This is a genomic window from Bacillus sp. TH50 (assembly GCF_016650565.1).
Lineage (GTDB): Bacteria > Bacillota > Bacilli > Bacillales > Bacillaceae_G > Bacillus_A > Bacillus_A mycoides.
The window spans coordinates 1,153,433-1,268,775 of sequence record NZ_JAEKFM010000003.1 but is presented as its reverse complement, the minus strand read 5'-3'; the positions used below and the strand labels follow the sequence as shown (position 1 = coordinate 1,268,775).

Sequence of the window (115,343 nt, the reverse complement as noted above, 5' to 3'; positions counted from 1 at the left end):
TTAGCATGCAAGTTTTAGAAGGGGTATCGCCGTGCTATGTAAGTGTGAATCGGGAGAATAGTATAGTAGTAGCAGCTAATTATCATAAAGGAACAGTAGAGTCCTATTTAGTGAAAAAGGATAATGGAAGTTTAAATGCTGCTACGGTAATTGTAGAACATAAAGGGTCAGGACCAAATAAGGAAAGGCAAGAAAAGGCACATGCTCATTATGTGGATTTTACTCCTGATGAAAAATATGTAGTAGCAGTGGATTTAGGAATAGACAAGGTGATTACATATAAAGAAAGTGATGGAGAACTAATAGAAGTTACACGGTTATCTGTAAAACATGGTAGTGGTCCAAGGCATCTTATATTTCATCCAAGTGCGCAGTATGCATATGTTATGACAGAATTAAGTTCAGAGATTATTGTACTTCAATATGATGCAAAGAGTGGCAGTTTTAAAGAAAAACAATACATTTCTACATTACCTGAAGATTTTAGAAAAGATAGTTACGGAAGTGCAATTCACATTTCTTCTGATGGCAAGTTTGTTTACGCAGCAAATAGGGGACATAATAGTATCGCGGTTTTCCGAGTGAATGAGCACAATGGAGAGCTCGCTTTTATTGAAACAGTATCGACAGAAGGGGATTGGCCACGTGATTTTTCTTTAGATCCGGATGGAAAATTTTTAATTGCAGCGAATGAAAGATCTAATACTTTGACTTTATTTGCTAGGGATGAAATGACAGGGGAGCTAACGCTTGTACAGACGGACGTAAATGTTCCAGAGCCAGTATGTGTGAAGTTTTTACATGTGAAAAAATAGATAGGTTTCCCTATCTATTTTTTATTAGGAAATTTTAATATAGCACCCGCCACAAATAAAAAGTCGCGTAAGACTCCCAATTTGTCCAATTTGATGCAAATTCTTTTATTTCATTTTTAGTCGGTTTCTTTTCGGAACCTGTTATAAATTTAATTGCATTATGCAAACCAACATCATCAATTGGAAAAGCTGAAGGGAATCGTAAACAACGCATCAAAACATAGTGAGCTGTCCATGGCCCTATACCACGAATGCTAGTTAATTGTTTTTCAGCTTGCTTCACATCTTGTATTTGTAATAGAGATTCTTTTGATAATTTACCTTCTGTAATGAGCTGCGCGACGTCAATTAAGTATTCGCACTTTCTTGTAGTCATTTTTAATGTTGCGAGATCTTCTACATCTAAATTTGCTATTACTTCAGGTGATGGGAATATCCAATGTTTTCTACCGTTCCAATCTACATAATCGCCAAAATTTTCGACTAATCTTCTTTTTAGAGTATAGGCATATGTGAGGTTGATTTGTTGACCTAGAATCCCCCAGCATAGTGCTTCAAATAAATCCGGAATTCGCAAAGTACGAAGACCGTAAAATTCTTTAATGGGTTTTTGAAGGAGTGGGTCGTGTTTAGCTAATTTATAGAAGGGAGCTAAATCAGTAGTTAAATCAAACCACTCTTTTACATAGTTAGATACGGCATCGTGTGCCCATTTTTCAGAGACATATGATTCTCCTAAAAAACGTATTTGAATATTACTATCGGCATTCAAACCAATTTCAACTAATGGATTTATGTTTTGAACAGGAATGACTTTATAGATTTTATTATTTTCAATATGAAACATACATTCATTTTTAGAACGCGATAGATAGCGTAAGTTTTCTTGAAAACTAAATTCTTTTGGAACGACTAAAGTCAATGCGCTATTATATTCTGCTGTCATATGAATTCCACCGGTAACTTTTCTAATGTAAGCAATTCTTTCTTCATTTCTAATCCGCCTCTAAAACCAGTTAGTTTTCCATCTTTTCCTATAACGCGATGGCAAGGAATTGTAATAAGAAGTGGGTTGGCAGCAATAGCAGAAGCAACGGCACGTACAGCTGTAGGTTTTTGAATTCTTTCTGCAATTTCTGAATAAGAATATGTTTTTCCATAAGGAATTTCACGTACCGTATTCCAAACAGATAATTGAAATTCAGTTCCGTAAGCATCAATAGGGAATGTAAAAGTTTCTCGCTTGTTTTCTAAATACTCGATAACTTCTTTCGTATATGTTAGCAGGTAATCTGGATTGTGAGTCAATATATGCTGTGGCAGTTTTTTTCTAGCCCACAAATTTAGTTCTTCAAAGTTTTCGTCTTGAGATCCAATGAAACATAGTCCATTTTCAGTTGCAGCAATATGCAAGCACCAATTTTTATGTGTAATTAGCGCCCAATATATAGATTTATTTTTATAGGAATTCATTATTGTATCCCTCTTTCATTTCGTTCTTTTTTCGATATTCAGTAGGAGTAAATCCGGTTTTCTTTTTAAATAAAGTCGCGAAATACTCCGGATTTTCTATCCCGACATCAGTACTAATTTCCATAATGGATTGATTTGTATGTGAAAGGTATTCTGCCGCTTTTTTAATTCTGAATTGCTGTATATATTCTATTGGACTAATCCCTACAATTTTTTTGAAAGTGCGTTGTAGATGATAAGGGCTACCATGGCATATTTCTGCGAGTAAGTCGAGGGTTAGCACGTCACAATAATGTTTTTGGATATATTCTTTAATTTGCTCTACCCATTCTTCATTAGGTAAAGTTAGCCCGTTTGGTTTACAACGTTTACACGGACGAAAATTTTCATGTAATGCTTGCTCTGCCTTAAGAAAAATACGTACATTGTTTTTATTCGGTATTCTCGATTTACATGATGGTCGGCAAAAAATACCGGTTGATTTTACAGCGTAAAAGAATTTGTCATCATATGTGGAGTCATTATGAATAATTGCTTGCCAATACTCATTTGTTACTGTGAACTCTTCATTATGCACAGAACATCACCTCTGGCATTAGTATAACCTGAATAAAGTACGTATGTACGTATTTACGAATGTAAGAGCAAGATTACAAAGATGAAACTATGATAGGGTATCTATTTTGTGTTAGCATGAAAATTGAAAATGCACATCAAGAGGAGGAACATAGATGAAGTTGATTTCATGGAATGTAAATGGTTTGCGAGCAGTTATTGCAAAAGGTGGATTTCTAGAATATCTAGAAGAATCTAATGCAGATATATTTTGTTTACAGGAAATTAAATTACAAAGTGGACAAATTCATTTAAATCCCGAGGGATATTATACATATTGGAATTATGCTGTGAAAAAAGGCTACTCAGGAACGGCTATTTTCACGAAAAAAGAACCGATTTCTGTTACATATGGTTTAGGGATTGAAGAGCATGATCAAGAAGGACGAGTTATTACGTTAGAATTTGAAGATTTTTATATGATAACGTTATATACACCAAACTCCAAACGTGGATTAGAACGCTTAGATTACAGAATGAAATGGGAAGATGATTTCAGGGCCTATATTAAACGATTAAATGAAAAGAAATCAGTTGTTTTTTGCGGAGATTTAAACGTCGCACATAAAGAAATAGATTTAAAAAATCCAAAAAGTAACCGTAAAAACCCTGGATTCTCTGATGAGGAGAGGGAGAAGTTTACACGTACTTTAGAAGAAGGATTTGTTGATACGTATCGCTACCTTTATCCTGATCAGGAAGGAGCATATTCGTGGTGGTCGTATCGTATGGGAGCGAGAGCAAAAAATATTGGATGGCGTTTAGATTATTTTGTTGTCTCGGAAAGAATGAAAGACAAAATAACAGAGGCGAAAATTAACAGTGAAATAATGGGATCAGACCATTGTCCAGTTGAATTACATATAAATTTCTAAAAAAGAAGTATCTCGCTAATAATAGGCGGATACTTCTTTTTAATTCAGTTTGTTAAAATTTTTCAAATCATTCTTGAAATAATTGCATATTAAATATATACTTAGTAACGATAATCATTATCATTGAAAAAGGTTATCGATGGATGAAGTGTAAAAGAATTATAGTTTAGGGGAAGTGAATGAGAATGAGTTCCGGATAAAATTATTAATCTAATGAAATATATGTTTGGGACAAGTTTCATGTAGTTAAGTTTTCATATAAAAATAATCTATTTACAAGTTTTGAGAGGAGATATATAAAGATGAACAAGAAGTTATTTACATTAGGGATGGTTACAGTTTTAAGTGTAGGTTTAGCAGCATGTAATAGTACGGACAAAACTTCTGGGGAACAAAAACAACAGACAAAGGCTACGGAAACGAAAAAAGACGAAAAGCGAAAGATTACATATTTAGGTAAAGAATATACAGTACCAGCAAAAGTAGATAAAATTGCGACAGCTAGTTTAGAGTCAATGGAAGATGCGGCAGTACTTGGAATTAAACCGGTAGGTGCAATTACGGTTGGTGGGAAATTACCAGGGAACGTTGCAAAAGATTTAGAAGGTGCGAAATCTGTCGGTGAGAAAATGGAACCCAACTTTGAAACATTACTTCAATTAAAACCTGATGTTATTACATCAAGTACGAAATTCCCAGCAGAAGCGGCTGAGAAATTTACGAAGGTAGCTCCAACAATCCCAATATCACATGTTTCTACAGATTGGGAAGAAAACTTGAAATTAATGGGAGAACTATCTGGTAAAAAAGACAAAGCAGAAAAAATTATTAAGGATTATAAAGCAGACGCTGAAAAAGCGAAAGCAAAAATTGGAGATAAGTTAAAAGATAAAAAGGTACTTGTAATAAGATTAAGAGCGAATACATTATTCGTTTATCCAGAAGGAGTATACTTCAACCCTGTAATTTATAAAGACCTTGGATTAACTGCTCCAGAACAACTTAAAAATGTAAAAGCGCAAGAGAAACTCTCTTTAGAACAACTGGCTCAAATAAATCCAGATTACGTATTTTTACAATATGAAGCAAGTGAAAATAATAAACCAAAAGTACTAGAAGAAATAGAAAGTAATCCAATTTGGCAAAGTGTAAATGCTGTAAAAGAGAAGAAAGTATTTGTAAATACTGTAGATCCTATTGCGCAAGGTGGTACTGCTTGGAGCAAAACAGTATTTTTAAAAGAAGCAGTGAAAAATTTGACTAAATAATAAAATTAGTAAGGTGCGTTGAATGATATGCGGAAAATAAATTCACTTCCAATGATAATTTTATGCTTAGCACCCATATGTATTTTACTTACTGTTATATTATCTATCTTATATGGGACAAAAAATATCGATTTTGAAACGACGTGGAATGCATTGTTTCATTTTGATTCGAGTAATGTAAATCATAATATTATTGTTACATCTCGTTTACCAAGGGTAATTGGAGCTCTTTTAGTTGGAGCTTTTCTAGCCATATCAGGAGCACTTATGCAGGGGATGACAAGGAATTATCTTGCATCCCCTTCTATTATGGGTGTGACGGATGGTTCTGCTTTTGTTATTACAATGTGTATGGTATTCCTTCCGGGAATGTCTTCAGTCAACATGATTTTATGTTCTATGCTGGGTTCAGCATTAGGTGCGGGAATTGTTTTTGGATTTGGTTCACTGCTTAGAAACGGATTGTCACCTGTAAGATTAGCAATTATAGGAACCGTGATAGGGACATTCTTAAGTAGTCTTTCTGCCGCAATTGCTTCTTATTTTCAAGTCTCTCAAAATATTAGTTTTTGGTACAACGCGAAATTAGATCAAGTAGATCCCAATATACTTAAATTAGCAATTCCTTTTGGTATAGTTGGTATTATTTTAGCACTTCTCATTTCAAAATCTATTACAATCCTTTCACTGGGAGAAGAAGTGTCTATTAATTTAGGGCAGCGTACGAAAATTATAAAAGTGACTGCAATTTTATCTGTTGTATTTCTGACTGGTACAGCAGTTGCTTTAGTAGGGAAAATAGGTTTTGTAGGACTAATTATTCCTCATATTACTCGCTTTTTAATCGGTGTAGATTATAAATGGATTGTGCCTTGTGCTGGAGTAATTGGTGGTGTGTTTCTTGCTTTATGTGATGTGTTAAGCAGATTTGTAAACTATCCATTTGAAACACCAATAGGCGTTGTTACGTCTCTAATTGGAATTCCTTTCTTCCTTTATTTAATTCGTACAAGAGGGGGAGAGAGACATGCTTAAAGGCTCAAGTCAGCGTTTTGTAATGACTATGGGGACTATTATACTTTTAATTTTATGTACCATTTATATTAGCTTAACGAATGGTACATTTGATATTACAATTATGGACGTCTTTCGAACAATTTTTCGGATTGATCCAGTCCCAGAACATGATTTAGTTATATTTGATTTTAGACTGCCGCGAATCATAATTGCTGGCCTAGTAGGATTAGGTCTAGGGATAGCTGGCGCTGTTATTCAAGGGATTACGAGAAATGGTTTAGCAGATCCGGGTATTTTAGGAGTAAATGCTGGTGCAGGAACTGCAATCGTAATTTTTATGTTCTTTTTCCAAGGACAAATAAAGAGTACGGATTGGATTTCTATAATGATGATGCCGATGTTTGGCTTAGTTGGAGGGTTAGGCGCGGCTATATTAATTTATATATTTTCTTGGCGAAATGGAAAGTTAGATTCACAGCGTCTGTTACTAACAGGGATCGCAATAGGGTCAGGTTTCGGAGCGTTTTCTATGTATTTATCATTGAAAATGAAAGCAACTGACTTTGAAATGGCAGCTGTCTGGGTTTCAGGTAGCATATATAATGCAAACTGGAAATACATTATTGCAATGTTGCCATGGCTTATTATATTAATTCCAATTATAAAAAAGAAAGCTTATTTGCTAGATTTATTTCAATTGGAAGAAACGAGTATTACAAGTCTAGGTGTTTCAGTAGAAAGAGAGAAGTCTATTCTATTATTAAGCAGTATTGGACTTGTAAGTGCATGTGTTGCTGTTTCAGGAAGTATTGGATTTATTGGTCTAATGGCGCCACATATAGCCAAAAGACTTGTTGGCATTCAACATAAATATGTAATTCCTACATGCGGAGTAATTGGGATGCTACTTGTAATTGCTTCAGATTTTATCGCAAAAACAATTTTTATGCCTGCAGAATTGCCTGTAGGGATTGTTATTGCTATTGTCGGTGTACCGTATTTCTTATATTTACTTTATAAGGCGAAAGCGTAAGAGGAGGAAACACAAGTGAATATTTTAAGTGCAAAAAACTTGGAAGCAAATTATGAAAAACTTACAGTGTTTCGCGATTTAAATGTGGAAATACAAAAGGGAAAAGTAACGACAATTATAGGTCCAAATGGATGCGGAAAATCGACATTATTAAAAACGATGGGAAGAATTTTAAAACAAAAAAGTGGTAAAGTATATTTACAAGGACAAGATTTAAATACGATTTCAACGAAAGAAATCGCGAAACAGTTAGCTTTGCTTCCGCAAAATCCGATTGCCCCGGGAGAGATTAAGGTAGAAGAGTTGGTTTCTTATGGGCGTTATCCACATCGTAATAACGTGAATAAGTTAACTTCAAAAGATAAAGAAATGATTGATTGGGCATTAGATATTACCAAAACATCAGCGTTTCGAACGAGACAAATTGCGAATTTATCAGGTGGACAAAGACAAAAAGTATGGCTAGCAATGGCCTTAGCGCAAGAGACGGAAGTTTTATTATTAGATGAGCCAACGACATACCTTGATATGTCACACCAATTAGATGTACTGCAAATCGTTGAGAAACTGAATAAAGAACATAATTGTACGGTCGTAATGGTATTACATGATATTAACCACGCAGCTAGATTTTCAGATGAAATTATCGCAATGAAAGAAGGAAACATTATTACAACTGGTAGTCCTATAGAAATTATTACAAACGAGGTGCTAAAAGAGGTATTTCATATCGATGCGCGTGTCATGATAGATCCATATAACGGAGCTCCCGTTTGCTTCGGTTATGATAGTGTATTTCAAGAAGAAAAAGTAGAGATGTATGTAACGAGTTAAGGGGGGATGTGCATAATGAATACTGCTATTGAAAAACAACAAATTATTGTATCTAATACCGAACAGTGGAAAATGTATTCGAAATTAGAGAATCGTGAGTATCAAATTCATATTTCAAAACCGAAGCAGCCAGCACCGGATTCTGGTTATCCTATTATATATGTATTAGATGGGAACGCCTTTTTCCAAACGTTCCATGAAGCTATTAAAATACAATCGGTAAGAGCAGAAAAAACAGGTGTGTCACCAGCAATTATAGTAGGTATTGGTTATCCAATTGAAGGCGCATTTTCAGGAGAAGAAAGATGTTATGATCTTACACCTGTCGTAATTTCAAAAGATGCCCCGTTAAAACCGGACGGTAAACCGTGGCCTAAAACAGGGGGAGCACATAATTTCTTTACTTTTATTGAAGAAGAATTGAAACCACAAATTGAAAAAAAATTTGAGATTGATAAAGGAAAGCAAACGTTATTTGGACATTCTTTAGGTGGTCTATTTGCTTTACATATACTATTCACAAACGTAAATGCCTTTCAAAATTATTTTATAAGTAGTCCATCTATTTGGTGGAATAACCAATCGGTGCTTGAAAAAGAAAAGAATCTTATAAATGAATTAAACAATGCTAAAGTTGAAACGGGAGTATTCCTTACAGTTGGGTCATTGGAACGAGAGCATATGGTTGTAGGGGCAAACGAATTGTCAGAGCGCCTTCTCCAAGTAAAACATGATCAGTTTAGATTTATGTTTTATGAAGCTGAAGGGGAGAATCATGCATCTGTTGTGCCGACTTCTTTAAGTAAAGGATTGAGATTTATTAGTCAAGTGTAGAAGACGTATATGAAAAAAGGTAAGCAATTGCTTACCTTTTTTCATTATTGTTTTATTGCTACGTATCCATCAATTAAAAAGCTTGTGAAAAAGCGATTGATTTGAGTAAATCCACATTCCTCCATGACAGCTAGTAGATTCGTTTCGGAAATAGGAAATATTTTTGTTTCAAAAGAATTTTCAAATCGGTTCCAATCTTCTAATGGAATTTGATTTTGCATCATGTGGTTGCGCCAAGCATTCAATTGTGCAGAAAACATACTTGTATGGGGTACACCATTTATTGTAGAGAGAAAGAATGGAGCACCAGGTTTTAAGCGACTACTAATTTCATTAAGAAGCTCTTTTTTCTCCTTAATAGTTGGGATGAAATGAAGAACAAGCATACAAGTAGCAGCGTCAAATAATGGATTGGTTAATAATGAATGGACAGTTCCATGTACAAAGTGAATTTGATTTTGTATGCCTTCGCTTTCAATTCTTTTTTTAGCTAGCTGTAGCATGCTTTCAGATGGATCAACACCTGTAAAAGATAAGTTGCTATTTTGTTTGCCTATTGAGAGAATTTCTTGTCCACCACCAGCACCTATAACTAGAAAATTTGGATTCATATGTGTAGTAAACAAGAAATGATTCATCATTTCATATAGGTTGTAGTAGCCTGGGATTTTACATGGAATTCTTTGTTCATATGAATTTACGGTAGTATCATTCCAATTCATTTTTAACCTCCTAAGTATGTGTGTTATAGGTTTATTATGGAATGAAATTATGAAGGGCAACAATCCCGTAAATCTGGGGGGAAGAGGATGTATGAAAAAATAACGAAAGAAATTACAATGGAAGCGAATCGTATAAGTTCTATAAGGACATTTCAAGAGTCATTTCTCCACTTAATACGTAAAGTCATTGATTTTGACGCCGCTTGTTTTACAGCTATAGACCCAATTTCTTTTTTATCTACTGGGGCATTTACGGATGAAAGTGTTGAAAAGATTCATCCACAATTGTTTATGAATGAATTTCTAGAAGATGATTTTAATAAATTTAAATATTTATCAGAACACTATCCTCATGTTGCTTCTCTTAGTATGGTGACAAATGGTGAACAAAAGAAAAGCTCTAGATACCGAAATATTTTAAAACCAGCAAGTTTTGGAGATGAATTAAGGGGCGTTTGTATGAGTAAGGGGAACTGTTTTGGGCATCTTAGTTTATTTCGAGGGAGTACAAGTCCCGCTTTTCATATAGATGATTGTAAGTATTTGGCAACGGTAGTCCCGATTGCTGGAGAGGCTTTAAAAAAGGCATTTCCTAAACCTTTTTCAGAAGAGAAGGTAATAGGGACAGGCACGATTATATTAAGTGAGGATTTTAATTTATTATATTGGAATCAAGATGGCAGCGATTGGCTCTCAAATCTTAGAAAGTATGAACAGTTAAATATAAAAGAAATACCAAGGCCAATACGTGCGGTTTGTTCGAAAGTAAAGGCTAACGAATATAATGTAGGTTGTATGAATAGAGAAGAAAAAGTTTGTATACCTTTAGCCTATGGACATTTTTTAATCATTCGGGCCAGTAAGTTAGAACGTACAAGTAGTTTTCAGGGTGGTTATGTTGTTCTATTCGAAAGAGCAAGACCGGAAGAAATCTTTCCGCTTATTACGGAAGTGTATAGTTTTACAACACGTGAGAAGCAAGTAATACGTAAAATTCTTACAGGTATGTCGACAAAGGAATTAGCCCATGAACTTTGTATATCTATATACACGGTACAAGATCATTTAAAATCCATTTTTGAAAAGACTGGGGTAAGTAGTAGAAATGAACTTGTGTGGGAAGTTTTTTCAAGATTTTGTTTTGATGTCGATGAATAAAAATAAAATAACTCTACAAAAATCACATAAAGTACGGTGGATGAGTTGTAGAATAGGGCTGAAAAAAGGTTATGGATGAAACATTCCATACCCTTTTTTTATAAGTAGAATTGTCCTTTTTGAAAGTTTTGTTTCAACTTTTCGTCTAAATAGACAAAAAGTTGTCACAATTCGGTCACAATTAGCATAAACATAAAATAGACGAAATGAACTTATTTCCAAAAAGGCTTGATTCATTCCATTCATGATTAGTAGAGCTGAAAAAGCATGGATTAAAAGTTCACTATATTCTCAAGGAGGTAGATCGTATGAAAACTATTCTTGCTATCGCTGGGTTTATTTGGGTTTTATCACATGGCATTCCAATTTATGAAGGAGAACAAATTCGCAGTGCTCTGAATAAAAATTTTAATGAATACCATATCATTGATCGGCAAGATAATGTTGTGACAGTTCGTGTAAATGACTGTTTTCATACGGTAACCGTTGAAGGAACTTCAGTAGTGAATGATACAAAAGTATGTGATCAGCAATAATTATATATAGGAAGAAAAAGTCTCAATTTACACGTGTGAAAATTGAGACTTTTACATTTGTGGATGAATAATAAGCGGGGATGGACAATCCCCGCTTATTATTGTTTTTTTGAAAAAAAGAAAGGGTATCATATTAATTGAGACTGAGAAGCTAATGATGTGTTAAGAATAATCATAAAGCGAAAATATACTCATATGGGGTATCCTACATAGATATTTGATGATATAATTGGTATACTCATAAAAGCAATTGTTTTATTGGATGAAGAGAAACTTTAAGAAGGTGATAATATGGATCATAAGGACCATGAATCAGTAACACATAGATCAGAAAAAGAAAAAGAACAAATTATAAATAGATTAAAGAGAATTGAAGGCCAAGTCCGTGGTATTCAAAATATGATTGAAAATGATCGTTATTGCGTGGATATTTTAGTTCAAATTTCTGCGATTAATGCAGCGATGAAAAAAGTAGGAATGGGTGTCTTAAAAAATCATACGAGTCATTGTGTTTCAGGAGCTATTAAAAATGGTAATGGTGACGAAGCAATTGAAGAATTAATGACAGTATTTGAACGTTTTTCAAAAGCATAAAAGCCAAGCTAGTATTTGACTAGCTTGGCTTTTGTTTATATAGGAGAAGATATATAAATTCATAATTGGAGCAAAAAAATAAAGATTTTAGAAAAAAATAAAAATCATGATACAAAACCATTGATTACCTTAGGGGGGTATGGTAAGATGTAGTTGTGATTAATAAACAATGAATAAACAAGAGGAGGATTTTAAATGGAACAGTTAACATTAAAAGTTGAGGGTATGTCTTGTGGGCATTGTGTAAATTCTATTGAAAGTAATGTGAAAGAACTAAACGGCGTTGAACAAGTAAAAGTTCAATTAGCAGAAGGAACTGTTGAAGTTACTATCGACTCATCAGTTGTAACGTTAAAAGATATCGTTGCTGTAATTGAAGATCAAGGCTATGAAATTCAATAATAATTTTTAATATAGAAATAAATCGTACTTTATATGGAGTACGATTTATTTTGCTAAAAATTATACCTTATAAGGGTATATAGAGGTGAGAGACATGAATGAACAAAAAGAGGCCAATCTCCAAATATCAGGCATGACATGTGCAGCCTGTGCAAATAGAATTGAAAAAGGCCTGAAAAAAGTAGAAGGTGTTCATGATGCAAATGTAAATTTTGCACTTGAAAAAACAAAAATAATGTATGATCCCCATAAAACAAATCCACAACAATTTAAGGGAAAAGTTGAGTCGCTAGGATATGGAATTGTAAGTGATAAAGCTGAGTTTACTGTTTCAGGGATGACATGCGCAGCATGTGCGAATAGAGTAGAAAAGCGTTTAAATAAGTTAGAAGGTGTGAACGGAGCGACAGTAAATTTCGCTTTGGAATCAGCTACAGTAGATTTTAATCCTGATGAAATTAATGTAAATGAAATGAAGAGTGCAATCACGAAATTAGGATATAAATTGGAAGTGAAATCAGATGAGCAAGATGGATCAACTGATCATCGCTTACAAGAAATTGAACGACAAAAGAAGAAATTTATCATTTCGTTTATTTTATCATTCCCGTTACTGTGGGCAATGGTAAGTCATTTCTCATTTACATCATTTATTTATTTACCTGATATGCTTATGAACCCTTGGGTGCAGCTAGCTCTTGCAACTCCAGTACAGTTTATAATTGGAGGCCAGTTTTATGTTGGGGCTTATAAAGCGTTACGTAATAAAAGTGCAAACATGGATGTTCTTGTGGCACTTGGAACGTCCGCAGCTTATTTCTATAGTGTGTATTTAAGTATTAGGTCGATTGGTTCTTCAGAACATATGATAGATTTATATTTTGAAACGAGTGCGGTACTTATTACTTTAATTATTTTAGGTAAATTATTTGAGGCGAGAGCAAAAGGGCGTTCATCAGAAGCTATTAAAAAGTTGATGGGACTACAAGCGAAAACTGCCACAGTTGTGCGAGATGGAACAGAGATGAAAATTTTAATCGAAGAAGTGGTAGCTGGTGATGTTGTCTATGTTAAACCTGGTGAAAAAATCCCAGTAGATGGAGAAATTGTAGAAGGAAAATCAGCGATAGATGAATCGATGTTAACAGGCGAGAGTATTCCTGTTGATAAAACAATTGGGGATGTAGTAATTGGCTCTACAATGAATAAAAATGGATTTTTAAAAGTTAAAGCAACTAAGGTAGGAAGAGATACTGCATTAGCTCAAATTATTAAAGTAGTAGAAGAAGCTCAAGGATCGAAAGCGCCTATTCAAAGGGTAGCTGATCAAATTTCTGGTATTTTCGTACCAGTTGTAGTTGTAATTGCTATTATCACATTTGCAGTGTGGATGCTATTTGTTACACCGGGTGATTTTGGCGGAGCACTTGAGAAAATGATAGCAGTACTTGTTATCGCTTGTCCGTGTGCATTAGGTCTTGCGACACCTACATCTATTATGGCGGGATCAGGAAGGTCAGCTGAGTATGGTATTTTATTTAAAGGCGGGGAGCATTTAGAAGCAACGCACCGATTAGATACAGTTATTCTAGATAAAACAGGTACTGTGACAAACGGGAAGCCTGTTTTAACAGATGTAATTGTAGCAGATGGATTCCATGAAGAAGAAATACTACGTTTAGTAGGTGCGGCAGAAAAAAATTCTGAACATCCACTTGCAGAAGCGATTGTAGAAGGAATTAAAGAAAAGAAAATTGATATCCCAAGTTCAGAAACGTTTGAAGCGATTCCAGGATTCGGTATCGAATCAGTCGTAGAAGGGAAACAATTATTAATTGGTACACGTCGATTAATGAAGAAATTCGATATTGATATTGAAGAAGTTTCTAAATCGATGGAAGAGCTAGAACGAGAAGGAAAAACAGCAATGCTTATTGCGATAGATAAGGAATATGCTGGAATTGTTGCTGTTGCAGATACTGTAAAAGATACTTCAAAAGCAGCTATCGCAAGACTTAAGAAAATGGGTCTAGACGTTGTTATGATTACAGGAGATAATACACAAACTGCTCAGGCAATCGCTAAGCAAGTTGGTATTGATCACGTAATTGCAGAAGTATTACCAGAAGGAAAAGCAGAAGAAGTGAAAAAACTGCAAGCGCAAGGTAAGAAAGTAGCAATGGTTGGAGATGGAATAAATGATGCTCCTGCACTGGCTACGGCGGATATCGGTATGGCAATTGGAACCGGAACGGATGTAGCGATGGAAGCGGCAGATATTACGTTAATCCGTGGTGATTTAAATAGTATTGCTGATGCAATTTTTATGAGTAAAATGACGATTAGAAATATTAAGCAAAATCTATTCTGGGCGTTAGCTTATAACGGCCTAGGAATTCCAATTGCGGCGCTCGGTTTCTTAGCACCTTGGGTTGCAGGTGCAGCAATGGCATTTAGCTCTGTATCAGTCGTATTAAATGCATTAAGATTACAAAGAGTTAAATTGAAATCTTAAACATTTTCAGCTATAAAGCGAATTTAATATGCTTTTTTACAATAAACAATACTTTGTATAAGTATTGTTTATTGTTCGTTTAGAAGGAAAAGTCGATATAATATAGAAAGAGCAGAAGTAGAATCATATATAGTGGAAGAAACTGTTTCGAAAATAAACACGAAATAATTATCCGAATAACCGAAATAAAAGAGTTAGTTTGATAAGGAGTTTTACATATGTTTAAAGATATTAAAATTAGAACATTCCAGAAAGAGGATTTAGAGCAAGTATTACAATTATTCTATGAAACGGTTCATACGGTGAATGCAAAAGATTATAACGAGTTACAGCTACAGGCGTGGGCCCCAGAGCGACTAGATAGAGAGAGATGGCTACAGTCTTTAGAAAAGAATATTTGTTACGTTGCTGATTATAAAGGTGTGATAGTGGGATTTGGGGATTATAATGATGATCATTACGTAGATCGCTTATTTACGCATAAAGATTATCAAGGAAAAAGGATAGCATCATACATACTACAGAAGTTAGAAAAAGAAGCAGTGAACTTGCAGCATAGGGATATATATACAGAGGCGAGTATTACAGCAAAACCTTTCTTTGAAAGCAAAGGTTTTATTTGCATAAAGGAACAAAATAAGCAACATAATGGTCAGATTTTTATTAATTATGTCATGAAAAAAATAGCCTTCTCATAAATGAGAAGGCTATTTTTCATTATTTTACAGCTTCTTTTAGTTCTTTACCAGCTTTAAAAGCAGGTACTTTAGAAGCTGCGATTTGCATTTCTTCACCCGTTTGTGGGTTACGACCTGTACGAGCAGCTCTTTCACGAACTTCGAATGTACCGAATCCGATAAGTTGTACTTTTTCGCCAGCAGCTAAAGAGTTAGTGATTGATTCTACTACAGTTTGTAAAACTACAGTAGCTTCTTTTTGAGAAATCTCAGCGTTTTGTGCTACGTTTTTAATTAATTCTGTCTTATTCATGTTTTTCACCTCATATGTAAATAATGCTATTTAAGTTGTTATTATAACGTATAAAACATTCGAGAACAAGTGTACGTACATATATTCGCAAAAAAAATGAAATTTGTAATATTTTTTAGGACCAATTTATAGACATTCAATTTAAGCGGATACAGATTTTTTCTTTAATGCAGTTTGCTCTTTATTGGAAGGTAGTTTCTTATTATAAGATATGAAATAAGGTAATGCTACAAATAACATACCCCCTACTAAGTTTCCGAAGAAAACAAAAATGAAGTTTGGAAAATATTCAACCCAAGTTAAATGACCAGAAAAAATTGCAGCTGGGATGACAAACATATTGGCTACAACGTGTTGAAATCCAATCGCAACAAAAGTCATAACAGGGAACCAAATACCGACAATCTTTCCGATAAATTCTTTACTTCCCATACTGAGCCAAACAGCTAAACAAACGAGCCAATTACACCCGATTGCAGAAATGAAGGCTTGCAGTGGTGTATCTTGTAGTTTAGCTTGTGCAATAGTAACTGTTTTTGCTAAAAAAGCTCCCTCCGTTAAGCCGACGATATGACCAAAAAAATAAGCGACGAATATAGCACCTATGAAGTTGCTAAACGTAACAATAACTAAATTTCGTATGAAGTGAAATAAGTCGATTTTTTTGTGAAGCCATGCCATTGAAACGGTCATCATGTTGCCAGTTACTAATTCACCGCCTGCAAGGATAACGAGTATAAGACCGATAGGGAATACGGCAGCACCTAAAAAGCTAGTAAATGATCCCAAAGATTTTGGCATTGTTCCGATAACATGGATATCAAGTAAATATCCTAATGCTATGAAAGCACCACCAAAAAAACCGAGAATTAGCATAGGGAGCAATGATAAATGAGCTTTTTTTCTTCCAGAATTAGCAGCAAGTTCCGTAATTTCTTCTGGTGTAAATACAGACATGAATAACCTCTCCTTAATAGAATGATGGAATGAATAGAAGAAACATTTTAAAGAATCTATGTATGATAAAAATATGATATGATTTCTGTATAAATTTGTCAAAGTGAGTGGGGCTGAAATTGGATATAACGAACATTGTTCATGTTGTCACATTAATGTAACAATAAGGATTTAAAGTGATTTTAGAGGTGAAAACATGAATACGCATCATGTAAAAAAAGAACGAAAAAAATCAATCGTAAAGATATTTATTATTAGTTTCATAAGTATATTAATGATACCAGTAAGTTTGTATTTCTATGCGACTGAAATAGAAAGAAGACTAGTAACAGTTACGTGGAATGAAATAGAAGCTCCTACAATTCCTAAAGAGTTTAATAATAAAAAAATATTGCAGTTCTCAGATTTACATTTAGGACCAGATTTTACATTGAAACAACTAGAAAATTTGGTGGAGAAGATGAATGAATTACATCCAGATATAGTAGTTTTTACAGGAGATTTAATAGATAAGTTTGGATCCTATAGTGCGGAAAGAGAAGAAGCAAAGGTTATTTTGCAGAAAATTAAAGCTCCCCTAGGAAAATATGCTGTGTTTGGGAATCATGATAGAGGTGGGGGCGGTAGTTTATTTTACAAAAAGTATATGGAGGAAGCTGGTTTTTCTGTGTTAGTAAATGAAGTGCAGAAAATTAAAGCGGAAAACGGCAAGTATATTACAATATCAGGTTTGGATGATTTTTTATTAGGGAAGCCACAAATAGACTCGACTTTAAAAAACTTAAGACAACAAGATTTCAATATGCTATTAATACATGAGCCGGATGTTGTAGATAAAGTATCTCGTTATCCAGTCGATTTTCAAATGTCAGGACATAGTCACGGAGGACAAGTTCAAATTCCTTTTGTAGGTCCTTTAATTACTACAAAACTAGCTGAGAGTCATGTTGAAGGTATGTATGAATTAGAAGGGAAGAGTAAGCTGTTACATTTATACGTAAATCGTGGTATTGGGACAACCCGAATGCCTGTTAGATTTTTGAGTGTACCGGAACTTTCACTGTTTGTATTGAAGAAAAGTAGTGACTGAAGTAGAACGTTTAATATTTTGAAGAATTAAGAGTACTTTTAAAGAAAGTTCTCTTTTTTTATTGATTAAATACATAATATTATGTATTTTTTATTTAAACTGTTAAAAAGAAAGGGGAATTTCTATGATAGAAACATGGCATAAAGAATTGGAAAGTTTATATAATCAAATGGTTTCGTGGCGAAGAGATTTTCATCAATACCCAGAGCTATCGTTTCAAGAAATAGAAACACCGAAAAAAATAGCTGAAATTTTAAAAAGTTTTCATATTGATGTGAAAACAGATGTCGGGGGAAGAGGGGTAATCGGCGTAATTGAAGGTGGAATACCTGGGAAGACGATGGCGCTACGTGCTGATTTTGATGCACTACCTATTCAAGATGAAAAGAAAGTTTCATATAAATCAAAGGTTCCTGGTGTAATGCACGCTTGTGGCCATGATGGACATACAGCAACACTTTTAGGAGTTGCAAAAATATTAAGTGATAACAGAGACCAACTTTCAGGAAAAATAGTCCTTATTCATCAACATGCAGAAGAGAAAGAGCCTGGCGGAGCAATTGCCATGATTGAGGATGGTTGTTTAGAAGGAGTAGATGTTATTTTTGGTACACATTTATCTTCTCAGATGCCTTTAGGAATTGTTGGAACGAAAGCTGGAGCAATGATGGCGGCAGCTGATACTTTTGAAGTGAAGATTCAAGGGCGAGGCGGTCACGGCGGTATGCCACATCATACTGTAGATGCTATTATCGTTGCAACACAAGTTATTAATCAGTTGCAACTTTTAGTGAGTAGAAAAGTCGATCCACTTCAATCAGCAGTTTTAACAGTTGGTACATTCCATGCCGGGCAAGCCGATAATATTATTGCGGATACTGCTACGTTTACAGGAACCATTCGAACGTTAGATCCTGAAGTGAGAGAATATATGGAGAAGGAATTTAGACGAGTTGTTGAGGGGATTTGTCAGTCCCTTCATGCTGAAGTTAATATTCAATATAAACGAGGATATCCAATATTAATAAATCATGTAGCTGAAACACGTCATTTTATGACGGTTGCGGAACACGATCTTGGCAAAGAAAGGGTCATGGAAGTACCACCTATTATGGGCGGAGAAGATTTTGCATACTACTTAGAACATGTTCCAGGAGCATTTTTCTTCACAGGTGCCGGTAATGAAGAAATAGGGGCAACATATCCACACCATCATCCTCAATTCGATTTTGATGAACGTGCGATGTTGGTTGGTGGGAAGTTGCTTTTAAGTCTTGTGAATAGTTATTCAAGAGATGGAAAAGAATTTCTTCATCATGTAGAAGTGAAAAAGTAATTTACATAAATAAAAAACAACAATAGGTCATATAAAACCTAGTGTTGTTTTTTATTATTTTTGCAAGGAAAGACTATCAAAATATGTTCTATAGTTATTAGAGAATTCAAAGTTGTTTTTTGCATCCCAATTAATAGACCAAGACATTAGGCCACGGAATGCAGGATAGCCACTCTGATTTGAAAGTTTATACTTTCCTCCGAAAGGAATTCCTTTAATGATATAATCTAAAGCTTTTTTCATTTCAGTTGGAGAAATATATCCGCCACTTGGAGCGGCCGCTGGTGCTGCAGGAAGTCCAATCATGACTTGATCCGAACGAAGAGGCGGGAAAATGTTATTTGCATTACCACCTACAGGAAAACCATGTAAGAGCATATCTGCCATAGCGACTTCGTAGTCTGCAGTACCTTGATTGTAGTTATTACCGTCCATTCCAATCCCGCTACCAGCGTTGTAGTGTTGAACGTGAATGTATGTTAGTTTGTCTTTCACTCCGTAAATAATCGGTAAATATGCACCCCAGATGCTTCCATATGCGCTATAGCCGCCTTGAACATAAGCTGTTTCAGGAGCCATGCTTAATAGGAAATCTGGACCGTAATGGTCTGAAATCGTTCGAATTGCTGAGATAAGATTCACGATTTGAGGAGTTGTTGGGTTTTTAAAATTAGTGTCATTACCGTTTAAGTAAATACCTGATTCAAGGTCAATATCTATTCCATCAAAACCGTATTTATCGATTAGAGATTGTATGGAATTAATAAAACGTTGTTTAGCAGCATTGTCTGGAAGTAAAACGACCCCATTTTGTCCACCTATTGAAAGAACTACTTTTTTTCCTTTACTTTTTAAATAGGAAATATCAGATTTGAATTCTGCATCTGTACCATACACAGGGGAAAATTCAACAGTGGAACGATCACCACCAGTTTCACCGAAAGATACATTTATTACATCCCATTTTGGTGAAACATCTTTTAATTTAATAATGCCAGTACCGTTATCAAAGTTATGCCAATATCCAACGAGTAATTTTGACCCTAAATTGTTTGCTGCTTGTGCTTGAAAGGGAGCTAGCGGTAGCAGTAAGAAAATTACTAAAGTACAACAAATGAATTTAAACTTGTTTAACATATCAACACTCCTATACAAAAAGTTGTCTAGATGTATAATCTTGTTTATTTAATGATATCTGAAAATTCATTCTTTTGTAAGGTGACTATAATTTTCTCAACAATTGTGTATGGGAAATTATTAAACCTAATGAAATAATTTTTGAAGGAGGTCGAATTACGATTGTTAAATTCAGAATATTTTGATATGTTTTAAAGTATAGGATAAGATTTTTCAAATAATACTCTTACGTAAATTTCAAAATTAAGTTTGGAAGGGGATGTACAAGAGTTGGATAAAAATCTTAAGAAAGACCTCAAAATACGCCACATTACAATGATTTCCATTGGTGGCGTAATAGGAGCTGGTTTGTTTGTTGGAAGTGGTGCGGTTGTGCATTCAGCAGGTCCAGGTTCTATCGTTTCATATGCATTAGCAGGACTTCTAGTTATTTTCGTTATGAGAATGCTAGGAGAAATGGCAGCTATTAATCCGACAAGTGGTTCATTTGCAACATATGCAAGAGAGGCAATTGGTCCATGGGCAGGTTATACAATTGGGTGGCTATATTGGTTTTTCTGGGTAATTGTTATTGCAATAGAAGCTACAGCAGGTGCTGGTATTATTCAATACTGGATTCCAGAAATCCCACTCTGGTTATTAAGCTTAATATTAACGATTTTATTAACGTTGACGAATGTTTTCTCGGTGAAATCATTTGGAGAATTTGAATATTGGTTTTCATTTATTAAAGTAATAAGTATTGTTTTGTTCCTTTGTCTTGGACTAGCTGTTATTTTAGGATTTGTACCAGGAACGGAAGCACCTGGCACTTCGAATTTGGTAGGTCAAGGAGGATTTATGCCAAATGGTATAAGTTCGGTGTTACTTGGAATCACCGTCGTTATATTTTCATTTATGGGATCTGAGATTGTTGCAGTGGCCGCTGGAGAGTCTGCCGAACCTGTAAAGGCAGTCAAAACAGCAACAAATAGTGTAATTTGGCGTATTCTCGTATTTTTCATTGGATCGATCGCTGTAGTTGTTACACTCCTTCCGTGGAATTCGGCGAACATACTAAAAAGCCCATTTGTGGCGGTACTGGAACATATAGGGATACCAGCGGCAGCGCAAATTATGAATTTTATCGTTTTAACAGCTGTACTTTCTTGTTTAAATTCGGGTTTATATACGAACTCAAGAATGCTTTTTTCAATGGCAGAAAGAGGAGATGCGCCAAAGGCATTTTTGAAATTGAATAGTAGTGGTGTTCCAGTTCGGGCGGTTTTATTTGGAACTTTCTTTGCTTACATTGGAGTTGTTTTTAGTTACATATCTCCAGATAAAGTATTTTTATTTTTAGTGAATGCATCTGGCGGGATTGCGTTACTCGTTTATCTCGTTATAGCAGTTTCACATTTCAAGATACGTAAAAAAATGGGGAAAGCGGAACAACAAAATTTGAAAGTGAAAATGTGGCTTTTTCCATATGTAACATATGTTACAATTGCTGCGATTATAGCAGTTTTAGTTGCCATGCTCGCAATTGAATCTTTACGTTCACAAGCGCTTTTAACGATGCTTGTTACTGTTCTTATAATAATTTCTTATTTTATTTTTAATAGAAATAAAAATAGTACATTGTTGAATCCTAAAAGTAAGAATGAGGAATCTGTTCGATTCTAATTTCTTGTTTTAGAAGAGAGTTACACCCAATCATTGCTATAAAAGAATCATATATAATCATAGAAACAAGTAATTACTATTGTCATAGTGAATATAAACTTTTTTCTTGACTTTTTATATGAAGGCGAGCAAAATGGTAAAAAAGGAAGGGGGGATGAAGATGGAAGAGTACGTATTAGAGCTGTATAACTTTTTATATACGACAGAATGGCAAGATATTGTTTCATTTCTAGGAATAATGTTTTGTATGAAAATTGTAATTGTATATATGGAAGAGCAAGGTATGTTCTATTCCTTCTCATCTCCGTTCGATGTGCAGCGCGAGCCGTTGCCAAACTATGCCAAGGTAAATTATGAACAATTTCCTTTTGTAATTTTCTTTATGATTCGATTTATAACAGCAATTGTAAAGAAAAAGGAAAGTGACGATGAAGAGTGCCACTCAACTTGTAATATAGCGACTGCTTTTTAAGCTAAATACAAGGAGGAGATTTATATGTGGTTTCGATTTCTTATGATTGGTTTCTTTTCATTAACAGCAATTTCATTAATGGGATATCAAGTGTCTGAAATATATCAAGCGTATAGCAGTACGTTTTTTAACAAAAACTAATCGCATTGCTATTTGAATAATAAAGCGATAAAATCCTTCTTAAGAAGTATTGTTAAGAAGGATTTTTTCTTTGCCCTGTCTTACTGTGTCAAACTATTGTCACATTTACACTGTGAATAATATGTTAAAATAGTGAGGTTACGTATACATATTTGAAGGAAGAGGAGTGACCATTTTGGTGGATCAATCAACGAATCAGAAAAGCTATGCTCCTATTGTGATAACGCTTTCTGTAATTGTAAATGCGATTATTTTATTTTTGTTCTTTGGACCTGTTGGCTATGAAGGAGAAGTACATTTTGATGTAACAATTTTACCAATGTTAAATGCAATTTTTAATAGCTTTACGTTCGTATTCTTATTAGCAGCTTTATACTCTATTATTAAGAAGAATGTGAAAATGCACCGTGGTTTCATCCTAGCAGCATTTACAACGACGTTGCTATTTTGTGTTTCTTATTTATCGTATCATTACTTGGCGCCAGCAACACATTTTGGCGGAGAAGGATTCATTAAATATGTGTATTTCATCATTTTAATTACACATATTATCCTTGCAGCAATTATTGTACCGCTTGCATTGTTTGCACTTGTGTTTGGTTTTACGAACCAATTAACACGTCACCGTAAAATTGTACGTTGGACGATGCCGATTTGGTTATATGTAAGTTTATCTGGTGTTATTGTTTACTTAATGATCTCACCTTATTATCAATAAAAAAAATCTCAGCCTGTAGGCTGGGATTTTTTTATTAGGCAAATATTTTTGTGAAATGAAAAAATTGTGGTATACAAAAGTATAGTTGCTTTTTATATAGAAGGGATGGTAAAGATATATGCAAAATTTTGTATTTCGTAATCCGACAAAACTTATTTTTGGTAAAGGACAGTTAGAGCAGTTAAAAACGGAAATTCCACAGTTCGGTAAAAAAGTTCTTCTCGTGTATGGAGGAGGCAGTATTAAAAGAAATGGTATTTATGATAATGTGATTTCTATTTTAAAGGATATAAATGCGGAAGTATTTGAGTTGACAGGAGTTGAACCGAATCCTCGTTTATCAACAGTAAAGAAAGGGATTCAAATTTGTAAAGACAATGGAGTCGAATTTATTTTAGCGGTTGGCGGAGGAAGTGTAATCGACTGTACGAAGGCGATTGCTGCTGGTAGTAAATATGATGGAGATGTATGGGATATTGTAACGAAAAAATCATTTGCTAGCAAGGCGTTACCGTTCGGTACTGTACTCACTCTTGCGGCAACAGGTTCTGAAATGAATGCAGGATCTGTAATTACAAACTGGGAAACGAATGAAAAGTACGGCTGGGGCAGTCCAGTTACATTCCCTCAGTTTTCAATTTTAGATCCACTACATACTTCGTCTGTGCCGAGAGATCAAACGATTTATGGTATGGTCGATATTATGTCGCACGTATTAGAGCAATATTTCCATCACGGCATGAATACAGAATTACAAGATCGTTATTGTGAATCTGTTTTAAGAACAGTAATTGAAACAGCTCCTAAGCTTTTAAGTGATCTAGAAAATTATGAGCATAGGGAGACCATTTTATATTGTGGTACTATGGCGTTAAACGGCATTTTAGCGATGGGAGTAAAAGGAGACTGGGCAACTCATAATATTGAGCATGCAGTTTCTGCTGTTCATGACATACCGCATGGGGGCGGACTCGCGATTCTATTCCCGAACTGGATGAAGCATGTTATAGATGAAAATGTGAGTCGCTTTAAACAGTTCGCTATTCGTGTATTCGATGTAGAAACAGAAGGGAAGACAGATAAAGAGGTTGCATTAGAGGGAATTGAGGCGTTACGTCAATTTTGGACTTCAATTGAAGCTCCAGTAACATTAGCTGATTACGCTATTAGAGAAAATGAAATTGACTTAATGGCGGATAAAGCGATGGCTTATGGTGAATTCGGTAACTTTAAAAAATTAAATAAAGATGATGTTCTTGCAATTTATAAAGCTTCTTTATAAGTGAAGCGAGAGAAGAAACCTATTTGATTGTTGTATCAAATAGGTTTCTTTTTTTGTTTATAACCGGTTTTGATTGATAGTGATTATTTTTGACTGTTTATGGTTGATTTTTGTGATCGTTTTCATTATACTGTAATCAAAGAAGAGGTGAAGAAAATGTTAACTCCTGAACGTCATCAAATGATATTGCAACTTGTAAAAGAACAAAAAGTTGTTAAATTGCAGCAATTAGTTGAAAGAACAGAAAGCTCTGAATCGACAATTCGTCGTGATTTAGCACAATTAGAAAAACAAAGGTTATTAAAAAGAGTTCATGGTGGTGCCTCTGTTTTAACAGGAAAAGGACAGGAGCCAACGATGATTGAAAAATCATCCAAAAACATTCAAATAAAACAACAAATTGCCAAGTATGCGGCTAGTATTGTTGAACAAGGGGATTGCGTTTATTTAGATGCAGGAAGTACAACATTTGAAATGATCCCATTTTTAATAAATAAAGATGTTACAGTCGTTACGAATGGACTTATGCATATTGAAGCTTTAGTTGAAAATAATATTCGTGCGTATTTACTGGGCGGGATGATGAAGAGTAGGACGAAAGCTTTAATTGGTGCTATGGCACAGGAAAGTATGCAAAAGTACCGTTTTGATAAATGTTTCTTAGGAGCAAATGGTGTACATGAACAGCTTGGTTTTACAACTCCAGATCCAGAAGAGGCACTTTTAAAACAAATGGCATTAACATTTGCGAACGAAGGATATTTCTTAATTGATGAAAGTAAGTTCTCAGAAGTTGCATTTGCGAAAATTGCCAATGTTGAAGAAGCGAATATTATTACAAACCATTTAGAAATTGATTTAGAAAAATATAAAAGACAAACCAATGTAATTGAGGCTGATAAACAATGATCTATACAGTTACTTTAAACCCATCTATTGATTATGTAGTACAAGTTAATTCTTTCGATTTAGGCGCGGTAAATCGAGCAGAGAAAGATATGAAATTTCCTGGAGGGAAAGGCATTAACGTTTCTCGTGTTCTTCATCGTTTAGGTGTTGAAAATGTAGCGCTTGGATTTACTGGTGGATTTACCGGTCGATTTATTAAAGATGTATTACAGGCGGAAGGTGTAACAACAAACTTCGTCCAAGTAGACGGTGATTCACGAATTAATGTGAAAATAAAAGGGCAAGAAGAGACAGAATTAAATGGGCAAGGTCCTAATGTGACAAATGAACAATTTGAACAATTAATGAAACAAATCGAAAGTATGAGGCAGGGAGATTGTGTTGTACTAGCTGGAAGTGTACCGGCGTCTATCTCAACTACTTTTTATGAATCAATCGCAGCGCTCGGAGCTGAGAAAGGTATTCGCGTAGTAGTCGATGCAAGTGGAAGTGCGCTGCAGCATGTAATTAAAAATAAACCATTTTTAATAAAGCCTAATCATCATGAACTTGGTGAGTTATTTGGAGTAGAGATTTCAACAGTAGAAGATGTTTTACCGTTTGGAAGAAAATTAGTTGAACAAGGTGTAGAGCATGTTATCGTATCAATGGCTGGAGATGGGGCTTTATTATTTACGGCACAAGGTATATATGAAGCAACTGTTCCAAAAGGTGTTGTAATTAATTCGGTTGGGGCCGGAGATTCTCTTGTTGCAGGATTTGTAGGTAAATATGAACAGACAAAAGATATTGAAAAGGCATTTCAATATGGCGTTGCAACAGGAAGTGCAACAGCATTCTCGGCGGATTTATGTACAAAGGAAAAGGTAGAAGAATTATTGTCGCAAGTAATTGTAGCTAAGCGATAGGGGGAAGCAACATATGAAAATTACAGAACTATTAAAAAGGGATACAGTCATTATGAATTTGACAGCTTCAAATAAAGAAGCTGTCATAGATGAATTAGTTGAAAAATTAAACGGGGCAAATCGTTTAAATAGTAAAACTGAATTTAAAGAAGCTATTTTAAAGCGGGAGTCACAAAGTACAACTGGAATTGGTGAAGGTATTGCTATACCTCATGCGAAGACGAATGCCGTTAAACAACCATCGATTTGTTTCGGTAGAAGTGTAAGCGGTATCAACTATGAGTCGCTTGATGGACAGCCTACACATCTGTTTTTTATGATTGCTGCGAGTGAAGGGGCGAATAATACTCATTTAGAAACGTTATCTCGTCTCTCTACGTTATTGATGGATGAAGGGTTCCGCAAGCAATTATTAGAAGCAAAGGATGAGGATGAGCTTCTCCGTTTATTTGATGAAAAAGAGAATGAAAAAGAAGACGAAGAAGTTGAAGTAGCAAAGCCGGAAGGGAATGAGCCATACGTATTAGCTGTTACAGCTTGTCCGACTGGTATCGCTCACACATATATGGCTGCGGATAGTTTGAAAGCAAAAGCAGCAGAGTTAGGAATAGCGATTAAAGTTGAAACGAATGGATCAACAGGTGTAAAGAACGGTTTAACGAAAGAGGATATTGAACGCGCAACAGCGATTATCGTTGCGGCAGATAAACAGGTAGAAATGAACCGTTTCGCTGGGAAGTATGTCATTCAAGTGCCAGTAGCTGATGGTATTAGAAAAACTGAAGTCCTTCTTAATAGAGCTGTAAAACAAGATGCACCAATCTTTAAAGGTGTCAAAGAGAATGGGAAGGCAGAAAATGTAGAGAAAGAAAAAGGGCTAGGAATTTATAAGCATTTAATGAGCGGTGTAAGTAATATGCTTCCGTTCGTTGTTGGTGGCGGAATTTTAATTGCATTAGCATTTATGTTCGGTGGAATTAAGGCGGAAGGTCCTATTGCTGAAATATTAATGAATATTGGCGGTGGAGAAAAAGGAGCCTTTTTATTCCTTGTACCTATTTTAGCTGGATTTATTGCAAGTTCTATTGCTGATCGACCTGGTTTTATGCCTGGCGTTGTCGGTGGGTTTTTAGCAGCACAAGCGAATGCGGGATTTTTAGGTGGATTAATTGCTGGTTTCTTAGCTGGATATGTTGTTTTAGGATTGAAAAGATTATTTTCAGGATTACCAGTACAGTTAGAAGGAATTAAACCTGTTTTGTTATATCCAGTCTTTGGATTGTTGATTACAGGAGTTGTTATGCAAAAAGTAGTAAATCCGCCTGTAGTAGCATTAAATGAAATGTTAACAGGATGGTTAAATGGTTTGAACGGTACGAATGCTATATTATTAGGTCTTATTTTGGGCGGTATGATGGCAATTGATATGGGTGGTCCAATTAATAAAGCGGCATTTACATTTGGTATTGCTGCAATAGAAGCACAGAATTTTGGAGTGCACTCAGCAGTTATGGCTGGTGGTATGGTACCGCCACTTGCGATTGCATTCGCAACCACATTCTTTAAAACAAAATTTACAGAAGCAGAACGTAAATCTGGTTTAACAAATTATATTATGGGAGCATCGTTTATTACAGAAGGTGCGATTCCATTTGCAGCTGCCGATCCGGTTCGAGTAATAGTAAGCTGTGTTGTTGGTTCAAGTATCGCGGGTGCCTTATCTATGTTATTCCAAATTACATTGCCGGCACCGCATGGTGGATTGTTTGTTATCGCATTAGTGAATAAACCGTTGCTATACATTTTCTCTATATTAATTGGGACGATTGTTTCAGCTATTATGATAGGTGTTTGGAAGAAGAAAGTTAAATAAAAGATAAAAAGGGACAGCTAATAGGAGTTGTTCCTTTTTCGTTACAAAAAGTAATTTAATAATTGGATTATGATGGATTTTGGTAAAAGATGTAATGAAAAGTGATTTTTTTGTAACAAAAAAGTAATACTGTAATTTTTTCTGGAAAAAATTCTTATACTGATTTGTGAGAAATATATGAAAACTATTGCTAATTTTGGTAGAAATACAATTCTTTAATATGGAAATTTATGTTACAAATCATTAATCGTTTATTACGAATGCTTTGTAATTGTGTGATTTTCGAAATTCTACCAAAAACTGTTGCTATAATGAGAACACGAAAACAAAGCAAATGGAGGCTATTCATGAAAAAATTATTAGGTATAGCAACAGCAGCAGTTTTTGGTCTTGGGATTTTTGCAGGTTCTGCTAAAGCGGAAACGATTGTAACAACAGATGTATTAAACGTTAGAGAAAACCCAACTGTAGAATCAAAACTTGTAGGTAAAATGTTAAGTGGAAATAAATTAGATGTTATAAATACAGAAAACGGATGGTCCAAAATTAAATTAGATGGTAAAGAAGCTTTTGTAAGTGCTGAGTTTACGAAAAGTTCTTATTATGTAACAGCAAACGTATTAAACATTCGTGCTGGAGCGAATACTGATTCAGAGATTCTTGGCACGCTTAAAAAAGATGACTTGATTGAAACGACAAATCAAGTACAAAACGAATGGTTACAATTCGAATATGGCGGGAAAGCGGCGTATGTTCACATACCATTTTTAACAGGTACAGCACCTGTTATTGAAAGAAAAGAAGTTCCAGCTCAAGATGAAGCGCCAACTAAGGTGAAAACGGCGGTTAAAAATGATACATCAGTTAAGGTGAAAGCGCCGGCTAAAAATGATACGGCAGTTAACGGAAAGGAAGCAGTTAAAAGTGGAGCATCAAGTAAACCAGTAGCGCAAGCGAAGCCGGCAACTAAGCCAGTGGCGAAATCTACTGAAACAAGTGAACCTGCTGGTCGTGAAATAACAGTAGAAGCGACAGCTTACACAGCTCACCCGAGTGAAAATGGCACATATGGTGGTCGTGTGTTAACTGCGATGGGGCATGATTTAACAGCGAATCCAAATATGAAAGTTATTGCTGTTGATCCGAAAGTAATTCCTCTCGGATCAAAAGTGTGGGTGGAAGGATATGGAGAAGCAATTGCTGGAGATACTGGTGGCGCGATTAAAGGAAACCGTATTGATGTTTTAGTTGGTTCAGATAGCACTGCTGATAGTTGGGGTCGTAAATCCGTTAAAGTGAAAGTTATAAAATAATTTATTAAAATAAAAAACGGCTGCTTGAAAATGTCTAAGCGGCCGCTTTTTTTATATAAGAATTATTGAAAAGGGTAAATTGTTTTACCTGTAATAATTTTATACGCGGTGCAAAATTGAGTTTGCATATACTCTGTATTTTTATTTTCTGGATGTAATGTTGTTTCTTGAAGAGTAGAATGAAAGGAACGTAGTAAACAATTTAGTGCGAAGTATAATTCTTCTTGTGAACAATTTTGTTCTTTTGTAGCAGTAGCTAAAATAAGGTCTTTTATTAATAATGGAAAATCGATAGTCGCTTGTTTCATAGTCATTGCACCCTCTCCGAGCTATTTTTTATCATGTATATGCAGAATTGGACAAGCTATGCTCTTTTTTTTGTGTAATTTCATGTACTGGATTCAAAGAACTTGCAATCATGCCGTTAAAATTGGTAAGATTGGGTATAATCAATAGATGGAGTATATTACATAAAGAGAGTTGAATGATATGGGAGAAGTGCAACGTGAAAAAGTTGCTGTCATCATTGGGCCAACTGCTGTCGGAAAGACGAAATTAAGTATCGATCTTGCAAAAGCGTTGAATGGTGAGGTTATTAGTGGTGATTCCATGCAAATTTATCGTACGATGGATATCGGGACTGCAAAGGTGACGACAGATGAGATGGACGGAATTCCACATTATATGATTGATATAAAAGATCCGGAAGATTCATTTTCTGTGGCGGAATTTCAAGAAAGTGTCCGTAAGTGCATTCGAGAAATTACAGAGCGCGGGAAATTACCAATTATTGTTGGTGGAACCGGTCTCTATATACAATCTGTTCTATTCGATTACCAGTTTACAGATGAGGCTGGGGACGCTACATACCGAGAACAGATGGAAAAGTTAGCATTAGAACACGGTGTGGAATATGTACATAAAAAGTTGCAAGAAGTAGATCCAGAAAGTGCGGAGCGTATTCATGCCAATAATGTAAGGCGTGTTATTCGGGCGTTAGAAATTTTTCACACGACGGGTGAAAAAATGAGTAACCAGCTCGAAAAACAAGAAAATGAGTTACTGTACGATGTTTCATTAATTGGCTTGACAATGGATCGAGAAATGCTATACGATCGCATTAACTTACGTGTTAACCTAATGATTGAACAAGGTTTATTAGAAGAAGTAAAAGGTTTACATGAAAGAGGAGTGCGAGATTGTCAATCTATTCAAGCGATTGGTTATAAAGAGATATATGATTATTTTGAGAATCGTGTATCTTTAGAAGAAGCGGTATCACAATTAAAGACGAATTCACGCCGTTATGCAAAACGTCAATTAACGTGGTTCCGTAATAAGATGGATGTCACGTGGTTCGATGTTACTGATGGTGAAAAAACGTCAGAAATTTTACGATACATAGAAGGAAAGCTACAACTAAAGTCGAATAATAGTAAGTAGAGAAAAAGAGGAGGATTCGACATGAAGCAATCAATCAATATTCAAGATCAGTTTTTAAATCAACTCCGTAAAGAGAATACGTTCGTTACGCTGTACTTATTAAATGGTTTCCAGCTTCGTGGATTAATTAAAGGATTTGATAATTTTACAGTCCTGCTGGAAACAGAAGGTAAGCAACAGCTTATTTATAAACATGCAATTTCTACATTTGTACCACAAAAAAATGTTTCAATTGAATTAGAGTAGTAATGAATTATTGTACATAACAAAAAAAGAGCGAGTTTGAAGTGACCCCTAAAAGTTAGACACGGTTATTTCATTAGGCTACTTGATCCAAATGAGTCCGGTATTGTACCGGGCTCATTTTTAATTTTGCCTTAATCCGTTTCTTATTATAATAATCTATATATTTTTCTAATTCTATTTTAAAATGCTCTATGCATTCAAATTCTTTTATATAGAGGAACTCCGACTTCATAATCCCAAAGAAATTCTCTATTACTGCGTTGTCGTAACAGTTTCCTTTTCGAGACATACTCTGTACGATAGCTCTTGATTCAAGTGTACGGACGTACTGTCTCATTTGATAATGCCATCCTTGATCCGAATGCATCAGTAGCTGGTGGTTTTCAGGTAAACGTTCTAATGCTTTCTCTAACATCTCTGAAACAAGTGAATACGCCGGTCTAGAACCAATTGTATAGGTAATAATCTCACCATTATACAAGTCTAATACAGGTGATACATACAGTTTTTCTCCAAATAATTTAAACTCTGTGATGTCTGTTACCCATTTTTGATTCGGTGCATCTGCATAAAAATTACGCTCTAAAATATTGGGTGCAATTTTACCGACTTTCCCTTTATAGGATTTATATTTCTTCATACGCACAACACACTTTAATCCAAGCTCTTTCATAATACGTTGCACCTTTTTGTGATTCACTTTCTGACCACGATTCGCTAACTCATCACGAATGCGACGGTAGCCATAACGACCTTCATTCTCCTCATAAATCACTTTAATCTCAGCTTTCAAATCGGCATCTACATCTGGGCGATTCATTTTCTTTACTAAATCATAATACGTGCTTCGTGGAATAGTAGCTAACTCCACGAGTGCCTTCACCGAATATTTATGCCTTAATTCATAGACTACTTGCGCTTTGTCTTGTTTAGTGACTTTTCCTTGTTTTGAACTAAGGCATTCAACTTTTTTAAGTACTCATTTTCCATTTCAAGCTGTTTAATACGTGCTTCAAGTGCTTCGACTGACCCTTCAGCTAAAGCTTGTTTTACTTGTTTATTTGACTCTTTTTTCATGGATGGACGCCCCTTTTTTTTAGATTGAAGGGCATCAATTCCTTGTGTTTCGAGTTGTTTTTTCCAAACAGAAATCGTTGAAGGGGCAGGAATGTTAAAGATAGCTGCCGTCTCAAATAAGGACATACCGTTTTCAATCATAAAGTTTAGTACGTCTAGTTTAAATTGTTGTGTGTAATTTGTACATCGTTTTAGAAAAGCTTCCACACCATTCTGCTTATATTGGTTTACCCAATTCAAAATGATTGTGCCACTTATACCGATCGCTCTACCCATTTCTCGATAACTTTCATTTCCGTTCAAATAACGTAGAACGATTTGTATTTTTTCATCAGCTGTAAATTTAGCCATAGAAAAACTGCACCTCCAATTGTTAGACTGTGTCTAACAATTGGGGTGCAGTTCAGTTTCTCGCTCTTTTTTTTATTTGTCATAAACAATAAATAGTGAAATTCAAGCGATTCTAAATACAGTAAGACGAATGTTAGTGTTTCCTGTTGCAGGGATCGTAATCTCGTTAAGAGTAGATTGGACAGAAATGTTTGCTCCGGCAGCTAATGTTTCGATTGTAGTAAATGAAAGTGAGTCGCCTATTAGATTTGAAGAGAAGTTGTCAGTAGCGACTGCTCCATTAATTGAAATTCCTACTCCAAGTGGAGCGCATCCTGGCGCAGTTGTAGAAATAGATACGCTAATTACATAAATACCAGCGTTAATAACAGTAACTGTATTTGTGCCGTTAAAGATAATATTGTTTACGTTAATTGCAGTACTAAAAATAAAGTTATTAAATTGGATTACTGTTTGTTGGATGTTGTTTGTTACAACGATTGTTGCTACTGGGAAGCTAGGTCCAGTAGGTCCGGTAGCACCCGTGTTACCTTGAGGTCCAGTAGGTCCAGGAGGCCCACCAGAAGGTCCGGTAGGTCCGGTAACTCCTATACCAGTCGCACCTGTGTTACCTTGAGCACCTTGAGGTCCGGTCGCACCCGTGTTACCTTGAGCACCTTGAGGTCCGGTAGCACCCGTGTTACCTTGAGCGCCTTGAGATCCGGTAGCACCTGTGTTACCTTGAGCGCCTTGAGGTCCGGTAGCACCCGTGTTACCTTGAGGTCCGGTAGCACCCGTGTTACCTTGCGCACCTTGAGGTCCGGTAGCACCCGTGTTACCTTGCGCACCTTGAGGTCCAGTGGCACCCGTGTTACCTTGAACACCTTGAGGTCCAGTGGCACCCGTGTTACCTTGAACACCTTGAGGTCCAGTGGCACCCGTGTTACCTTGCGCACCTTGAGGTCCAGTGGCACCCGTGTTACCTTGAACACCTTGAGGTCCGGTAGCACCCGTGTTACCTTGAGGTCCAGTAGGTCCAGGAGGCCCACCAGAAGGTCCAGTAGGTCCGGTAACTCCTATACCAGTGGCACCCGTGTTACCTTGCGCACCTTGAGGTCCGGTAGCACCCGTGTTACCTTGAGCGCCTTGAGGTCCGGTAGCACCCGTGTTACCTTGAGCGCCTTGAGGTCCGGTAGCACCTGTGTTACCTTGAGCGCCTTGAGGTCCGGTAGCACCTGTGTTACCTTGAGCGCCTTGAGGTCCGGTAGCACCTGTGTTACCTTGAGCGCCTTGAGGTCCGGTAGCACCCGTGTTACCTTGAGCGCCTTGAGGTCCAGTAGCACCTGTGTTACCTTGAATGCCTTGAGGTCCAGTAGCACCTGTGTTACCTTGCGCACCTTGAGGTCCAGTGGAACCAGTAGCACCGGTAGCACCTGTGTTACCTTGAACGCCTTGAGGTCCAGTGGAACCAGTAGCACCTGTGTTACCTTGAGCGCCTTGAGGTCCGGTAGCACCCGTGTTACCTTGAGCGCCTTGAGGTCCAGTAGCACCTGTGTTACCTTGAATGCCTTGAGGTCCAGTAGCACCTGTGTTACCTTGCGCACCTTGAGGTCCAGTGGAACCAGTAGCACCTGTGTTACCTTGAACGCCTTGAGGTCCAGTGGAACCAGTAGCACCTGTGTTACCTTGAGCGCCTTGAGGTCCAGTAGCACCCGTATTACCTTGAGCACCTTGAGGTCCGGTAGCACCCGTGTTACCTTGAATACCTTGAGGTCCAGTGGCACCTGTATTACCTTGAATACCTTGAGGTCCAGTGGAACCAGTAGCACCTGTGTTACCTTGAATACCTTGAGGTCCAGTGGCACCTGTATTACCTTGAATACCTTGAGGTCCAGTAGCACCCGTGTTACCTTGAGCGCCTTGAGGTCCAGTGGAACCAGTAGCACCTGTGTTACCTTGAGCGCCTTGAGGTCCAGTAGCACCCGTGTTACCTTGAGCACCTTGAGGTCCGGTAGCACCCGTGTTACCTTGAATACCTTGAGGTCCAGTGGCACCTGTATTACCTTGAATACCTTGAGGTCCAGTGGAACCAGTAGCACCTGTGTTACCTTGAACGCCTTGAGGTCCAGTAGCACCCGTGTTACCTTGCGCACCTTGAGGTCCAGTGGCACCTGTGTTACCTTGAGCGCCTTGAGATCCAGTAGCACCCGTGTTACCTTGCGCACCTTGAGGTCCAGTGGCACCTGTGTTACCTTGAGCGCCTTGAGATCCAGTAGCACCTGTGTTACCTTGCGCACCTTGAGGTCCAGTGGAACCAGTAGCACCTGTGTTACCTTGCGCACCTTGAGGTCCAGTAGCACCCGTGTTACCTTGAATACCTTGAGGTCCAGTGGAACCAGTAGCACCCGTAGCACCTGTGTTACCTTGAACGCCTTGAGGTCCAGTAGCACCTGTGTTACCTTGAGCACCTTGAGGTCCAGTGGAACCAGTAGCACCGGTAGCACCCGTGTTACCTTGAACGCCTTGAGGTCCAGTGGAACCAGTAGCACCTGTGTTACCTTGCGCACCTTGAGGTCCAGTAGCACCCGTGTTACCTTGAGCACCTTGAGGTCCAGTAGCACCCGTGTTACCTTGAATACCTTGAGGTCCAGTAGCACCTGTGTTACCTTGCGCACCTTGAGGTCCAGTAGCACCTGTGTTACCTTGAATACCTTGAGGTCCAGTAGCACCCGTGTTACCTTGAATACCTTGAGGTCCAGTAGCACCCGTGTTACCTTGAATACCTTGAGGTCCAGTGGAACCAGTAGCACCCGTAGCACCTGTGTTACCTTGAACGCCTTGAGGTCCAGTAGCACCTGTGTTACCTTGAGCACCTTGAGGGCCAGTGGAACCAGTAGCACCGGTAGCACCCGTGTTACCTTGAACGCCTTGAGGTCCAGTAGCACCTGTGTTACCTTGCGCACCTTGAGGTCCAGTAGCACCCGTGTTACCTTGAGCACCTTGAGGTCCAGTAGCACCCGTGTTACCTTGAATACCTTGAGGTCCAGTGGAACCAGTAGCACCGGTAGCACCCGTGTTACCTTGAACGCCTTGAGGTCCAGTAGCACCCGTGTTACCTCTAGGTCCGGTCGCACCAGTCACGCCCGTGTTACCTTGAGGTCCAGTAGGTCCTCTGCCGAACGAAGCTGAATTAACTAGAGTAGTTTGTAACTCTGCAATTAATTTAAGGAGTTCTTGGAGTGTACAAGGATCAATTCGGAATAACTTTGTAATGTAAAGTAAATAATTAATTAAAATTTGAAGTTCAACAAATACAGCACTTGCTACGAAGGTTGGATTTTTTAATATAGTTATTAAGTTTTTAATGATGGCTAATCCTTGTGCTTTCAGAGCGGAAGTAGTGTCTAGTGAACAGATGAATTTGCTTAGTAGGTGCAATGTATCTATTAGATCCTCAATGTTTTTGGGAGATGGATTGGCGAAAAGTTTAGGGATTATTTTTATTAAATCGTTAATGATTGCACGGAATGTTCTAATTTGCGCTTTAGTAATTGGAATCGTTGGGGTAGTTGGAATTCGTCCAGCGCTAGTTGGAAAGCATGGATTGGAGTATTTATTTTGATTGTCGTTAAAGCGAGACATTAAATCTCTCCTTTCTAATAAGAATGTGAACGCAACTCATCATAGTAGATGCAGAGAGTAGTTAAATGGTCATAGTGAAATGGATTCTTTCGAGAAAAAAATAAAAAAACGCCTTATTATAGGGCGTTTTTTTTATTTTCAGCATATTGATAATATCGCTTTAGTGAAATTTTTGATTTGAAGCCAACTAATTTTATGATTTCTGGCTCTGGGGTTTGTTTTTTTATTAGGCGTAAAATAAATGTGTTCCGGAAATGTTGTCCAGAAATGCCTTTACGTAAATTCGCTCTTGCTACTTCAAGTCGGATCATTTTTTGGATAGCGATTTCTGTTAGTGCTTTTGGTGCATCGTTTTCGTATACCCATCTGTATGTTCCGCGGTTAAAATCGAATGCAACAAACAACGGGTCATTACTATGGTATTTAGGACGAACTGGTTCTGGAATACTTTTATAATATGTGTACAGTTGTTTTTTGTCTTCGATTGCTAATGTGATTGTTCTTTCTACTCCTGCGGTTGCTGGAATAGAAAGTGTATTAGTTTCAAAATGAACGTGATGCATAGTTAATGCTGTAAGCTCTTGTAAGGATAGTCCGTAGTCGATTAATATACTTAAAATGGCGATATTACGATCCATTAATAATGGACGAACGGGACGTTGTTTTTCTGAAAGTCCTTCTAATGAAGTGACTATATGCTTTAATCTTTTTTCTTCATCGGATGAAATGAAATCTTCATTACGCAATGCACGGTTTGGTTGAATAGTAATTTCCATATCATTCAATGGATTTGGAATGTTAAGAAAATGATGCATTCTATTTAATACAATAAATACACGATGCATTGTTTTCTCAGAGTAGTGTCGATTCTTTTTTAAGTCTGAAAAGTAATCTTCATAGTCTTTTGTACAAAGTGTTGCCCATATATTACTGGAAGGGAGCTTTTTGTTTTTTTCTAACCAATGTCCAAAATCTTCAATGTCATAAACATAACGTTTAATGGTTGAAGACTTTCGGCCTTTATTCAATAAAAAAATAGAAAAGGCTTGTATTGTATCATGGAATTCCGTTGTTTCCATAGTCCCACCACCTTGATTATTTCTTATATTATAGCAAACTTTTCTGAAAATAGGCATTTGCAAGAGGGACTGGAATAATAATATTTGGTGAGTGGATAAAATGAGGTGATTGTATGGAACAATCGATGCGTAAGAAAAATAACAATCAAATTAATATTGTATTAAACCATCGAAAGAAAATTTCGTTACCGGCATCAGAAAATAAAACGGTAATTTCAAGTGAAACCACTACTAAACATGAGATGTTGCAGAGAATTGAAGAAGAGATGGGAAAGCTTGTTGGGATGGATGAAATAAAAAAGATAATAAAAGAAATTTATGCTTGGATTTATGTAAATAAAAAAAGACAAGAGATGGGGTTGAAATCTGAGAAGCAAGTGCTTCACATGTTATTTAGGGGGAATCCCGGTACTGGGAAGACAACCGTTGCTAGAATGATAGGGAAATTGTTGTTTGAGATGAATATTTTATCGAAGGGGCATTTAGTTGAAGCAGAACGTGCTGATCTTGTGGGGGAGTATATCGGTCATACAGCGCAAAAGACGAGAGATTTAATAAAAAAGGCCATGGGAGGTATTTTGTTTATTGATGAGGCGTATTCTTTAGCGCGGGGGGGAGAGAAGGATTTTGGGAAGGAAGCTATTGATACACTTGTGAAGCATATGGAAGATAAGCAGCACGGTTTTGTATTAATTTTAGCTGGATATTCAAGAGAGATGAATCATTTTCTTTCATTAAATCCAGGGTTACAATCTCGTTTTCCATTTATTATTGAATTTGCGGATTACTCGGTAAATCAGCTGTTGGAAATTGGAAAGAGAATGTATGAGGAGCGTGAATATCAGTTATCTAAAGAAGCGGAGTGGAAATTTCGAGATCATTTACATGCGGTAAAGTATTCGTCGCAAATTACATCGTTTAGTAATGGGCGATACGTACGGAATATTGTTGAAAAATCGATTCGTACACAAGCTATGCGATTGTTACAAGAGGATACGTATGATAAATATGATTTAATTGGGATATCAAGTATGGATTTAATGCTTGAAGAGGAGACGCACAGTACGTAGACTGTGCGTCTGTTTTTATGCATAAGTTCGTTTACTCTTTTTTTGCTTTTTCTTGGTGAGTTTTATGAAGACGTTCCATTTTAGCGCTCTTTTCGTGCGCTGAATTTGGATCATGTCCAAATTGGTTTACTGAGCTTTTTTGAGCTCCTTTATTAACATGGTTTGTCATTTGCATTCACCTCGCTTTAAAAATTAGTATAAACATTATGTAAAGAAAAACTCGTTAGAAAAGAAAAACCTCTTTACGATATGTAAAGAGGTTAGATTGCTATTTATGCATTGAGCGCTCCTTTGTATCGATGCGTCTATGCGGTAAATGCCATTTGTAATGAATAGAAACCATGCGGAAGCAAACAATTAAAATGAATAAGGTGTATAGAGCCCAATCGCTAACGATGACTTTAGCGCCAATCAAAAAGCCGGCTAAAATCGTCCAAAACGCATATACATCAGCTCGAAGGACGAGAGGTTTTCTACGTGCTAAAAGATCACGAATAATACCGCCGCCAATGCCAGTTAAAACAGCAGCTACAATTGTAGCGCTAATTGGTAAATTTAATTTTTGGGCGTATAGAGCTCCTTGTACGGCGAACGCTGATAAGCCGATGGCATCTGTGATGTTTTCCCACTTTTTCCAATGCTTAATTAATTTATTAGGAAAAAGAAAAATGATCGTCATTGATAATAGTGCGATTTGGAATAACATGTCTTGTTGCCAAAACGCGACGATTGGATAACCGATTAATAAATTACGAAGGGCACCTCCCCCAAATGCGGTTGCCATTCCTAAAATATATACCCCGAAAATATCATAATCCTCTTCCATTGCAACAATGGCTCCGCTTAGTGCGAAAGCGATTGTGCCTATGATGCTAAAAATCTCCCATGCCATGAATTTTCTCCCCCGCTAACTAGATGAAATGTGCTTCCTCTGCTATTATATTAGAAGGTTTAAATTTCGAAAAGGATGAGTGAACATATTTGATGGAAGAAAAAGAAAAAATCATATTAGTTGGCTGTCAATTGCCACAAGATGATGATGAAAAATTTATGCATTCCATGAAAGAGCTTGCATCGCTAGCGAAAACTGCGCGAGCGGAAGTGTTAGTATCAACGACGCAAAAGCGCCCGAAGTTTCATCCGGCGACTTATATAGGAAAAGGTAAACTAGAAGAGCTTGCAGCGTTGACGGAAGAATTAGAACCAGCTGTTATTGTTTTTAATAATGAGTTAACACCAAGTCAAATTCGGAATTTATCTTCAGTATTAGATGCGAGAGTGATTGACCGAACGCAGTTAATACTAGATATTTTTGCGCAACGTGCGAAATCGAGAGAGGGTAAGCTTCAAGTAGAATTAGCTCAATTGCAATATACAATGCCGCGCCTTATGGGACAAGGTCTTGCTTTATCACGTCTTGGTGGTGGAATTGGTACAAGGGGACCAGGAGAGACGAAGCTTGAGACAGATCGTCGTCATATTCGATCTCGTATTGATGAAATAAAGAGACAACTTGCGGTTGTTGTGGAGCATCGAAAGAGATATCGTGAGAGAAGAAAAGATAATAAAGTGTTTCAAGTTGCGTTAATTGGGTATACAAATGCAGGAAAATCTACGTTGTTTAATAGATTAACGGAAGCTGATACCTTTGAAGAAAACTTATTGTTTGCAACGCTAGATCCGACGACAAGAAAGATGCCGTTACCTTCTGGTTATACAGTGCTTTTGACTGATACGGTTGGTTTTATACAAGATTTACCTACGTCACTAATTGCTGCTTTTCGATCTACGTTAGAAGAAGCTGGGGAAGCGGATGTTATTTTACATGTTGTTGATTCTGCAGATCCTAATTATGTAGGGCATGAGCAGACAGTAAAACAATTATTGTCGGACCTTGAAATTAATCGTATTCCTATTATTACGTTATATAATAAAAAAGATAAATTGCATCAAAACTTCATTCCATTTCCGAAAAGTGATTTCTTAATGACTAGTGCTTTTGAAGAAAGTGATTTATTGCGTATAAAAGAAGCGCTAGAAACGAAGATGAAGGAAGAAATGGATGATTATCAAGTGGAAATCCCTCCGAGTGAAGGTAGGTTATTAACGCTTTTAAAGACAGAAACAATATTAACTAAAATGGAGTTTCTAGAAGATAAATTTGTATATGATTGTACAGGGTATATATTTGCTCATTCATCGCTTAAGGGGCAATTAAAGAGATTTTTAGTGGAAGAAGGAGAAAATAATGTTTGATCGTTTGAAAAATGGAGAAAAAATTGCTCCAATCGTAAAAGAAGTAGAAAGTCAAATTATAGAAGTACATAAACATGTGGATGAAGTGATTGAGAGTAACCAATTTCGTGTATTAGAAAGTTTTCGTAAACACAAAATTAGCGATTCGCATTTTATTCCGACGACAGGTTATGGTTATGATGATATTGGTCGTGACACGTTAGAAAAAGTGTATGCTGATGTATTTGGGGCAGAAGCGGGTCTTGTTCGTCCGCAAATTATTTCAGGTACTCACGCAATTTCGACAGCTCTATTCGGTATTTTACGTCCAGGAGATGAACTGCTATACATAACAGGAAAACCATATGATACGTTAGAAGAAATCGTTGGTGTACGCGGAAAAGGTGTAGGCTCATTTAAAGAATATAATATTGGTTATAACGCAGTTCCGTTAACTGAAGAGGGATTTGTGGACTTTGAAGCTGTTGCAGCTGCGATCCATAGTAATACGAAGATGATTGGTATTCAGCGTTCAAAAGGATATGCTACTCGTCCGTCGTTTACTGTTTCACAAATTAAAGAGATGATTGTGTTTGTGAAAGAGATTAAACCTGATGTTGTTGTATTTGTAGATAACTGCTATGGCGAATTTATTGAAGAAGAAGAGCCATGTCATGTTGGTGCGGACTTAATGGCAGGCTCTCTTATTAAGAATCCTGGCGGTGGAATTGTTAAAACTGGTGGTTACATTGTTGGTAAAGAGCAGTATGTTGAAGCGTGTGCATATCGTCTAACATCTCCAGGAATCGGTGCGGAAGCAGGGGCATCTTTATACAGTTTGCAAGAAATGTATCAAGGTTTCTTCTTAGCGCCGCATGTAGCGGGACAAGCGCTAAAAGGTGCGATTTTTACAGCTGCATTTTTAGAAAAGTTAGGGATGAATACATCACCAGCTTGGAATGCACCAAGAACAGATTTAATTCAGTCTGTTCAATTTGATGATAAAGATCGTATGATTGCGTTCTGTCAAGCGATTCAATATGCATCTCCAATTAATTCTCATTTCACTCCATATGCAAACTATATGCCGGGTTATGAAGATGATGTAATTATGGCTGCGGGGACGTTTATTCAAGGTGCAAGTATTGAGCTGTCGGCTGATGGTCCGATTCGTCCGCCTTATGTTGCTTACGTGCAAGGTGGGTTAACTTATTCGCATGTAAAGATTGCGATTTGTTCTGCGATTGATGCGTTAATTGAAAAAAAATTATTAACAATTTCTTAAAGGAAAGCTGTCGATTTCGGCAGCTTTTTTCGTGTGAAAGTAATGATTTGTGCCATTAGAAAAAAAATGAAAAAATTCACAAAAAAATCATGTAAGAAAAGCTAACATCTATTGACACTAAACATAACATGGTATAAAATGAGAAACAGTTAAGGCGAAGGAGGAACTGAAACAATGAAAGAAGATAGACGTTCTGCTCCGCTGTTTCCAATTGGTATTGTAATGGATTTAACACAATTATCTGCACGTCAAATTCGCTACTATGAAGAGCATAATCTTATTTTTCCAACCCGTACAAAAGGGAATCGTAGATTATTTTCATTTAACGATGTAGATAAATTGTTGGAAATTAAAGATTTGTTAGATCAAGGCTTAAATATGGCCGGAATTAAACAAGTATTGCAAATGAAAGAAAATCAAACAGAAGCAGTGAAAGTAAAAGAAGAAACGAAAGAAATTTCAAAATCCGAGCTTCGCAAAATTCTTCGAGATGAACTGCAACATACAGGTAGATTTAATCGGACTTCATTGCGACAAGGTGACATTTCAAGGTTTTTTCACTAAAGATAACTGATTCTGAAGGTGTTTAGAGGGACTAAGGAGGAATTTATAATGGCTAGGTACACAAAAGAAGATATTTTCCGTTTGGCGAAAGAAGAGAATGTAAAGTATATCCGTCTGCAATTTACGGACCTTTTAGGGGTAATTAAAAACGTAGAAATTCCAGTGAGCCAATTAACAAAAGCTCTTGATAACAAAATGATGTTTGATGGATCTTCTATTGAAGGTTTCGTACGTATTGAAGAATCTGATATGTATTTATATCCGGATTTAGATACTTGGGTAATTTTCCCTTGGACAGCTGAAAAAGGTAAAGTAGCTCGTTTAATCTGTGATATTTACAATGCTGATGGTACTCCATTTGATGGCGACCCACGTAACAACTTAAAGCGTGTGTTAAAAGAAATGGAAGCATTAGGATTCTCAGATTTCAATCTTGGACCAGAGCCAGAATTCTTCCTATTTAAAGTTGATGAAAAAGGAAATCCAACATTAGAGTTAAACGATAACGGTGGATACTTCGACCTTGCGCCGATGGATCTAGGGGAAAACTGTCGTCGTGATATCGTTCTTGAACTTGAAGAAATGGGCTTTGAAATTGAAGCATCTCACCATGAGGTTGCGCCAGGTCAACATGAAATTGACTTTAAATATGCAAATGCAATTCGCTCATGTGATGACATTCAAACATTCAAGCTTGTTGTAAGAACGATTGCTCGTAAACATGGTTTACACGCAACATTTATGCCGAAACCATTATACGGTGTGAACGGTTCAGGTATGCACTGTAACTTATCACTATTTAAAAATGGTGAGAACGTATTCTTCGACCAAAACGGTGATTTACAATTAAGTGATGATGCTCGTCACTTCATCGCAGGTATTTTAAAACATGCACCAGCATTTACAGCGGTAGCAAACCCAACTGTAAACTCTTACAAGCGTTTAGTACCTGGATATGAAGCTCCATGTTACGTAGCATGGTCTGCACAAAATCGTAGTCCATTAGTGCGTATCCCTGCATCTCGTGGTATTAGTACACGCGTAGAAGTACGTAGTGTTGACCCAGCTGCAAACCCATATTTAGTAATGGCTACATTATTAGCAGCAGGTCTTGACGGAATTAAAAACAAATTAACTCCGCCAGCTGCAGTAGATCGTAACATCTATGTAATGACAAAAGAAGAGCGCGAAGAAGCAGGTATCGTTGACTTGCCAGCAACATTAGCGCAAGCGTTAGTTATTTTACAATCTAATGAAATCGTATGTGGCGCATTAGGTGATCATTTACTTGAGCACTTCATTGAAGCAAAAGAAATTGAGTGGGATATTTTCCGCACGCAAGTTCACCAATGGGAACGCGATCAATATATGTCTCTATACTAAGAGAGAAAAAAACCCTAATACTACGGTATTAGGGTTTTTTCGTCATTTATCTACAGTGAAAAAACACGAATATTGTCGCAATTTTTTTAGTGTCATCAGGAAGTAATTTAGTGAAAATAATTTGTGTTGACTCGTTCTGTATAAAGAACTAAAATGGCATTAACTAGAAATGTTTGTATATTAAAAAGAATGAAAATATTGTTTTTTTCTTAAGTTTTCGATGTCAATTTCAAGTTGAAGCTCATTGGTTTTAAATGAGGAGGGAAGTTATGGATAAGGAAATAAATTTGAAAAATCTATTTACTATTATACGGAAAAGAATTTGGATCATTCTATTATTTACAACTCTCACAACAGTAGCAGGAGCGATGTATACTATATATGTAAAAACACCATTATATGCCTCTTCAGCAAGGGTTATTGTTCAAGCTAATGCTGAAACGATGAATACATTGAAAGCGATGGTAAATGAGCCTGTAATATTAGAAAAAGTGGCTGCTGAATTGAATATTAACAGATCTGCAGGTGCATTAAGTGGACAAATAAGTACAGAAAGTGTGCAAGGGTCCCAGATTATGAGAATAAATGTAGTGGATATAGATCCTATGCTTGCTCATAAAATTGCAAATACTACAGCCGCTGTTTATAAGAAAGAAGTAGCGAATATACTGAATTTTAATAATGTGAGTATATTACCAGAAGACCCAGTTCAAAAAAAATCTATGCCTATAAATATAAATCACTTTAAGACGATACTAATTGCATTCTCTATAGGTATGGTGCTCAGTATTGGATTCATTTTTTTATTGGATTCACTTGATGAGAGAATCAAATCGGAACGGCGAATTGAACAATTGTTAGATGTCCCTGTTTTGGGCGGAATATCTAAAATGAATAGAAAAAATGTGAAAGACAAATTCAGTAAAAAAAATACGGTATTATTGGGGGAGGGAACGGAGTGGCTTACAAAAATAGACGAAAAACAAATAAAGTTAAAGGAGAAAGTATAATTGTACATACCGCTCCAAGATCGAAAATTTCGGAGCAGTATCGTTCGCTTCGAACAAACCTTCAATTATCTTCATCTATTCATAAAAGCAGAACTATAGTCATTACTTCTCCGAGGTATGGTGAAGGAAAATCAACGATTACAGTTAATTTAGCAGTCTCAATAGCACAAAAAGGTGAAAAAGTATTGGTAATAGATGCAAATTTACGAACACCAACGATTCATGAAATGTTTGGAGTAGAAAATACAGTTGGATTAATTGATATATTGAACGGAAAAACAACTTTAGAGGGCGCCGTGAAAAAAACAGAGATGGAAAGTCTGGATGTATTAACTAGCGGACCGGTACCATTCAATCCATCCGAAGTACTTAGTTCGAGTGCAATGGATATGTTAGTTCAAAATGCAATGGAACGATATGATATTATATTATTTGATTCTTCTCCTGTACTAGAAGTAACGGATACAAGTGTATTGGCTGATAAGTGTGAAGGTGTATTATTGGTGATACGTTATAATCATACTGTGAATGAAGATGCGCTTGAAACGAAAAGGGCGTTAAGTTTTACGAAAAGTAGGATATTAGGTGCGATTTTGAATGGAAAAGTATAAATAACATAAATGTACTTTTTTAAAAAAATATCCTTATATTAATATGTTCTTTATAAAGAATTTTTTTAAAGAGCTACGATGTGGTGATGTCTCCTTACCGCTATCAACGGAGGCACTCGATTATGCTGTGGGTTGTGAAAACAACCTTAGATGCGAGTCATCAAGAGTGTAATGTGAGGGAGGGTTAGATGCCCCTATTTTATTAAAGTTTCTAACTATGTGTTTTTAATAAAGAGAATATAGTTAGCAACTTTAAATTTGAAAGAGTTAAGTATGGAATTGATTAAAGGAGGAAGTTACATGACGTATCGACGGAGGATATCGTTATTGCTTTTAATGGATTCAATGATTGTGTTAAGTGCTATTTTCTTTAGTTATTTCTTTGTAAATGCTAGCTTTAGTGTTATCACTTTATCATCAATTATTAGCTCTATCACTCTATTAGTCAGTCATCATTTATTTGCTTTAATATATAAGTTGTATAATAAAGATTGGGAATATGCAAGTATAGGAGAATTACTCATTATATGCAAAGTTGTTACATTTTCTATAATTGCTACAGCAGTTGTGCAGCAACTAATCATGCAAAAAATGTATTTTCGGCTGTTAGTTGTAACTTGGATGATTCATATTTTATTAATTGGTGGTTCACGTTTTATATGGAGAATGTACAGAGATATTTATTATGTAAAAAAGGGTGATAAAAAAAGAACGTTAATTGTTGGTGCGGGATCTGCTGGGACAATGGTTGCAAGGCAGTTGTTAAAGAATAGTGCTGCCGAATTAATGCCAGTCGCATTTATTGATGATAATGTAAAAAAACATAACCTTGATATTTGGGGTATTCCAGTAATTGGTGGTAAGAATCAAATTGAGTACGTTGTTAAAAAAATGAATATTGAAATAATAATTTTAGCAATTCCTTCATTAAACAAAAGAGAGCAAAATGTTATTTTGAAAAGATGTTTAAAAACAGAAGTGAAAACTCAAATTCTTCCGATGTTAGAAGACTTAGTAACGGGTAAAGTATCGGTGAACGAATTCAGAGATGTTCAAGTAGAAGATTTATTAGGGCGCGATCTTGTAGAACTTGATGTGGATGTTATTTCAGATTATATAACTAACAAAGTTATTTTAGTTACTGGTGCAGGAGGTTCAATTGGTTCGGAAATTTGTAGACAAATTGCAAAATTTAGGCCGAAAAGGTTGATTTTACTAGGGCATGGGGAGAACAGTATTTATTCTATAGAAATGGAATTAAACAGAAAATATGGAGATATGAAAGGCACGTTTATTCCTGAAATCGCAGATATACAAGATGAAAAAAGATGAATTTAATAATGAATAAACATCTTCCAAATGTTGTATATCATGCAGCTGCACATAAACATGTACCACTAATGGAGAATAATCCTGAAGAGGCTGTTAAAAATAATTTGATTGGAACTATGAATGTATCAGAGGCAGCGAGAGCACATGGAGTAGGAACGTTTGTTATGATTTCCTCTGATAAAGCTGTGAATCCGACGAGTGTTATGGGAGCAACAAAGAAATTAGCTGAGATGGTAATTCAACATAAAGATAAAATAAGTCATACAAAGTTTGTTACTGTACGCTTTGGGAATGTCTTAGGAAGTAGAGGGAGTGTTATACCTTTATTTAAGAAGCAAATTCAAAATGGTGGACCAGTTACAGTTACTCATCCTGATATGGTTCGGTATTTTATGACAATCCCGGAAGCATCAAGACTCGTAGTGCAAGCTGGTGCTTTAGCTAAAGGTGGAGAGATTTTTGTATTGGACATGGGAGAACCAGTGAAAATAGTCGACCTTGCCAAAAATCTTATTCGATTATCAGGAAATTCTGTGGATGAAATAGGAATAGAATTTACTGGTATACGCCCAGGGGAGAAACTTTTTGAAGAATTACTAAAAGAAGATGAAATGAATGAAAAGCAAATTTATCCGAGGATTTACGTAGGACAAGAAATGAATGTTCGTATAGAAGAAATTGAAGAGTTTATTTCAAGTTATACAGATTTAAACGAAGTAGAATTAAGAAAACGATTGTTAAAGTTAGTAAATCAGCGTAAAACTTTAAAACTGTTAATACCTGTATCAGGTTAATAGAAAAAATTTATATAAGACGGGTGCGTGGGATGGTGTCTAAAAAAGTTCTGTTTTGTGCAACTGTAGATTATCATTTTAAGGCTTTTCATTTACCGTATTTGAAATGGTTTTCAGAACAAGGATGGGAAGTACATGTTGCAGCGAATGGGAATATACATCTTCCGTACGTAACTCGAAAATATAATATTCCTATTCAAAGATCACCTCTTAGTATACAAAACCTCCACGCATATAAAAAACTAAAATCAATTATTGATCAAAATAAATATCATATCATTCATTGTCATACGCCTATGGGAGGAGTAATTGCTCGGTTAGCTGCTCAGAAAGCCAGGCGGCAAGGAACGAAAGTCGTATATACAGCACATGGATTTCACTTTTGTAAAGGATCACCGTATATGAATTGGTTGCTTTATTATCCAATTGAAAGAATTCTAGCTTCTCATACGGATTGTCTAATAACAATTAACCAAGAAGATTATGATTTAGCAGTTAAACATTGCTTTCCAGTGAGAGATATTAAGCTAGTTCACGGTGTAGGAATAGATGTACAACGGTTTACTCCTGTAACTGAAATTGAGAAACGAGAATTAAAGCTACAATGTGGCTATAAATCACAAGATTTTTTAATGTTTTATGCTGCTGAATTTAATAAGAATAAAAATCAAAACTTTTTAATCCATGTATTAGCACAATTGAAAAATGAAATGCCACATGCGAAGCTTTTGCTTGCTGGCGAAGGACCGTTAATGGAAGAGTGTAAAAAAATAGCTACTCAACTAGGAGTGACTAACATGGTTCATTTTCTCGGTTACAGAAATGATATAGCTTCCTTACTACAGATGTCTGATCTTGCAGTTGCATCTAGTTACAGGGAAGGTTTGCCAGTTAATATTATGGAAGCCATGGCTTGTGGACTTCCGGTTGTAGCTACTGATAACCGGGGACATAGGGAATTGATTATTAATAATAAAAATGGTTGGATTGTAGATCGTAATGATATAAAAGCAATGGCTGACAGGATAAAGGGTATTTCTATAAATCCTAAAGTATTAGCTCAGATGGGGCAGTATGGATGTACTAGTATTAAAAATCAATATTCAGTAAATGAAGTGTTAAAGGAGAAACAAGAAATCTATACAACATTTATGGGTGAAATGGAGGATTTAAATTGGGTACTCCATTAAGAGTATTACATGTAGTCGTAAATATGAATAGAGGCGGAGCAGAAACTTTAATTATGAATTTATATCGCAATATAGATCGTTCCAAAGTTCAATTTGATTTTTTAACATGTAAAGAAGGAGTGTTTGATGAAGAAATAGTAAAGTTAGGCGGAAAAGTTCATAGAATTTCATATGTTACGGATGTTGGTCATAGAGGCTATATAAAGGCATTAAATACCTTCTTTAGCTCTCATCCACAATATAAAATCGTTCATTCACATATGGATAAAATGAGTGGATTAGTACTTCGTTCAGCTAAAAAAGCAAGGGTACCAGTTAGGATTGCGCATAGTCACAATACTAGTAGTGAAGGTGGTGCTACTGCAAAAATCTATAAATGGTATGCAGGAAAATCTATAGGTACATGTGCAACGCATTTGTTAGCATGCTCAAATGCAGCTGCGAGATGGTTATTTGCAGATAAAGCTGATACAGCCAAAATCTTAAAAAATGGAATTGATTGTGATAGATTTTTGTTCCGTCCTGAAATAAGAAAACAAGTAAGAAAGGAATTACAAATTGAACAGGAAGCTTTTGTTATAGGTCATGTCGGAAGATTCGCTTATCAAAAAAATCATACCTATCTTATAGATTTATTTGCTCAGTTAACTCAATTTCGGCCAAATTCAATACTTTTATTAGCTGGAGAAGGGCCGCTTCGTTTGGAAATGGAAAAAAAGGTAAAAGATTTGAACATGGAGAATCACATAAGGTTTCTGGGGGTACGAAGTGATATAGAAAGGATACTTCAAGCATTTGATGTATTTGTTTTTCCGTCTATTCATGAGGGATTACCAGTCATACTTGTAGAGGCGCAAGGGGTTGGTTTACCTTGTATCATATCGGATGCTATTACGAAAGAAGTGGATTTGGGAATGAATCTAGTTGAACATGTTCCTCTAGCAGATAAAATGGCTTGGATAGAAAAAATGAAAAATATAGAAATTAGTAATTTTCCGAGGGAAATACCAGCTCAAGTATTTTGGGAGAAAGGCTACGATATAAAACATACGGCAGAATTAACTCAAGACTATTATTCCGTACGTTCGAGGTGAGTAATTTGGAAAATTTAACAATTTTCACCCCTACTTATAATAGAGCATATTGTCTTCAAAATTGTTATGAGAGTTTAAAACGTCAAACATGCAAGAACTTTGTATGGCTCATTATAGATGATGGATCTAGTGATCACACGAAAGAGTTGGTGAATAATTGGATTTTCGAGGGACATATAAAAATAAGGTATCATTGGCAACCAAATCAAGGGATGCATGGTGCTCATAATACAGCATATGGGTTAATTGAAACGGAGTTAAATGTTTGTATTGATTCTGATGATTATATGCCAGATGATGCCGTAGAGAAAATTATTTCTTTTTGGAATAGCTATGGAAGTGATGAAGTTAGTGGGATAATCGGACTAGATTTGTATATAGATGGACAAATAATTGGCTCGGAGTTACCAGAAAACCTTAAATATTCCACGTTGTTTAATCTTTACAATAAACATGGTGTCACAGGTGATAAAAAATTGGTCTATCGCACAGAATTGACTAAGAAATATCCATACCCAATTTTTAAAAATGAAAAATATGTTGGATTAGCATATAAATATTATATGTTAGATCAGCAGTATGAGATGTTACTGATGAACGAACCTCTTTGCTATGTTGAATACATGCCTGACGGTTCATCAATGAATATGCTAAATCAATATCGTAAAAATCCAAGAGGTTTTGCTTTTTATCGTAAGGAACTTATGAAATTACCATTTACTAATCGAGTATTCAAGTATAGGCAAGCTGTACATTATGTATCTAGTAGTTTTATAGCGAAAAATAAAAGATTTATGCAAGAGTCGCCATGCAAAGGTCTTACGATTTGCGCATTGCCATTTGGAGTTATTCTTTATAGTTACATTACAATGAAAACAAGAATGGAAGTAAATATATAGGGATTTACTTAGTAAGTAAATGAGAGGACATAATAATGACTATACTTTGGATGAATCTTTTTATCGTATTCATACTCGCATTTTTTGCAAGGTATTTTGCTGTGCCTGTGACTACGGGGACTACATTGATAAAACCGAATCAGTTTCTAATTTTGATAGCCGTTTTATCCCTTGTATTGGTATCTGGTCTTCGAAATAATATTGGGGATACTTATTTTTATATGCATGCATATAAGGTGGCTGAATTCAATTGGGAATATATCCAAAATAATAAGGACATGGGATTCAATATTTTTCAAATGATTTTAAAGGGATACACTAATGATCCTCAAGCTATGGTTTTTATTACAGCACTAATAACAAATTTATTAATTGTATTAACTTTATATAAATATTCAAGATTAATTGAGATAAGTCTATATGTATACATAACATCTGGGATGTATTTAGTCTCCATGAATGGAATAAGGCAGTATTTGGCTGCAGCTATTGTCTTTGCAGCAACAAAATATATTTTTGATGGTAACTGGAAAATGTATGTATTAATTGTACTTTTTGCTTCAACTTTTCATCAAAGTGCACTAGTGCTTATTCCTGTGTATTTTTTAATAAGAAGGAGAGCGTGGTCAGGGATAACTTTTTTACTTCTTTTTTTAGCAGTACTTATAGTTATAGGATTCAATCAATTTACAGAGGTTTTATTTAAAGCAATAGAAGACACTCAATATAGTCAATATAAAGAATTTCATGAAGGTGGTGCCAATATACTAAGGGTTGCTGTGGATTCGACACCGCTTATTCTGGCGTATATTGGTAAGGATAGACTGAGAGAGATTTTTCCTGAATGTGATGTTATCGTAAATATGGCTTTGCTTGGCACGGTATTTATGTTTATTTCAACACAAAATTGGATTTTTGCAAGATTTTCTATTTATTTCGGATTATATCAACTGATATTAATTGCATGGGTAATAAAGTTATTTACAAAAAAGGATCGAAAATTAATTTATTATAGCATCTTGTTATGCTATTTTATTTATTTTGTTTATGAACATATTATTACTTTGGGAGTTATTTATAAGAGTAATTATTTTTGAGCTAATGTTAAAAGGGGATTAAGTGAGTGGAGGGAGTAATTTGGAAAATATACGGGAGAAGATTCCTCGTAAAATACATTATTGCTGGTTTGGAGGAAAAGAAAAGCCTAGTATAGTAGAAAAATGTATAAATAGCTGGAAGAAGCATTTACCAGAGTTTGACATAATAGAGTGGAATGAAAATAATTTCGATATTAATTGTAATATATATACTAGGGAAGCCTATGAAAAGGGGAAATATGCATTTGTAAGTGATTATGTAAGAGTTCATGTGTTGTATTACTATGGTGGAATTTATTTAGATACTGATGTCGAAGTGTTTAAATCTTTTGATGATTTATTACATCACCATTCTTTTTGGGGATTCGAACAAGAAAATTATATAGCTACTAGTACGATAGGTGCAAGAAAAGGAAATCAGCTTATTAAAGTGTTTTTAGATTCTTATACAGATAAAAAGTTTATAAAACAAGATGGAACGTATGATGATTTGACAAATGTAGCAATTGTAACAGAAATTCTACAGAATTTAGAATTAAAGCTAAATGGAGAATATCAAGAAATAAAAGGGGCAGGAGTTTTTTATCCTCAAACATATTTTTCTCCATATGATTATATTAATTGTAGAAAATTTATTACTAAAGATACGTATGCAATGCATTATTTTTATAAAAGTTGGTTGCCGCTGAATGTAAGAATGAAGGTAAATTTAAAAGTTATTTTGTCTAAAATAATAGGTGGAGATAATATTTCGAAAGTAAGGAAAGTCTTTTCTAAATAATGGAGGGCTAATTATGAATTTAAATGTTGTGTATTCAAGTGATGATAATTATGCGCAGCATGTAGGGGTATCGTTGCTATCGCTGTTGCAGAATAATCAGCATTTTAATAACATTAATATTTTTCTTATTGAAAATAATCTTTCATCATATAATAAAAAAAATTAAACTCAGTTTGTAAAAAATATAACAAAACTATTCAATACATAAATTTTAATGTTTTGTTAGATCGATTGAAACTTAATATTGATGATTCAATTGCAATAAATTCGTATGCTAGATTATTTTTAGCAAGTATCATTCAAGAAGAGGTGGATAAAATTATCTATCTAGACTGTGATTCAATAATCAATAGTAGTTTAAGTGATTTATGGAATATTGATATTACGGAATATTTTGTGGCAGGTGTTTGTGATACGGTTAGTAATCAAACTAAATTAAGAATAGATATGGATAAAAGTGATAGATATATAAACGCTGGTATGCTCTTAATAAATCTTAAGAAGTGGAGAGAAGAAAATATTGAAAAAAATTTATGGAATTCATAAAGAAGAAAAATGGTAACGTATTCCACCATGATCAAGGAACTATTAATGGTGTGTTAAAAGATAAGGTTTTATATCTTCATCCAAAGTTTAATGCAATGACTCCTTTTTTCACTATGAATAGGAAAGAAATCATGAGTTATTATGAGCTAGAGAATTATTATAACGAGATTGAAATAGATGAAGCAGTAAAAAATCCTGTGTTTATTCATTATACTCCTGCATTTGTAAATAGACCTTGGATAGAAGGGTGTAAACATCCATTAACATCGCTGTATAAGAGCTATTTAGATATGACCCCTTGGAAGGGTACTGATTTATGGAAAGATAGAAGGGGGAAAGTGGAAAAGGTTATTGCTTTATTATATACTAGATTGCCATTTCGTATTGCACACCATATAAGAAATTCAATTTTTAAGTAGATATTGATTTAGGGTAGGGGATGTAAGTGCGAAAAAAAATATTAATAAGTATGTATTCATTAAATATAGGTGGTGTAGAAAGAAGTTTAATAGGATTGTTAGAAACATTGGACTATAAAAATTATGATATTGATTTATTTTTATATAGGCAAGAAGGGGATTTTATTAATTTTATTCCTAAAGAAGTCAATGTATTACCAGTAATAAAACAGTATACAACGTTTGAAAGGCCTATAAAAAATATCATTAAAGAAGGTCATATGTATTTAGGAACTATGAGGATTCTTGCTAAATTAAAGGCGAAAATTAAGAATAAGGGGCAGAATATAGAGCAAGGGACATACAAGCAGATGCAATATACATGGCGCTATTCACTTCCAGTATTACCTAAATTGAAAAAAGAGTATGATGTAGCAATAAGTTTTTTGGGCCCACATGATTTTATTCTTGAAAAAGTAAATGCAGATATAAAAATAGGCTGGAATCATACAGACTATTTTACAGTAGTGAACCCAGATAAGTCATTAGATGAAAAAATGTGGAATAAGCTCAATTACATTGTTAATGTATCTAAGGAATGTCAAGAATCTTTTTTGAAGGTATTTCCTACTCTTAAGCAAAAAGCAATTGTTATTGAAAATATTTTATCTCCTAACTTTGTAATAAATCAATCAAAAAAAAGTGTGGAGAATGAGATGGATAGTGCTGGAGTTATAAAGATTTGTTCAGTGGGGCGATTAAGCAATGCGAAAGGTTTTGATCAGGCGGTATTGGCTTGTAAAAAGTTGGTTGAATTAGGATATGATGTGAAGTGGTATGTTGTAGGGTATGGGGGAGAGGAAACATATATAAAACAATTAATAAAAGAGAACGAGATGGCTGAAAGGTTTGTATTGTTAGGTAAAAAAATCAATCCATATCCGTATATTTTAAGTTGTGATATTTATTGTCAACCATCGAGATACGAAGGGAAAGCAGTGACGGTGAGAGAAGCGCAAATTCTAGGGAAAGCAGTAGTAATAACAAATTTTCCTACAGCGAAAGGGCAGCTTTGTCATAGCTTTGATGGATGGATAACTCCAATGGGAGTAGAAGGAATAGTCGAGGGAATAAAAATGTTAATTGAGGATACGGAATTGAAAACGAGGTTAATTAGTAATACGATGCAGGTAGACTATGGAAATAGTAGTGAAATTGAAAAATTATATGAGATTTTTAATCAATAACACAAATAGTTATAAGTGGCATAAAAAGCATCTGGTTATTTGGTGTAAATATGTGAGAGATTACATAGATTAAGCTAATTCAGAAGGGAGAGGAGGATGTGGAAGCGAAGGTAAGTATTATAGTACCAGTTTATAATTCTGAAAAATTCATTTCTAAATGTTTAGAGAGTATAATTCGACAAACGTATAGAAATATTGAAATACTAATTATAAATGATGGATCAAGTGATGAAAGTGAAACGATAATTAATGTATATAGAGAAATAGATAATAGAATAACATATTACTATCAAAATAATAGTGGTCCCTCTAAAGCTCGAAATAAAGGGATTTTAAATGCAACAGGAGAGTATGTAATTTTTCTTGATTCGGATGATACTGTTGATGAAAATTATGTTATGTATTTATTAAATGAAATGATTAATTCCAATTCTGATTTAGTTTGTTGTGGCTATAAAGATATTTCTAAATATGGTGTGTTGAATTGTTCAGATTTTAATTTTGAAAGTAGTATTTCTGTAAATTCCTTCATGGAGATGGTTTGTAAGGGAACTGGGGGGTGTTATGGGGGAAAATATACAAAAGGGAGATAATTTCTAAATCCAACTTAAAGATGGATGAAGAGATATTTATGTGTGAGGACTTAGTTTTTGTATTGCAATACGCATCTCACTGTAAAAGGTTCAAGTATATAGAAGTCTATTTATATAATTACAATAGGTTAAATCAATATAGTATAAGTACCAATATTTCAATACATTATATGCAAAATTATATATTGGTTTGTAAGAGAATTGAGGAGATATTTAAATCAGTGGAGTTAGATGAAAATCAGATACATGAGATAATTACAAGGAGAATCCAAGATAATGTATTGAATTTAATCGAACAACAATGTATAAATATAAAATCAATAGGTATAAAAGCTTCTATATTAAATACAAAGAAAATTTTGTCTATTAAATACGTTAGAAAATATATTAATTCATTTTCGTCAGAAACTAAAGTTTACCAATTATATATATATATTATTAGAAGTAGATTTATAATGTTAAGTATTATATACGGAATATATTTAAATAAATTAAGAAATATTAAAGGGAAATTAAGAGGAGGGAGGTAAATAGATATATGAAAAAAATATCCTCTTTGTTATTGATTCGCTAACCATTGGCGGAGCAGAAAAAAGTTTGATTTCTTTATTAAATTTAATTGATCCTTCAAAGTATGCAATTGATGTTATGCTCTTTAAAAAAGGAGGAGAGCTCGAGACTTATATACCTAATTATGTGAATATTTTGAAATCACCTTCTTATTTTCGTTATATAAATAATGAGAAGTTTCCTAAAAGTAAAAGGTTTACATATCTTTCTTATAGAATAAAAACCTCTCTCAACCTAAGACTAAATAATTATAGAAAATCTGCTTTACATAGTGAACAAGTGGTCTTTCGAAGTTTAAATAAAATCATTATGCCGATACAGAAAAAGTACGATGTAGCGATTGCTTATAGCCAGGGAATGCCTACATATTTTGTTGCTAATAAAGTTTCGGCATTACAAAAAATAGCATGGATAAATACTGACTATGCAAATACATTGTATGATAAAGATGTTGATTTTAAATCGTATAAGAAGATGGATAAAATAATTGCGGTTTCTGAAAATACTAGAAATTCAGTATGTAAAATCAGGAAAGAATATTATGAAAAGGTTGATATTCTATTAGATATTGTGTGTCCCAGTATGATTCATAGATTAGCTCAGGAATATGAAGTCGAGGAGTTTGATAAAACGATTATAAATATTTTAACAGTTGGAAGATTGGTTACTGCAAAAGCGTATAGTAAGGCTATAGAAGTAGCAAAATTATTAAAAGCATCAGGTTATAAATTTAAATGGTTTGCAATTGGAGAGGGACCAGAAAAAATCATACTTCAAGAATTAATAGATAGATATGAATTGAATGGTTATTTTGTATTACTAGGAAAAAAGTTAAACCCCTACCCATATATGGAAAACTGCGATATATATGTACAAACATCTTTAAAGGAAGGGTTTGGACTTACAGTAAGTGAAGCAAAAATATTGAAAAAAACTATTGTGTGTACTAACTTTGCTACGGCAAAAGAAATTATTAATCATAATACAGATGGTTTAATAGTAGAACATGATATAGAGAGTATATACAATGGCGTGAGAAGATATATAGATGATAATGATTTTAGAGAAAAAATATTCAAAGAATTAAACTCTATAGAACCTTATAATTCGGTAAATCAATTGGAGAAATTCTATGATTTAATAGAAAATTGATGGGTGTTGATAATAAAATGAAAAAAGTGTTTGTTGACATTTATTTGATGTTTAATTTTGGAGATGATTTATTTTTAGATATCCTTGTAAAAAAATATCCAAATTGTTATTTTACAGTGAATCATTTAGGTTCAAATTATGATCAATTTATTTCTCAATATAATAATGTAAGCAGAAGAAAATATACACTGCTGAATAAAATTGGACAACGTCTAAAATTATCAGATAATATAACTAACTATGAAAAAATAGCAGAAGAACATGATGCATTACTATTTATAGGAGGATCTATTTTTAGAGAAGAAGCGTACCATAGCTCTTTATATCGAGATAGAATGAAAATGGTTATGGAATTTAAGAGAAGAAAAAAATTAGTATTTATAATAGGAGCGAATTTTGGTCCTTTTAAAACGGAAGAATTTCTTGATGACTATAGAAAGTTTTTTGAGTTATGTGATGATGTTTGTTTTAGAGATGTATATTCATATCAACTATTTGAAGATTTACCGCAGGTTAGGTGTGCATCAGATATTGTTTTTCAGATGAATACAGATGAATATAGGTTAGATTTGTCTGAAGAAAGAATTGGATTTTCAATAATAGATGTCAGACATAAACAAGGGTTAACCCATTATTATAATGATTATATACGTAGTACTATAAAGACAATAGAATTATTAGTGAACAAAGGGAATAAATGTTATTTAATGTCGTTGTGTGAACAAGAGGGTGATTTGGATGTAATTAACACAATTCAATCACGTCTTTCCTCTAATGCATTAGATAATATAGTAATTTATAAGTATGGGGGCAATTTAAAAGAGGCTATCGAAACGATGGCCTCTTTTAAATTATTAATTGCAGCGAGATTTCATGCTAATATAGTAGCGTTATTATTAGGTATTGGAATTATTCCTATAATATATAGTCAGAAAACCATCAATCTCCTGAAAGATATTGATTTTAATAAGACTCTAATAGATATGGAAAACCTGCAATTACAATATGATGAAAAGGTTATAGATGCATCCATTGATTATAAGTTTAATTTAGAATCTACAATAATTAAGGCAAAGAAACAGTTTGAAAAATTAAATGATTTTTTAGGTAGTGAGGCAGTGAAATCGGAGGGAATATGAAAAAAAATATTATCTTTATGATCATTAATATGAATGTAGGGGGAACCGAAAAGGCATTACTTAATATGTTATCTGAAATTCCAAAAGATAAGTATAGTATAACTATTTTAATGTTAGAGAAATACGGTGGTTTTTTAAATTCTATTCCTAGAGAAGTTCACATTAAATATTTCGAAGAGTATGAAGAGATAAAAGATATATTAAATGAGCCGCCTCACATAATTTTTTTGAATTTGCTAAGAGAAGGAAAAATAATTAGAGGTTCAAGAATAATGCTTTTACATCTTTTAACGAAATTTATAAAAGATAGAAGCCTTTTTTTTAAATATGTACTGCGAGAGTATCCTATAGTGGAAGGTGAATATGATATTGCAGTAGCTTATGCTGGTCCAATGGATTTCATAAGTTATTTTGTTATTAATAACATAAAGGCGAAAAAGAAATTTCAATGGATTCATTTTGATGTAACAAAAATCACATTTAATCAAATATTTTCAGATAAGCTATACAAAAAATTTGATCATATATTTGTTGTATCTAATGAAGCAAAATATAAGCTGCTTAGTATCATTCCTTCTATAAAAAAGAAAACAGAGGTATGTCCTAATATAGTTTCTGCAAAATTAATACAAAATGAAGCAAAAGAGGGGAAGAGATTTAACGATAATTTTTTGGGAATAAGAATATTAACAGTTGGTAGATTAACAAATGAAAAAGGACAAGATCTTGCTATTAAAGTACTGGCAAGATTAATCAATGAGGGATATAAAGTTAGATGGTATTGTGTGGGAGAAGGTGGGGCTAGAAAAGAATACGAAAAATTAATAACAGAATATGGTTTAGAAAGAGATTTTATTTTGCTGGGAGAGTTATCAAATCCATATGGCTATATGGCAACTTGTGATATATATGTGCAACCATCCAGATATGAAGGGTTTTGTATAACGCTTGCTGAAGCAAAGTGTTTACACAAAGCGATTGTAACCACAAATTTTACTGGGGCAAAAGAACAAATTAAGAATAGGGAAACAGGAATGATTGTAAATATTAGTGAAAGTGATATTTATGAAGGGGTAAAAAGTTTGATAGATAATCGCAGTCTATGTGAAGTTTTTTCTGGAAATTTGGCAAATGAAAATTTTGATAAAACATTAGAATTGAAAAGAAATTATGAATTTTTTTAAAGATAAAACATTTAATTTTGCAAGGATAGTAATAAGATGGAAGTTTAATATGAGAGGGAAATTTTCAAATGAAAAGTCAAATTAAAGCAGGAGCAATATTATCATATGCGGCTCTAGTTATTAATAGTTCTATTTCACTTTTATATACCCCTATTATGTTAAAGTTACTTGGTCAATCGGAATATGGTTTATACAGTTTAGCTACGTCAGTTGCAGGGTATGTAGGAGTATTAAATTTTGGCTTAGGAAATGCAGTAATTAGATATACGGCGAAGTATAGAGCACTTAAAGATGAAGAGAATTGTTCACGCCTGTATGGAATGTTTAGTATTATGTATGGGGTATTGGGAGGAATAGCATTAATTACAGGTATTATATTAACATTAACTGCAGATAGTATATTTTCAAGTTCATTAAATGTGGATGAAATAAATAAACTCAAAACGTTAATGGTGATAATGGTAATAAATATATCTATAGGAATAGGCTTTGGCTTTTTTAGTGTTGTAGTATTAGCCTATGAAAGGTTTATTTTCCAAAAAATTCTGGGTATTATTGGGGCTATAGTAGTGCCTCTTATAATGTTACCGCTTCTTATAAAGGGCTACGGATCAGTGTCTATAGCGATAGTAACGACATCAATAAATTTTATAATAATTGCAATTAATATGTATTACTGTTTTAAAGTGTTAAGGATAAAAATAGTATTTAAAAAAATAGAAATTGGGTTATTGAAGGAAATCTTAGGATTTTCATCTTTAATATTTTTAAATTTAATAATAGATAAGATATATTGGTCCACAGATCAAGTTATCTTAGGAATATATAGTGGAGCAGCAGCAATTTCCATATATACTATAGGAGCATCTTTTACAGGTTATTTCTCTGGGCTTGCTGCAGCTATATCGAATGTTTTTTTGAGCAGAATTACAGGGATGGTTACAAAAAAGGCATCTGATAAAGAAATATCAGATTTATTTATCAAGATAGGTAGGATTCAATATATTATTTTATCATTTGTTTTAAGTGGCTTTATCGTTTTCGGTCAAGAATTTATTCATTTATGGGTTGGAAAAGAATATAATGAGGCCTTTATTATAGCTATTATAATCTTAGTTCCGATGATTGTATCATTAGTACAAAGTATTGGTGGAATTATACTACAGGCAAAAAATATGCAAGGGTTTAAATCGATTACATATGTCGTAACATCTTTTGTTAACGTAGTTATAAGTATAATATTTGTTCAATGGTGGGGGGCAATTGGTAGTGCTTTAGGTACAGCTGTAGCATTTACTATCGGGAATATAATCATTATGAATATTTATTATTGGAAGAAAATCAATATAGATATACCAAGGTTTTGGACAAATATTACTTGTATGAGCTTTGCTTTTGGGGCAAGTTTAGTGTTTGGAATGACATTAAATAGATGGATACTTGCAGACAAATGGCAGGAATTATTTGTGAAGATTATTTTATTTTCAATCGTATATATTTGTTTGATGTGGCTTACGGGAATGAATAAATATGAAAAGGATACGTTTAGGCAGGTTATTCAAAATATACTATACCGATTTAAAAGAAAGAAAGTCATACAAGATACTTCAAGTAATACGGACTGACAAAAAATATTTAGGTTATCATGATTGTTAGGAAGAAAGTTCAGTCCAGTGTTAATAATACACATGAATCTAGAATGTACATGCTTTATAAATATGAGATGGGAACATTTAAGATATTTGTAGCACATTACAATTAACATGTTGTGAGTAATTGAGGAGAATTTTAACTATAAATTAACTTGGAAAGAATATGATAGATATCTATACCGTTATCGAGTTAAATGAATATACTTCTATTAAGAATGGAGGTATGTTTTAAATCATGAGAAAAAATCAAGTTATCAGTAAAATACGAGAAGAATTAAATGTATTAAGCCGAAATGAACTTGTGCCTTCAATTGATAATAGTGAATTGTTTGTGCGTATATTTAATGGTTTTACAAAATTTAATCTAAATACAAATGTTGATTTTTGTAATCGTGTATGTAAGCCAGTGAAGATAGGTGAAATAATTGACTATTTATACAGTTGAACTTGCACGTTGGGGAATAAATAATGACGGTACAGCCGCTGTGAAGACGACACAGGGATTAAATGATGCACTTTTATGGGCGAATAAAGAAGGTTTTCAAATAGTGGTTTTACCAAAAGGAAAGTACCTTATAGAGAAAACTTCTTCTGTGAAACTTTGTAGTAATACGACGTATAGATTTTATGAATGTGTATTTGAGAAAGAAGCTAATAATCTTATAAAATATAACATATTGCTATGTGATGGAATAAAAAATGTAGAAATAATAGGTGCAATAGTTAAAGGAGATAGGGAAAATCATGATTATTCAAGTGGAGGTACACATGAGTGGGGGCATGGAATTGAATGTAAAAACTCATGTTATAATATCTCTGCAAAAAACTGTGAAGTAAGTGAGTGTACTGGGGATGGATTGGTAACATCTATGGATTTTTCAGCGATAGGTGGAATGTCACATCCGGATCACTTTGCAAAAGGTGACATTGATAGCAAAGGAAATTTGGACATTACTAAAGTTAATTATACAACAGTAGTTAAATTTTTTGATATTACTGGAGACATAGTGAAATCTGTTGGGTATTTTTACTATTCAGGGGATGGTTATGGTGGATATGGAAGTGGATGTAATTTAAATAAAGTTACTATAAAAGTACATTTTTATGCGGGTAATGGTTCATATTTAGGGTATAGAAATTCTAGATCTTATGAATTTATATATTTAGATTCATTGCCGACTGGTACTACAAAAGTAAGGTTTTCGTTCTTGCAAAATTTCGACTTAATGAATAGTAATTTGCACTATGTAATGTGCGCTAAAATTCCACAATATGTATATTTTTCGGGTTGTAAATCTTATAAAAATAGAAGACTTGGAGCTTCAATAAATGGTGGGAGATTTATCACTTTTGATGGGTGTGAAATTTTCAATAATAGTAATGCAATGAATCAATCAATAGGTTGTAATCCTGGTTATGGGATAGATATTGAAGATGGGTATATGAATAATCAAAAAATAACGATTAGAAATTCTGATATATATGACAATAGAGCTGGAGCTTTTGTGTGTATTAGTACTAGAGGTGTCTATTTAGAAAGTAATAAAATGAAAGGGAATGTCTATCTATCCGGTAGTGGAGATGACTATTTTTCCATAAATAATATGTATTATGGTGCAATTACGGGGAGATCTATAACTAGTGGAATTGAAGCTGATGGAACATTTTGTACATTTAGGAATGATACAATATTCGGTCAGAGTTGCGGGATTGTTGGAGGGAATACAACTTTAGAAAATTGCGTTTTTTCAAAAAGTACAATTGCTCTAAGTGGTGAGACAGTAAAAATAATCAATTGTAAATTTACTTTTGATGATCCTGATAAGGATGGAATTATTGATTTCAGGAGTAAGTATTTGGAGATACGAAATTCCTTGTTTGATATAAGAAGGGCAAAAAGTATAGCGACAACTGGCTATGGTCAAACGGAAACTGCTATATTTTCTTCTGTAAAGTTTTTGACAAATGAATGTAATGGTGGACATTATATAGGAGCAAAGAATTTAATTGTAGAGGATTGCGAGTTTATTCATAGTGGTAGAACTGCAAATTATAGTCGAATGATGGCTGCTGAATCTATGAGAGTTGAGAAAACTATTTTTAAAAATCAATCTTTTAGGTTTGATGGTGGTGATATTTATGGTATCGAGAGCTTGGCGAAAGACAAAGGGTATATTACACATGTTTTTAGTAGAAATCAAATTATTTGGGATGCTCCTTATGGCTTAGCGGTTCATGAAGCAAGGGGAGCGGGAGTTGCATTTATTTATATACCTAGAATAGAGATTACGGATAATAAGTTTGAAGTGAATGGGAAGGGTGTTTCTCTCGGTTCATTGCATACCATTAGGGTTTTTGTAGAAAATTATTTGAAGCTCTGTGACAATACGATTATCACAAAAAATGATAACGGTATAAATACAACAGGGAATATTACAATTGAAGGTGTGTATCGAAAGCAAAACTCAACACTTCCTGTGCCAAGAACTACTATACTAGTACAGGATAACAAGAAAATTAATTCTAATATAACATTTACAAATAATGTGAACAACCAATTAGAAAAGAATATATTAGGTAATCTTCCACAATCTTCTTTAGTATCATCAGAACCTATCTTTGGAACGTATAGCCGTGGTGAATTGCTGTACAATGATACCCCAACAGTAGGTGGATATATTGGTTGGGTCTGTATAACTGCTGGTACAGCAAATGAAAATTTTTGGGTAGCTGAAAAAGAATATCAGATAAATAGTTTTATAAATGCCAATGGTAATGTTTATAAATCTGTAGTGGCAGGTACTAGTGGTAAAACTGCTCCTTCGCATACAAGTGGTACTAGTAAAGATGGAAATATAGTATGGGAATACGTGGATGTCTTAGCTGTGTTTAAACGCTTTGGGTTAATCTCTAACTAGAATAGTTTTTATATTCTAGTTTTTTTTATTGGAAAAGAACTAAATTAATTACCAGTAGAAAATAGTTTGTCCAGGTATTTTAAACAAAATGTGAGGAGTATGATTGTGAATGAAGAGACTTTTTGATGTGTGCGTATCCTTATTGTTATTATTATTATTTTCAATTGTTATATGCATAGTAGCTATATTAGTAAGAATAAAATTAGGCTCTCCCATTTTATTTAAACAAGAGCGTCCGGGAATGAATGGAATTCCTTTTTATTTATATAAGTTTCGCACAATGACTAATGAAATAAATGGAGATGGGAATTGGCTTCCAGATGAAATCAGATTAACTGCTTTTGGGAAAACGCTTAGAAAATATAGTATAGATGAGTTACCTCAACTTATAAATGTTATAAAAGGCGACTTAAGTTTAGTAGGTCCACGACCATTATTAATGGAATACCTACCCTTATATTCTAGTAAACAGGCTAAAAGGCATGATGTAAAACCAGGAATTACGGGATGGGCACAAATAAATGGGAGAAATTCGATTACTTGGGAAGAAAAGTTTGAATTAGATGTATGGTATGTAGAGAATCGTTCTTTTTTATTCGATTTGAAAATAATTGTACTTACAATAACAAAAGTATTTAAAACAGAAGGGATAAATCATGTTGGGCATGTAACAATGGGGCGATTTACTGGTGGGAAAATAGAAATAAAGGGGGAGGGGAAATGAAAATTTTAATAATTGGGCATGGTGGACATAGTAAGGTAGTGAAGGATATCATCTTATCAAATGAAGGATATGAAATAGTTGGCTATTTAGATGATTTATATACAGATAAAACTATTATTGATAACCTTTATTTTGGGGCAATTAAAGATGCATGGGAAATTATCAACAATTTTAATGATATAAAGCTTGTTATTGCCATAGGGAATAATAAAGTCAGAAAAATAATTTTCGGAATATTAAATCAACCGATTGAGATGTATGCTACATTAATTCATAAAACAGCAATTATAAGTCCTTATGCTCATGTAGGGAACGGAACAGTAATTATGCCGAATGTGGTTGTTAATGCTGATACTAATATTGGTAATCATACTATTATTAATACAGGTTCAATAATTGAACATGACAATATAATTGATGATTTTGTTCATATTTCACCACATGCTACACTTTCAGGTTCTATCATTATAGAAGAAGGGGCACATATAGGTGTCTCAGCTACTATGATCCCAGGTGTTAAAATTGGAAAGTGGTCTATCGTCGGAGCTGGTTCTGTTGTCATAAATGATTTTCCATCTAATTGTACTGCTGCTGGTATTCCGGCAAAGGTTATTAATGTAGTAAATTAAGAAGGGGATGAAGAATGATGATAAAAAATAAGGAGAAAATTTACCTTTCCTCTCCGCACATGAGTGGAAATGAACAGAAATATATAAAAGATGCCTTTGATTCCAATTGGATTGCACCTCTTGGTCCAAATGTAGATGAATTTGAAAGAGAGCTTGCTTCTTTTGTAGGAGTTAAAGGTGGAGCTGCGGTTAGTTCAGGTACCGCGGCCATTCATTTAGCTTTACGATTATTAAACGTTCAAGAGGGCGATACAGTATTTTGTTCAAGTTTCACTTTTGTAGCGAGTGCAAATCCAATTGTTTATTTGGGAGCTGAACCAGTATTTATTGACTCAGAACCGGAAACATGGAATATGTCACCGGATGCATTGGCACATGCATTATATGAAGCTGATAAAGCAGGGAAATTACCAAAGGCTATCATTCTTGTTCATTTATATGGTCAGAGTGCTAAACTAGATGAAATTCTTGCAATTTGTAATCAATACAATGTTCCTATAGTCGAGGATGCAGCAGAATCTCTTGGATCTACATATAAAGGAAAAGCAAGCGGTACATTTGGGAGGTTTGGGGTTTATTCATTTAACGGAAATAAAATCATTACAACTTCAGGTGGTGGAATGCTAGTTTCTAATGATGTAGAAGCATTAGAAAGAGCGAGGTTTTTAGCGACACAAGCAAAGGATCCAGCTCCACATTATGAGCATAGTGAGATAGGATATAATTATCGAATGAGTAATATTTTAGCTGGTATTGGTAGAGGACAATTAGAAGTGTTAGAAGATAGGGTGAGAGCTAGAAGATTTATATATAAACGGTATTATGAAGCACTATCTCACATGCCAGGATTTTATTTTATGCCTGAATTAGAAAATACTCGCTCTAATCGTTGGCTTACTACATTGACAATTGATGAAAAGGAATCCGGGATCTCTATTGGGAAATTGTTGAGAACTTTAGCAGAAGAGAATATTGAAGCGCGTCCTATGTGGAAGCCACTTCATATGCAGTCGCTCTTTAAAGAGAAGAAGTATTATCCGCATAGCAAAAATGAAGATGTGTCGCAGTACCTATTTCAAAGTGGGATTTGTTTGCCTTCAGGATCTAATATGTTAGCTGAAGATCAACAAAGGGTAATTCAAGGCATTTTAAAAGCTGTAGAATGGAAGAATTAAAAGTAAGTAAAAGTGGAATTAGATTTGTATACGTACCACTATTTGTTCTTTATAATGAATTTTTAAGGTAATTGTTTGGGGACATTCAGTTTCAATTGACATAAAAAAGGGATAATTATAGGCTTTTAATATCTATATCTTGGTCTGAAAGTAAATTTAAGCATGTAATTGAGAAAGTAATAAAACAAATAATTTCGTTCGTTAAAAAGAATGATAAAGAGGTATGTTTAACGAATTTAATATGTAAATAGTATTTGTAGTAACTTTTCATATATTAGGAGGAAGAAATGAGCGCTATAGCTGGCATTATTCACTTTACTAATGAGCCTGTATCAATTGAGCACGGAAGAGAAGTAATGAGTCGTTTATACAAATATCCTGCCGATGATATTCAAATATGGCACAAAGAAAATGCTTTTCTAGGATGTCATGCACAATGGATTACACCAGAGTCAGTTGGTGAACAATTACCCTTTTATAATTATGAAAAGCAACTGGCAATTACAGCAGATGCTATTATTGATAATCGTAATGAGTTATTTGAAAAATTACAAGTGGATTATGCAGATAGAAAAAACATGACAGATAGTGAGTTGATTTTACTCTCTTATCAGAAATGGGGGGAAGCGGCTCCGAAATATTTGGTAGGCGATTTTGCCTTTATGATTTGGGATGAGAAAAAACAAACCCTTTTTGGAGCCAGAGATTTTTCGGGAAGCCGAACCCTTTATTTTTATCGTGGTGAGGAAAAGTTTGCTTTTTGTACTATTATAAATCCGTTATTTTCTCTACCATATGTTGAGAAGAAATTGAATAAGCAGTGGATTGCTGAATTTCTAGCTATACCTGTAAATTTCGAATCGGTAGATCCACAGTTAACAGTTTACAAATATATAGAACAAGTGCCTCCATCACACACTATTTTGGTAAAGGAAGGCGAAGTGAAGTTTTCGCGATACTATACACCAACTGTAGGGGAAATGCTTAATTTAAAATCAAATGAAGAGTATGAAGAGGCGTTTCGAGAGGTGTATCAAAGTGCAGTGAAGGCACGTTTACGAACACATCACCAAGTAGGAGCTCATTTGAGCGGAGGGCTAGACTCAGGTTCTGTCGTTAGTTTTGCTGCTAAGGATTTACGTGCTGAAAATAAAAAATTACATACGTACAGTTATGTTCCAGTAGAAGGATTTGAAGATTGGACACACAAAGGTAGAATAGCTGACGAAAGACCATTTATTCAATCGACTGTCGAGCATGTAGGGAATATACAGGATTATTATTTAGAATTGCCGGAGAGAAGCCCACTATCGGAAATTGATGATTGGCTGGAAACAATGGAGATGCCATATAAATTTTTTGAGAATACTTTTTGGTTGAGTGGAGTTTATGAAAAAGCATCTCAGAATGGAATAGGAGTACTTCTTAGTGGTCAAAGAGGTAATTGGACAGTATCGTGGGGACCTATTTTAGATTACCAGGCAATGTTATTGAAAAAGCTACATTGGATTCGTTTTTATCGTGAACTACATTTATATAGTAGAAATATAGGAGTGAAAAAATCACGTGTTTTTGAAGTGGTAAGACGAAAGGCATTTCCATTTTTGCATCAGTTACTTTTTTCAGGGAAACAAGATGCAAATTCCACAATAATTAATCCGGAATTTGCAAGGGAAATGAATGTTTTTGACAGACTCAGAGAACAAGACATCGACATAACAGGCACCTCTATCTCTAATGCATATGACATGAAAAGAGAACAGTTTGAAAAACCATATTATTGGAGCATAAATGGAACGTATGAAACGAAATTATCATTACGTTATGCTTTATGGGATCGTGATCCCACAAATGACTTACGATTGATTCAATTTTGTTTGTCAGTTCCAGAAGAACAGTATGTTCAAAATGGTTTGGATCGAGCTCTGATCCGGAGAGCCACAAAGAATTTCCTTCCTGATAAAGTACGATTGAATCAACGGGTTCGAGGTATTCAAGGTGCAGATGGTGTTTACCGTATGGCTCCTTTTTGGAATGAATTTATTGAGGAAGTTGAAGAACTTAGTGTAGATCCAGTAATTTCTGAATTTCTAAATGTCGAGGTAATTAAGAAAGCTATCTCAAAAATTTGTAAAGAACCTCGACCAGAATATGCATTTGATTTAGATTTTAGAATTTTAATGCGTAGCTTAATCTTCTATCGATTTATAAAAAAAGCAATGTGAAAGGAGGTGATACGTATGAAAAAGGAATGGAAACAACCTGTATTAGAAGTACTTAATATTAATATGACTATGGCGGGGCCTGGGCATAAATATCCAGATGCTGTTCAACCTGACCCAGATGATCCAGTGAAGTACAGTTAAGTCATTGGAAAAATAAAGCTCTTATATAGCTTTATTATATAAGAGCTTTCAAAAAATTGACAATGTGGGGGGATAGGATGTTTGATTCTATGGGGAATGTGTTATATCAAGCCTTCGGGTTAAAAATAGTAAGTGAAATCCCATTACCTGAATTGTCTCAGCTGAATGAAAAAAAAGAGATGGCGGATGTTCAAGTTGAAATAACTGATTTGTCAGAACAGTGGGGAGAATATAGCGCAGAAAAGCAAAAAACAATAGTAGTGGAGGATGATATAGTTATGTTTCATGTTCCTCAAACTGCAATATTCGCTATACAATCAGGTGAGAAAATCACCTTTTCACCTATGGCAAATGCAGAAGAAGATAAAATTCGACTATATATTTTGGGAACTTGTATGGGGGCGCTTTTAATGCAACGTAAAATACTCCCATTGCATGGGAGTGTAATTGCCATAGATGGGAAAGCATATGCATTAATTGGTGATTCAGGAGCTGGAAAATCAACGTTAGCCTCGGCTTTTTTGAATAAAGGATATAAGCTTTTAAGTGATGATGTAGTTGCTGTGTCTCTTTTGAATAAAAATACTGCAATAGTTCATCCTTCTTACGCACAACAAAAATTATGGCAAGAGAGCATAAATGAGTTAGGAATGGAAGTAGCGCAATTTAGCCCTTTATTTGAAAGGGAAACGAAGTATGCTGTTCCTGTGAATTCTCAATTCTTTCCTGATCCATTACCTCTTGCTGGTGTTATTGAATTAGTAAAAACGCAGGGAGAAGATATCGAGATGACCCGTATAGAAGGGCTCGCACGCTTGTATAAATTATACCGACATACCTTTAGGAGTTCTTTGATTTCTAAATTAGGATTGATGGAATGGCATTTTGAAACTTCATCTAATATTGCAAGTGGAATGGAAATGTTTCAAGTAAGCCGCCCGGCTTCAAGATTTACAGCGCATGAGCTTGTGGAAGTTATTTTAAATACTATACAGAAAGGGAGTATGGTTGATGGTTGTCCACTCGAGGAAAATATCATTAGAACATAACGTTGTCCAAAGTAAGGGTAATATAGTAAGCGATATGGATGGAGAAAAAGTTATGTTAAATGTCCAGAAAGGAAATTACTATAACTTAGGTGAAATAGGCGGAGAAATATGGGAGCTTATTGAAAAGCCAATAATAATTAATCAGCTTGTTACTATGCTAGTATCTAACTATGATATTGAACGAAAAGATTGTGAAGAGCAAGTTCTTTCCTTTTTAGAGTGTTTGTTTCAAGAAGGGTTAATTCAAATAAAAGATCAGCCTAATAGATAGATTCGTAATTTCAAAAGAACTGTTAGGAAGGGATTAATAAATATTGTGAAAAGGTTAAGGATGTTTTTATCACTGAACATGAAAACAAAGCTCTTATTTTTAGAGGCTTTTATTTTTTTAGGATGGGCACGTGTACTAAAAAATATTACATTTTCCAAAGTTGCATCTTCTTTAGGAGATTACATGTGTGAAACGTCAAGTACTCATATTCAACCGCACGGAGATACGCTAAAAAAGGTGTCCGAAGCAATTTCTATTATGAGTCGTTATACTTTTTGGGAAAGTCAATGCCTTGTTAAAGCTATAGCTGGGATGAAAATGCTCGAAAAACGTCACATTGAGAGTACTCTTTATTTAGGAACTTCTAAGGATAGTCATGGTGAATTAATTGCGCACGCATGGTTACGGAGCGGTTCTTTTTATGTTACTGGATCAGAAGGAATGGAGAAATTTACTGTCGTTGGATCATTTGCAAAGAGGTTAAGTGAGGACACTATTAAAGGAGAATAAAATGGAGAAAGATTTTGGTCTTAATGTAGAGTTCATGTCTAAGGAATTGAAACTTCTTTTTACAATTTTGAAGTTACAAGATGACGAAACACTGCAAACTTATAGTAGTGAATGGTTCACAGATATTGATTGGGAGGTTTTTCTTGAGCAAGCCGTGCACCATCGTGTTTATCCGGTGATTTATCAAAAACTTAAACAGGTAGATGAGGAACGAATTCCTTCACATATTGTACAATCCTTGAATAGAAAATATAAAAAAAATACATTTCAAATGCTGTATTTAAGTGCTGAAATGGAACGAATAAATAAACTATGTAATGAAAACGAGATTCGTATGATTTTTCTAAAAGGGCCTGTACTATCTCAGGATTTATATGGAGATATTTCTTTACGAACATCTTGTGATTTGGACGTTCTCATTCCTATTCAAAATTTAGAAAAAGTAGAAAAACTACTTTTAGAGCAAGGATATGTAAAAGATGATTATATTCAAACGATATTAAATGATTGGAAATGGAGGCATCATCATATAACATTTTTTCATCCAACAAAGCAGATTAAGCTTGAGATTCATTGGAGGTTAAATCCCGGACCTGGTAAGGAACCTGGGTTTGAAGAGCTTTGGAAGCGAAAGAGAAAAAGTACCCTTACGAGTAATCCTGTATATATGTTAGGGAAGGAAGATTTATTTTTATTTCTTGTATCTCATGGTGCTAGGCATGGTTGGTCCAGATTACGCTGGTTAGTAGATATAAAAAAAATTGTCGATCAAGATCTTAATTGGAGTGAGATTCATAAATTAATGAGAAAATATCAAATGCTTCATTTAGGAGGACAAGCGTTAATTTTGGCATCTCAATTGCTAGGTGTACAACTAGATGAAAGAATGATGGAATTAGTAACTAAAAAACATTCAAAGCAGTTAGCTCAAGAAGCGCTGTTTTATTTCAAGCAAATGATAAACTTGCATACCGATCCTGTTCCTGAAGAAGTACTTGCTTATCATAGTAGGCATTTATTTTCACTGATGTCTAATCAGCAAAAAATTTTATTTATTATGAGCCAACTCTATCCTTATCCAATTGATGCAAAAACATTACCTTTACCTAGATCTCTTCATTTTTTATATTTTCCTTTACGTCCGTTTCTATGTCTTTGGAGGAAAACAAAGGAGCTTGCTTTGTTATAGGGGGAACATCGATGAATCATATTATATATTTTATGAAGAAATTATATTCTTCTGCAGGGAAAATTCTGTATGTGAATTTGTTTGGTATGGTTGTAATAAGTTTACTTGAAGGGATAGGTATTATTTTATTAATTCCTATGATAAGTATGACTGGAATAATCAATGTAGGTGAGGAGACTGCTTTTATTGCACCTGTCTATAGGTTTTTACAGGATTTCCCTAAAATAACAAGTCTAATTTCTATTTTAGGTATATATATACTAATAGTGTTAGGTCAAAATCTACTACAAAGAAACATAACGCTAAGGGATGCGAGAACGCAACAAGCTTTTGTACGAGAATTAAGAATTGAAACATATAGTATGATTCTAAAAGCGAAGTGGAGTTTTTTTTTAGAGAAAAGGAAAACAAATCTAATAAATATATTAACTACAGAATTAGCTCGCGTAAGTTATGGGGTTAATTTAATTTTACAATTGTTTGCTGCTATTTTGTTTACATTTATACAGGTGGGGATTGCGTTTTTATTATCACCCCAAATAACTATATTTGTTTTGGTCTTCGGCTTATTATTCTTGGTAGCTTCTCGTGTTTTTATAAAAAAAGCACGAATACTAGGCGGTAAGACCTCAATATTAGCACAAGGCTATCTTTCTGGTATAACAGATCATTTTAATGGAATTAAAGATATAAAGAGTAATACTTTGGAAGCATCACGTTTAGATTGGTTACAATCTATAACAGGAAAGATGAGTAACGAACAAATGGAGTATATGAGAATAAGATCGAACTCTCAATTGTTTTATAAAGTTTCAATGGCTATTTTAATTGCATTTTTTATATTATTATCAGTAAGTATATTTAAAGCTCAACCGGCCCAATTACTATTAATCATACTCATCTTTTCAAGACTATGGCCACGATTTATGACAATTCAGTCTAATTTAGAACAGCTTGCTGCAAGTATTCCTGCTTTTAAATCTTTATGGGAATTACAAGAAGAGTGTAATGAAGCAGTTGAAATGCAGGATATACATCAGCAAAAACATATAAAGCCGATTTGTATAGAACAGGGTATTGAATGTAAGGATATTTATTTTCGGTATAATAAGAAGGAGCATTTGTATGCACTTCAAAATATTAATGTGAAAATACCGATCAATAGTATGACGGCTATTGTGGGACATTCGGGAGCTGGGAAGAGTACATTAATCGATGTTTTAATGGGATTGATTCAGCCAGAGAAAGGTCAAGTATTAATAGATGGAACTCCTCTTACAAGTGAAAATTTATTGTCATTGAGACGGGCTATTAGTTATGTGCCACAAGATCCTTTTTTATTTAATGCAAGCATAAGAGAAAACTTATTGATGATTGATCCGAATGCGAGTGAAGAACAAATTTGGACTGCATTAGATTTTGCGGCGGCAGCTGAATTTGTACGAATGCTTCCAAAAGGGCTTGATACTCTCATTGGAGATCGTGGAGTGAGACTTTCAGGTGGTGAACGTCAACGACTTGTACTAGCTCGAGCTATTTTAAGACAACCATCCATTTTAGTATTAGATGAAGCTACGAGTGCACTAGATACTGAAAATGAAGTAAAGATCCAATCAGCAATAGAAAAGTTGAAAGGAACGATGACTATTGTTGTTATTGCGCATCGGTTATCTACGATTCGGAATGCAGATCAAGTTATTGTTTTAGGAAAAGGTGAAATTGTTCAAAAAGGTGAATTTAATCAATTGGCTAAAGAGAGAAAAGGTGTATTTCGAAATTTATTAGGGTCACAAATGGAAGTAGGTTCATAGAGGAGAAAGATTGAATGAAATCTTGTATTATTGTAATTAGAGTTGAATGATAGCCCGGATAATGGTCAGTTACAACAGATCTTATTCGGGCTTTTATATTTGTGTTTTGTAAATTTAGGGAATAAATATAATTCAGTACCTTGCAATAAATAATACCGAGTGGTATATTATGGATAAAACAGGTACCGTGTATTGAACAGTACTAAAATGAGAAAGGGGGATTGTCCTTGAACGTTCAGTTTAAAAAAGGTGTGTTAGAACTGTGTGTATTGGCACTTGTAAAACGTAAGGATTGTTATGGATATGAACTTGTTCAGCAAATCTCTAATAAATTTTTAATATCGGAAGGTTCTGTATATCCGTTATTACGTCGTTTAACGAAAGAGGGATATTTTCAAACGTATTTAAAAGAATCCACGGAAGGACCGCCCCGTAAATATTATCAACTAACAGAGCAAGGAGAGATGCAACTTACTTTATTAGTAGCAGAGTGGCGTGATTTTGCTAAAGGTGTTCAAGAAATTATTGAAGGGGTGGAATGGGATGAGTAAAGAACGGTTTCTTAAAGAATTATCAAGTCATCTTAGAAAGTTACCAGAAGAAGAGCGACAAGATATTTTATTTGATTATGAAGAGCACTTTCAGTTTGGGATGGAAGAGGGGAAAACTGAATCAGAAATAATAAAGGGACTTGGCTCTCCGAAAGTAATTGCGAAAGACTTGCTTGCTCTGTATCGCTTTGATGAGATGAAAAAGGATCCATCGACTTCTAATATAACAAGAGCTGTCATGGCAGCGGTTGGACTTAGTTTGTTTAATTTCATTATTGTGTTAGGCCCATTAATTGCAATTATCGGTTTTATATTTTCTTTTTGGGTCGGTGGGATTGCTAGTGTAGTGACACCATTTTTCGTTATTGTAAAAGTATTTATGGGCACTTTTATATGGTTGGATCTTTTCGTTAGTATAACGTTTGTCGGAGTAGGTTTGTTGTTATGTATTGTAGCTTATTGTAGTACGAAGTGGTTTAAAAGATTATGTGTACGCTATGTAGTCTGGAACTTCAAAATGATAAAAGGGGAGTAGATGATGAAAAAGATATTATTAGTAGCTATCGCTTGTATCATTATTGGAGTAATAGGGATTTCACAAACATATGAAAAAGCAGTACAAACTGCAGAAAAAGGAGATAAAGAGGACGTAATTAAAAATGAAACGCTAAAAAATGTAGAAGTTAAGTTAGATGCTGGAGATATTGTTGTCCAAAAATCTCCTGATTCCTCTTTTTATGTAAAGCAAAAAGGAGACGTAAGTAAACAGGAGATTCGTATTGCTGAAGATGGTGATACATTAAAAATCATAGGGGAAATAGAAAAAGGTGTTTCATTTGATTTTTCATTTTACAATTTCGGATTTCAAACGCCTACATTGACTATATTAGTACCTGAACGTTCTTATCAAGAGATAAAAGTAAATTCATCCGCTGGACAAATAGAAATAAGTAATGTGAAAAGTGACCGCGTAAGTGTTGAAACACTCGCCGGAGAAGTGGATTTGAAACATGTAACAGCAAAGAGTGTGGAGGGGTCTACAAAAGCTGGTGAGGTGAATTTTAAAAAAGTAATAGGGAAAGTAACAGCAAAAACAGCTAGTGGGGATATAGATATTATTGATCATGATTCTAAATATGATTTAGAGGTAAGTTCAACTGCTGGAGATGTAGATATTACTTTATTGGAAAAGCCACAAGATGCAGTTATAACTGGGCAAACTGCTGCTGGAGACGTGACAATTTTTAATGAAGACAATAAAAATATAACGATTGGTAATGGTAGTAAAAAGATTAGCGGTAAAACCGCTGCTGGAGATGTTACTATTGAAACGCGTTAATAATTAATGAAACGCATTCTTTTGAATGAACGGAAATCTATCAAAATATAAAAAGAAGATAATTACCTATATAAATAAGGGAATTATCTTCTTTTTATTATTTTTAATGTAAATCACGATATACGCCAATTACTTTTCCAATAACTGACACTTGTTTTAAAATAATAGGTTCTAGTGAAGAGTTTTCCGGTTGTAGACGGAAATGATCTTTTTCTTTATAGAAACGTTTAACAGTTGCTTCGTTATCTTCTGTTAAAGCAACTACAATTTCACCGTTGTATGCAGACTGTTGTTGGCGAACAACAACTAAATCACCATCAAAGATACCGGCTTCAATCATGCTATCTCCAGAAATGCGTAACATAAACACTTGATCTGCTCCAGCAACGATACTAGCTGGAAGTGGGAAGTGATCTTCTACACTTTCGACTGCTGTAATCGGTAAACCGGCAGTAACTTTTCCGACGATTGGAACTTGAATAACAGATTGTGTTTCCGTTCGGTTGTCACCTAAAATTTCAATTGCGCGTGGTTTTGTTGGATCGCGTCGAATATATCCCTTTTCTTCTAGTCGTGATAAATGTCCGTGCACTGTAGAACTAGAAGCAAGGCCAACTGCTTGACCGATTTCACGTACGGAAGGTGGATATCCTTTTTCTTGTACTTTTAGCTTAATAAAGTCGAGAATGTCTTGCTGGCGTTTCGTTAACTTTTCCATGTTTTCTAACACCTCGTTTTCTTTCATTTTTCTTATTATTAAGTATAACATGCGAAAAAACATTCTACAAACATAAGTTCGAACGAAAGGCAAATTTATGATACACTATAAGGAAAATATAGTGAGAAAGAAGGGTTCAAAATGAATGCAATTATTTATGCACGTGTGAGCACAACAAAAGAAGAACAGGAAACATCATTATTGCGTCAAAAAGATGAATTATTGCATTTAGCTGAGCGCTATCAAATGGATGTTACAAAGGTAATTGAGGAGCAGGCTAGCGGTTATACAATTGAACGTAATGGCATATTAGAAGTGCTAGATACAATTCGAGATGAACAAGTTGATGTACTACTTATACAAGATGAAACGCGTCTTGGTAGAGGAAATGCAAAGATTGCATTAATGCATTGTTTACATAAAGAGGGGATAAAAGTTTATACGCACACGCATAGTGGTGAATTACAGCTTTCAGATTCTGATTCGATGGTGCTAAATATAATTGGGATCGTTGAAGAGTATCAAAGAAAGATCCACAATTTAAAAATTAAACGTGGCATGCAAAGAGCAGTGGAGAAAGGATTTCGTCCAGAAAATAATTTGAAAAATCGTCATTTAAGCGTAGGACGTGAGAAAAAAGAAGTGCCAATTGAGGAAATTGTACGTTTGCGCCGGAATGAATTAACTTTTGAAGAAATTGCAGCAACACTTCGTGGTTTTGGTCATGATGTTTCAAAAGCAACTGTACATCGAAGGTATGTAGAATATACAAAGCAATTGCTTGATAAAGAGGAATAACTATTGTATGATAATAATCAGTTTTGAGTAGAAGGGGGATTCGAGATGCCAAGTCAAGAACTCATTGAACGCATTAACTTCTTAGCGAAAAAAGCAAAAGCTGAAGGCTTAACTGAAGAAGAACAACGTGAGCGCCAATCGCTTCGTGAACAATATTTAAAAGGATTTCGTCAAAATATGTTAAACGAATTAAAAGGAATTAAAGTCGTTAACGAAGAAGGCACGGACGTTACACCGGCGAAATTAAAAGCTTTAAAAAAGCAGGATAATGCAAAATTAAATTAAAAGATGGGCATAGCCCATCTTTTTTTATTTGTTAAAATTGTTATTTAATAACTTTCCAGTTTTCATTTTTCGTTGCTTCTATCCTTTTATGCTTCAATATATAGTTAGCGATAAGTTCAGACATATCTGTTGGTATGTCTTTTACTACTAGCTTATTTTGAAACATAAAGAAGTTCCCGCCACCGCTTGCACGATAATTATTCATAACAACGTCATATTCTTCATTCATATTAAGAGGAGCGCCTTTATACTGCAAAGACTCTACTCTCTCTCCAATTGGTTTTGAAATGTTTAATACATACGAAATCCCTTCCCACATATCGTAATTATAGTGTTGTGGTTTTGGTTCTATATAGGTAGGGTTTACGATGATGGTTCCATCTGCTTTTAATGTGAAATAAGAAGCAGAGAGTTCGAGAGCATCTTTTATATCCGCTCCGGTTATTCTAATTACTTTTAATGTATTTGGATAAATATAATTAGAAACGATGTCACGCATTGTTACATGTTTCGGGAAACCTGGAGATGTATTATGAAACAAACTTGTACAAGAAATTGAAACATTAGCTATATCCATCTGTATTTTATTTATGAATTCAATAAAAGGATGGGCTTGCAAACGTGTTTGCATAGCATCGGAAATTTGCATATCCCCATAAATTATTCCGATAGGTTTATCAAGCCAATTTTGTGTTTTCTCTTCATAATTGGCAACCAAGGAAAGAACATCTTGGTCTGCCGCAATTCCTTGTACGGGCAATAACTCTGAATAACTCTCTTTTTTCACCCATTTTTGTTCTGCTTTTTCGAATGTTACTGTTACTTTTCCAACTGAGTGTCCATTGCATCCGGTCTGTAAAATTGTTACACCATTAATCACGGTGTGAGCGATTTCTCGGTGTTGGTGGCCTGTTAGTAAAATATCTATGCCTTCAATTTCATGGCACATTGCATATCCTTGGTTTTCACCTGTTAAAACTTCAGTCGGTACTCCGGTTTGTAAATCACGTTCAAATCCCCCGTGATAGGCTACGACTAGTAAATCTGGTTTTTCATGTTTACGGATGTAAGAAACCCATTTTTTTGTTGTTTCAAATGCATCTTCAAATTGTAAATCTTTAATATGATGTGCTTGTTCCCAATGGGGGATGTAATGCGTTGTCACCCCTAAAATAGCAATTTTTATATTTGATTCAATATGTTTTATTATATATGGTTTCCCGAAATAAGGTTCTTTTCTGTTTTTATCTAAAATGTTTGCTGATAGATAAGGGGAATTTGCAGTAGCCACAGCATTATTTAATATATCCATTCCATAATTAAATTCATGATTTCCGATAATTACAATGTCATACTCTAAGTAGTTGGCTAATAAGGACATTGGGTTTTCCATATCTTTTTCGTATGTAGCGTAATGATAAGTAAATGGTGTTCCTTGAATGAAGTCCCCGTTATCAATCAGAAGAACGTTTGCATTTTGAGAACGTTCTTTTTTTATGAGAGTAGAAATTTTAGCTAAACCAATTTCTGCTTTGGAGTTATCTTGGTAGTGAATTGGATACACAGTACCATGTACATCGCTTGTTAATAAAATATTTAAAGTTACAATTTGATTTTGATTCAACGCCATTCACCTTTTCTATAGTTATCTTTCAATCAATCATATCAAATATATGAAAAGAATTTTAATGTGAATGTATAGAATGTGTAAAGATTCTGTAAATAAGCAATTATTTGTAAAAATATGTGATATATTTCTTCATGTTTATGGAAGGTTATTTTATAACAACGAAAAATGGAGGCATTAACATGTTGAAAAAAGTTTTTGCAATGAGCACAACAGTTGTACTAGCAGCGGGATTATTAAGTGGATGTGGAACGAAGGAATCAAGTGCAAGTAAAAATGAAGATACGAAAAAAGGTTATGTACCGAAGACACTAAATGTTCAATTTGTTCCTTCTCAAAATGCAGATACGTTAGAGGCGAAGGCAAAACCATTGGAAAAGCTATTAAGTGATAAATTAAACATTCCGGTAAAAGTTAGTATTTCAACGAATTACAATACAATTGTAGAAGCGATGGCATCTAAGCAAGTAGATGTAGGCTTTTTACCTCCAACAGCGTATGTGTTAGCGCATGAGAAAAAGGCTGCAAACGTAATTTTACAGGCGCAACGTTTTGGGGTAGATGATGAAACTGGAGCTCCCACAAAGGATTTAGTAGATGTTTATAAATCAGAGTTTGTTGTTAAGAAAGATTCTAATATTAATAGTGTAAAAGATTTAAAAGGTAAAAAAATTGGCTATCAAGATGTAACATCATCAGCGGGTTATGTATGGCCTGCGGCTGTATTGTTAAAAGAGGGAATCGATCCGCTAAAGGATGTGAAACCTGTTACATTAAAAGGTCATGATCAGTCACTTATTGCTCTTTTAAATGGTGATGTAGATGCAGCTGTTGTATTCCAAGATGCTCGCAATATTGTAAAAAAAGATTATCCGAATATATTCGATCAAACGAAAATAGTGAAATTTACGGAGAAAATTCCAAACGATACGATTTCTGTACGTTCTGATTTAGATGCAGAGTGGAGCAAGAAATTACAGGATGCTTTCATTGAAATAGGAAAGAATGAGGAAGGGCACAAAATCATTAAAGAAGTATACTCACATGAAGGATACGTTAAATCTGATGATAGTAAATTTGATATCGTTCGTGAATATGGAAAGAAAGTGAAAACGCAATAATACATATGGAAATGGCGACTAACTGGAAAGTGTGTGATTTCAGTTAGTTTGCCGTTTTTCAGTTATTGATAATACATAGAAGGTAGGTAAGATGTGTGATAGAGTTTCGAAATGTTTCCAAAGTGTATCCGAATGGTACAAAAGGATTGAATAATATAAACTTGAAAATTCAAAAAGGTGAGTTTGTTGTAATGGTCGGGCTATCCGGGGCTGGAAAATCTACACTTCTCAGATCGGTAAATCGCCTTCATGAGATCACAGAAGGAGAAATCATTATTGAAGGGGAGTCTATTACTGCTGCAAAAGGAAAAGGATTACGACGCATGCGCCGAGATATTGGTATGATTTTTCAAAGTTTTAACCTTGTGAAGCGATCAACGGTACTGAAGAATGTATTAGCTGGGCGGGTTGGATATCATTCTACATTGCGTACAACGTTAGGTCTGTTTCCGAAAGAGGATGTGGAGCTTGCATTCCAGGCGCTGAATAGAGTGAATATCTCAGAAAAGGCATATGCACGAGCTGATGAATTATCAGGGGGACAACAGCAACGTGTATCAATTGCTAGAGCATTGGCACAAGAAGCGAAAATCATATTGGCAGATGAGCCTGTTGCTTCGTTAGATCCTCTGACAACAAAGCAAGTAATGGATGATTTGAAGAAAATTAATGAAGATTTTGGAATTACGACAATTGTAAACTTACATTCTATTGATTTAGCGAGGCAATATGCTACTCGTATTATTGGATTACATGCTGGTGAAATTGTTTTTGATGGATTAGTAGAAGAGGCAACGGATGAAAAATTCGCTGAAATTTATGGGGACGTAGCTCAGAAAAGCGCATTATTAGAGGTGGCAGCTAAATGAATGAAGTGACGATATATTCGAAATCGATACCGAAGCCGCCGAGTAAATTGAAACATATGTTAACGGTTATTTTAGTTATTTTACTGTTGTGGGGTAGTAGTGTACAGGTCGACGCATCATTTTCAAAACTAGTAGTTGGTTTTCCAAATATGATGGATTTATTGAAGGAAATGGTGCCACCAGACTGGAGTTATTTTCAAATTATTACAACAGCAATGTTAGATACAATACGTATGGCGATTATTGGAACGACTTTAGGGGCGATTTTAGCCATTCCACTTGCACTATTTGCGGCAAGTAATGTATTTACTAGTGTATTTTTGTACAGTCCAGCTCGATTGATTTTAAATTTTATACGAACAATACCAGATTTATTATTAGCGGCTATTTTTGTAGCGATTTTTGGAATAGGACCACTTCCAGGTATTTTGGCTCTTACTTGTTTCTCCGTTGGACTCGTAGCGAAATTATTGTATGAGTCAATTGAATCAATTGATCCAGGTCCATTAGAAGCGATGACAGCTGTAGGAGCGAATAAGGTGCAATGGATAGTTTATGGGGTCATTCCGCAAGTGAAAGCGCACTTCGTCTCCTATGTACTTTATACATTTGAGGTGAATGTACGTGCAGCAGCTGTTCTAGGTTTAGTAGGAGCAGGTGGGATTGGATTATATTATGATCGTACACTTGGATTTTTACAATATCAACAAACTGCTTCTATTATTATTTATACCCTTGTTGTTGTATTGCTAATTGATTATATAAGTACAGTGTTGCGGGGGAAATTATAATGAGTAAAACGACAATAATCGTACCAAAACCGAAGAAACCGAGTATATATCGCTGGATTATTTTTATAGCACTTACAGTTGTATATGTATGGGCCTTTTCAGGAGTCCCGTTAGAGGGAATAAAGAATACGGCGGGAGAAATTACAAAAGCAATTATGACAGGCGTATTGAACCCAGATTGGTCGTATGTATCTTTGCCAGATGGTGAAGATTTATTACACGGTTTAATTGATACGTTGGCAATTGCGATATTAGGTACATTTATTTCTGCTTTTTTATCTGTTCCATTTGCTTTTTGGGCGGCAACGAATATGAGTAGTGGAAAATTAACTTCAGGAACTGGGAAATTTGTACTTAGTTTTGTTCGTACATTTCCTGAATTAGTTATGGCTCTTTTATTTATAAAAGCTGTTGGTCCAGGCTCTTTTGCCGGAGTTCTAGCTTTAGGGTTACACTCTATCGGAATGTTAGGGAAACTATATTCGGAAGGAATTGAAAATATAGATAAGGGACCGACGGAAGCGTTAATAGCAACGGGTGCAAATCGATTTCAAATACTTTGGTATGCCGTATTACCACAAGTTTTACCGGATTTTCTATCGTATACGTTATACAGGTTTGAAATTAATGTACGATCCGCTACGATTTTAGGTGTTATTGGAGCAGGTGGTATTGGTACGCCATTAATTTTTGCACTTAGTTCACGTAATTGGTCTCGTGTGGGAATTATTTTATTAGGTATCATTTTAATGGTAATTATAATTGATTTTATTTCAAGTTCTATTCGTAAGCGGATTATTTAATTTGTTTTAAAAGCATCTAATTCAGATGCTTTTTTGTATTTTTAAAGGTTATCAAAAAGGAGATATATCAGAAATTAGTATATTTGTATAAAAATACAGATAATTATATTTATTTTTAAAATAAAAACAATTAAAAAGTATGTCATATTGAATGCCCATACATTCCCTGAATCACTGTATTTTTTATGAAAAATCAAAAAAACATCAACATATTTGTCGATACATGTTGTATAATCTTGCGTGGGAAGCTATCATATAAATGTATAAAACGTTTACTAACATACGCGAAGGGAAGAATAGCATGTCACATTCAATCGAACAACTTTCTATCAACACGATTCGCACATTATCCATTGATGCGATTGAAAAAGCAAACTCTGGTCACCCAGGAATGCCAATGGGTGCAGCACCAATGGCTTATACATTATGGACTCAATTTATGAAACACAATCCAAATAACCCAACGTGGTTTAACCGCGATCGTTTCGTATTATCTGCAGGTCATGGCTCAATGTTACTATACAGTCTACTTCATCTATCTGGTTATGACTTAACAATGGATGATTTAAAGAACTTCCGTCAATGGGGAAGCAAAACTCCAGGACATCCTGAGTATGGTCACACAGCAGGTGTAGACTCAACAACTGGTCCACTTGGACAAGGTATTGCAACTGCTGTAGGTATGGCAATGGCTGAAAGACATTTAGCGGCTAAATACAACCGTGATGCGTATAATGTAGTAGATCATCATACATACGCTATTTGTGGTGATGGAGATTTAATGGAAGGCGTTTCTGCTGAAGCATCTTCATTAGCGGCTCATTTACAATTAGGTCGTCTTGTTGTACTTTACGATTCAAACGATATTTCATTAGATGGCGATTTAAATCGTTCATTCTCTGAAAGTGTAGAAGATCGTTACAAAGCATACGGATGGCAAGTAATCCGTGTTGAGGATGGAAATGATATTGAAGCAATCGCAAAAGCAATTGAAGAAGCGAAAGCTGACGAAAAACGTCCAACGCTAATTGAAGTAAGAACGACAATTGGTTTCGGTTCTCCAAACAAATCAGGAAAATCAGCTTCACATGGTTCTCCACTTGGTGTAGACGAAACAAAATTAACGAAAGAAGCATACGCTTGGACTGCTGAACAAGACTTCCATGTAGCAGAAGAAGTATATGACAACTTCCGTAAAACAGTACAAGATGTTGGTGAAACGACGCAAGCTGCGTGGAACACGATGCTCGGTGAATATGCACAAGCATATCCAGAATTAGCAAACGAACTGCAAGCAGCAATGAACGGTCTTCTTCCAGAAGGTTGGGAACAAAGCTTACCAACTTATGAATTAGGATCAAAAGCAGCAACACGTAATTCTTCAGGTGCTGTAATTAATGCAATTGCAGAGTCTGTACCATCATTCTTCGGTGGATCTGCTGACCTTGCTGGTTCTAACAAAACATACATGAATAACGAAAAAGACTTTACAAGAGCTGATTACAGCGGAAAAAACATTTGGTACGGTGTACGTGAGTTCGCAATGGGTGCAGCAATGAACGGTATCGCACTTCATGGCGGTTTAAAAACTTACGGTGGTACGTTCTTCGTATTCTCTGACTACTTACGTCCAGCAATTCGTCTTGCAGCATTAATGCAATTGCCTGTAACGTATGTATTTACACATGACAGTATTGCTGTTGGTGAAGATGGTCCAACACATGAACCAGTTGAACAATTAGCAGCGCTTCGTGCAATGCCAAATGTATCTGTTATTCGTCCAGCAGACGGTAACGAATCAGTTGCAGCTTGGAGACTAGCTCTAGAATCTACAAAAACACCAACTGCATTAGTGTTAACTCGTCAAGATCTTCCAACATTAGAAGGTGCAAAAGACGATACTTATGAAAAAGTAGCAAAAGGTGCATATGTAGTTTCTGCAAGCAAGAAAGAAACTGCTGATGTAATCTTAATTGCAACTGGATCTGAAGTAAGCTTAGCGATCGAAGCGCAAAAAGCTCTAGCAGCAGACGGCGTTGATGCAGCTGTTGTTAGCATGCCATCTATGGATCGCTTTGAAGCTCAAACTGCTGAGTACAAAGAATCTGTACTACCAAAAGCAGTAACGAAACGTTTCGCAATTGAAATGGGTGCTACAATGGGATGGCACCGTTATGTAGGGCTTGATGGAGATGTACTAGGTATTGACACATTCGGTGCTTCTGCTCCTGGTGAGAAGATTATGGAAGAGTATGGATTTACTGTAGAGAACGTTGTTCGTAAAGTAAAAGAAATGCTTTAATGATTTTAGAAAAATCTCTCCAGCATGGGGAGATTTTTCTATGTAATTGAGTTTTTTCGACAGGAAAAGTTTTTTCTCTCTCCGTAGTCAGACAATCATTGCAAATCTTCTCTTATATAATGTAGGGAAAAGGTTGTCCAGATCGGGAGGGGAAAAATGAAAACGTATGAATTGTATTTAATTCAAGAGGATATTGCGAAAGCTTACTTTGGTCGTGAATATTTGTTTTTTGATTTATTTGCTCGATTTTCAGAATCTGGGTTCCTTTCGGAGAAGAAAGTATTATATAAACAAATGACGTATATTACGATGCCGTTACAAGTAATGAAAATTCATCATAAATTAGAACAAGCTTTGCGTGTTCTTGGTAAATATGAAAGAACAAATCATACTCATACGCTTTATACAGGAGCCGAATACGGAGAAATAATGGTGAAACCACAATATATTCGAATAAATACTTCTGGAAATGTATCCATGGAAACAACTTTCTTTGAGGTGCTTAGAAAGTGTGAGTTAACATTTTTAGCGATGGATTATGAAAATAAAAAGTACGGTTGGTTAAATCCTCTCAAACAAGTACGAACATATGTGTAAAAAATGTCGAATAGTATCTTGTCTTATTGAAAAGGTTTTAGTACACTGTAAGGTAGACAACATGAAGGAGGAAAAGATATGCCAATGTGGTTAGGTATTCTAGTGGGCGTAGTAGCACTAGTAGCAGGCGTGGCGTTAGGATTTTTCATTGCCCGCAAATACATGATGAATTACTTACAAAAAAATCCACCAATTAACGAACAAATGTTAAAAATGATGATGATGCAAATGGGACAAAAACCTTCCCAAAAGAAAATCAATCAAATGATGAGCGCGATGAACAAGCAACAAACAAAATAAGCGCAAAAGGGCACTCTTACCGAGTGCCCTTTTCTTTTGGTTATAAAATATATTTAAAACTTTTAAATATTCTGCATTTTTGTTACACTGAAAACATCGCTCATTTTAAGGGAGGAGGATAAATATGAAAGTGTTTTTTAATTTGGCTTGGTTTTTTAAGCAAGAAAAACGAGCGTACATAATCGGAATTATTATGTTATTTGGTGTCGCGCTTCTTGAACTTGTAGCGCCAAGAGTACTAGGGATTGTAGTAGATGAAATTAATAGTGGAACATTAACGTCTGAAAAATTGTTGAACTGGGTTATTCTATTAGTAGTTGTAGGAATTATGATGTATATATTACGTTACTTATGGCGTATTATGATTTTTGGATCTTCTTTAAAACTAGCTCGTCAACTGCGAAAGAATCTATATGAACATTTTACTAAGATGAGCCCATCCTTTTATCAATCACGTCGCACAGGCGATTTGATGGCACATGCGACAAATGATATTCAGGCGATTCAGCAAACTGCGGGGGCAGGTGTTTTAACACTCGTTGATTCATTAGCTGTTGGAGGATGTGTACTCGTAGCGATGGGATTTACAATTAGTTGGAAGTTAACGTTATTAAGTTTAATTCCGATGCCAATTGTAGCTATTTCTACAAATTATTATGGAACTTTATTGCATAGAAGATTTCATAAGGCACAGCAATCGTTTTCTGAAATCAATGATAAAGTACAAGAAAGTATGAGTGGGATGAAGGTAATTCGCTCACTTGGACAAGAGAAAGAGGATTTACAAGCGTTTCGGAAAAAATCTGAAGATGTCGTACATAAAAATATGCTAGTTGCACGTATTGACTCGTTATTCGATCCAACGATTTCCCTAATTGTCGGATTTTCATTTTTGATCGCAATTTGTTACGGATCATTATTAGTCGTACGAGGTGAATTAACTGTAGGGGAATTAGTAACATTTACAACGTACTTAGGGACACTTGTATGGCCAATGTTAGCTTTTGGATGGCTATTTAATATTATGGAGCGTGGACGTGCTTCGTATGATCGTGTGGAGAAAATATTTTCACAAACTTCAGATGTAGTGAATAAAGAAAATGCTATACATGCTATAGCAAGTGGTGATGTTTCGTTTGCTGTTGATTCGTTTTCTTATAAAAAGAATGAACTATTAAACTTAAAAGATATTTACTTTAACTTAAGAAAAGGTGAAACGTTAGGAGTTGTAGGGCGTACCGGTGCAGGGAAGACGACGTTATTAAAATGTTTAATTCGAGAGTATGATCATTTTAATGGTGAATTAAAAGTTGGGGAGCGGGATATTCGAGATTTAACACTTCACGGTGTGCGTTCTGCAATTTCATATGTACCGCAAGATCACTTTTTATTTTCAGCGAGTATTGGGGAGAACATTGCTTTTGGAAAGGTCGATGCTACATATAAAGAAATTAGCCGAGCTGCTGATATTGCTTGTATTCATAATGATATATTTCAATTTCCAGAAGGGTATGACACTGTAGTAGGTGAAAGGGGCGTTTCACTATCAGGAGGTCAAAAACAGAGAATCTCTATTGCGCGTGCATTATTAACAAATGCTGAAATTTTAATATTAGATGATTGTTTATCAGCCGTAGATGCAAAAACAGAAGAAACTATTTTAACTGCATTGAAACGAGAAAGGGCAGAGAAAACGACGATTATTACTGCCCATCGTTTAAGTGCTATTCAGCATGCAAATCTTATTCTTGTTATTGATGAAGGTAGGGTTATGCAGCGAGGGACACATGAGCAATTAATGAAAGAAAATGGTTGGTATAAAGAAATGTACGAAAGCCAGCAGTTAGAGGCGTTAGTAGAGAAAGGAGGCGTATGATGGCTGAGAAAAAACGGAGTGATTTAAGAAGGTTGCTTTCTTATATGAGGCCCTATAAAGGGTTATTGGCGTTAGCATTTTTATTTCTAGTTGGTGCAACTGTAACTGAAATGATGGGTCCTTTTTTAATTAAACAATTTCTTGATGAACACTTAGTGCCAGGTAACTTTGAACAATCAGCACTTGTAACCCTATTTGTAGTGTATATTATTGCTCATTTATTAAAAGTATTATTTACTTATTTAGACTTATTGTATTTTCAAAATATCGCTTTTAAGATTGTCCAAGATATGCGAGTTGAAGTGTATGAACATGTTCAAAAATTGTCATTAAGCTTCTTTGATCGTACGCCGATTGGTACGCTCGTATCTCGCATAACGAATGATACAGAAGCGATTAAGGATTTTTATGTTAGTGTACTATCAACATTCGTGAAAAATGTAGTCTTTTTAGTAGGGATTTTAGTAGCAATGTTTTTATTAGATGTAAAATTAGCGCTATTTTCGCTCATATTAATTCCGGTAATGTTTGCAATTATGGTGTTGTATCAACGGAAAAGTGCAGCTTTTTATTTAGAGGTACGTAATCAGCTGAGTATATTAAATGCAAAGTTAAATGAGTCCATTCAAGGTATGAATATTGTTCAGGTGTTCCGGCAAGAAAAGCGGATGAGAAAAGAATTTGAAGAAGTGAACAATAAACATTTTAGTGCTGGACGTCGTACATTGAAATTAGATGCATTACTTTTACGTCCAGCAACAGATCTTGTTCATATTGTAGCAATTGCGTTAGTACTTGGTTTATTCGGAATCGATGCTTTAAAGAGTCCTGTTGAAGTAGGGGTTTTATATGCTTTCGTTAACTATATTCATCGTTTCTTCCAACCGGTAAATGAGATGATGATGAAACTATCTTTCTTCCAGCAAGCGCTTGTTTCATCATCGCGTGTATTTCATTTAATGGATGATAAAGATTTAGCTCCTGTTCAAATGGGGAGTGAACAGCCACGAGTAGCTAACGGGGAAATTCAGTTTAAAGATGTTACTTTTTCATATGATGGAAAGCGTGATGTTTTAAAAAATGTATCTTTTCATGTAAAGCCAGGGCAAACGGTTGCTTTCGTAGGGCATACTGGTAGCGGAAAGAGTACGATTATGAATTTATTAATGAGATTTTACAATATTAAATCAGGAAATATTGTAATAGACGGAGTAGATTTAGAGCAGTTTGAAGAACAAGAAATTCGAAAGAAAATTGGTCTTGTGCTGCAAGATGCATTTTTATTTGCTGGAAATGTAAAGCAAAATATTCGTATGTATAATGAAGAGATTACGGATGAAGAGATAGAGGAAGCGGCAAAGTTTGTGCAAGCGAATACGTTTATTGAAAAATTACCAGAGCAGTATGATACAGAAGTTGTCGAAAGAGGAGCTGCATTTTCTAGTGGTCAAAGGCAATTAATTGCTTTTGCTAGAACGATAGCAACCAATCCGAAAGTATTAGTGTTAGATGAAGCGACGGCAAATATTGATACAGAAACAGAGGAGGCTATCCAAACGGCATTGCAGCAAATGCGAAAAGGTAGAACAACGATAGCGATTGCGCACAGATTGTCTACAATCCAAGATGCGGATCAAATATTTGTTATGCATGAAGGGGAAATTGTAGAAAGCGGAACACATCAAGAGTTACTTAGTAAACAAGGACTTTACTACAATATGTACTTGCTACAAAATAAAGGGAGTTTGCAACAGGCCTTGTAGAATTACAAGGTCTTTTTTCTATTCTCTCAGATATTAAAATGTAATAAAATTTTCGAAATATGTGAGAGGTTTGTCGTGTCCTTTAACTAGAGTTGTACATATTGTATATAGAATAACAAAATTTGATAGGAGCTTTTATATGCAAAATAGATCCAGTTCAAATATTACGTTTATTGATGTGTCTCATTGGGAAGGAAACATTAATTGGAATGCTGTGAAGTCATCTGGCATTCCAGCGGCGTATGCAAAAGCGACGGAAGGTGTGAACTATATTGACCCCACTTTCGTTCAAAATGTACAAGCTGCGAGAAATGCGAATGTATTAATTGGTGCATATCATTTTGCTCATCCAGAACAAAATGATGCAATTTCAGAAGCGAAATATTTTGTGAGTATATTACAGAGTAATCAGACGGACTTAATTCCTGTTTTAGATTTAGAATCGCCAACGGATACTAGCAATAGTAGTTTAACGGGTGCGACTATATCGAATTGGGCAAGAAGTTTCGTAAATTATGTGAAACAAGCTACTGGGAAAGATGTAATGTTATATACAGGAATTTGGTATATTAATGAATTTGGAATTAGCGGGTTAAGTGACATTCCACTTTGGATTTCCAGATATTCTAGTATACCGCCTGCTGATGCTGGTGGATGGACAGAGTGGACAGCATGGCAGTACACAGATTCTGGGCAAATTTCAGGTGTAGGAAATTGTGACGTATCAGCAGCTGTTTCATTAGAAGCTTTACAAGGAAATGGAGCAAGTGGTGGAGGGAATGTCTCCACGCCTAATAATGCGACTCCAGTATACGGAGTTGCTGTAATTAATGGAGATAATGTGAATTTACGAAGTGGACCATCTTTACAGTCTAGTGTAATTCGCCAATTGAATCGTGGCGAATCATATGAAGTTTGGGGAGAACAAAATGGATGGCTCTGCTTAGGGACAAATCAGTGGGTATATAATGATCCAAGTTATATTCAGTATAAACATTATGTAGCAACTATTACTGGCGATAATGTGAATCTGCGAGATGCTCCATCATTAAACGGGAATGTTATAAGACAGTTACATCATGGTGAATCATATCGAGTATGGAGTAAGCTAGATGGATGGCTTTGCTTAGGGACAAATCAATGGGTATACTATGATTCAAGTTATATTCAGTATGGTGTACAATAAAGTGAACTTAAAAGGTATCTCGACTGAGGTGCCTTTTATTAAAAATATATAATTTTTACAAAGTATATATTGATAGCATAGTATAATGTAATTGATATATGTTTAAAAATAATCGGAAATGAAATAAAGGAGTAATAATATGGAGTATGTGCTAATAGGTGGGATTTTAATATTATTAGCTGTAGTGTTTGTACTGTTTTATAAAAATAAACAGTTAGAATCAGAGAGTCAGCAAGTAGAGTTTGAAAAGAAACAAGCGATTGAAACGTATGAAAATGAGATTGCAGCTACGATTACAGGGCATAAAGAACAACAGGATACTTTAAAGAATATGGAACAGAAAAAATATAATGATTTACAAGTGAATACAGCTAGAGAACTTGAAAATATGCGTATGATGAAAAATCAATTGGCTGTTCAACATAGTAAAGAACGTAGTGAAATGCAAGATAAGCATAGTAGTGAAATACATATGTTTCAAAATTTAATTGCGGATTTACGAGAATATACCAAAAATGGTGCTGAAGTGAATGCGCATGAAATATTACATTATATGAAGCGAGGTTTCGTTGAGCAAGGAATAATACTAGAAGAAGAGTTTCATATTATACCGAACATTTTTATGATACGCAATAAATATAGAGATAAACGTGACATAAATAATAATCGAATTCATCACCTTATCTTATGTAAAACTGGTATTTATCTACTTGAGACGAAAGAATGGACAGGGAAATTAATCCATGGCTTAACGAAAGAAAATGCGGGTATATATTCATTTATGATTGAGGAAATTGGTAAGTATCAACATGAAATTGAAAAAGAAGAGACATTTGAATTTATTACGGATGGAACTTCATTAACTTTGCAAGTAAGAAATGAAGGGAATCCAGCGTATAAAGCGAAAATGCTATCTCAAACTTTATATAATTGTTTGGAAGAAATGCAAGTAGATATTGTAAAGGAAAAAGTAAAACCAATTGTATATTTTGAAAATGAGAGTGGAAAAGAAGTTATTGATCTTTCTAATGAAGAATTGCCGAGATTTAAAGATAGAGAGCAAATTGTAATATTTTTCAGAAATGAAGTTTTAACAAGTAAAGTAATATATACAGCACGAGAACTACAAAAGATTAGAGATATGATTGGCCAGATGAATTATGTTGCGAAGTGAAAAATAAAGTAAAACTTTAATTAGTGGGGGTTTATGGGCAACACGACTTCTACCCTTTACAGCCGAATTTTGAGGTGGGAGTCTAACTGCCCGCAAATAGCGGGATAAAGTAGGTGTTATTTGGGTGGAAAAAGGTAAAAGCGCTATATTGTGGGGAATGTTGTACATTTATTTTTGTTTGTATATATTAATGTACATTGCGTTTATTTTCGTTATTGATATGGTTCATGTGTCATTGAGTGTAATGAGTATTTTGGTGGTAGTAATGCCTTTTATTTTATTAGTTATTATTCAAAAGTCTATCTTACATGTTTCGGCAAGACGTGATAAAGGTAAGAAACAACTGTTCACTATAATGATGGTAGGTCTCATTCCATTGCTAGTATGCACCGTACAATTAAGTATAAATAAATACACTTCAAATTTTAATCAGGATCGGTGGTTAAATTATGAAGAAAAACGAGTACATATGGTAGATGACCTATTACAGGAGCATAAATTGATAGGGAAATCAAACGAGGAAATTACAAAATTGTTAGGGACCCCTATGAAAACGAGAAGTTGGGCAGAGGGAATTACTACTTTGTACTATCTTGGGAATGAACGTGGTTTCATTCCTATAGATAGTGAATGTCTTGTTTTGCAATTTGATAAAGATGGTAGAGTTATAGAGTATAAGGTACAACGAGATTGAAATAGTGAGAGGAGAAGCTATATCTTTTATAGCTTCTTTTCTATATTCCAATATAGAAAAAGTAGGCAAATAGTAGTCATTCCTATCTATACGAATGAGATAGAGTTTGTTATATTGTAAAGGGTTATTTAGTTTAGAAGTCTGCTAGATAGCCTTAAATATTTTAGATTAGGGAGGGAAGTTAACACGAATTAAGATATAAACGTGTTAAATAATTAGTATGAAAAAAGAATTTTATAATGTTTTAGCTGCATCAATTGTATTTAGTATGGTAACGATTCCAAGTTTTTCCTATGCAGACACAGTAGAAAAGACTGTAACAATTTCAACAGACGAGCAAGCATTAAAAAGTATTGAAAGCCATATGAAAGATGAAGATGGACGTGGAGAGAGCAAAGGAATAACAAATGAAGTACAAGGAGATTTTTTTGTACATATAATAGGTTCAGCATCTTTATTTGATTCTGCTGAGTTACAAAAAGCGACAGGTGTTCAGCTTTCTAATCAAGTAGTGAAAGCCGAAAAACAAAAAGGGAACGCTTACTATGTACAAACAGAATCTGGAGCTGGGTGGATACAAAGTAGTGAAGGAAATGTAGAGGTTAAGGAAGTTTATCACTTGGCAAACGAAAAATTAGTAATTAATGAAGAGACAGCTACATATTCCGCACCATTTAATTCATATAAAGACGAGAAAGTGTTACAACCGCAAACAATTATTGCAATTGGACAAGTTGGAGAGTGGTTCCAAGTCCAAATAGATAATGAGGTGAAATGGATTTATGCACCTTCAGCAAAATTTGAGGGTACAAAAGCATCTCTTATTCAAAGTACAACTCCAACGCGTACGAAACGTGAAGCGGTTATGTATGCAGCGCCATCAGCAGAGAAAACAACGGATATTTACGGTGTACCATTAAAGGAAATGATTGTACCAACAGGAAATGAAAATATTCGTCCAGGTTATGCGATGAAACCAAAATACATTACAATTCATGAGACGGATAATTATAGTGTTGGAGCAAATGCTAGAAACCATGCACAATATTTATACAGCCAAGCAACAGGAACGACTGATCGTTCAGCATCTTGGCATTTTACAGTAGATGATAAAGAAATTTATCAACATCTACCATTAAATGAAAATGCTTGGCATGCTGGAGATGGAGCAGAAGGAACTGGTAACAGAGAATCAATTGCAATTGAAATTGCTGTCAACCAAGATGGTGATTATAATAAAGCTGTGGAAAATGCTCGCAAACTAGCAGCCTATTTAATGGGGGAATTAAATATTCCTTTAGAAAATGTGAAAAAACATCAATTTTGGAGCGGAAAGAATTGTCCGGCCATTATGATAAGGAATAATGCGTGGGAGCCATTTTTACAGGGAACGAAAGCTTATTATGATGCGAATCATAAAGATGATATAACTGGCGGTTGGTATGAAGCAGATATTCGTGAATTAGATAAAAGAGGTATTATGGTTGGAGACGGGAAGGGTTCTTACTGGCCAGAACGTCTTGTAACACGTGGTGAATTTGCGAATTTAGTTTCAAGATCATTGCAATTACCGGAGGGGAAATCGAATTTCAAAGATTTAAGCACAGCCCATCCATCGTTAGTAGATGGTATTAATCGTGCAGCTAGTGCTGGGATTATAAGTGGACGAGGAAATGATATATTTGCTCCGAATGATACGATTAAACGTGATGAAGCTGTTATTATGATTGATCGTGCATTGCAATACAAAAATATAAAAGGTAATTTAGTTTCATTACCATTTACGGATCAAAATTTAGCGTATGATAAACAGGCGGTTCAACGTGTTTATGGGTTAGGTATTGTAAAAGGGAATGAGAATAATGAGTTTATGCCAAAAGGTTCTGCAACACGTGGGGAATCGGCAGCATTTATTAATAGAATGTTAAAAGTAATAGAGAGTAAATAATGGAAAGGCATTCGCTTTGGCGAGTGCTTTTTTATTTTTCAATATGTTATAGAAAGGGGATGTGAATTTTGACTGGAATAAGGAATGAAAGCGGAGGTGATGCATATATTTAGATGCATTGGGTAGTTTTTTGTAATTTTGTATAAAATGAAAAGGAGGTAGGACGGTGAAATCAATACCGACTGAAGTCCTGAGTAAGGAATTGATGGAAAGAGAAGGGGTTATATCTATTACAGTGATGGAATTTGAAAAGATAGAAGTGGCCGGAGTAGTTGTTTCTGGTCCAGCTGTTATTTTAATTAATCAAGATTAAGTACATATTATCAATAAAGAAAAGTAGTCAGAGCATCCGCTTAGGGTGCTTTTTGTTTGTATAGAAGTGTGTATATGATAGATAATTGGGATATTGGAGGGGAATTATGTGGCAATTATTATAACAATGTTATTAATGGGAGTTTTATTAGGATTTGTCGGAGCAGGGGGAGCAGGATTTATCATCGCGATACTCACTCTAGTATTCCATATCCCTATTCATGTTGCTCTTGCAACATCTTTAACTGCGATGGCATTTACGACATTATCTGGAGTAGTAAGTCATTACCGAGAAGGGAATGTTGTACTTGTAATAGGCGGAGTTGTTGGGGGATTTGGCGCAATTGGTTCCTTTATTGGTTCAAAGTTTGGTTCGTTAATACCAGCACATCTGTTGCATTGGTTTACAGCTGGTATGTTATTTTTATCGGCAATTTTTATGTTTATTCGGTTGATTATGTTTCAAAAAAGATCACAGTCGTCTTTAAAAGGGCATAAAGAACTTTCGAAAGATAACGTGATTAAATGTATATTCCTCGGATTGGTGACTGGAATTTTAGCAGGTGCATTTGGTATTGGCTCAGCACCTTTTATCCAACTCGGATTAATGGTTCTATTAGGTTTAACAATCCGTCAATCTGTAGGGACGACAATGCTCGTTATATTACCAATCGCAATTGGAGGTGGGTTTGGATATAGTTCGGAAGGGTATTTAGATTATGTATTATTAGTACAAGTTTTAATCGGGACAATGTTAGGAGCATATATAGGAGCTAAGTTTACAAATTATGCACCTCGCATGCTTCTAAGATTTTCGATGATTATGACACCAATATTAGCTGGATGTATGTTGTTAGTAGATTAAAGAGAATATATAGAAATCTATTAATATATTTTACGAATGAATTATGTAAGTAATTCATATTTCTCATATAAAAGGATTTGCTTTAATATAATGAGTATAAAGTTCGAGTATTCGAAGTATTACTTGAATTATATCCCTATCCCTTTTCTAAAAATGCGAACAAGTTTTGCCCTATTCTATTCAATAGTTTATTGTATAGAAATATATTGTTCGATGACCATTATGGAACGCACATAATGGGTAAATCCCGATCCTTAAAGAGGATGCCCCTAATCTTCATGTGAAAATATGATCGGATAAGAAAGCTGGCCAATTTATGGTCAGCTTTCTTTTTGTTCAATGAGTAAGTCTTCTTTAATTTCTGTTTGCAATAATAAAGTTTTTCCGAAGCGACGTTTACATTCAGCTCGTACTTTTTGAATGGCTAGTAGCTGAGAAGTAGCAGGCACTGTGACAATGGCTTGCCGAGGTTTTCGGTTTTCTTCACAAAAAACACATTCCACAACATATTTAGAAATCATAATTTCATCCTTCCGGTTTGAATTTCTAAGAAGGGACTGCTCATGAAGTTGATGTAAACTTTCGGCATCTTTTTACTTATTTCCTCTTTTTTTCAAAGGGGAAATAAAAAAGAAGGTGAATTTTAGTAGGGGAGGGATGTATATGGAGAGATGGATAGGTACGGCAGCTATTTGTATGAATGAAAGAAATGAAATTTTAATGGTATTGCAAGGAAAAGAAGGGGAAGAAAAAAGGTGGTCTGTCCCAAGTGGAGGACTTGAAAAGGGAGAAACACTAGAAGAATGTTGTATCAGGGAAGTTTGGGAGGAAACAGGCTACAATGTGGAGGTTGTAAATAAAATATACGAAAAAGAAGGTATTACATACGGGATTCCGGTGTATGTTCATTATTACTTTGTTAAAAAAATAGGCGGTAATATGAAAATCCAAGATCCGGATGAGTTAATACATGAGATTGATTGGAAAGGGATACATGAAGTTGGAAAATTATCATTAGCTTTTCCAGAGGATTACGAGCTAATATACCGATATGTAAATAAAAAAGCAAGTGTGTAAATACTTGCTTTTTTAGTGTATCCAAGATAAGAAAAGTGGAACGATAACTAAACTAGCTCCAGCTGTTAAAAGCATTGATAAACTTGCAATTGTACCTTCTACAGGACCGATTTCAAATGCTTTTGATGTTCCAGTCCCATTCGCGCTAGTACCTAGCATTATACCTTTTGCGAGCGCTGTTTTAATACGGCATATGCGTATGAGTGTAGGACCGAATAACGCTCCAGTTAAGGCAGTTAATACAACGAAAACTGCTGTTAATTGTGACATGCCGCCAATCATTTCTGAAATAGCCATTGCAATAGGTGTTGTTACAATGTGCGGTGCTAAACTTTGTTCTATTGTAGAGTCAATTTGAAAAAAATTAGCTAGTAGTGCGGAAGTAGTAACAGATAGAAAAGAACCGACAATGACATTAATTAAAATAGCAGTGCCATGTTTTTTTAATAGATCAAAATATTTATAGATTGGCCATGCGAAAGCAACTGTTGCAGGTTTTAATAATTCTGTTAGCCAATGACTACCAGATTCGTAGGTTTCGTATGGTGTATCTAATCCAAGTAATAAAGCGATTAAAATGATTGGGCATACAAGAAGGGGAGAAAGCAAACTCCAATTCCAGCGTTGATACATTTTTTTAGATACCCAATATGCGAATAGTGTTAATAGTAAACAAAGAAAGCCGATCATTGTGTTGATCCTTTCCGCTTTAATAGCAATTCTGTTAAAAGTCCTGTTACGAGAGTGACACAAAGTGTACTAATCACGATAATTAAAATGAGATCGATTCCATACTGTGATAATGTATCTTTGTAACGAATGACAGCGACTGCAGAAGGGATGAAAAATAAAATAAGTTCTTTTAATAAAAAGTCTGCACCGTCTTGTATCCATTCTTTTTTCACTATATTAAATTTTAATGAGATTAATAATAAAAAAATACCGATTATACTTCCTGGAACTGGGAGGTGTGCCTGTTTTGCAATCCATTCACCTGTCCAAGCGAAACAAAATAATAATAAAATTTGTCCGCTTAACTTCCACCATTTCATACAGTAACCACCTCTTTGTTTTTTACATAAAAATTGTAAAAAAGAATTAACAATTTCTACTATACGTTCATTCGAAATATTTGTCTAATATATAAATTGTATGTTATTAATATATTAGATGTATTAATCGAAAGTGAAAAGGGTGTCCAAAATGGAATTACGGCATTTGCAATATTTTGTTGTAGTGGCAGAGGAATTACACTTTGGACGAGCAGCTGCTCGTTTACAAATGACACAACCACCGCTTAGTCAACAAATTCAGCAATTAGAAAAAGAAATGGGAGTTATGTTATTTTCAAGAACGAAGAGAAAGGTTGAATTAACAGAAGCAGGAGAAATGTTTTTAAAAGAAGTAAAAAAAGCGTTTGAACAAATTGAAAAAGCAGTAGAAGTTGCACAAAGTGCTCAAAGGGGAGAAGTTGGATCACTTTCAATTGGTTTTGTAGGTGCGGCGATATATGATATTTTACCGTCAATCGTCAGAGAGTACAGAAAGAAATTTCCGAGAGTGTCTGTAGCATTACATGAATTGTCCACACCGGATCAGGTGCATGCACTTCATGATAATCGAATTGATATTGGATTTTTACGTCCGCCAATTCCAACGCAATTACTTGAGTTAGAACCAATTCAAAAACTTTCATGTACGTTATGTTTACCGAAGGCACATCCTCTTGCTGAAAAGGACGAAATACATATCGAAGATTTAAGGGATGAACCGTTCGTATTTATTACGAGACCAGTATGGCCAGCGTTATATGATACAATTTTATCGCTTTGCCGTGATGTAGGTTTTAGTCCGCACATTGTACAAGAAGCAACGGAGTATCAAACTGTTATGGGGCTTGTAGCGGCAGGTATTGGAATTACGGTAATACCTGTATCCGCAAATAAATTGTATAGAACAGAAGTTGTATATAAAGAGTTATGTGATTCTAATTTTGTCGCAGAAATGTCAGTGGCTTATAAAAAAATGAATAACAATCCAGAGTTGTTAGAGTTTTTGAAAATTGCAAGAGAGAAAAAAAGGATTGAAGTGGAAGATGCGAAGGCTGAATAGTTGATGAAGTTACAGGATAGTCATGATAATTAAGTTATATAAAGATTCACCTCGTTAAACAAAAAACGGAAATGTAACTAAAGTGCATTTCCGTTTTTTGTTTTTTATTCAATGCTAAAGAGGTAAATATGCTTGGTTTCTAGGACTAAAGGCTTAGTAAAGATTCCGATTGAAGTGCGATGTTTAAAATGTCATATTCTTATACACTAGTAGTATAGAATGCGTATGTTATGAAGTAAGGTAGGGGGAAATTATGTCTTTATTTCGGTTAGCGAGAAAAAACATACAAATATTTGCTACCAGAAGGTTAAAACAATTTATGTGGATTGCTATGAATACAATGATTTGTTTTTTTATGATATCATTCCGATTCAATGAAGCTGTAATAAGTAAAGCGGAATATACACCTATATTTGTAAAGTGGTTTTATGCTATGTTTCTATTTATAGTTTTTGTGTGTATTTTCGTTACATATAAAATGACAACCTCTCTTTTACGGGTAAGAAGAGAGGAGTTTAAATCGTATGAAGTAGTGAAGATGACAAGAAAAGAAATGTTATGTTTATTATGTCAGGAGCAATTATTAACTTACGGAGGAGCTTTTGTTTTCGGATTAATTCATGGTATGTTATTTTTGAAATTATTTATTATTATTTTTATGAAAGCAGTAGGAATCCAAGGGATAACCAATGCACCGATTACGATGTATGCGGTAGTGATAACAGCAGTTGTTATGATAACTGTCATTATAATATCAATGTGGCAATGTTGTAGGTTTACACAAAGGTTAAAGGGTGAAAAGTCATATGAAACGAGGAGAAAGGCATGAGAAATCATGGCTTTTTCTTCATTTTACACATGTTATTAATCATGATACAGTGGGAAGAACTGAAAAAAAGAGTTAAGAAGAAAGGTTGTATGGAATGATAAATGAGCAAGCGATCGTAAAAGTTGATCGATTAAAAAAGCGAATTGGTTCAAAGACGTTAGTAGAAAATATTAGTTTTGAAGTGAAAAAAGGTGAAGTAGTTGGCTTATTAGGACCAAATGGTGCTGGAAAAACGACATTAATGCGAATGATGGTCGGAATGATTCGTATGACAGAAGGAGAAGTATGGATTGATGGTCAATCTGTAAAACAGCAATTTGAAAAAACTGCTGCGAAAATTGGTGCTGTAATTGAGACACCAGAATTTTATCCTTTCTTAAGCGGCTATGAAAATTTAACATATTTCGGACGAATGAATGGAAATGTGACTGAAGGGCGTATCGATGAAGTAGTGCAATTGTTAGGAATGGGACAAGTAATTGACCGTAAAGTAAAAGCATATTCACTCGGTATGAGACAGCGTTTAGGAATTGCTCAGGCGCTTATACATAATCCAGATGTATTAATACTAGACGAACCGACGAACGGATTAGATCCTAGTGGTATACATGAAATGCGGATGTACATAAAGAAAATTGCGCATGAACAAGGAAAAGCTGTTCTTGTTTCTAGTCACTTACTCTCAGAAGTTGAATTAATGTGTGACAGGGTTATTATTATTCAGCATGGAGAATATGTCGCAACACAAAATATTCACAGTGATAAAAAGGAAGAAACAGAAGAAATACATATACGTGTAGATGATGCGAATAAAGCGGCAGAGGTTTTAGAATACGATGTTTTAGTAAAAGAAAACGAATTAATTATAAACGTGAAAGATGAAGAAGTTCCAAATATTCTTCGTACATTGATGGAGAAAAACATTCAAGTTTATCGTGTATATGAAGAAAGAAAAACGCTAGAAGAGCAGTTTTTAGAATTAACAGGAGGAAAAGATATTGTTTAATTTAGTTTATAACGAGCTGTATAAAATATTTAAGCGAAAGCGAACGATTATTCCTTTTGCAGTTATTGCGGTATTAATTATTGGATTAGGATGGGTTACGGTAAAATATTTAGAGCCAGAAACAAAAGGGTGGAAAGCGGATTATACAGAACGCACTGTAGAAATTGAGAAAAAGCTCGGCATGAAAAAAGAGGATATTTTAACAGAAAAGTCAGGAGACGAGCTTGTAAAGGAATACCAGCTTAAAATGAAGCATTTAGATACGAATACAGCGCCAGCAAGTAGTTCTCCGCTTTCATTTATGAGAGATACAGGCTTTATCGTATTTCCAATTTTACTTCCATTTATTCTCGTATATGCGAGTACGATTTTTGCGAATGAATATAGCTGGGGAACATATAAATTTTTAACAATTCGTCCAGCGAGCCGATTTAAAATTTTAACATCCAAGTTTTTGGCAATCGTTATATTTGCGGCATTATTATTTATATTTAATATGATTTTTTCCGTATTATGCGGGTTGATTATTTATAAATTCCAACAACCAGCTTGGGCTGAATTTGTCGTTCAAAATGGAAATATAATAAAACAAAATATTTTCGTAGAAGCAAGTAAATATTATATTTTATCTTGGTTACCAACTCTTGTGTATGCTGCATTTGCCTTTATGATTTCCGTTTTAACGAGATCGAGCGGAGGTGCAATCGGGATTTCTTTATTTCTTGCATTATCAGGGGGAATAGCGCTAATTCCGGCAGCAAGATATGAATGGGCGAAATATTTATTACCAGCGAATACAGATTTATATGGGCTTTTAAAGGGTGGAAGCTTTATTGATGGAGTAACATTCCCATTTGCTTCTTGTATGCTTCTTCTATACTTAGCTGTATTTTTAGGGGTTTCCTATACTGTATTTATAAAACGAGATTTAACAGCATAAGCAAAAGCCGTTAAGGGTAACTTAACGGCTTTTTGTTTGTAATAATTGATGAATAGCTTCTTCGGCTAATAGGGCGAAATACTCTGCGCTAATAGGCAATGCTTTTTCATCTACTGTAAAAGCTGGATGATGCCATTCATGTGTACCACTTGTTCCCATAAAGACGAATGAACCTGGTATTTCTTGTTGGTAAAAAGAAAAGTCTTCTCCTGCCATTGATGGTGTAGGAGAGATAACGTTTAGATTCATTTTCTCTGCAATATGAATAGAAAAATCAGTGAGTACTTTATCGTTTTGAACAGCAGGAGGACCTGGATAAAATCGGAATTCTGTTTTTACACCTAATGCATCAGAAACGCCTTTAATGATACGTTCCATTAATGCCGGAATCTTTTCACGTGTTTCAGCTTGGAATGTACGAACAGTTCCTTCTAATGTAGCTTTTTCAGGAATAACGTTCCATGTATTCCCTGAATGAATGTTTGTTACACTTACGACAGCGTTATGAGAAGAACTAATATTTCGGCTTACAATTGTTTGAAGTGCCATAACGATTTGAGATGATGCAACGATAGGATCGACGCCGGCATCAGGCACAGCTGCATGTGTCCCAACACCATGAATTTCAATTTCAAATCGATCTACTCCAGCCATTAGTGGACCGTCTTTAATACCGATTGTACCTACTGGTAAATCGGGCTTATTATGCATACCAAACACGGCTTGTACATTCTTTAAATGTCCAGCTTCAACAACTTTATATGCTCCGTTTCCACTTTCTTCAGCAGCTTGGAATATAAAGCGAACAGTTCCGTTAAGAGAAGCTTCTTTTTCTTTTAATAAGTAAGCCGCACCCAATATAGCAGCTGTATGAAAATCATGCCCACAAGCATGCATTTTACCTTGTATTTTTGAAGTGTATGGAAGGTCTGTTTCTTCCTGGATAGGAAGGGCATCGATATCAGCACGAAGCGCTACAACCGGTCCGTTTTTATTACCAGAAATTTCAGCGATAACTCCTGTTTCTAAATTGGAATCAATAATAGTAATATTAGCTTCTTCTAACCAATTTTTTATTGCTTTTGTCGTTTCAAATTCTTCGTACGATAGTTCTGGATATTCGTGTAAATGCCGACGAATGGAAATAAGTTTTTCTGTTAATTGATTTGGAATGGATGCCACTTATTATCCCCCTCTTTCTTAAGTGAAGTATTTGTATTCATTATATAACACAATAATAAAAGAGAGGATTTTCAAATGAAAATCCTCTCTCGTTTATCCCGCATTAACGGGCAGTAAAACTCCCACCTCAAAATTCGGCTGAAGCAAAGAAGTTAAGTGGGAGATCAACTGCCCATAAATGCCCGATTGGTGAAGGCTAATAATCAGTGGGGATGAACAAAACCCCCACTGATTAAAGTTTCACTTTATGCTGCAACTTTTTTATGAGTATGCTGTTTTTTATAACGTCCACGCATTGCATATTCAATTTGCGGGATTGCAATACCGATTAAAATAAGTGATACACCGACCCATTGTGAAGATAGTACAGCTTCTTTTAAAACGAATACAGACATAATTGTTGTAACTGGCAGTTCTGCTGCGCCAAGAATGGTTGCTAAGCCAGACCCGATTTTTGGAATACCGATTGTAAAGGCAATGGACGGAATAACGATACTAAATATTCCTAATCCTAAGCCGTATTTCCAAAGGCCTTGAGAAATCACTCCGTTAAAAATAAATGTTGGCGGGAATACGATCATGACTAAAGTTAAAGCGCCAGCCATTAAAAGGACACCGCGTTGTAAAGAAGGTACTTCAACGGCAACTTTACCACTTACGAAAATGTATGTTGCAAATGTAACAGCAGATAATAAGCCTAAAATGATTCCAGTCGTATCGAAATCACCAGCTGATGTTTCTAATAACCCACTTGATAAAAATGTACCTGCAAGTAAGAAAATTACTGAAATAACTTTTTCTCTTGAAGGTAATGTTTTCGTTGTAATTGCTTCAATGATAATCCCAACCCAAACGAACTGGAATAAAAGTATAATTGCAATAGAAGCTGGTACAGTTTTTAAAGAAGCGTAGTAAAAAATTCCGGTAAAACTTGCAGACGTTCCTGCGACGAATAAAATTAACATTTGTTTTAGTGGAACACGATGTCTAGAAAATAGAAGTGTAATAGCAAGTAAAATAATCCAACCGAACAAATACTGGCTACCAATTACCTCTCCAAGTGAAAATCCTTCTGCATATGCAAGTTTAACAAAAATAGCTAAAACCCCATAACTACACGCTCCTAATAAAACTAAAAGAGAATAACGAAGCATGAAAAATTCCTCCCATCTATATGAAATTGTTCCGTAACGGACATATATAACTAGAGGGAGTATACAAAATTAAAAATGAAGGGTCAAATGAAAGAAAAGTGCAAAATTTTATAGAATAATAATAAAAGTATGATATTTATGCATAATCTTGAAATTAGTAATAATAGAAGTATTGTAAAATCAGCTTTGTATTGTATAAAGACAGCATTTGAAAAAAATATTTTTTAAGCAATATGTAAATAGACGTACTAGTAATATGCTAATCATTTGAGAAACTATGTTATCTTTGTTATGTTAATAACATTAGAGAGGTTTTGTAGTCTAATTGAGATTTTTCTATATAATAGAAGGAAATGAAAACGTTATTTTAGAAACTGTTTGAAAGGGTAGTTTTTCTTATTGTCACGTTGCTAAAGTGATTTCACGAATTGTTCATAGTATTTTTATATGTTTTTGCTACAATATTTAGGGAGAGGAGGAAACAACGGTAAGTGAAAACATAGGTAAACGTGGACATACGTAGTAAAACATAAGCTTGATGACTGCATGGAGAGAAATGTTTCAACCATCGTCATCACACACAAAGATAGGTTTGTTCGTTTTGGTTATGACTGGTTTGAGGGATTTCTTCATAAGATGGGAGTCAAAGTTATCATTGTTACTAATGAAAAGTTGTCTCCACAAGAAGAACTTGCTCAGTATTTGATATCTATCATTCATGTATGTAGTTGTAGGGTATATGGATTGAGGAAATACAAAAGAAAATGTCGGAGGATGAAGAGCTATGAAAAAAGCATATCTAATAGAAATTCATCCAACAAAAGAACAAATAACCCGAATAAATCAGACTATTGGTGTGTGTAGATATGTTTACAACATGTATATCTCTAAAAACAAAGAGTTGTATGAAGCCGAAGGAAAGTTTCTAGGTGGGTATGACTTTTCAAAATGGTTGAACAATGTCTATACAAAAGAATGTGACCAGTGGATAAAAGAAGTGTCGAGTAAAGCTGTAAAACAAGCCATTATGAATGGAGATAAAGCTTTTAAGCGGTTTTTTAAGGGTTTATCTAAGTTTCCACGATATAAGAAAAAGAAGAAGCAAGATGTGAAGTGCTATTTTCCGAAAAATAACAAAACAGATTGGACAGTAGAAAGACATAGAGTAAAAGTTCCAACGATTGGTTGGATGAGGTTAAAAGAATATGGGTATATCCCCAAAAATGCGATTGTAAAAAGTGGAACGATAGGTAAAAGAGCAGGAAGATATTTTGTATCTGTGCTTTGCGAATGGAAAGAAGCAGAAACGAAGCCAATACTCAATCAAACAGGTTTAGGTATTGATTTAGGGGTGAAGGATTTCGCTATACGTAGCGATGGTATCGTTCATGAAAACATCAACAAAACAATATAAGTAAAAAAGATAGAAAAACGGTTAAGACGTGAGCAACGTTCTTTATCACGTAAATTTGAAAATATAAAAAAGAGAGGTGAACAATCTGTTACTAACAAAAGAGCGAATATAGAGAAAAACATTCTTAGGGTGCAAAAACTACATGCCCGGCTCGCAAATATTCGATTAGCGTATGTAAAGTCTATTGTAAATGATGTGGTGAAAACCAAGCCAACGTTTATTACAGTGGAGGATTTGAATGTGAAAGGTATGATGAAGAACAAACATCTATCTAAAGCAGTTGCCAAGCAGTGCTTTTATACATTTAAAACATGGTTATTGACGAAATGTGAGGAATATGGAATCGAACTACGTCAAGTAGATACATTCTATCCCTCGTCAAAGTTATGCTCATGTTGCGGTCAAAAGAAAGTAGACTTAAAGCTGTCCGACCGAGTATACGAATGTGACTGTGGAAATGTAATAGATAGAGATTTGAACGCGTCAATCAACCTTTTACAAGCAAAAAAATATACAATACTAACGTAAATAGATTGTATATATGTACGGTGGGCTACATCGGAATTTACGCCTGTGGAGTGTTACAGCAAACTGTAGTAGCGAATTAGTGGCGAGACAGGACACGCAGAAGCAGGAATACTCTAAGAATGTACATTTGTCTATATTTTTAGTAGCAGTGGAATAATGCAAGATATTAGTATTTTTTTAGCATTTGGAGCTGGGTTCTTATCATTTATATCCCCATGTTGCTTACCGCTTTATCCGGCATTTTTATCATACATAACAGGTATGTCGGTTTCTGAATTGAAAGAAGAAAATGCAATGCTTCGCAAAAGAAGTATGATACATACAGCGTTTTTCTTACTTGGGTTTTCTATTATATTTATCGCAATTGGATTTGGTACAAGTTTTATCGGAGGAGTTTTTACGGATTATAAAGATTTAATTAGACAGTTAGGTGGTATATTTATCATCGTATTCGGTCTTATTATTGTCGGTGTATTTAAGCCGAAGTTTTTAATGCAAGATCGTAAATTTGCTTTTAAAAACCGTCCGAGTGGTTATTTTGGTTCAGTTTTAATTGGATTGGCATTTGCTGCTGGATGGACACCTTGTACTGGGCCTATATTAGTGTCTGTAATTGGATTAGCGGCAACAAATCCAGAATCGGCAATGATTTATATGATTGCTTACATACTTGGATTTGCGATTCCCTTTTTCGTACTTTCATTCTTTATTACGAAAATGTCTTGGATTAAAAGAAATAGTATGGCGTTCATGAAAGTCGGAGGATACATTATGATTGTCATGGGAATCTTCCTATACTTTAATTGGATGACGAAAATCATCGTATATTTCTCAAGTTTATTTGGTGGATTTACCGGTTTTTAGTATTATTCTGTGAAAATGTTGGAAATACTAACGGAAAAGCATATAATGAAATTATATTTTTCATATAGCCACAAAAAAGGATGAGAAAATATGAACATAGTTCTGTTATCAAGTATCGTTGCTGTTTGTATGGCTGTCGGTGCGATGTTTATTCGTTTAAAAGCAGCTAAGAAACCTGCAACATTGAAAAAATTATACTCCCACCGTTTTTTATGAGCACGGGAGCATTGATGTATGTTTTTCCAGAGTTTCGATTAACTCCAGCAGAAATGTTAGAAGCGATTGTCGTTGGTCTATTTTTCTCCATTTTTCTTATTAAAACATCTAAATTTGAAATACGCGGACAAGAGATTTATTTGAAGCGTTCAAAAGCATTTGTATTTATTTTAATTGGATTACTTGTAGTGCGTATCGTGTTTAAAACATACTTAAGTCAATCTCTTGATTTAGGACAACTTAGTGGTATGTTCTTCTTACTTGCGTTTGCAATGATTGTTTCATGGAGAATTGCGATGTACCGTTCCTTTACGAAATTACAGAAGGAAATGGAAAAAGAAGATGGTTTTTATAATGAGAAAGATATGAAATTAACGTGAAAATTGTATATGGATAAAATAAAAAATACAGCGTCAAAGACGCTGTATTTTTTATTGGTATTGTTAGCACCTTCTGTCCCAACCACGACGTATAAAACGTTTACCATTGATGTTAACTTGTTGAAAATAGGAAAAAAATGAAGATTATTTTGCAAGCAAAGTTTTATAATTCGAATAATCAATCTTTTTTTCTTGCAATTTTTTAACTAAAAATTTATGATCACGCTTTGGTGTGGCAATAATATATCCTTTAATAATTAAATCTTGTGTTATTTGAGAGGCATTGTCTTGTAGTGCAAGTTCCCCAATTTTCCCAGCAATTTTTGATTTAGCAACATCGCGAAATAATTCCGGAACGGGACTTACGAGCTCTTCTAACAATTGTTTTTGCCCGTCATCCCATAAGTGTCTCGTTTTATTTATATAGTGTTCTTCCCAATCTAAAATAGACATGCCGTCTTCTTTTGGTAATCGTTTTAGGAATTTTCTGAACATAAAATATCCACCGATAGACATAAGTCCTAATAATACAACAGTCCAAACGACTATAAACCAACTAAACCATCCTTCAAGCAATTGTATGCCCTCCTTTAACGAAAGCAATATTTTGTATTTTATTTATATTATAAGCAATGAGATTCATAGAAAGCAAGAACGCTTGATCATTTTGACCAAGCGCTGTGATTTAAACGAAGTATAGTTGTTCAACACATAAAATATCATTGTCATTTTCTACATATTCAATGATGAGTGTGCCAACTTTACGATCTTTATCTTCAGTTGTGAAAATAGAGTAAGAAGTAAAACGTGTTGTTGATAGGCCGCTTATATGTGTAGGTAAAGGAATGTAGTCGTTATCGCGGAAGAATTCCATTAGTTCAATATCTTCAAATTCTTTTCGGTCAACTTGTTTGTTTGTATAGCGGCGTTGAAGTTGTTTTAAAGATGCATTCCAAGAAATTGCTTTTGTGTCGTATACCATTGTTCTATCTCCTTACTGTATGTAATCATTAAGAACGTACGTTCTAAATTAGTATACTCTTTTTATAAGAAAAGGGAAAGCAAAAAATAATGTAAGCTTGGATTTCCAAGCTTACATTATTGATGCGTCAGTCATAATCTCTATTTTTTATTATAAGTTACATAAGAATAAGAAACAAGATGCTATATATTATGTTGTTAGTTTTCAAAATTCTGTATATTATCAATGTATTATAAGAAAAGGGAGTGAGAGGGATGGTATACGTAATTTCACTTCAAGGACCGATGGCAAGTGGAAAAACAACATTGGCCAAAAGCTTAGAGCGATGTGGGCTTTCAGTTATATATGAAAATCCTTATCCAATTGTAGAAAAGCGAAAAAAATTAAATTTGGATATGTGTACAAAAGAGGGGTTTATTACAAATCAAAAAATGTTTATTGAAGCAAAAATAAAAGAGTTTCAAAATGTGAAAAGTTCAGTCGTGATTTTTGATCGTGGGCCAGAAGATATTGAATTTTATACACTCTTTTATTCGAAAGTGATAGGGAAAGAGTGGGGTATAGAAACAGAATTAAAAGATGAATTGTATAAATTAAGAGAATGCCGTTCGGATGCAATTTTTTATTTAGATGTTTCGAAAGAGAGTTTGTATGATAGGAGAAATAATGATAGGACAAGAAATCGAAGTACATTTGAGGAACAATTTAAATTAGTAGAAGTTGAAAAAGAATGGTATAAACAATTTCCCGTAACTTATGTGGACACTAATATATTATCAGTGGACGAATTAGAGGCATATTTTATAGGGTGGCTAAGGGAGAAAAGGCTATGAAAAAAATATTATTATTCGTATACCCGACATTTGCAGAGTTTGAAATAACGGTAGCAACAGCATTGCTGAAAAAGAAATATGAAATCATTACAGCGGGTTTAACAAAAGAAATGATTATAAGTGAAACAGGCTTACAAGTACAGCCGCATATAGAATTAAGTGAAGTGCGTGTAGAAGAATATGAGGGGATTATCATTCCGGGCGGAGATGAAATACATATGAAAGAGGCGAAACTGCTTTTTTCAGTTATTCGTCAATTTTCTGAGCAAGGAAAATTAGTGGCAGCGATTTGTGCTGGACCGTATGCGTTAGCAAAAGCAGGTTTATTTAAAGAAATCTCTTATACAGTGACCATAGATTATCAAAAATTAGATTGTTTTCCAGTAGAAAATTTTGTTTATACAGAAGTTGTACAGCACGCAAATATTATTACAGCACAAGGACATGCATTTGTGCCATTTGGACTAGCGATTGCCTCCTATTTTGGAGTAGTGAATGAACATAATACAAATTTTTATAGTGGAAAGGGCAATATAATGATGGAGAATCTTTTACCGGAAAACGTGTAAAAGCTAGCGAATGCTAGCTCTTTTCTTTTTTACATCGATAAATCACTAACGTTTTCGGGTCGCGCCATATACCGTTGTGAAGTGATAAATCATTTTCTATTTCTTCTTTTAGCCATTCCTTCATTTCGGTGTGAAGGGACATATTATCAGGTATATTCAGCGACGGGAACATGCTAGAAATATAGTTAACGATTGGAGTGGCATGATGAAAAACGAGTGCATTATGAATAATTGTTTCTTCAACAGTTGAAAAAATAGATTGTAGTATCTCTTTACCATTTTCTAAACAAAATGGAGCTACTGCTGGTGATGTTTTTGGTAAGTCAAATGCGTCTAGCATACTGTTACACATTTCAACTATACGAGGCATTGAAACTTTAGAATTTGTTGTAGCTAAAAGTGAGCCACCGGGACGAATTACTTTATGGAATCCTTGAATAGTTTTTTCGACATCTTTCATGTGGTATAACATATGCCTTGCGATTATCAGGTCATAGCAATTAGCTTCGAAAGGAAGTTTACTAGCGTCACCGAGTTTCCATTCAATCATATTATTCGTTATAGCAGCTTCAGAAAGCATAGTTTCGGATTGATCAAAACCAGTTAGATGTCCTTTATGACCATTAGTTTGCAAAAGGGAAAGAAATTTTCCGTTAGCACACCCGACCTCTAATATTTTTTCTTCACCTTGGAGTTGTAAATGTTCAATGACGACTTCATCTACATTCACTTGTTTTTCTTCGTAATGTTTATGCGTATCGATACGTGTTTGTAAATGGTTACTTACGTTGTATTGGCGTTTTACATCATTCATTTTTTCACATTCCACCTTTATGCAAAATTGCTGAATCGCATGTGTTAATACATCTGTTTTATTTAAACCTTCGTAATGGAGTGCGTCTTCAAACCTTGTAAGTAATTTTTCTTCAATTCGAAAATGAATATCTTTTCGCTTCGCCACTGAAATTTCGCCCCTTTGCATCTGTTAGTGAGACTATAGCACGTCTGAAAAAAATCTGTAAATAAATTGTGTACACAAGTACAAGTATGAGAGGGATAAAAAATTGCTTGAATAATATTTTAAACTATTGACGATTTAACCGTTTTCATATATTCTTAAATTAAGTAATATTCAAATAATTCAAAAGAAATGAGAGAGTCACATGCTTCTTCAAGGAACACATCGAATTGGTCGTATGGCCATGCTGTTGGCACTTGCGGATGAGAATGAAAGTCCCGTATTATCTATTCCGAAAGGTTGGAAATATTGTACTGGGAAAGTTGGTTCTATGAATTCGCAAAAAGTAGTAGCAGCAATGGAAACAGCGGCTAAGAGTAACCGAGTTATTGAAACAGATGTTTACAGAGAAACACATGCACTTTATCATGCAATTATGGAAGCTTTGTACGGAGTGACGAGAGGTCAAATTCAGTTAGCAGACGTTCTTCGTACAGTAGGACTTCGCTTTGCGATTGTGCGCGGTACACCATACGACGGAAAAAAAGAAGGCGAATGGGTTGCTGTTGCACTTTATGGAACGATTGGTGCACCTGTAAAAGGATCTGAGCATGAGGCGATTGGTTTAGGAATTAATCACATATGATTTGCCCATAGTCTATTAGTTAGAAGGGGGCCTTATTTTTTAGGACAGAAGTCTGTCTTAAAAAGATAAGGCCCCCTTTTGCCTTTATAAGGAGGAAAAAGAATGATTACGTTAACAGGACACACATTGACAGTTGAAGAAATGAAGAGGTTGTTACTTGAAGGTGAAGGTGTAACAGCTTGCCCAACTAGTATGCAAAAAGTGGCAGAGTGCCGCGAAGTTGTCGAGAAAATTGTAGAGGACGGAAAAGTCGTTTACGGTATTACAACTGGATTTGGAAAGTTTAGTGATGTACTTATTCAAAAAGATGATGTAAAAGCACTTCAACACAACTTAATTCAGTCACATGCGTGCGGAATAGGCGATCCATTCCCTGAAGAAGTATCACGCGGTATGTTGATTTTACGAGCTAATACGATGTTAAAAGGAGTATCGGGTGTTAGACCACTTGTTGTAAACATGCTTCTTGAGTTTGTAAATCGTAAAATTCATCCAGTCGTTCCGCAACAAGGATCACTAGGAGCGAGCGGTGATTTAGCACCTTTATCTCATCTTGCTCTCGTTTTATTAGGTGAAGGTGAAGTGTTCTACAAAGGAAAACGAGTTCATGCGATGGTTGCTCTTACAGAAGAAGGACTTGAACCTATTGAACTTGAAGCAAAAGAAGGTCTTGCGTTAATCAATGGTACGCAGGCAATGACAGCGCAAGGGGTTCTTTCTTATATAGAAGCTGAAGCAAGTGCTTATCAATCAGAATTAATTGCATCGATGACAATGGAAGGATTACGCGGCATTATTGATGCATTCGATGAAAATGTTCATAAAGCGCGTGGTTATAAAGAGCAAGTCGAAGTGGCAAGCAGAATTCGTGATATTCTTCATGATAGTAAACTTGTGACAAAACAAGGAGAACTTCGTGTACAAGATGCATATTCACTTCGTTGTATCCCGCAAGTTCACGGTGCTTCTTGGCAAGTTTTAAATTATGTGAAAGAAAAATTAGAAATTGAAATGAATGCAGCAACAGATAATCCACTTATTTTTGATGGCGGTGAAAAAGTAATCTCTGGTGGTAATTTCCACGGACAACCAATTGCATTTGCAATGGACTTCTTAAAAGTAGGGATGGCGGAGCTTGCAAATATTTCAGAGCGCCGTATTGAACGCCTAGTAAATCCGCAATTAAATGACTTACCACCATTTTTAAGTCCAGAACCAGGACTTCAATCAGGTGCCATGATTATGCAATATGCAGCGGCTTCACTCGTTTCAGAAAATAAAACGTTAGCTCATCCAGCGAGTGTAGATTCAATTCCGTCTTCAGCTAACCAAGAAGATCACGTAAGTATGGGAACAATAGCTTCACGTCATGCGCATCAAATTATTCAAAATGCAAGACGCGTTCTTGCAATTGAGATGATCTGTGCGATGCAAGCAGCAGAATATCGCGGAATTGAAAACATGAGTACAGTTACAAAAACGTTCTATCATCAAGGTCGTCAGCAAGTGCCATCTATTACAAATGACCGTATATTCTCAACGGATATTGAAAATATCGCGCATTGGTTAAAAACGAATTATTCAATAAAGGAAAGATTGGATGTAAATGCAGCACTATAAAACGAGAAAAGGGAGAGATTGAAATGGAAAAAGTACAACAAACAATTCGTGCGGCAAGAGGTACTGAGTTACAAACGAAAGGATGGGTTCAAGAAGCTGCACTTCGAATGTTAATGAACAATTTAGATCCTGAAGTAGCTGAAAAACCAGAAGAATTAGTTGTATATGGCGGAATTGGCCGTGCAGCTCGTAACTGGGAAAGCTACCATGCAATTGTTGATTCATTAAAAACGTTAGAAAACGATGAAACGTTACTTGTTCAATCAGGAAAACCAGTTGCAATTTTTAAATCACATGAAGATGCGCCTCGCGTTCTTTTAGCGAACTCAAACTTAGTACCGAAGTGGGCGAACTGGGATCACTTCCGTGAATTAGAGAAAAAAGGTCTTATGATGTACGGACAAATGACAGCAGGTAGCTGGATTTACATTGGGACACAAGGGATTTTACAAGGAACATATGAAACATTTGGTGAAGCGGCACGTCAACATTTCGATGGTTCATTAAAAGGTACAGTAACACTTACTGCTGGTTTAGGTGGTATGGGTGGTGCACAACCGCTTGCTGTAACGATGAACGGCGGTGTTGTAATTGCTATTGATGTAGATAAGCGTAGTATCGATCGTCGTATTGAAAAGAGATATTGTGATCTGTATACAGAGTCTTTAGAAGAAGCGTTAACTATTGCGAACGAGTATAAAGAGAAGAAAGAACCGATTTCAATTGGATTGCTAGGAAATGCGGCAGAGATTTTACCAGAGCTAGTGAAGCGTAATATTACGCCAGATTTAGTTACGGATCAAACATCTGCTCATGATCCATTAAACGGTTATATTCCAGTAGGTTACACAGTAGAAGAAGCAGCGAAGCTTCGTGAAGAAGATCCAGAACGTTACGTACAATTATCAAAAGAAAGTATGAAAAAACATGTAGAAGCAATGCTTGCAATGCAAGAAAAAGGCGCGATTACATTTGATTACGGAAATAACATTCGCCAAGTTGCTTTCGATGAAGGATTAAAAAATGCTTTCGATTTCCCGGGATTCGTTCCAGCATTTATCCGTCCATTATTCTGTGAAGGAAAAGGACCATTCCGCTGGGTAGCACTTTCCGGTGATCCAGAAGATATTTATAAAACAGACGAAGTTATTTTACGCGAGTTCGCGGATAATGAGCATTTATGTAATTGGATTCGTATGGCACGTCAGCAAGTTGAGTTCCAAGGTCTTCCATCACGTATTTGTTGGCTTGGTTATGGCGAGCGTGCGAAATTTGGCCGAATTATTAATGAAATGGTGGCTAATGGTGAATTATCAGCACCGATCGTTATCGGCCGTGACCATTTAGATTGTGGATCAGTAGCATCTCCAAACCGTGAAACAGAATCTATGAAAGACGGTAGTGATGCAGTAGCAGACTGGCCAATTTTAAATGCATTAATTAACAGTGTAAACGGTGCAAGCTGGGTATCTGTTCACCACGGTGGTGGCGTTGGTATGGGGTATTCACTTCACGCTGGAATGGTTATCGTTGCAGATGGAACAGAAGCAGCGGCAAAACGTATTGAACGCGTATTAACTTCTGACCCTGGTATGGGTGTTGTTCGTCACGTTGATGCTGGCTATGACTTAGCGGTTCAAACTGCGAAAGAAAAAGGCGTTAACATTCCAATGATGAAATAAGGAGGAAGAAACATGCTGGACACTTTACTAATAAATATCGGTCAATTACTAACAATGGATCAAGAAGATGGCTTGTTAAGACGGGAAGCGATGAATACGCTTCCTGTTATTGAAAACGGTGCGGTTGGAATTGAAAATGGTGTAATTACTTTCGTTGGAACAGCGGAAGAAGCTAAAGGATTACAAGCGAAAGAGGTTATTGATTGCGGCGGGAAAATGGTGTCTCCTGGTCTTGTTGATCCGCATACTCATCTTGTATTTGGTGGATCTCGTGAAAATGAAGTCGCGCTAAAACTACAAGGAGTTCCGTACTTGGAAATTTTAGAACAAGGCGGAGGTATTCTTTCAACTGTAAATGCAACGAAACAAGCGTCAAAAGAAGAACTTGTTCAAAAAGCTAAATTCCATTTAGACCGTATGCTATCTTTCGGAGTTACAACTGTAGAAGCGAAGAGTGGTTACGGATTGGATGATGAGACAGAATGGAAACAATTAGAGGCAACTGCACAATTACAAAAAGAGCATCCAATTGATTTAGTTTCAACATTTTTAGGTGCTCATGCAGTTCCGAAAGAATATAAAGGAAGATCGAAAGAATTTTTACAATGGATGCTAGATCTATTACCAGAAATGAAAGAGAAGCAATTAGCTGAGTTCGTTGATAT

109 protein-coding genes and 6 pseudogenes (2 of these 115 running past the window's edge) are annotated in these 115,343 nt (G+C 35.0%); 92 read left to right on the top strand and 23 right to left on the bottom strand.

What is annotated here, in order from left to right; translation table 11 throughout:
- On the top strand, positions 1 to 815 hold the 3' portion of the coding sequence (locus tag JFU23_RS06575; protein WP_201031645.1) for a lactonase family protein. 250 nt of this gene lie to the left of the window's left edge; the window shows 815 of its 1,065 coding nt (coding positions 251-1,065); its start codon lies off the left edge, out of view; it ends in the stop codon at positions 813 to 815.
- Positions 816 to 849: 34 nt separating this feature from the next.
- On the opposite strand, the gene JFU23_RS06570 is transcribed toward JFU23_RS06575, so the two are convergent.
- Genes JFU23_RS06570 through JFU23_RS06560 form a run of 3 tightly spaced genes read right to left on the bottom strand, consistent with a single transcriptional unit; the run spans position 850 to position 2,865 of the window.
- Positions 850 to 1,761 (bottom strand): DNA-3-methyladenine glycosylase family protein, encoded by a 912-nt coding sequence (locus tag JFU23_RS06570; RefSeq protein ID WP_061688531.1) that lies wholly within the window; start codon positions 1,759 to 1,761, stop codon positions 850 to 852.
- Entirely contained in the window at positions 1,758 to 2,288 is a 531-nt protein-coding gene (locus JFU23_RS06565) for a methylated-DNA--[protein]-cysteine S-methyltransferase (RefSeq protein ID WP_002185104.1), read from the bottom strand. Before JFU23_RS06565 ends, JFU23_RS06570 begins: the two co-directional genes overlap by 4 nt.
- Entirely contained in the window at positions 2,275 to 2,865 is a 591-nt protein-coding gene (locus tag JFU23_RS06560; RefSeq protein WP_061688529.1) for a bifunctional transcriptional activator/DNA repair enzyme AdaA, read from the bottom strand. The genes JFU23_RS06565 and JFU23_RS06560 overlap by 14 nt, the downstream gene beginning before the upstream one ends.
- 154 nt (positions 2,866 to 3,019) lie before the next feature.
- Between JFU23_RS06560 and JFU23_RS06555 the strand changes: the two genes are divergently transcribed.
- From JFU23_RS06555 to JFU23_RS06530, 6 genes are all read left to right on the top strand, one after another.
- The gene (locus JFU23_RS06555; protein ID WP_201031644.1) at positions 3,020 to 3,778 is read left to right on the top strand and encodes an exodeoxyribonuclease III; all 759 of its coding nucleotides are present in this window, start codon (positions 3,020 to 3,022) and stop codon (positions 3,776 to 3,778) included.
- A gap of 302 nt (positions 3,779 to 4,080) precedes the next feature.
- On the top strand, positions 4,081 to 5,046 hold the full coding sequence (locus JFU23_RS06550) for an iron-hydroxamate ABC transporter substrate-binding protein (protein WP_201031643.1): 966 nt from the start codon (positions 4,081 to 4,083) through the stop codon (positions 5,044 to 5,046).
- Between the two features lie 27 nt (positions 5,047 to 5,073).
- Positions 5,074 to 6,081, top strand: a complete 1,008-nt coding sequence (locus JFU23_RS06545) for a FecCD family ABC transporter permease (protein ID WP_002087983.1) — start codon at positions 5,074 to 5,076, stop codon at positions 6,079 to 6,081.
- Positions 6,074 to 7,096: a FecCD family ABC transporter permease gene (locus tag JFU23_RS06540; RefSeq protein WP_002087982.1), complete on the top strand. Its 1,023-nt coding sequence runs from the start codon at positions 6,074 to 6,076 to the stop codon at positions 7,094 to 7,096. Before JFU23_RS06545 ends, JFU23_RS06540 begins: the two co-directional genes overlap by 8 nt.
- 15 nt (positions 7,097 to 7,111) lie before the next feature.
- The gene (locus JFU23_RS06535) at positions 7,112 to 7,930 is read left to right on the top strand and encodes an ABC transporter ATP-binding protein (protein ID WP_061688527.1); all 819 of its coding nucleotides are present in this window, start codon (positions 7,112 to 7,114) and stop codon (positions 7,928 to 7,930) included.
- A 15-nt stretch (positions 7,931 to 7,945) separates the two neighbouring features.
- Positions 7,946 to 8,764 (top strand): alpha/beta hydrolase, encoded by an 819-nt coding sequence (locus JFU23_RS06530; RefSeq protein WP_201031642.1) that lies wholly within the window; start codon positions 7,946 to 7,948, stop codon positions 8,762 to 8,764.
- 44 nt (positions 8,765 to 8,808) lie between these two features.
- Here the strand turns inward: JFU23_RS06530 and JFU23_RS06525 are convergent, their stop codons facing one another.
- Entirely contained in the window at positions 8,809 to 9,486 is a 678-nt protein-coding gene (locus tag JFU23_RS06525; protein ID WP_201031641.1) for a class I SAM-dependent methyltransferase, read from the bottom strand.
- Positions 9,487 to 9,573: 87 nt separating this feature from the next.
- Here JFU23_RS06525 and JFU23_RS06520 point away from each other — a divergent pair, with 87 nt between their 5' ends.
- The 6 genes from JFU23_RS06520 (at position 9,574) to JFU23_RS06495 (ending at position 15,389) form a co-directional block, all read left to right on the top strand.
- Positions 9,574 to 10,644, top strand: coding sequence for a helix-turn-helix transcriptional regulator (locus JFU23_RS06520; RefSeq protein ID WP_201031640.1), 1,071 nt, complete (start codon positions 9,574 to 9,576; stop codon positions 10,642 to 10,644).
- A gap of 308 nt (positions 10,645 to 10,952) precedes the next feature.
- Entirely contained in the window at positions 10,953 to 11,180 is a 228-nt protein-coding gene (locus tag JFU23_RS06515) for a hypothetical protein (protein WP_002014667.1), read from the top strand.
- Between the two features lie 291 nt (positions 11,181 to 11,471).
- Entirely contained in the window at positions 11,472 to 11,774 is a 303-nt protein-coding gene (locus tag JFU23_RS06510) for a metal-sensing transcriptional repressor (RefSeq protein WP_002014668.1), read from the top strand.
- 195 nt (positions 11,775 to 11,969) lie between these two features.
- The gene (copZ, locus tag JFU23_RS06505; RefSeq protein WP_002033654.1) at positions 11,970 to 12,176 is read left to right on the top strand and encodes a copper chaperone CopZ; all 207 of its coding nucleotides are present in this window, start codon (positions 11,970 to 11,972) and stop codon (positions 12,174 to 12,176) included.
- Between the two features lie 94 nt (positions 12,177 to 12,270).
- Positions 12,271 to 14,691 (top strand): heavy metal translocating P-type ATPase, encoded by a 2,421-nt coding sequence (locus tag JFU23_RS06500; RefSeq protein ID WP_201031639.1) that lies wholly within the window; start codon positions 12,271 to 12,273, stop codon positions 14,689 to 14,691.
- A 218-nt stretch (positions 14,692 to 14,909) separates the two neighbouring features.
- Positions 14,910 to 15,389 (top strand): GNAT family N-acetyltransferase, encoded by a 480-nt coding sequence (locus JFU23_RS06495; RefSeq protein WP_002033656.1) that lies wholly within the window; start codon positions 14,910 to 14,912, stop codon positions 15,387 to 15,389.
- Positions 15,390 to 15,408: 19 nt separating this feature from the next.
- Here JFU23_RS06495 and JFU23_RS06490 read toward each other — a convergent pair whose 3' ends face one another.
- Both JFU23_RS06490 and JFU23_RS06485 read right to left on the bottom strand, forming a co-directional pair.
- A complete protein-coding gene (locus tag JFU23_RS06490; protein WP_002033657.1) occupies positions 15,409 to 15,681 on the bottom strand; it encodes an HU family DNA-binding protein in 273 nt (90 codons plus the stop codon).
- A 141-nt stretch (positions 15,682 to 15,822) separates the two neighbouring features.
- Positions 15,823 to 16,638 carry a formate/nitrite transporter family protein gene (locus JFU23_RS06485; protein ID WP_061688522.1) on the bottom strand — a complete coding sequence of 272 codons (816 nt, stop codon included), beginning with the start codon at positions 16,636 to 16,638 and terminating at the stop codon, positions 15,823 to 15,825.
- Between the two features lie 196 nt (positions 16,639 to 16,834).
- On the opposite strand from JFU23_RS06485, the gene JFU23_RS06480 reads away from it, so the two are divergent.
- Together JFU23_RS06480 and JFU23_RS06475 are read left to right on the top strand one after the other, a co-directional pair.
- Positions 16,835 to 17,728, top strand: a complete 894-nt coding sequence (locus tag JFU23_RS06480) for a metallophosphoesterase (protein ID WP_201031638.1) — start codon at positions 16,835 to 16,837, stop codon at positions 17,726 to 17,728.
- A gap of 124 nt (positions 17,729 to 17,852) precedes the next feature.
- Positions 17,853 to 19,064, top strand: coding sequence for a M20 metallopeptidase family protein (locus JFU23_RS06475; RefSeq protein ID WP_149190845.1), 1,212 nt, complete (start codon positions 17,853 to 17,855; stop codon positions 19,062 to 19,064).
- Between the two features lie 54 nt (positions 19,065 to 19,118).
- Here the strand turns inward: JFU23_RS06475 and JFU23_RS06470 are convergent, their stop codons facing one another.
- A complete protein-coding gene (locus tag JFU23_RS06470) occupies positions 19,119 to 20,201 on the bottom strand; it encodes a chitinase (protein ID WP_002087965.1) in 1,083 nt (360 codons plus the stop codon).
- A 270-nt stretch (positions 20,202 to 20,471) separates the two neighbouring features.
- Here JFU23_RS06470 and gabP point away from each other — a divergent pair, with 270 nt between their 5' ends.
- The 8 genes from gabP (at position 20,472) to entD (ending at position 29,482) form a co-directional block, all read left to right on the top strand.
- Positions 20,472 to 21,866: a GABA permease gene (gabP, locus tag JFU23_RS06465; RefSeq protein WP_000360102.1), complete on the top strand. Its 1,395-nt coding sequence runs from the start codon at positions 20,472 to 20,474 to the stop codon at positions 21,864 to 21,866.
- 133 nt (positions 21,867 to 21,999) lie between these two features.
- Entirely contained in the window at positions 22,000 to 22,338 is a 339-nt protein-coding gene (locus tag JFU23_RS06460) for a hypothetical protein (protein WP_172796640.1), read from the top strand.
- 316 nt (positions 22,339 to 22,654) lie between these two features.
- Positions 22,655 to 23,197: a DUF420 domain-containing protein gene (locus tag JFU23_RS06455; RefSeq protein ID WP_000228316.1), complete on the top strand. Its 543-nt coding sequence runs from the start codon at positions 22,655 to 22,657 to the stop codon at positions 23,195 to 23,197.
- A 118-nt stretch (positions 23,198 to 23,315) separates the two neighbouring features.
- Positions 23,316 to 24,479 (top strand): iron-containing alcohol dehydrogenase, encoded by a 1,164-nt coding sequence (locus JFU23_RS06450; RefSeq protein ID WP_201031637.1) that lies wholly within the window; start codon positions 23,316 to 23,318, stop codon positions 24,477 to 24,479.
- Between the two features lie 156 nt (positions 24,480 to 24,635).
- Positions 24,636 to 25,388: a DeoR/GlpR family DNA-binding transcription regulator gene (locus JFU23_RS06445; protein ID WP_002128628.1), complete on the top strand. Its 753-nt coding sequence runs from the start codon at positions 24,636 to 24,638 to the stop codon at positions 25,386 to 25,388.
- Positions 25,385 to 26,296 carry a 1-phosphofructokinase gene (gene pfkB / locus JFU23_RS06440; RefSeq protein WP_033709381.1) on the top strand — a complete coding sequence of 304 codons (912 nt, stop codon included), beginning with the start codon at positions 25,385 to 25,387 and terminating at the stop codon, positions 26,294 to 26,296. The genes JFU23_RS06445 and pfkB overlap by 4 nt, the downstream gene beginning before the upstream one ends.
- Before the next feature lie 13 nt (positions 26,297 to 26,309).
- Positions 26,310 to 28,169, top strand: a complete 1,860-nt coding sequence (locus tag JFU23_RS06435) for a PTS fructose transporter subunit IIABC (protein ID WP_201031636.1) — start codon at positions 26,310 to 26,312, stop codon at positions 28,167 to 28,169.
- Positions 28,170 to 28,516: 347 nt separating this feature from the next.
- Positions 28,517 to 29,482, top strand: coding sequence for a cell wall-binding protein EntD (gene entD / locus JFU23_RS06430; protein ID WP_201031635.1), 966 nt, complete (start codon positions 28,517 to 28,519; stop codon positions 29,480 to 29,482).
- Positions 29,483 to 29,544: 62 nt separating this feature from the next.
- On the opposite strand, the gene JFU23_RS06425 is transcribed toward entD, so the two are convergent.
- Positions 29,545 to 29,790: a hypothetical protein gene (locus tag JFU23_RS06425; RefSeq protein WP_002014695.1), complete on the bottom strand. Its 246-nt coding sequence runs from the start codon at positions 29,788 to 29,790 to the stop codon at positions 29,545 to 29,547.
- Positions 29,791 to 29,971: 181 nt separating this feature from the next.
- On the opposite strand from JFU23_RS06425, the gene miaA reads away from it, so the two are divergent.
- Together miaA and hfq are read left to right on the top strand one after the other, a co-directional pair.
- On the top strand, positions 29,972 to 30,925 hold the full coding sequence (gene miaA, locus JFU23_RS06420) for a tRNA (adenosine(37)-N6)-dimethylallyltransferase MiaA (RefSeq protein WP_201031634.1): 954 nt from the start codon (positions 29,972 to 29,974) through the stop codon (positions 30,923 to 30,925).
- A gap of 21 nt (positions 30,926 to 30,946) precedes the next feature.
- Positions 30,947 to 31,171, top strand: a complete 225-nt coding sequence (hfq, locus tag JFU23_RS06415) for an RNA chaperone Hfq (protein ID WP_000813896.1) — start codon at positions 30,947 to 30,949, stop codon at positions 31,169 to 31,171.
- Positions 31,172 to 31,244: 73 nt separating this feature from the next.
- Here the strand turns inward: hfq and JFU23_RS06410 are convergent.
- From JFU23_RS06410 to JFU23_RS06400, 3 genes are all read right to left on the bottom strand, one after another.
- A protein-coding gene (locus tag JFU23_RS06410; RefSeq protein WP_157404958.1) for an IS3 family transposase occupies positions 31,245 to 32,599 on the bottom strand; the annotation gives its coding sequence in 2 pieces (ribosomal slippage) (positions 31,245 to 32,146 and positions 32,146 to 32,599; 1,356 coding nt in all).
- Positions 32,600 to 32,701: 102 nt separating this feature from the next.
- Positions 32,702 to 36,220, bottom strand: coding sequence for a Gly-Xaa-Xaa repeat protein (locus JFU23_RS31335; RefSeq protein ID WP_201031633.1), 3,519 nt, complete (start codon positions 36,218 to 36,220; stop codon positions 32,702 to 32,704).
- A 116-nt stretch (positions 36,221 to 36,336) separates the two neighbouring features.
- Positions 36,337 to 37,299 carry a tyrosine-type recombinase/integrase gene (locus JFU23_RS06400; protein WP_002128613.1) on the bottom strand — a complete coding sequence of 321 codons (963 nt, stop codon included), beginning with the start codon at positions 37,297 to 37,299 and terminating at the stop codon, positions 36,337 to 36,339.
- 113 nt (positions 37,300 to 37,412) lie between these two features.
- Between JFU23_RS06400 and spoVK the strand changes: the two genes are divergently transcribed.
- Positions 37,413 to 38,369: a stage V sporulation protein K gene (spoVK, locus tag JFU23_RS06395; RefSeq protein ID WP_002014481.1), complete on the top strand. Its 957-nt coding sequence runs from the start codon at positions 37,413 to 37,415 to the stop codon at positions 38,367 to 38,369.
- Positions 38,370 to 38,400: 31 nt separating this feature from the next.
- On the opposite strand, the gene JFU23_RS06390 is transcribed toward spoVK, so the two are convergent.
- Complete coding sequence (locus JFU23_RS06390) at positions 38,401 to 38,538, bottom strand: hypothetical protein (RefSeq protein ID WP_002087943.1); 138 nt, start codon at positions 38,536 to 38,538, stop codon at positions 38,401 to 38,403.
- 99 nt (positions 38,539 to 38,637) lie between these two features.
- Positions 38,638 to 39,261: a trimeric intracellular cation channel family protein gene (locus JFU23_RS06385; protein ID WP_002014478.1), complete on the bottom strand. Its 624-nt coding sequence runs from the start codon at positions 39,259 to 39,261 to the stop codon at positions 38,638 to 38,640.
- Between the two features lie 92 nt (positions 39,262 to 39,353).
- On the opposite strand from JFU23_RS06385, the gene hflX reads away from it, so the two are divergent.
- The 33 genes and pseudogenes from hflX (at position 39,354) to JFU23_RS06215 (ending at position 75,657) form a co-directional block, all read left to right on the top strand.
- Complete coding sequence (gene hflX / locus JFU23_RS06380) at positions 39,354 to 40,625, top strand: GTPase HflX (protein WP_002069969.1); 1,272 nt, start codon at positions 39,354 to 39,356, stop codon at positions 40,623 to 40,625.
- On the top strand, positions 40,618 to 41,889 hold the full coding sequence (locus JFU23_RS06375) for a methionine gamma-lyase family protein (protein WP_088033951.1): 1,272 nt from the start codon (positions 40,618 to 40,620) through the stop codon (positions 41,887 to 41,889). Before hflX ends, JFU23_RS06375 begins: the two co-directional genes overlap by 8 nt.
- A gap of 174 nt (positions 41,890 to 42,063) precedes the next feature.
- On the top strand, positions 42,064 to 42,453 hold the full coding sequence (glnR, locus tag JFU23_RS06370; RefSeq protein WP_002014475.1) for a transcriptional repressor GlnR: 390 nt from the start codon (positions 42,064 to 42,066) through the stop codon (positions 42,451 to 42,453).
- A gap of 48 nt (positions 42,454 to 42,501) precedes the next feature.
- Positions 42,502 to 43,836, top strand: coding sequence for a type I glutamate--ammonia ligase (gene glnA / locus JFU23_RS06365; RefSeq protein WP_201031632.1), 1,335 nt, complete (start codon positions 42,502 to 42,504; stop codon positions 43,834 to 43,836).
- Positions 43,837 to 44,105: 269 nt separating this feature from the next.
- The gene (locus JFU23_RS06360; RefSeq protein WP_201031631.1) at positions 44,106 to 44,846 is read left to right on the top strand and encodes a YveK family protein; all 741 of its coding nucleotides are present in this window, start codon (positions 44,106 to 44,108) and stop codon (positions 44,844 to 44,846) included.
- The gene (locus tag JFU23_RS06355) at positions 44,795 to 45,457 is read left to right on the top strand and encodes a CpsD/CapB family tyrosine-protein kinase (protein ID WP_137058042.1); all 663 of its coding nucleotides are present in this window, start codon (positions 44,795 to 44,797) and stop codon (positions 45,455 to 45,457) included. The genes JFU23_RS06360 and JFU23_RS06355 overlap by 52 nt, the downstream gene beginning before the upstream one ends.
- 300 nt (positions 45,458 to 45,757) lie before the next feature.
- Positions 45,758 to 47,583: pseudogene (locus JFU23_RS06350) on the top strand (polysaccharide biosynthesis protein).
- A gap of 32 nt (positions 47,584 to 47,615) precedes the next feature.
- Positions 47,616 to 48,773: a glycosyltransferase family 4 protein gene (locus JFU23_RS06345; RefSeq protein WP_201031630.1), complete on the top strand. Its 1,158-nt coding sequence runs from the start codon at positions 47,616 to 47,618 to the stop codon at positions 48,771 to 48,773.
- Positions 48,758 to 49,867, top strand: a complete 1,110-nt coding sequence (locus JFU23_RS06340) for a glycosyltransferase family 1 protein (protein WP_201031629.1) — start codon at positions 48,758 to 48,760, stop codon at positions 49,865 to 49,867. Before JFU23_RS06345 ends, JFU23_RS06340 begins: the two co-directional genes overlap by 16 nt.
- Positions 49,868 to 49,872: 5 nt before the next feature.
- Positions 49,873 to 50,766 (top strand): glycosyltransferase family 2 protein, encoded by an 894-nt coding sequence (locus JFU23_RS06335; RefSeq protein ID WP_201031628.1) that lies wholly within the window; start codon positions 49,873 to 49,875, stop codon positions 50,764 to 50,766.
- 35 nt (positions 50,767 to 50,801) lie between these two features.
- The gene (locus JFU23_RS06330; RefSeq protein WP_201031627.1) at positions 50,802 to 51,863 is read left to right on the top strand and encodes an EpsG family protein; all 1,062 of its coding nucleotides are present in this window, start codon (positions 50,802 to 50,804) and stop codon (positions 51,861 to 51,863) included.
- Positions 51,864 to 51,903: 40 nt separating this feature from the next.
- Entirely contained in the window at positions 51,904 to 52,644 is a 741-nt protein-coding gene (locus JFU23_RS06325; protein ID WP_201031626.1) for a glycosyltransferase family 32 protein, read from the top strand.
- A 219-nt stretch (positions 52,645 to 52,863) separates the two neighbouring features.
- Positions 52,864 to 53,609: pseudogene (locus tag JFU23_RS31045) on the top strand (glycosyltransferase family 8 protein).
- A gap of 50 nt (positions 53,610 to 53,659) precedes the next feature.
- Positions 53,660 to 54,835: a glycosyltransferase gene (locus tag JFU23_RS06315; protein ID WP_033713429.1), complete on the top strand. Its 1,176-nt coding sequence runs from the start codon at positions 53,660 to 53,662 to the stop codon at positions 54,833 to 54,835.
- 98 nt (positions 54,836 to 54,933) lie between these two features.
- Positions 54,934 to 55,428 carry a glycosyltransferase family 2 protein gene (locus JFU23_RS30535; protein WP_307873340.1) on the top strand — a complete coding sequence of 165 codons (495 nt, stop codon included), beginning with the start codon at positions 54,934 to 54,936 and terminating at the stop codon, positions 55,426 to 55,428.
- Between the two features lie 696 nt (positions 55,429 to 56,124).
- The gene (locus JFU23_RS06305) at positions 56,125 to 57,150 is read left to right on the top strand and encodes a glycosyltransferase (RefSeq protein ID WP_307873339.1); all 1,026 of its coding nucleotides are present in this window, start codon (positions 56,125 to 56,127) and stop codon (positions 57,148 to 57,150) included.
- On the top strand, positions 57,150 to 58,289 hold the full coding sequence (locus tag JFU23_RS06300) for a polysaccharide pyruvyl transferase family protein (protein WP_201031625.1): 1,140 nt from the start codon (positions 57,150 to 57,152) through the stop codon (positions 58,287 to 58,289). The genes JFU23_RS06305 and JFU23_RS06300 overlap by 1 nt, the downstream gene beginning before the upstream one ends.
- A complete protein-coding gene (locus JFU23_RS06295) occupies positions 58,286 to 59,473 on the top strand; it encodes a glycosyltransferase (RefSeq protein ID WP_002167798.1) in 1,188 nt (395 codons plus the stop codon). The genes JFU23_RS06300 and JFU23_RS06295 overlap by 4 nt, the downstream gene beginning before the upstream one ends.
- A 68-nt stretch (positions 59,474 to 59,541) precedes the next feature.
- A complete protein-coding gene (locus JFU23_RS06290; protein WP_201031624.1) occupies positions 59,542 to 61,098 on the top strand; it encodes an oligosaccharide flippase family protein in 1,557 nt (518 codons plus the stop codon).
- Between the two features lie 452 nt (positions 61,099 to 61,550).
- A complete protein-coding gene (locus tag JFU23_RS06280; protein WP_201031622.1) occupies positions 61,551 to 64,043 on the top strand; it encodes a right-handed parallel beta-helix repeat-containing protein in 2,493 nt (830 codons plus the stop codon).
- Between the two features lie 109 nt (positions 64,044 to 64,152).
- On the top strand, positions 64,153 to 64,767 hold the full coding sequence (locus JFU23_RS06275) for a sugar transferase (RefSeq protein WP_201031621.1): 615 nt from the start codon (positions 64,153 to 64,155) through the stop codon (positions 64,765 to 64,767).
- Positions 64,764 to 65,396 (top strand): acetyltransferase, encoded by a 633-nt coding sequence (locus tag JFU23_RS06270; RefSeq protein WP_201031620.1) that lies wholly within the window; start codon positions 64,764 to 64,766, stop codon positions 65,394 to 65,396. Before JFU23_RS06275 ends, JFU23_RS06270 begins: the two co-directional genes overlap by 4 nt.
- A 17-nt stretch (positions 65,397 to 65,413) precedes the next feature.
- Positions 65,414 to 66,571 (top strand): aminotransferase class I/II-fold pyridoxal phosphate-dependent enzyme, encoded by a 1,158-nt coding sequence (locus tag JFU23_RS06265; protein ID WP_201032264.1) that lies wholly within the window; start codon positions 65,414 to 65,416, stop codon positions 66,569 to 66,571.
- A gap of 287 nt (positions 66,572 to 66,858) precedes the next feature.
- Entirely contained in the window at positions 66,859 to 68,796 is a 1,938-nt protein-coding gene (locus JFU23_RS06260) for a lasso peptide isopeptide bond-forming cyclase (protein WP_201031619.1), read from the top strand.
- Positions 68,797 to 68,811: 15 nt separating this feature from the next.
- Positions 68,812 to 68,937: a paeninodin family lasso peptide gene (locus JFU23_RS06255; RefSeq protein WP_000712621.1), complete on the top strand. Its 126-nt coding sequence runs from the start codon at positions 68,812 to 68,814 to the stop codon at positions 68,935 to 68,937.
- Between the two features lie 77 nt (positions 68,938 to 69,014).
- Complete coding sequence (locus tag JFU23_RS06250; RefSeq protein ID WP_201031618.1) at positions 69,015 to 69,986, top strand: aldolase; 972 nt, start codon at positions 69,015 to 69,017, stop codon at positions 69,984 to 69,986.
- Positions 69,949 to 70,257 (top strand): lasso peptide biosynthesis PqqD family chaperone, encoded by a 309-nt coding sequence (locus JFU23_RS06245; protein ID WP_002128586.1) that lies wholly within the window; start codon positions 69,949 to 69,951, stop codon positions 70,255 to 70,257. The genes JFU23_RS06250 and JFU23_RS06245 overlap by 38 nt, the downstream gene beginning before the upstream one ends.
- 36 nt (positions 70,258 to 70,293) lie before the next feature.
- Positions 70,294 to 70,767 (top strand): lasso peptide biosynthesis B2 protein, encoded by a 474-nt coding sequence (locus JFU23_RS06240; RefSeq protein ID WP_201032263.1) that lies wholly within the window; start codon positions 70,294 to 70,296, stop codon positions 70,765 to 70,767.
- Between the two features lies 1 nt (position 70,768).
- The gene (locus tag JFU23_RS06235) at positions 70,769 to 71,956 is read left to right on the top strand and encodes a nucleotidyltransferase domain-containing protein (RefSeq protein WP_201031617.1); all 1,188 of its coding nucleotides are present in this window, start codon (positions 70,769 to 70,771) and stop codon (positions 71,954 to 71,956) included.
- 11 nt (positions 71,957 to 71,967) lie between these two features.
- A complete protein-coding gene (locus JFU23_RS06230) occupies positions 71,968 to 73,767 on the top strand; it encodes an ABC transporter ATP-binding protein (RefSeq protein WP_201031616.1) in 1,800 nt (599 codons plus the stop codon).
- A gap of 227 nt (positions 73,768 to 73,994) precedes the next feature.
- Positions 73,995 to 74,318: a PadR family transcriptional regulator gene (locus JFU23_RS06225; RefSeq protein ID WP_201031615.1), complete on the top strand. Its 324-nt coding sequence runs from the start codon at positions 73,995 to 73,997 to the stop codon at positions 74,316 to 74,318.
- Positions 74,311 to 74,853, top strand: coding sequence for a DUF1700 domain-containing protein (locus JFU23_RS06220; protein ID WP_201031614.1), 543 nt, complete (start codon positions 74,311 to 74,313; stop codon positions 74,851 to 74,853). The genes JFU23_RS06225 and JFU23_RS06220 overlap by 8 nt, the downstream gene beginning before the upstream one ends.
- A complete protein-coding gene (locus JFU23_RS06215) occupies positions 74,854 to 75,657 on the top strand; it encodes a DUF4097 family beta strand repeat-containing protein (RefSeq protein ID WP_002014437.1) in 804 nt (267 codons plus the stop codon).
- A gap of 103 nt (positions 75,658 to 75,760) precedes the next feature.
- Here JFU23_RS06215 and lexA read toward each other — a convergent pair whose 3' ends face one another.
- The gene (lexA, locus tag JFU23_RS06210; protein WP_002137782.1) at positions 75,761 to 76,375 is read right to left on the bottom strand and encodes a transcriptional repressor LexA; all 615 of its coding nucleotides are present in this window, start codon (positions 76,373 to 76,375) and stop codon (positions 75,761 to 75,763) included.
- A gap of 141 nt (positions 76,376 to 76,516) precedes the next feature.
- Between lexA and JFU23_RS06205 the strand changes: the two genes are divergently transcribed.
- Positions 76,517 to 77,173, top strand: a complete 657-nt coding sequence (locus tag JFU23_RS06205; protein WP_201031613.1) for a YneB family resolvase-like protein — start codon at positions 76,517 to 76,519, stop codon at positions 77,171 to 77,173.
- 45 nt (positions 77,174 to 77,218) lie between these two features.
- On the top strand, positions 77,219 to 77,458 hold the full coding sequence (locus tag JFU23_RS06200) for a DUF896 domain-containing protein (protein WP_002014431.1): 240 nt from the start codon (positions 77,219 to 77,221) through the stop codon (positions 77,456 to 77,458).
- Between the two features lie 40 nt (positions 77,459 to 77,498).
- Here the strand turns inward: JFU23_RS06200 and JFU23_RS06195 are convergent, their stop codons facing one another.
- Entirely contained in the window at positions 77,499 to 79,082 is a 1,584-nt protein-coding gene (locus tag JFU23_RS06195) for a bifunctional metallophosphatase/5'-nucleotidase (RefSeq protein ID WP_201031612.1), read from the bottom strand.
- A gap of 185 nt (positions 79,083 to 79,267) precedes the next feature.
- Between JFU23_RS06195 and JFU23_RS06190 the strand changes: the two genes are divergently transcribed.
- From JFU23_RS06190 to JFU23_RS06120, 15 genes are all read left to right on the top strand, one after another.
- The gene (locus JFU23_RS06190; RefSeq protein ID WP_002137777.1) at positions 79,268 to 80,206 is read left to right on the top strand and encodes a phosphate/phosphite/phosphonate ABC transporter substrate-binding protein; all 939 of its coding nucleotides are present in this window, start codon (positions 79,268 to 79,270) and stop codon (positions 80,204 to 80,206) included.
- A gap of 95 nt (positions 80,207 to 80,301) precedes the next feature.
- Complete coding sequence (gene phnC / locus JFU23_RS06185) at positions 80,302 to 81,075, top strand: phosphonate ABC transporter ATP-binding protein (RefSeq protein ID WP_002033479.1); 774 nt, start codon at positions 80,302 to 80,304, stop codon at positions 81,073 to 81,075.
- Positions 81,072 to 81,866, top strand: a complete 795-nt coding sequence (phnE, locus tag JFU23_RS06180) for a phosphonate ABC transporter, permease protein PhnE (RefSeq protein WP_002087885.1) — start codon at positions 81,072 to 81,074, stop codon at positions 81,864 to 81,866. Before phnC ends, phnE (JFU23_RS06180) begins: the two co-directional genes overlap by 4 nt.
- Positions 81,866 to 82,669, top strand: coding sequence for a phosphonate ABC transporter, permease protein PhnE (gene phnE / locus JFU23_RS06175; RefSeq protein WP_201031611.1), 804 nt, complete (start codon positions 81,866 to 81,868; stop codon positions 82,667 to 82,669). Before phnE (JFU23_RS06180) ends, phnE (JFU23_RS06175) begins: the two co-directional genes overlap by 1 nt.
- Positions 82,670 to 82,970: 301 nt before the next feature.
- Positions 82,971 to 84,971, top strand: a complete 2,001-nt coding sequence (gene tkt / locus JFU23_RS06170; protein WP_033707075.1) for a transketolase — start codon at positions 82,971 to 82,973, stop codon at positions 84,969 to 84,971.
- Between the two features lie 156 nt (positions 84,972 to 85,127).
- Complete coding sequence (gene sirA, locus JFU23_RS06165) at positions 85,128 to 85,568, top strand: sporulation inhibitor of replication protein SirA (RefSeq protein ID WP_002014415.1); 441 nt, start codon at positions 85,128 to 85,130, stop codon at positions 85,566 to 85,568.
- A gap of 78 nt (positions 85,569 to 85,646) precedes the next feature.
- Positions 85,647 to 85,868: a YneF family protein gene (locus tag JFU23_RS06160; protein ID WP_001132292.1), complete on the top strand. Its 222-nt coding sequence runs from the start codon at positions 85,647 to 85,649 to the stop codon at positions 85,866 to 85,868.
- A gap of 124 nt (positions 85,869 to 85,992) precedes the next feature.
- Complete coding sequence (locus JFU23_RS06155; protein WP_201031610.1) at positions 85,993 to 87,744, top strand: ABC transporter transmembrane domain-containing protein; 1,752 nt, start codon at positions 85,993 to 85,995, stop codon at positions 87,742 to 87,744.
- Positions 87,744 to 89,507 carry an ABC transporter ATP-binding protein gene (locus JFU23_RS06150; RefSeq protein ID WP_044443688.1) on the top strand — a complete coding sequence of 588 codons (1,764 nt, stop codon included), beginning with the start codon at positions 87,744 to 87,746 and terminating at the stop codon, positions 89,505 to 89,507. Before JFU23_RS06155 ends, JFU23_RS06150 begins: the two co-directional genes overlap by 1 nt.
- A gap of 139 nt (positions 89,508 to 89,646) precedes the next feature.
- Positions 89,647 to 90,693 (top strand): GH25 family lysozyme, encoded by a 1,047-nt coding sequence (locus tag JFU23_RS06145; RefSeq protein WP_201031609.1) that lies wholly within the window; start codon positions 89,647 to 89,649, stop codon positions 90,691 to 90,693.
- A 139-nt stretch (positions 90,694 to 90,832) separates the two neighbouring features.
- Positions 90,833 to 91,867 carry a nuclease-related domain-containing protein gene (locus tag JFU23_RS06140; protein WP_201031608.1) on the top strand — a complete coding sequence of 345 codons (1,035 nt, stop codon included), beginning with the start codon at positions 90,833 to 90,835 and terminating at the stop codon, positions 91,865 to 91,867.
- A gap of 124 nt (positions 91,868 to 91,991) precedes the next feature.
- A complete protein-coding gene (locus tag JFU23_RS06135) occupies positions 91,992 to 92,561 on the top strand; it encodes a hypothetical protein (protein ID WP_085312142.1) in 570 nt (189 codons plus the stop codon).
- Positions 92,562 to 92,781: 220 nt separating this feature from the next.
- Complete coding sequence (locus tag JFU23_RS06130; RefSeq protein ID WP_201031607.1) at positions 92,782 to 94,509, top strand: S-layer homology domain-containing protein; 1,728 nt, start codon at positions 92,782 to 92,784, stop codon at positions 94,507 to 94,509.
- A 166-nt stretch (positions 94,510 to 94,675) separates the two neighbouring features.
- Positions 94,676 to 94,822, top strand: a complete 147-nt coding sequence (locus JFU23_RS06125; protein WP_002014405.1) for a BC1881 family protein — start codon at positions 94,676 to 94,678, stop codon at positions 94,820 to 94,822.
- Positions 94,823 to 94,930: 108 nt separating this feature from the next.
- Positions 94,931 to 95,686: a sulfite exporter TauE/SafE family protein gene (locus tag JFU23_RS06120; protein WP_002137766.1), complete on the top strand. Its 756-nt coding sequence runs from the start codon at positions 94,931 to 94,933 to the stop codon at positions 95,684 to 95,686.
- A gap of 320 nt (positions 95,687 to 96,006) precedes the next feature.
- On the opposite strand, the gene JFU23_RS06115 is transcribed toward JFU23_RS06120, so the two are convergent.
- The gene (locus tag JFU23_RS06115; protein WP_002137765.1) at positions 96,007 to 96,207 is read right to left on the bottom strand and encodes a DUF3903 domain-containing protein; all 201 of its coding nucleotides are present in this window, start codon (positions 96,205 to 96,207) and stop codon (positions 96,007 to 96,009) included.
- Positions 96,208 to 96,349: 142 nt separating this feature from the next.
- Here JFU23_RS06115 and JFU23_RS06110 point away from each other — a divergent pair, with 142 nt between their 5' ends.
- Positions 96,350 to 96,763 carry an NUDIX hydrolase gene (locus tag JFU23_RS06110; RefSeq protein ID WP_002137764.1) on the top strand — a complete coding sequence of 138 codons (414 nt, stop codon included), beginning with the start codon at positions 96,350 to 96,352 and terminating at the stop codon, positions 96,761 to 96,763.
- A 12-nt stretch (positions 96,764 to 96,775) separates the two neighbouring features.
- Here JFU23_RS06110 and JFU23_RS06105 read toward each other — a convergent pair whose 3' ends face one another.
- Together JFU23_RS06105 and JFU23_RS06100 are read right to left on the bottom strand one after the other, a co-directional pair.
- A complete protein-coding gene (locus tag JFU23_RS06105) occupies positions 96,776 to 97,453 on the bottom strand; it encodes an LrgB family protein (protein ID WP_201031606.1) in 678 nt (225 codons plus the stop codon).
- The gene (locus tag JFU23_RS06100) at positions 97,450 to 97,815 is read right to left on the bottom strand and encodes a CidA/LrgA family holin-like protein (RefSeq protein ID WP_000872360.1); all 366 of its coding nucleotides are present in this window, start codon (positions 97,813 to 97,815) and stop codon (positions 97,450 to 97,452) included. Before JFU23_RS06100 ends, JFU23_RS06105 begins: the two co-directional genes overlap by 4 nt.
- A 151-nt stretch (positions 97,816 to 97,966) precedes the next feature.
- Here JFU23_RS06100 and alsR point away from each other — a divergent pair, with 151 nt between their 5' ends.
- The 4 genes from alsR to JFU23_RS06080 all read left to right on the top strand — a co-directional run bounded on the left by alsR (position 97,967) and on the right by JFU23_RS06080 (position 101,650).
- A complete protein-coding gene (gene alsR, locus JFU23_RS06095; protein WP_002128558.1) occupies positions 97,967 to 98,875 on the top strand; it encodes an acetoin biosynthesis transcriptional regulator AlsR in 909 nt (302 codons plus the stop codon).
- Positions 98,876 to 99,128: 253 nt separating this feature from the next.
- Positions 99,129 to 99,704, top strand: coding sequence for an FtsX-like permease family protein (locus tag JFU23_RS06090; protein WP_201031605.1), 576 nt, complete (start codon positions 99,129 to 99,131; stop codon positions 99,702 to 99,704).
- Positions 99,705 to 99,798: 94 nt separating this feature from the next.
- Complete coding sequence (locus JFU23_RS06085) at positions 99,799 to 100,710, top strand: ABC transporter ATP-binding protein (RefSeq protein ID WP_201031604.1); 912 nt, start codon at positions 99,799 to 99,801, stop codon at positions 100,708 to 100,710.
- On the top strand, positions 100,703 to 101,650 hold the full coding sequence (locus JFU23_RS06080) for an ABC transporter permease (RefSeq protein WP_002128553.1): 948 nt from the start codon (positions 100,703 to 100,705) through the stop codon (positions 101,648 to 101,650). Before JFU23_RS06085 ends, JFU23_RS06080 begins: the two co-directional genes overlap by 8 nt.
- Positions 101,651 to 101,671: 21 nt before the next feature.
- Here JFU23_RS06080 and JFU23_RS06075 read toward each other — a convergent pair whose 3' ends face one another.
- The gene (locus tag JFU23_RS06075; RefSeq protein ID WP_201031603.1) at positions 101,672 to 102,832 is read right to left on the bottom strand and encodes a M20 peptidase aminoacylase family protein; all 1,161 of its coding nucleotides are present in this window, start codon (positions 102,830 to 102,832) and stop codon (positions 101,672 to 101,674) included.
- A 245-nt stretch (positions 102,833 to 103,077) separates the two neighbouring features.
- Positions 103,078 to 103,986 carry an EamA family transporter gene (locus JFU23_RS06070; RefSeq protein ID WP_201031602.1) on the bottom strand — a complete coding sequence of 303 codons (909 nt, stop codon included), beginning with the start codon at positions 103,984 to 103,986 and terminating at the stop codon, positions 103,078 to 103,080.
- Between the two features lie 325 nt (positions 103,987 to 104,311).
- Here JFU23_RS06070 and JFU23_RS31165 point away from each other — a divergent pair.
- The 5 genes and pseudogenes from JFU23_RS31165 (at position 104,312) to JFU23_RS06055 (ending at position 107,388) form a co-directional block, all read left to right on the top strand.
- A pseudogene (locus JFU23_RS31165) lies at positions 104,312 to 104,455 on the top strand (peptidase T).
- 83 nt (positions 104,456 to 104,538) lie between these two features.
- A pseudogene (locus JFU23_RS31330) lies at positions 104,539 to 104,757 on the top strand (IS607 family transposase); the annotation flags it as partial.
- Positions 104,758 to 104,770: 13 nt separating this feature from the next.
- Positions 104,771 to 105,928: pseudogene (locus JFU23_RS06065) on the top strand (RNA-guided endonuclease InsQ/TnpB family protein).
- A gap of 156 nt (positions 105,929 to 106,084) precedes the next feature.
- Positions 106,085 to 106,792, top strand: a complete 708-nt coding sequence (gene ccdA / locus JFU23_RS06060; protein WP_201031601.1) for a cytochrome c-type biogenesis protein CcdA — start codon at positions 106,085 to 106,087, stop codon at positions 106,790 to 106,792.
- A gap of 90 nt (positions 106,793 to 106,882) precedes the next feature.
- Positions 106,883 to 107,388, top strand: a pseudogene (locus tag JFU23_RS06055) (CcdC family protein).
- 144 nt (positions 107,389 to 107,532) lie between these two features.
- On the opposite strand, the gene JFU23_RS06050 reads toward JFU23_RS06055, so the two are convergent.
- The gene (locus tag JFU23_RS06050; protein WP_201031600.1) at positions 107,533 to 107,964 is read right to left on the bottom strand and encodes a DUF2621 domain-containing protein; all 432 of its coding nucleotides are present in this window, start codon (positions 107,962 to 107,964) and stop codon (positions 107,533 to 107,535) included.
- A gap of 109 nt (positions 107,965 to 108,073) precedes the next feature.
- A complete protein-coding gene (locus JFU23_RS06045) occupies positions 108,074 to 108,370 on the bottom strand; it encodes a hypothetical protein (protein WP_002033506.1) in 297 nt (98 codons plus the stop codon).
- 254 nt (positions 108,371 to 108,624) lie between these two features.
- On the opposite strand from JFU23_RS06045, the gene JFU23_RS06040 reads away from it, so the two are divergent.
- Positions 108,625 to 109,203 (top strand): AAA family ATPase, encoded by a 579-nt coding sequence (locus tag JFU23_RS06040; protein WP_085312135.1) that lies wholly within the window; start codon positions 108,625 to 108,627, stop codon positions 109,201 to 109,203.
- Positions 109,200 to 109,772: a DJ-1/PfpI family protein gene (locus tag JFU23_RS06035; RefSeq protein ID WP_016092105.1), complete on the top strand. Its 573-nt coding sequence runs from the start codon at positions 109,200 to 109,202 to the stop codon at positions 109,770 to 109,772. The genes JFU23_RS06040 and JFU23_RS06035 overlap by 4 nt, the downstream gene beginning before the upstream one ends.
- Positions 109,773 to 109,785: 13 nt before the next feature.
- Here the strand turns inward: JFU23_RS06035 and JFU23_RS06030 are convergent, their stop codons facing one another.
- The gene (locus JFU23_RS06030; RefSeq protein ID WP_201031599.1) at positions 109,786 to 110,754 is read right to left on the bottom strand and encodes a class I SAM-dependent methyltransferase; all 969 of its coding nucleotides are present in this window, start codon (positions 110,752 to 110,754) and stop codon (positions 109,786 to 109,788) included.
- 181 nt (positions 110,755 to 110,935) lie between these two features.
- On the opposite strand from JFU23_RS06030, the gene hutP reads away from it, so the two are divergent.
- From hutP to hutI, 4 genes are all read left to right on the top strand, one after another.
- The gene (gene hutP / locus JFU23_RS06025; protein WP_000926519.1) at positions 110,936 to 111,376 is read left to right on the top strand and encodes a histidine utilization transcription antiterminator HutP; all 441 of its coding nucleotides are present in this window, start codon (positions 110,936 to 110,938) and stop codon (positions 111,374 to 111,376) included.
- A gap of 102 nt (positions 111,377 to 111,478) precedes the next feature.
- Positions 111,479 to 112,996: a histidine ammonia-lyase gene (hutH, locus tag JFU23_RS06020; RefSeq protein ID WP_002033511.1), complete on the top strand. Its 1,518-nt coding sequence runs from the start codon at positions 111,479 to 111,481 to the stop codon at positions 112,994 to 112,996.
- Positions 112,997 to 113,019: 23 nt separating this feature from the next.
- A complete protein-coding gene (hutU, locus tag JFU23_RS06015; protein WP_002087851.1) occupies positions 113,020 to 114,678 on the top strand; it encodes a urocanate hydratase in 1,659 nt (552 codons plus the stop codon).
- 12 nt (positions 114,679 to 114,690) lie between these two features.
- Positions 114,691 to 115,343: the 5' portion of an imidazolonepropionase gene (hutI, locus tag JFU23_RS06010; protein WP_016100824.1), read on the top strand. 619 nt of this gene lie beyond the right edge of the window; 653 of the gene's 1,272 nt are visible here — the first part of the coding sequence; it begins with the start codon at positions 114,691 to 114,693; its stop codon lies off the right edge, out of view.

What these genes read in the sequence shown, in the direction of transcription:
- JFU23_RS06375 (WP_088033951.1), top strand. Translation starts at nt 40,618, where the DNA reads ATGTTTGATCGTTTGAAAAATGGAGAAAAAATTGCTCCAATCGTAAAA.
- hfq (WP_000813896.1), top strand. Translation starts at nt 30,947, where the DNA reads ATGAAGCAATCAATCAATATTCAAGATCAGTTTTTAAATCAACTCCGT.
- glnA (WP_201031632.1), top strand. Translation starts at nt 42,502, where the DNA reads ATGGCTAGGTACACAAAAGAAGATATTTTCCGTTTGGCGAAAGAAGAG.
- JFU23_RS06100 (WP_000872360.1), bottom strand. Translation starts at nt 97,815, where the DNA reads ATGAAATGGTGGAAGTTAAGCGGACAAATTTTATTATTATTTTGTTTC.
- JFU23_RS06205 (WP_201031613.1), top strand. Translation starts at nt 76,517, where the DNA reads ATGAATGCAATTATTTATGCACGTGTGAGCACAACAAAAGAAGAACAG.
- spoVK (WP_002014481.1), top strand. Translation starts at nt 37,413, where the DNA reads ATGGAACAATCGATGCGTAAGAAAAATAACAATCAAATTAATATTGTA.
- JFU23_RS06480 (WP_201031638.1), top strand. Translation starts at nt 16,835, where the DNA reads ATGAATACGCATCATGTAAAAAAAGAACGAAAAAAATCAATCGTAAAG.
- hutU (WP_002087851.1), top strand. Translation starts at nt 113,020, where the DNA reads ATGGAAAAAGTACAACAAACAATTCGTGCGGCAAGAGGTACTGAGTTA.
- JFU23_RS06295 (WP_002167798.1), top strand. Translation starts at nt 58,286, where the DNA reads ATGAAAAAAAATATTATCTTTATGATCATTAATATGAATGTAGGGGGA.
- JFU23_RS06040 (WP_085312135.1), top strand. Translation starts at nt 108,625, where the DNA reads ATGGTATACGTAATTTCACTTCAAGGACCGATGGCAAGTGGAAAAACA.
- JFU23_RS06460 (WP_172796640.1), top strand. Translation starts at nt 22,000, where the DNA reads ATGGTAAAAAAGGAAGGGGGGATGAAGATGGAAGAGTACGTATTAGAG.
- JFU23_RS06360 (WP_201031631.1), top strand. Translation starts at nt 44,106, where the DNA reads ATGGATAAGGAAATAAATTTGAAAAATCTATTTACTATTATACGGAAA.
- JFU23_RS06390 (WP_002087943.1), bottom strand. Translation starts at nt 38,538, where the DNA reads ATGACAAACCATGTTAATAAAGGAGCTCAAAAAAGCTCAGTAAACCAA.
- JFU23_RS06265 (WP_201032264.1), top strand. Translation starts at nt 65,414, where the DNA reads ATGATAAAAAATAAGGAGAAAATTTACCTTTCCTCTCCGCACATGAGT.
- JFU23_RS06330 (WP_201031627.1), top strand. Translation starts at nt 50,802, where the DNA reads ATGACTATACTTTGGATGAATCTTTTTATCGTATTCATACTCGCATTT.
- copZ (WP_002033654.1), top strand. Translation starts at nt 11,970, where the DNA reads ATGGAACAGTTAACATTAAAAGTTGAGGGTATGTCTTGTGGGCATTGT.
- JFU23_RS06235 (WP_201031617.1), top strand. Translation starts at nt 70,769, where the DNA reads ATGGAGAAAGATTTTGGTCTTAATGTAGAGTTCATGTCTAAGGAATTG.
- JFU23_RS06105 (WP_201031606.1), bottom strand. Translation starts at nt 97,453, where the DNA reads ATGATCGGCTTTCTTTGTTTACTATTAACACTATTCGCATATTGGGTA.
- JFU23_RS06220 (WP_201031614.1), top strand. Translation starts at nt 74,311, where the DNA reads ATGAGTAAAGAACGGTTTCTTAAAGAATTATCAAGTCATCTTAGAAAG.
- JFU23_RS06540 (WP_002087982.1), top strand. Translation starts at nt 6,074, where the DNA reads ATGCTTAAAGGCTCAAGTCAGCGTTTTGTAATGACTATGGGGACTATT.
- JFU23_RS06145 (WP_201031609.1), top strand. Translation starts at nt 89,647, where the DNA reads ATGCAAAATAGATCCAGTTCAAATATTACGTTTATTGATGTGTCTCAT.
- JFU23_RS06565 (WP_002185104.1), bottom strand. Translation starts at nt 2,288, where the DNA reads ATGAATTCCTATAAAAATAAATCTATATATTGGGCGCTAATTACACAT.
- lexA (WP_002137782.1), bottom strand. Translation starts at nt 76,375, where the DNA reads ATGGAAAAGTTAACGAAACGCCAGCAAGACATTCTCGACTTTATTAAG.
- JFU23_RS06215 (WP_002014437.1), top strand. Translation starts at nt 74,854, where the DNA reads ATGATGAAAAAGATATTATTAGTAGCTATCGCTTGTATCATTATTGGA.
- JFU23_RS06450 (WP_201031637.1), top strand. Translation starts at nt 23,316, where the DNA reads ATGCAAAATTTTGTATTTCGTAATCCGACAAAACTTATTTTTGGTAAA.
- JFU23_RS06490 (WP_002033657.1), bottom strand. Translation starts at nt 15,681, where the DNA reads ATGAATAAGACAGAATTAATTAAAAACGTAGCACAAAACGCTGAGATT.
- JFU23_RS06500 (WP_201031639.1), top strand. Translation starts at nt 12,271, where the DNA reads ATGAATGAACAAAAAGAGGCCAATCTCCAAATATCAGGCATGACATGT.
- JFU23_RS06300 (WP_201031625.1), top strand. Translation starts at nt 57,150, where the DNA reads ATGGGTGTTGATAATAAAATGAAAAAAGTGTTTGTTGACATTTATTTG.
- JFU23_RS06115 (WP_002137765.1), bottom strand. Translation starts at nt 96,207, where the DNA reads ATGATTTCTAAATATGTTGTGGAATGTGTTTTTTGTGAAGAAAACCGA.
- JFU23_RS06110 (WP_002137764.1), top strand. Translation starts at nt 96,350, where the DNA reads ATGGAGAGATGGATAGGTACGGCAGCTATTTGTATGAATGAAAGAAAT.
- JFU23_RS06140 (WP_201031608.1), top strand. Translation starts at nt 90,833, where the DNA reads ATGGAGTATGTGCTAATAGGTGGGATTTTAATATTATTAGCTGTAGTG.
- JFU23_RS06035 (WP_016092105.1), top strand. Translation starts at nt 109,200, where the DNA reads ATGAAAAAAATATTATTATTCGTATACCCGACATTTGCAGAGTTTGAA.
- ccdA (WP_201031601.1), top strand. Translation starts at nt 106,085, where the DNA reads ATGCAAGATATTAGTATTTTTTTAGCATTTGGAGCTGGGTTCTTATCA.
- JFU23_RS06515 (WP_002014667.1), top strand. Translation starts at nt 10,953, where the DNA reads ATGAAAACTATTCTTGCTATCGCTGGGTTTATTTGGGTTTTATCACAT.
- hflX (WP_002069969.1), top strand. Translation starts at nt 39,354, where the DNA reads ATGGAAGAAAAAGAAAAAATCATATTAGTTGGCTGTCAATTGCCACAA.
- pfkB (WP_033709381.1), top strand. Translation starts at nt 25,385, where the DNA reads ATGATCTATACAGTTACTTTAAACCCATCTATTGATTATGTAGTACAA.
- JFU23_RS06435 (WP_201031636.1), top strand. Translation starts at nt 26,310, where the DNA reads ATGAAAATTACAGAACTATTAAAAAGGGATACAGTCATTATGAATTTG.
- JFU23_RS06525 (WP_201031641.1), bottom strand. Translation starts at nt 9,486, where the DNA reads ATGAATTGGAATGATACTACCGTAAATTCATATGAACAAAGAATTCCA.
- JFU23_RS06385 (WP_002014478.1), bottom strand. Translation starts at nt 39,261, where the DNA reads ATGGCATGGGAGATTTTTAGCATCATAGGCACAATCGCTTTCGCACTA.
- JFU23_RS06510 (WP_002014668.1), top strand. Translation starts at nt 11,472, where the DNA reads ATGGATCATAAGGACCATGAATCAGTAACACATAGATCAGAAAAAGAA.
- JFU23_RS06550 (WP_201031643.1), top strand. Translation starts at nt 4,081, where the DNA reads ATGAACAAGAAGTTATTTACATTAGGGATGGTTACAGTTTTAAGTGTA.
- JFU23_RS06230 (WP_201031616.1), top strand. Translation starts at nt 71,968, where the DNA reads ATGAATCATATTATATATTTTATGAAGAAATTATATTCTTCTGCAGGG.
- JFU23_RS06485 (WP_061688522.1), bottom strand. Translation starts at nt 16,638, where the DNA reads ATGTCTGTATTTACACCAGAAGAAATTACGGAACTTGCTGCTAATTCT.
- JFU23_RS06160 (WP_001132292.1), top strand. Translation starts at nt 85,647, where the DNA reads ATGCCAATGTGGTTAGGTATTCTAGTGGGCGTAGTAGCACTAGTAGCA.
- tkt (WP_033707075.1), top strand. Translation starts at nt 82,971, where the DNA reads ATGTCACATTCAATCGAACAACTTTCTATCAACACGATTCGCACATTA.
- JFU23_RS06260 (WP_201031619.1), top strand. Translation starts at nt 66,859, where the DNA reads ATGAGCGCTATAGCTGGCATTATTCACTTTACTAATGAGCCTGTATCA.
- JFU23_RS06570 (WP_061688531.1), bottom strand. Translation starts at nt 1,761, where the DNA reads ATGACAGCAGAATATAATAGCGCATTGACTTTAGTCGTTCCAAAAGAA.
- glnR (WP_002014475.1), top strand. Translation starts at nt 42,064, where the DNA reads ATGAAAGAAGATAGACGTTCTGCTCCGCTGTTTCCAATTGGTATTGTA.
- JFU23_RS06425 (WP_002014695.1), bottom strand. Translation starts at nt 29,790, where the DNA reads ATGAAACAAGCGACTATCGATTTTCCATTATTAATAAAAGACCTTATT.
- JFU23_RS06270 (WP_201031620.1), top strand. Translation starts at nt 64,764, where the DNA reads ATGAAAATTTTAATAATTGGGCATGGTGGACATAGTAAGGTAGTGAAG.
- JFU23_RS31335 (WP_201031633.1), bottom strand. Translation starts at nt 36,220, where the DNA reads ATGTCTCGCTTTAACGACAATCAAAATAAATACTCCAATCCATGCTTT.
- JFU23_RS06470 (WP_002087965.1), bottom strand. Translation starts at nt 20,201, where the DNA reads ATGTTAAACAAGTTTAAATTCATTTGTTGTACTTTAGTAATTTTCTTA.
- phnE (WP_002087885.1), top strand. Translation starts at nt 81,072, where the DNA reads ATGAATGAAGTGACGATATATTCGAAATCGATACCGAAGCCGCCGAGT.
- hutH (WP_002033511.1), top strand. Translation starts at nt 111,479, where the DNA reads ATGATTACGTTAACAGGACACACATTGACAGTTGAAGAAATGAAGAGG.
- JFU23_RS06530 (WP_201031642.1), top strand. Translation starts at nt 7,946, where the DNA reads ATGAATACTGCTATTGAAAAACAACAAATTATTGTATCTAATACCGAA.
- JFU23_RS06520 (WP_201031640.1), top strand. Translation starts at nt 9,574, where the DNA reads ATGTATGAAAAAATAACGAAAGAAATTACAATGGAAGCGAATCGTATA.
- JFU23_RS06155 (WP_201031610.1), top strand. Translation starts at nt 85,993, where the DNA reads ATGAAAGTGTTTTTTAATTTGGCTTGGTTTTTTAAGCAAGAAAAACGA.
- sirA (WP_002014415.1), top strand. Translation starts at nt 85,128, where the DNA reads ATGAAAACGTATGAATTGTATTTAATTCAAGAGGATATTGCGAAAGCT.
- JFU23_RS06130 (WP_201031607.1), top strand. Translation starts at nt 92,782, where the DNA reads ATGAAAAAAGAATTTTATAATGTTTTAGCTGCATCAATTGTATTTAGT.
- JFU23_RS06245 (WP_002128586.1), top strand. Translation starts at nt 69,949, where the DNA reads ATGGTTGTCCACTCGAGGAAAATATCATTAGAACATAACGTTGTCCAA.
- hutP (WP_000926519.1), top strand. Translation starts at nt 110,936, where the DNA reads ATGCTTCTTCAAGGAACACATCGAATTGGTCGTATGGCCATGCTGTTG.
- JFU23_RS06070 (WP_201031602.1), bottom strand. Translation starts at nt 103,986, where the DNA reads ATGCTTCGTTATTCTCTTTTAGTTTTATTAGGAGCGTGTAGTTATGGG.
- JFU23_RS06545 (WP_002087983.1), top strand. Translation starts at nt 5,074, where the DNA reads ATGCGGAAAATAAATTCACTTCCAATGATAATTTTATGCTTAGCACCC.
- JFU23_RS06250 (WP_201031618.1), top strand. Translation starts at nt 69,015, where the DNA reads ATGTTTGATTCTATGGGGAATGTGTTATATCAAGCCTTCGGGTTAAAA.
- JFU23_RS06290 (WP_201031624.1), top strand. Translation starts at nt 59,542, where the DNA reads ATGAAAAGTCAAATTAAAGCAGGAGCAATATTATCATATGCGGCTCTA.
- JFU23_RS06275 (WP_201031621.1), top strand. Translation starts at nt 64,153, where the DNA reads ATGAAGAGACTTTTTGATGTGTGCGTATCCTTATTGTTATTATTATTA.
- entD (WP_201031635.1), top strand. Translation starts at nt 28,517, where the DNA reads ATGAAAAAATTATTAGGTATAGCAACAGCAGCAGTTTTTGGTCTTGGG.
- JFU23_RS06045 (WP_002033506.1), bottom strand. Translation starts at nt 108,370, where the DNA reads ATGGTATACGACACAAAAGCAATTTCTTGGAATGCATCTTTAAAACAA.
- JFU23_RS06190 (WP_002137777.1), top strand. Translation starts at nt 79,268, where the DNA reads ATGTTGAAAAAAGTTTTTGCAATGAGCACAACAGTTGTACTAGCAGCG.
- alsR (WP_002128558.1), top strand. Translation starts at nt 97,967, where the DNA reads ATGGAATTACGGCATTTGCAATATTTTGTTGTAGTGGCAGAGGAATTA.
- phnE (WP_201031611.1), top strand. Translation starts at nt 81,866, where the DNA reads ATGAGTAAAACGACAATAATCGTACCAAAACCGAAGAAACCGAGTATA.
- JFU23_RS06150 (WP_044443688.1), top strand. Translation starts at nt 87,744, where the DNA reads ATGGCTGAGAAAAAACGGAGTGATTTAAGAAGGTTGCTTTCTTATATG.
- miaA (WP_201031634.1), top strand. Translation starts at nt 29,972, where the DNA reads ATGGGAGAAGTGCAACGTGAAAAAGTTGCTGTCATCATTGGGCCAACT.
- JFU23_RS06200 (WP_002014431.1), top strand. Translation starts at nt 77,219, where the DNA reads ATGCCAAGTCAAGAACTCATTGAACGCATTAACTTCTTAGCGAAAAAA.
- JFU23_RS06555 (WP_201031644.1), top strand. Translation starts at nt 3,020, where the DNA reads ATGAAGTTGATTTCATGGAATGTAAATGGTTTGCGAGCAGTTATTGCA.
- JFU23_RS06255 (WP_000712621.1), top strand. Translation starts at nt 68,812, where the DNA reads ATGAAAAAGGAATGGAAACAACCTGTATTAGAAGTACTTAATATTAAT.
- JFU23_RS06475 (WP_149190845.1), top strand. Translation starts at nt 17,853, where the DNA reads ATGATAGAAACATGGCATAAAGAATTGGAAAGTTTATATAATCAAATG.
- JFU23_RS06400 (WP_002128613.1), bottom strand. Translation starts at nt 37,299, where the DNA reads ATGGAAACAACGGAATTCCATGATACAATACAAGCCTTTTCTATTTTT.
- JFU23_RS06030 (WP_201031599.1), bottom strand. Translation starts at nt 110,754, where the DNA reads ATGCAAAGGGGCGAAATTTCAGTGGCGAAGCGAAAAGATATTCATTTT.
- JFU23_RS06445 (WP_002128628.1), top strand. Translation starts at nt 24,636, where the DNA reads ATGTTAACTCCTGAACGTCATCAAATGATATTGCAACTTGTAAAAGAA.
- JFU23_RS06090 (WP_201031605.1), top strand. Translation starts at nt 99,129, where the DNA reads ATGTCTTTATTTCGGTTAGCGAGAAAAAACATACAAATATTTGCTACC.
- JFU23_RS06085 (WP_201031604.1), top strand. Translation starts at nt 99,799, where the DNA reads ATGATAAATGAGCAAGCGATCGTAAAAGTTGATCGATTAAAAAAGCGA.
- JFU23_RS06495 (WP_002033656.1), top strand. Translation starts at nt 14,910, where the DNA reads ATGTTTAAAGATATTAAAATTAGAACATTCCAGAAAGAGGATTTAGAG.
- JFU23_RS06315 (WP_033713429.1), top strand. Translation starts at nt 53,660, where the DNA reads ATGTATTCATTAAATATAGGTGGTGTAGAAAGAAGTTTAATAGGATTG.
- JFU23_RS06345 (WP_201031630.1), top strand. Translation starts at nt 47,616, where the DNA reads ATGGTGTCTAAAAAAGTTCTGTTTTGTGCAACTGTAGATTATCATTTT.